The organism is Pseudomonas sp. 1152_12 (genome assembly GCF_052850675.1).
On sequence record NZ_VXCW01000011.1, the window covers coordinates 115,343 to 230,685 of the forward strand.

Below are 115,343 nucleotides of genomic sequence, written 5' to 3' on the forward strand. Positions count from 1 at the left end.
CGGGCACAGGTACAGAGGGATCGCGCCAGTCATGATGATCGAGTGCAACACTGACTTGTGGCAGTTACGGTCCACCAACACCAAGTCGTCGCGGCCGACCATGGAGTGCCAGACGATCTTGTTGGCGGTCGAGGTGCCGTTAATCACAAAAAACGTGTGATCGGCGCCAAAGTTACGTGCGGCACGGGCTTCGGCTTCGGCCAAAGGCCCGGTGTGATCGAGCAGCGAACCCAGTTCAGGCACCGACACGGACAAGTCAGAACGCAAGGTATTTTCGCCGAAGAATTGATGAAACGCCTGCCCTACCGGGCTCTTGCGATAGGCTACGCCGCCACCATGGCCGGGCGTGTGCCAGGAGTAATTGGAGTCGGCGGTGTGTTGCACCAAAGCTTTGAAGAAGGGCGGCAACAAGCCATCAAGGTAGGCGCGCGCGGCGCGCGCGACTTGCCGGGCCAAAAACGGCACGGTGTCTTCGAACAGATAAAGAATGCCGCGCAGTTGGTTCAGTTCGCTCATGGCATCGGCAGGTGCGTTTTCCAGGGTGACTTGCTCGCCCAAGGCAAAAATCGGCAGGTTAGGCGCCCTCACCCGCGCCAGGCGGATCAGCTCGACCATGTTTTGCAGCAGGTGGGTATTTTCCCCGGCACCTTCGGCAGCGATCAACATGCACGCCAGGCCATGGTGGGTCGACGCCACTAGCCGACCTTCGGCGTAGTCCACGGCGGAAAAGATACTGAAACCCTCTTGCTCCAGCTCTCGGGCGATGCCTCGAACCCGGTCACCGGCAACGGTATCGGCCTTGATGTCACGATGTACGATAAGAACAGGGAACTTCAGGTCTTTGTACATGAGTGCTGATAGTCCTGAGGGCTATGTACTCAGGGTAGAAGCTGGGAGCGGATGTGGCGAATGAAGATTTTACAGGCGCTGTAAATCAGCTGTGGGAGCTGGCTTGCCTGCGATGGGCATAGGTATCTACGCAACTTTTTGTGTTGCTTTTAGCCTGCGATGGTTTAGGTAGATTGAGTACATATCCGTTGCTGCGGTAACGGCTTCGTAGGGTTCCGCTCTTACAGCGGCTCACTTTTGGAAAGACCCAAAAGTAAGCAAAAGGTCTTTGCCCCACCACTCGGTGCCTCGCCTAGGCTCGGCATGCCCTCACTCCGGCCATCGTGGTTTAACGGGGCGCCTAAGATCAAGATCAAAAGCAAGAGCACGGCGGCCTAGTAGCCGACCTGAGTGGTTGAAGCAAAAGCACAGCAGCACACTCTCTGTCTGATGTACCGAGATCTAAATGTGGGAGCGGGCTTGCTCGCGAAGGCGGTGGGTCAGTTACACATGAGCTGGCTGCCCCACCGCCTTCGCGAGCAAGTCGAATCGTCGCACCGCCGCGCCCACAATTTTGACCGAGTTTAGCTGCCAACACCGCAATGCTCTGCTTTTCTGTGGGAGCTGGCTTGTCGGATCGCCGCACCGCTGCGATGCAGGCACCTCGGTGTATCAGGGACAACCCGTTGATGCCATCGCAGGCAAGCCAGCTCCCACCGTTTGATCAAGTTCAGCCGATCTTATTGCTGCGTCAGCTGCGACCACAACGCCGGCGCACCGGCCGACTTGGCAATCGCTTCCAACCGCGTGGCATGCTCAGCCAAATCCTGCTCACTGGCACGAATGATCGGAGTGGGCTTGCGATCCGCCGGCAGACGGCGAATTTCCGAAGGGCGGTTGCCTGAACCTTCCGCTGAGCCGTTGCCGTCAGAGGCGTTACCCGCCAGGGACAGGCTGGTTTGCCCGCCGGTCATGGTCAGGTAAACGTCAGCGAGAATCTCGGAGTCGAGCAAGGCGCCGTGCAGTTCACGCCCCGAGTTGTCGACGCCGTAGCGTTTGCACAACGCATCCAGGCTGTTGCGTTGGCCCGGGTGACGCTCACGGGCCATCATCAGGGTGTCGAGAATTGAGCAGTGCTGGGAAATATCCGCACGCTCGGTCTGCCCCATCAGCGCAAATTCATTATTGATGAAACCGACGTCGAACGCCGCGTTATGGATGATCAACTGGGCGCCGTTGATGAACTCGAAAAACTCATCGGCCACTTCAGCAAATCGTGGCTTGCCTTTGAGGAACTCGTCGGTGATACCGTGGACGCCGATCGCGCCTTCGTCACTGTCGCGGTCCGGTTGCAGGTAGACGTGGAAGTGGCGACCGGTGAGACGTCGACCCATCAATTCGACACAGCCGATTTCGATGATCCGGTGACCATCGGTCACCGGCATGCCGGTGGTTTCGGTATCGAGTACAACAGATCGGATGGCCATCAGGGTTCAGCTCTCAACGGTGGTAGGCAGTAGGGTGTGAGTCAAGGGGGCGCAATGTTAACACGCCAGGCCCCACGCAACGCTTAAAGTCAGCTCTGCTTGTAGCCCCGCACTTCATCCACGCCACGGTTGGCCAACTGGTCTGCACGTTCGTTACCCGCGTGACCGATGTGCCCACGCACCCATTTCCAGGTGATGTTATGGCGGTTGCATTGCTCATCGAGCAGTTGCCACAGGTCGGCATTTTTCACCGGTTCCTTGGCGGCGGTTTTCCAGCCGCGCTTCTTCCAATTGACCATCCACTCGTTGATGCCTTTCATCACGTATTGCGAGTCGGTCACCAACAGCACGTCACAGCGGCGCTTAAGTTCTTCCAGCCCACGAATGGCGCCCATCAGCTCCATGCGGTTGTTGGTGGTGTTGGCTTCTCCGCCCCACAACTCCTTCTCCACGCCCTTGCATACCAACAAGGCGCCCCAGCCGCCAGGGCCGGGGTTGCCTTTGCAGGCGCCATCGGTGAAGAGTTCTACGCTATCGGTCATCGGTTGCATCCATCAAAACGGGCTGGCGGTTATCAACCGACAGTATCCCGAGGCCAAGCGTCTCGGCCGGTAATCAAAAAGAGGTTTTACGGTTCGCTTTGCTTGCGATTGACCTTGGCCATCGGCATAGGCACCAGCTTGCCCATAGGTTGGCGCAGCACCTGGCGTACCGGTCGCAGCCCGACCACGATCTTGCGCGCCACCAGTAAATAGAAGCCGCCACCCGACAGTTGCCAGGCACCGGCCCGGCGTTCCCAGCCAGCCAGGCGGCCTTGCCATTTGGTCGACGCAAGCGGCGGACGATAGCACCCGAAGCGGCGTTTCTCCAGCGCAAAGCCCAGCAGGTTCAGCCAGTCGCCCACCCGCGACGGCGAGATACAGCGCGCCTGACGCAGGGCGTCATGGGCGAATACATGGCGCAGGCCCCAACTGCTCCAGGGGTTGATGCCGACAATCAGCAAATGGCCACCCGGGCGCACACTGCTCGCGGCTTCGCGCAGCAACCCGTGGGGCGACAGGCAAAAATCCAGCCCATGTTGCAACACCACCACGTCGGCGGCGTGCTCGCTCAAGGGCCAGGCCTGCTCTTCGCACACAATCTCCACACCGGGCAACGGCGCACCGAGGCGCACATTGCGCTGCACCTGGGGCGCAGCAGGCGGCGTCTGGGCCGACGGACCGTAATGCACAAGGTAGCCGCCGAAGAACCGGCCCAACTCGTCCTCAAGCATGCGCCGTTCTTCATCCAGCAGAAATTGCCCGATCGGCCCGCAAAACCAATCACGGGCTGCGCTGATCAGGGCCAGCCATTCAGGATCGGCCTGGGCGAACGCTTTATCAGTCATTGCATTCTCCAACTCGCCTAGACGTTCTAAGATGCACCAATGTGTTCAGCTTGGCGAATCGAAGAATGATACAGATCAGTGCCCTACCCGCCTTCACCGACAACTACATCTGGTTGTTACAGGACCCGCAGACCCAACGCTGCGCCGTGGTCGACCCCGGCGATGCCGCGCCGGTGCTGGCCTGGCTCAAACAGAACCCGCAGTGGACCCTCAGCGATATCCTGATTACCCACCATCACCATGATCATGTGGGCGGTGTCGAGCAACTCAAAAGTGTGACTAATGCCAAGGTCTACGGCCCGGCGAACGAGAAGATCCCGGCACGGGACGTCGCCTTGCTCGATAACGACCGCGTCACGGTATTGGGCTGGGACTTTGACATTTATAGCGTGCCGGGGCACACCCTTGGCCATATTGCCTTTTACCACCAAGGCGTGCTGTTTTGCGGCGACACCCTGTTTGCCGCCGGTTGCGGCCGCTTGTTCGAAGGCACACCGGAACAAATGCACACCTCGCTGGAACGCCTGGCCGCTTTGCCCGCTGAAACCCTGGTGTACTGCACCCATGAGTACACACAAAGTAACCTCAAATTCGCCCAGGCCGTAGAACCGGGCAACGCCGAGATCGCCGAACGTGTGGAGCACGTCAACCAACTGCGGGCTCGCGGCGAAATGACGCTGCCTTCCAACCTGGCCCTGGAAAAACGTACTAACCCTTTTCTACGCACCGCTGAAACATCCGTTAAACAAAAAGCAGACGAACGGAATGGGCGCGACAACGGCTCTGGGGCCGAGGTGTTTGCTAGCTTGAGGGCCTGGAAAGATAAGTTCTAAGAGGACTCAATCTGATACGGAAATTCTGAATGGTTGACCGGAACCAAAGCGCTTTCTAGAATCGCCCGACATTTTTGCCCGGAACTTACTTCCAGCCAATGTCGTCATCTATTCGTAAATCCATCTCTTCAGACGCATTGACCCGCCTGGCTCAAGCCGTGGCGGTGGCTGTATCCGCGACTCTGGCGGGCTGCCAATCGACAAATTTCGCTGCACAACCCACCGTGCAACCCAAACCCAATCTTGCTGCCAAGATCAGGCAAAAACCTATTTGGCTATCAGAGAAGCCCAGCCCCGAAGTCCCCCAGGATGTCTGGGAACGCATGCGACGGGGCTTTCAATTGCAGGACGGCCTGGGCGTCAACCCGCGCATCGAGCAACAGCGCTTGTGGTTCGCCAGCAACCCGTCCTTTTTAGAGAACGCCGGAGAACGCGGCAGTCTCTACATTCATTACATCGTCGAACGCCTTGAAGAACGCAACATGCCCCTGGAGCTGGCGCTGCTGCCAGTGATTGAAAGTGCGTACAACCCAATGGCCTATTCGCGCAGCGATGCAGTTGGCTTGTGGCAGTTCATCCCGTCCACCGGGCGCTACTTCAACCTGCGCCAGACCCGCGCCTACGACGGCCGCCGCGACATCACCGCCTCAACCACTGCCGCCCTGGACTATCTGACGCGTCTGCATGACATGTTCAACGGCGACTGGTTGCTGGCCCTGGCGGCGTATAACGCCGGCGAAGGTACCGTCAGCCGGGCCATCGAGCGTAACGAGAAGCTCGGCCTGCCTACCGACTACTGGAACCTGCCGCTGCCACAGGAAACCAAGGACTACGTACCCAAGTTCCTGGCGCTGTCCCAGGTAGTGCTGGCCCCCGAGGCCTACGGCATCAACCTGAACCCGATTGCCAATACCCCGTACTTCAAAGTGGTTGAAGTCAAGCAAAGCATGGACCTGTCTCGGGTTGCCGCGCTGGCGGAAATCGACGAAGACGAACTGTTCCAACTCAACCCCGCCTTGAAACAACGCACCACGCTGGATGGCCCTCAACATTTGCTGGTGCCAAGTTCCAAGGCGCAACTGCTCACCAGCACCCTTTCGACGATGAAGCCGGAAGAGCTGTTGGCGATGCGCCCGAAAAAGCAGGTGTTCGACGAAGTCGAGACCTCACGAGTGGCCGGCCGCAGCCGCAGCTATAAGGTGCGCAGCGGTGACAACCTCACGCTCATCGCCAAGGCAAACAAGGTCAACGTGCATGATCTGCAACGTTGGAACAAGCTCAATGGCCAGGCCCTCAAGGTCGGCCAGACCCTGGTGATGCAAGACACGCGCAAGCTGGTAGCCAAGAAGCCGGTGCAGTACAAGGTCAAGAAAGGCGACTCGCTGTACATCGTCGCCAAGCGCTTCAACGTTGAGATGCAACATCTCAAGCGCTGGAACCCGCGCACCGGCCAGGCGTTGAAACCTGGGCAGATGCTGGTGGTTTCCGGACCAAGATAAACCGCTGCGCAAGCAGGCTTGCTGTGGCGAGCTGGCTTGCCTGCGATAGCATCACCCTGGTGCCCCTGATACACCGCGGTGCCTGCATCGCAGGCAAGCCAGCTCCCACATCTGTTCTCCACACAGTTCAATACCTTAGCAGCCCCCAAGCGGGGTGTTTTCAACAACCTTTTTCCAACCGGAACAAGCTGTTACTGTACCGATCATAAAGCCCAAGCCGCCTGGATCGGATCTCTGACTTGAAGCGTCCCCTCCTTCTACTAATAAGTCTGGCCTTGAGCTTTGGTGCGAACGCGACGATTACCGAGAGCCACGGTTACACGCAGTTCGGCACGCTCAAGTACCCGGCCAAATTCACCCACTTCGATTGGGTAAACCCTGCAGCGCCGAAAGGCGGGACATTGCGGGCCATGGCATTTGGCACGTTCGACACACTCAACCCATACACCTTCAAGGGCTCAAGCCCGGTTTCCACGCCCAACTTCCTGCAATACGGCGTCAATGAGCTGAACGAGCCCTTGATGGTAGGCACCGGCCAGTACGCGCCGTCCGGCGACGAACCCACCTCCAGTTATGGGCTAATTGCCGAGTCGGTGGAGTACAGCGAGGATCGCAGCTGGGTGGTGTTCAACCTGCGCCCACAAGCGCACTTCCACGATGGCAAGCCGATCACCGCCTATGACGTGGCGTTTTCCTATCGCACTCTGTTGACCGAAGGCCACCCGCAGTACCGCACCAACCTGCAGGAAGTGGCGCGGGTCGACATCCTCAACCGCCACCGTATCCGCTTTGTGTTCAAGCGCGCCGGCAACCCGCTGTTGATCCTGCGCCTGGGCGAACTGCCGGTATTGCCCCAGCACTATTGGAAAAACCGCGACTTCAAGGCCACTACGTTCGAACCTCCTTTAGGCAGCGGGCCGTACCGCATCACCAAGGTCACGCCTGGGCGGCAGTTGGTGTTCGAACGGGTCAAGGATTACTGGGGCAAAGACCTGCCGGTCAACCGCGGCTTTTACAACTACGACAAGGTCGAAGTGGAGTTCTACCGCGACAGCGACGTGGCCTTCGAAGCTTTCAAGGCCGGTGAATTCGATATCTATATCGAACACCAAGCCAAGAACTGGGCCACCGGCTATAACTTCCCGGCGGTCAACCGGGGCGATGTGATCAAGGCGCAGATCGCCCACCAAATCCCGACCCAGAGCCAAGGCCTGTTCATGAACACGCGACGGCCGACCTTCGCCCAGACCAAGGTGCGCGAGGCACTGGGGTTGATGTTCGACTTTGAGTGGACCAACCGCACCCTGTTCAGCAGCGCCTATAAGCGCACGTTGAGTTACTACCCCAACAGCGAGTTCTCGGCGACCGGCGTGCCGGTGGGTCATGAATGGCTGATGCTCTCGCCGTATCGCGACCAACTGCCAGCCAACCTGTTGACGCAAGCCTTCAGCCTGCCGCACACCGACGGTCGCGGCATTCCGCGCGAAACACTGCGCCGCGCCCTGGCTTTGTTAGGCGAAGCTGGCTGGAAGCTATCCGGGCAACGCCTGCTCAACAGCGACGGTCAGCCGCTGCGCTTCGAAATCTTGCTGGTCAACCCGAACCTGGAGCGCATCCTGCAGCCGTATGTCGAGAACCTCAAAAGCATCGGCATCGACGCGCGCCTGCGCACCGTTGACCGCGCGCAATACAAGCAGCGCCTGGATCAGTTCGACTTCGACATGATCCTGGTCACCCTTAATCAGACGTTAAGCCCGGGCCTTGAGCAGTGGCAGTACTTCCATTCAAGCCAAGCCACGACTAAGGGCAGCAAGAACTACGCGGGCATCGCCAACCCGGTAGTCGATCGCCTGCTGGAACAACTGCTGGCGGCGCAAACCCGCGAAGAACAATTGGCCGCCGGCCGCGCCCTCGACCGAGTGCTGCTGTGGCAGCACTACAGTATCCCCAACTGGTACCTCAACTATCATCGCTTGGCATACCGCAACCGGTTCGCCTTTGTCACCACGCCGCCCTACAGCCTGGGCCTGAGCGCATGGTGGCTGAAAGCTTCGGAGAAAGCCCAATGATGTATTTGCGCCGTGCATTACTCGCCAGCCTGTTGCTGTGCAGCGCGGTCAACGCCGCACCGCAACACGCGTTGACCCTCTATAACGAGCCTCCCAAGTACCCCGCCAGCTTCAAACATTTCGATTACGTAAACCCCAACGCGCCCAAGGGCGGCACCTTTCGCGAATCGAGTATGGGCGGCTTCGACAGCCTCAACCCCTATATCAGCAAGGGCGTGCCGGCGGACAATCTGTCGTTGATCTACGACACTCTCGCCATGCAAAGCCTGGACGAGCCCATCACCGAATACGGGCTGGTAGCCGGCAAGATCGAGAAAGCCCCCGACAACAGCTGGGTGCGCTTCTACCTGCGCCCCGAAGCGCGCTTTCATGATGGCCATCCGATACGCGCCGAAGATGTGGTGTTCACCTTCCAGGCGTTGATCAAGGACGGCTCGCCGCTCTACCGCACCTACTATGCCGACGTCGACGACGTGATCGCCGAAGACCCGTTGCGGGTACTGTTCAAGTTCAAGCGCACCAATAATCGCGAATTACCGCTGATCCTAGGCCAACTGCCGGTATTGCCCAAGCACTGGTGGGCGACCCGCGACTTTGACAAGGGCAACTTGGAAATACCGTTGGGCAGCGGGCCGTACAAGATTGCCGAGGTCAAGCCTGGACGTATGGTGCGCTATGAGCGGGTCAAGGATTACTGGGCCAAAGACCTGCCGGTCACTCAGGGCTTCTACAACTTCGATAACCGCATTACTGACTATTACCGGGACAGCACCGTGGCACTGGAAGCCCTGAAGGCCGGGCAATTCGACTACTGGCTGGAATTCAGCGCGAAGAACTGGGCCAACGCCTACAATATTCCAGCGGTCGCCGAGGGCCGTCTGATCAAAGAAGAAATTCCCAACGGCAACCCGACGGGCATGCAAGGTTTTGTGTTCAACACGCGCAAGCCGATGTTCCAGGATGTACGGGTGCGCAAGGCGATCAGCCTTTTGCTGGATTTCGAATGGAGCAATAAGCAGCTATTCAACGGCGCCTACACGCGCACACGCAGCTACTTTGAAAACTCGGAAATGGCCGCCACCGGCCTGCCTGGCCCGGATGAGCTGGCGATTCTGCAGCCGTTTCGCGACAAGATCCCCGCCGAAGTCTTCACCGAGGCGTTTGAGCCTGCAAAAACCGACGGCAGCGGCATGATCCGCCCCCAGCAGCGCGAGGCCTACCAGTTGTTGCAAGAGGCTGGCTGGAAGGTCGTCGACGACAAGATGGTCGACACCAACGGCAAACCGGTGACCATCGAGTTCCTGCTGGCCCAGACCGAGTTCGAGCGCATCCTGTTGCCGTTCAAGCGCAACCTGGCGGACCTGGGCATCAACCTCGTCATTCGACGCGTTGACGTTTCGCAGTACATCAACCGCCTGCGCTCGCGCGATTTCGACATGCTGGTGGGCAGCTTCCCGCAATCTACGTCGCCGGGTAACGAACAACGCGAATTCTGGTCGTCTTCCAGCGCGGACAAACCCGGCAGCCGCAACTACATGGGGCTCAAGGATCCGGTCGTCGACCAGTTGGTCGAAGAGCTGATTGACGCCAACTCGCGTCAAAGCCTGATCGCCCACGCCAAGGCCCTGGACCGCGTGTTGCAGTTTGGCTATTACGTGATCCCCAACTGGCATATCAAGACCTTCCGCGTGGCGTACTGGGACCACTTGGGCCACCCCAAAGTCTCGCCACGCTACGACGTCGGCATCGCCACCTGGTGGGCCAAACCCGACGTGAAACCTGCCGTCACCCTGGACACGAGCGCCGATCCGGCGAGCGGAGGCGATTAAATGCTGGCTTATATTGTTCGCCGTCTTTTGCTGATCATCCCCACGCTGTTCGGGATTTTACTGATCAACTTCATCATCATCCAGGCGGCCCCCGGTGGCCCAGTGGAGCAGATGATCGCCAAGCTCGAAGGCTTTGAAGGCGCCACCAGCCGCATCGCCGGCGGCGGCGCCGAAGTCTCGGTGGCCGGCTCCAGCTACCGTGGCGCCCAGGGCCTGGACCCGGCGCTGATCAAGGAAATCGAGAAGATGTACGGTTTCGACAAGTCGGCGCCGGAACGCTTGTGGATCATGGTCAAGAACTACGCCCGACTGGATTTCGGCGACAGCTTCTTCAGGGACGCCAAGGTTATCGACCTGATCAAGGAAAAGATGCCGGTATCGATCTCCCTCGGGTTATGGAGCACGCTGATCATGTACCTGGTGTCGATCCCGCTGGGGATCGCCAAAGCCACGCGACACGGCAGCCACTTCGACGTGTGGACCAGCTCGGCAATCATCGTCGGCTATGCGATCCCGGCATTCCTATTTGCGATCCTGCTGATCGTGGTGTTTGCCGGCGGCAGTTACCTGGACTGGTTTCCGTTGCGCGGGCTCACCTCCAACAACTTCGATGAGCTGAGTTGGGGCGGCAAGATATTCGATTACTTCTGGCATTTGGCCCTGCCCGTCACCGCACTGGTGATTGGCAACTTCGCAACCATGACGTTGCTGACCAAAAACAGCTTTCTCGACGAGATCAACAAACAATACGTGGTTACCGCCAAGGCTAAGGGCCTGACCAACCACCGCGTACTCTATGGCCATGTGTTTCGCAACGCGATGCTGCTGGTGATCGCCGGCTTCCCCTCGGCGTTCATCGGGATTTTCTTCACCGGCTCATTGCTGGTGGAGGTGATCTTCTCCCTCGACGGCCTAGGCCTGATGAGCTTTGAAGCAGCGATCAACCGAGACTACCCGGTGGTGTTCGGCACGCTATTTATTTTCACCCTGCTGGGGCTGATCGTGAAACTGATCGGCGACCTCACCTACACCCTGGTCGATCCGCGTATCGACTTCGCCAGCCGGGAGCATTGAGATGACTTTATCCCCCCTCAATCGCCGTCGGTTCGAGCGCTTTAAGGCCAATAAGCGTGGCTGGTGGTCGCTGTGGTTGTTCCTGATCCTGTTCGTGCTCAGCCTCGGCGCGGAGCTGATCGCCAACGACAAGCCGCTGGCCGTGCACTTCGACGGCGGCTGGTACTTCCCCGCGCTCAAGCGCTACCCGGAAACCGCGTTTGGCGGCGAGTTCCCGCTGGAGGCCAACTACAAGAGCCCGTATATCCAGGAACTGCTCAAGGCCAAGGATGCCTGGACCCTGTGGGCGCCGATCCCGTTCAGCTACCAAAGCATCAACTACGACCTCAAAGTACCGGCGCCGGCCCCGCCCTCCTCGGTCAACCTGCTGGGCACCGACGACCAAGGCCGCGATGTACTGGCGCGGGTGATCTACGGCTTTCGCGTGTCGGTGCTGTTTGCCCTGACACTCACCGTGCTCAGCTCGATCATCGGCGTGATCGCTGGTGCGTTGCAGGGCTTTTATGGCGGCTGGGTCGACCTGGCCGGGCAGCGCTTCCTGGAGATCTGGTCAGGCTTGCCGGTGCTGTACCTGCTGATCATCCTCGCGAGTTTTGTACAGCCCAACTTCTGGTGGCTGCTGGGGATCATGTTGCTGTTTTCGTGGATGAGCCTGGTCGACGTGGTGCGCGCCGAGTTCCTGCGCGGGCGCAACCTCGAGTACGTACGCGCGGCCCGCGCACTGGGCATGCAGAACGGCGCGATCATGTTTCGGCATATCCTGCCCAATGCCATGGTGTCGACCATGACCTTCATGCCATTCATTCTCACTGGCGCCATCGGCACCCTTACCGCCCTGGATTTTCTTGGCTTCGGCCTGCCGGCCGGTTCACCGTCATTGGGTGAACTGGTGGCCCAGGGCAAATCCAACCTGCAAGCGCCATGGCTGGGCATGAGTGCCTTTGCCGTGCTGGCGATCATGTTGAGCCTACTGGTGTTTATCGGCGAGTCCGCTCGCGATGCCTTCGACCCGAGGAAATGAGATGAATCAGGACAATCTGATCGAAGTCCGCGACCTCTGCGTCGAGTTCGTCACCGGCGAACACCACCACCGCGTGGTCAACAACGTCAGCTTCGATATCAAGCGCGGCGAAACCCTAGCCCTGGTCGGCGAAAGTGGCTCGGGCAAATCGGTCACCGCCCATTCGATCCTGCGCCTGCTGCCCTACCCGCTGGCCCGCCACCCGGCCGGCACCATCAGCTATTCCGGGCAGGACCTGCTGACCCTCAAAGAAAAAACCCTGCGGCATATTCGCGGCAACCGCATCGCGATGATCTTCCAGGAGCCGATGACCTCACTGAACCCGCTGCACTGCATCGAAAAACAGATCAACGAAGTGCTCGGCCTGCACAAGGGCCTTACCGGCAAAGTCGCCACCCGGCGCACCCTGGAACTGCTCGAGTTGGTGGGCATTCCCGAGCCGCACAAACGCCTCAAGGCGCTGCCGCACGAACTCTCCGGCGGCCAGCGCCAGCGCGTGATGATTGCCATGGCCCTGGCCAACGAGCCGGAACTGCTGATCGCCGACGAGCCGACCACGGCCCTCGACGTCACGGTGCAATTGAAGATTCTCGAGCTGCTCAAGGAGTTGCAGGCGCGGTTGGGCATGGCGTTGCTGCTGATCAGCCATGACCTGAACCTGGTGCGGCGCATTGCCCATCGTGTGTGCGTGATGCAGAAGGGTTGCATCGTTGAACAAGCCGATTGCCAGACGCTGTTCCAGGCGCCCCAACATCCTTACACCCAGGAATTGCTGGCGGCGGAACCCAGTGGCGGGCCTGCGACCAACGCGGTCGGGCCGCCATTGCTGGAAGTCGATGACTTGAAGGTGTGGTTTCCGATCAAGAAGGGCTTTTTGCGCAGCACCGTGGATTACGTCAAGGCGGTGGACGGCATCAATTTCAGCCTGCCCCAAGGCCAGACCCTGGGCATTGTCGGTGAGAGTGGCTCAGGCAAATCCACCTTGGGCCTGGCGATTCTGCGCTTGATTGCCAGCAAAGGTGGGATTCGCTTTGAAGGCCAGCAGCTGGACCGGCTGACCCAGCAGCAAGTGCGACCGTTGCGGCGGGAAATGCAGGTAGTGTTTCAGGACCCGTTCGGCAGTTTGAGCCCGCGGATGAGTGTCAGCGAGATTGTTGGCGAGGGGTTGCGGATTCACAAGATGGGCACGGCGGTTGAGCAGGAAGCGGCTATTGTCGCGGCGCTGCGCGAGGTTGGGCTGGACCCGGAGTCGCGGCATCGTTATCCGCATGAGTTTTCCGGTGGCCAGCGCCAGCGGATTGCAATCGCTCGTGCATTGGTGCTCAAGCCACGTTTGATTTTGCTGGATGAGCCGACGTCGGCGTTGGATCGAACGGTGCAGCGGCAGGTGGTGGAGTTGTTGCGCAGTTTGCAGGCCAAGTACAACCTCACGTACCTGTTTATCAGCCATGATTTGGCGGTGGTGAAGGCCTTGAGTCACCAGTTGATGGTGGTCAAGCATGGGCAGGTGGTGGAACAGGGAGACGCGGCGGCGATTTTTGCTGAGCCGCAGCATGCTTATACGCGGCAGTTGTTGGAGGCGGCGTTTTTGGTGCCGGCTGGGGTTGGGGCTTGACTGGGTACATATCCGTTGCTGCGGTAACGGATATGCACTCAACCGAAGCCCAACGGAACTTTGCCAACAAATAACCGCCTGAATCCGGTACGCTCACCCTTTTTATTCAAGGAGTTATTCCCCATGGCCAAAGCCACCGCCCGTCACATCCTCGTTGCCACTGAAGACAAGTGCAACGAACTCAAAGCCCAGATCGAAGGCGGCGCCGATTTCGCAGAAGTCGCCAAAGCCAACTCCAGCTGCCCTTCCAGCCGCCAAGGCGGTGACCTCGGTTCGTTCGGCCCTGGCCAGATGGTCAAAGAATTCGACACCGTCGTCTTCAGCGCTCCCGTCAACACCGTGCAAGGCCCAGTGAAAACCCAGTTCGGCTACCACCTGCTGGAAGTCACCAGCCGCCAGGACTGATCCAGTCCGTGCTGATGCTATAAACAACGGCCCGCCTTATGGTGGGCCGTTGTGCATGTGATGACTGGCAACATTCAAGCCGTTAACGTACAAAACCTATTCTTCACCCGGCACTCAAGGCTGACAATGCGATTGGCTTTTTCCACAACACTGCTTAGTTCTGCCCTGGCCCTGTTGCTGGCCAGCAGCGCCGTGATCGCCGCCCCGCAGACCTACCTCACGGTCTACGGCGAACCGGCCAAGTACCCCGCTGGCTTCACCCACTTCGACTACGCCAACCCCAACGCCCCCAAAGGCGGCAGCCTCAAGCGTTCGGCCCTTGAGATCGGGCGCTTCGACCACGTGCTGCCGTATATCGACAAAGGCATCGGTGTGTCCCAGGTCGACGGCTGGCTGTACGCGCCGCTGGCCCAGCGCTCCCTGGATGAGCCCTACACCGTCTACGGCCTGGTCGCCGAAAAGATGGAACGCGCCGACGACGGCCTGTCGCTGCGCTTCTACCTGAACCCCAAGGCGCGCTTCGCCGACGGCACGCCGATCACCGCCGAAGACGTGCGCTACAGCTTCGACCTGCTGATGACCCAAGGCAGCCTGCGCTTTCGCACCCTGTTCGCCGACGTCAAACACGTCGAAGTCGAAGGCGAGCGCCAGGTGCGTTTCGATTTTTCCAGCAATGAAAACCGCACCCTGCCCCTGGATATCGCCACCCTGCCGGTGTTCCCCGAGCACTGGTGGAAAACCCGCGACTTCGCCAACGGCGGCGGCTACGAAGCCCCGCTGGGCAGCGGCCCGTACAAGGTCAGCAAGATCGACTCCGGCGCCACCATCACCTTCACCCGCGACCCGGACTGGTGGGGCAAGGACTTGCCCGTCAGCCGTGGCCTGTACAATTTCGACCACCTGAGCCTGGAGTACTTCGGCGACACCGAAGTGGCCCGTCAGGTGCTGCGCGGCGGCGCCTACGATTTCAACCGGGAGTTCTCCGCCACCGGCTATTCCATCGGCTACAACGGCCCGGCGCTGGACGATGGCCGCCTGCAACGTGCGCACCTGGCCAAAGAAATGCCGCAACCGGCCCAGGGCTATGTGTTCAACGTGCAAAAGCCTATGTTCAAGGATCGACGCGTGCGCCAAGCCTTGGCGATGCTGTGGGATTTCGAATGGGCCAACCGGCAGATGATGCGCAACCTGTACATCCGCCAGCAGAGCTTCTTCTCCAATAGCCCACTGGCGGCGAGCCAGTTGCCGACAAAAGAAGAGCTGGCGATTCTTGAGCCCTTGCGCGGGCAGATTCCAGACGAAGTGTTCACCCAAGTGTTCAAGGCCCCCGTCACCGACGGCAGTGGCATGATCCGCGACAAGCAGCTGCAAGCCCTGGCGTTGCTGGAGGACGCGGGCTGGAAGCCACAAGGTGACAAGCTGGTCAACGCCGAGGGCGAGCCGCTTGAGTTCACTTTTCTCAATACACAAAACGGCCTTGAACGCTTGTTACTCCCGTACAAACGCAACCTGGCGCAGATCGGCATCACCCTGAACATTCGCCGCATCGACTCCTCCCAGTACGTCAACCGGCTGATGACCCGCGACTACGACATGATCGTGACCGGTTTCCCAGTCACCACCTCGCCAGGGATGGAGCTGTACAACTATTTCGGCTCCGCCGCCGCGTTTGATTCGGGCGCCAACAACTATATGGTGCTCAAGGACCCGGCCGTCGACACGCTGATCAAGGGCCTGGTCAAGGCCGACACCCAGGCGCAGATGCTCACCTACGCCCACGCCCTGGACCGCGTGCTGCAATGGAATTACCTGTGGATTCCCAACTACTACCCGCCCGGCACCTCCGCCGCATGGTGGAACCGCTTCGGCCGCCCGGCCATCGAGGCGAAGAACGACGAAGCCTTGGAAACCTGGTGGGAAATCAGCCCCACGCCACTGACGAATGAACAAATGAACGCCGAGTTGAAAAAACGCGCAGGTGCGCGCTGATGTTTGCCTATATCGTGCGGCGCCTGCTGCTGATCATCCCGACGCTGGTGATCATCCTGCTGGTCAACTTCGTGATCGTCCAAGCCGCGCCTGGCGGCCCGGTGGAGCAAGCGATTGCCCACTTGCAAGGTATCGGCGGCGGTGCCGTCGGTGGTTCATCCGGCGAGGGCATCAGCAGCGGCTCACGGGCCAGCCGCGGCCTGGACCCGAAGTTGATCAAGGACATCGAAAAACAATACGGCTTCGACAAGCCCGCCCCGGAACGCCTGTGGCTGATGCTCAAAAACTACGCGCGGCTGGACTTCGGCAACAGCTTCTTTCGCGGCGCGACGGTGGTCGACCTGATCCTGGAAAAGATGCCGGTGACCCTTTCCCTCGGTTTATGGGCCACCTTGATTACCTACCTGGTCTCGATCCCGCTTGGCATTCGCAAGGCAGTACGCCATGGCAGCAGCTTTGATGTGTGGAGCAGCACCGCCATCGTCATCGGTTATGCGATGCCAGCGTTCCTGTTCGCGATGTTCCTGATTGTGGTGTTCGCCGGCGGCACCTCGCTGAACTGGTTCCCGGTACGCGGGCTGATCTCGGAAAATTTCGAAGAGCTGAGCACCGTGGGCAAGATTGCCGACTACTTCTGGCACCTGGTATTGCCGGTCACCGCCCTGGTCATCGGCGGGTTCGCCACACTGACCATCCTTACCAAAAACTCATTCTTGAATGAAATCACCCGCCAATACGTGGTAACGGCCCGCGCCAAGGGCTTGAGCGAGCGCCGCGTGCTCTACGGCCACGTGTTCCGCAACGCCATGCTGCTGGTGATCTCGGGGATTCCTCAGGCCTTCATCAGCGTGTTTTTCGCCGGTTCCCTGCTGATCGAGGTGATCTTCTCGCTCGATGGCCTAGGCCGTATGAGCTACGAAGCCGCCGTATCCCGCGACTACCCGGTGGTGTTCGGCTCGCTGTTCATCTTCACCTTGTTTGGCCTGCTGATAAAACTCATCGGCGACCTGTGCTACACCTTGGTGGACCCGCGTATCGACTTCGCCGCGAGGAACGCCTGATGCTTAATTTGTCTGCGGTGACGCGTCGACGTTTCGAGCGGTTCAAAAAGAACCGTCGCGGCTGGTGGTCGCTGTGGTTGTTTATCGGCCTGTTTATCCTGACCCTGGGCGGCGAGTTGATCGCCAACGACAAGCCCTGGGTACTCAGCTTCAAGAACGAACTGTATTTCCCGGTGTTCAAGCGTTACACCGAGCAGCAGTTCGGCGGGCAGTTGCCGTTCCAAGCCGACTACCGCAGTGACTACGTGCAAAAGCTGATCAAGCAGGACGGCGGCTGGATGCTGTTCCCACCGATCCCATTCAGCGATGACACGCCCAATTACGAACTGAACCGCCCTGCCCCCAGCCCGCCCTCGACAGTGAACTGGCTGGGCACCGATGATCAATCACGCGATGTGCTGGCACGGGTGATCTTCGGCGCCCGCGTGTCGATATTGTTTGCCCTGGCGTTGACCGCGATCAGCGCCGCCATCGGCATTGCCGCAGGCGCCTTGCAGGGTTACTACGGCGGCTGGGTGGACCTGCTTGGCCAACGCATCCTGGAAGTGTGGTCGGGGCTGCCGGTGCTGTACCTGTTGATCATCCTCTCGGGTTTTGTCGAGCCGAACTTCTGGTGGCTGCTGGGGATCATGGCGCTGTTTTCCTGGCTGGCGCTGGTGGACGTGGTGCGCGCCGAGTTCCTGCGCGGGCGCAACCTGGAATACGTCAAGGCCGCGCGGGCGCTGGGTCTGGGCGACAGCAAGATCATTCGCCGGCACATCCTGCCCAACGCCATGACCGCGACCTTGAGCTACCTGCCGTTTATTTTGACCGGGGCAATTTCGACCTTGAGTGCCCTGGACTTCCTCGGTTTCGGCATGCCGGCAGGCAGTGCGTCTCTCGGCGAACTGATCGCCCAGGGCAAGCAGAACCTGCAGGCACCCTGGCTGGGCCTGACGGCGTTTTTCACCTTGGCGCTGATCCTGTCGCTGCTGGTCTTTATCGGCGAGGCATTACGCGATGCCTTCGACCCCCGCTCATGAGTAACGGCCTATGAACCTGATTGAAATCCGCGAACTGAGTGTCGCCTTCAGCGGCCAGACCGTGGTGAACACGCTGTGCCTGGACGTGCGCCCCGGCGAATGCCTGGCGCTGGTGGGCGAGTCGGGCTCGGGTAAGTCGGTGACGGCCCACTCGATCCTGCAACTGCTGCCCGAAGCCGGTACGCAGACCACGGGCTCGGTGAAGTATCGCGGCCAGGAGTTGATCGGCGCCTCGGCGGCCACCCTGCAAAAGCTGCGCGGTAACCGCATTGCGATGATCTTCCAGGAGCCGATGACCTCGCTCAACCCGCTGCACAGTATCGAAAAGCAGATCGGCGAAACCCTGCTGCTGCACAAAGGCTTAGGCGGTAAGGCGGCGCAAGCGCGCATTCTCGAATTGCTCGAACTGGTGGGCATTCAAAAACCCCAGGAACGCCTCAAGGCGTATCCACATCAACTCTCCGGTGGCCAGCGCCAGCGCGTCATGATCGCCATGGCCCTGGCCTGCGAACCGGAACTGTTGATCGCCGACGAACCGACGACCGCGCTGGACGTGACGGTACAGCGCAAGATCCTGCTGCTGCTTAAGTCCTTGCAGCAACGCTTGGGCATGTCGCTACTGCTGATCAGCCATGACCTCAACCTGGTACGCAGCATCGCGCAGCGCGTGTGCGTGATGCACGCCGGTGAAATCGTCGAGCACGCCGACTGCCAAACGATCTTCGACGCCCCCCAACACCCTTACAGCCGCCTGCTACTGGATGCGGAACCGACCGGCGATGCGCTGTGCAATGACGAACGCGAAACGGTGTTGCAGGTGGAAAACCTAACGGTGCAGTTCCCGCTCAGCGGCGGGCTGTTTCAGCGCAAGACCTACCTGCGCGCAGTAGACGGCATCAGCCTCAGCGTGCAGCGCGGCAAGACCCTGGGGATTGTCGGCGAGTCTGGCTCGGGTAAATCGACCCTGGGCCAGGCGATCCTGCGTTTGCTCGACTCCAGCGGCAGCATCCGCTTCCAGGGCGAGGCCCTCGACCCGCTCAACCACAAGCAAATGCGCCCGTGGCGCAAACAGATGCAGGTGGTGTTCCAAGACCCTTACGGCAGCCTCAGCCCGCGCATGTCGGTGGAGCAGATCATCAGCGAAGGCCTGGAAGTGCACGCGCCGTGCAGCCTGGCCGAGCGCGATGCGCAAGTGGTGCAGGTGCTCAAGGACGTGGGCCTCGACCCTGCCAGCCGCCACCGTTACCCCCACGAGTTTTCCGGTGGTCAGCGCCAACGTATCGCCATCGCCCGCGCATTGGTGCTCAAACCGGCCCTGATGCTGTTGGACGAACCGACCTCGGCCCTCGACCGCACCGTGCAAAAACAGGTGGTGGCCCTGCTGCGCGAATTACAGGAGAAGTACAGCCTGACCTACCTGTTTATCAGCCATGACCTGGCGGTGGTGCGCGCCATGGCCCACGACATGATCGTGATCAAGGACGGCAAGGTGGTGGAACGCGGCGCGAGCCATGAGGTATTTGAGGCGCCGCAGCACGCGTACACCAAAGAGCTGCTGGCGGCGGCGCACATGCCTTTGTAGGCGCGCAACCCTATTCATATTTTGTGTTGGCGGCGGATGCATGACTAGCAACGAAAGCCTTAAGGACTACCAACAAGTTCGCGGCCTGGCCATCCAGTCGCTGTTCGAGATCATCGAGCAGTCCAGCGAAGGCACGGTGATCGTCGACCGCGACGCGAATATCGTGTGGATGAATGAGCGCTACGCTAAGCGTTTCGGCCTCAAGAGCGCCGACGAAGCCATCGGCCAGCCCTGCGAACAGGTGATCTCCAACAGCCTGTTGCGCCAAGTGGTGCGCACTGACCAGCCGATCTTGCTGGACATTCAAGACACGCCAAAAGGCCCGCTGGTGGTGATGCGCCTGCCGATCCACGATGATGCTGGCACGGTGATCGGCGCGATTGGCTTTGCGCTGTTCGATGAGTTGCGCAACCTGTCGCCGCTGATTGAGCGCTACCTGAGCCTGCAGCAGGAGCTGGCGTCCACCCGCTCGCTGTTGCGTTCCCGCCAGAGCAAATACAACTTCGCGCACTTTATCGGCACCAGCGCGGCCAGCCTGGAAGTCAAACGCCGAGCGCGGCGCAGTGCGAGCGCTGAGTCGCCGGTGTTGCTGCTCGGCGAAACCGGCACCGGCAAAGAACTGCTGGCCCAGGCAATCCACGGCGCATCACCGCGTGCGCACAAGGCCTTTGTCAGCATCAACAGCGCAGCGATTCCAGCTGACCTGCTCGAAGCCGAGTTCTTCGGCACTGCGCCGGGCGCGTTTACCGGGGCCGACCGCAAAGGCCGCCCCGGCAAGTTGCAGATCGCCCAGGGCGGCACGCTGTTCCTTGATGAAATCGGCGACATGCCGCTGCCGCTGCAAAGCAAACTGCTGCGGGTGTTGCAGGAAAAGGAATACGAGCCAGTGGGCTCCAATGAAATGCGGCACAGCGATATACGGGTGATTGCCGCCACGTCCATGGACCTGGAGGCGGCGATCAAGCGCGGCGAGTTCCGCGCGGATTTGTATTACCGGCTGAATGTACTGCCGATCCAGGTGCCGCCGTTGCGTGAGCGGCTGGATGACATTCCGGCGTTGAGTGAGGCGATTCTGGAAGAGTTGCGCAGCCAGCATGAACTGGACCGCGAGGCACTGGCGCTGTTGGCGCAGCATGCGTGGCCGGGAAATATCCGCGAGCTGCGCAATGTGCTGGAGCGCGCGGCGTTGCTGAGTGATGACTTGGTGCTGGATGCCGGGGAGATTCGCGCGGCGATTGGCACGTTCAGCCCGGTAACACGTGGCGCCTTGGAGACGGTCGAGGGCGAGACGTTTGCGGCGGCGCGGGAGCGGTTTGATCGGCAGGTGATTGCGGCGGCGCTCAAGGCGTGCGAAGGGAATGTGGTGGAGGCGGCGAAGCGGTTGGAGCTTGGGCGGTCGACGCTGTACAAGAAAATGGTTGCCCTTGGCATGGCCTAGTCTCAATAAAGAGACAATATCTACATATATAGACACTCTAGTGCGGGAGCTGGATTGCCTGCGATAGCGGCCTTCCAGCCAACACACCTCTACTGAACGATCGCCATCGCAGGCAAGCCAGCTCCCTCAGCTGATCCTCTTCAGTCTCCGAATTGAGACAATCCTTCAGACAGCGGCCACAGAAAACAATAATATTCATATATTTCAATAAGTTAACCAGTTGGCACACATCTCGCTATAGCCCCTCTCCAAAGCACCACCCACAACAATAACAATTCGATCTGGAGACACACCATGAGTGTGATCATTGCCCTGGCAGCCCTCGCGCTGCTGATGCTGGCGGCCTACCGTGGCTACAGCGTTATCCTGTTTGCCCCCATCGCCGCCCTCGGCGCTGTGCTGCTCACCGACCCGTCCGCCGTCGCCCCTGCGTTTACCGGGGTGTTCATGGAGAAAATGGTCGGTTTCATCAAGCTGTATTTCCCGGTTTTCCTGCTCGGTGCGGTGTTCGGCAAGCTGATTGAGCTGTCGGGCTTCTCGCGCGCCATCGTGGCCGCCGCGATCCGGTTGCTCGGCACGCGCCAGGCAATGCTGGTGATTGTGCTGGTCTGCGCCCTGCTTACCTACGGTGGCGTGTCGCTGTTTGTGGTGGTGTTTGCGGTGTACCCGTTTGCGGCGGAGATGTTCCGCCAGAGCAATATCCCCAAGCGCCTGATCCCGGCAACCATCGCCCTCGGCGCGTTCTCGTTCACCATGGACGCCCTGCCCGGCACGCCGCAGATCCAGAACATCATCCCCAGCACGTTCTTCAACACCACCGCGTGGGCCGCGCCGTGGCTGGGCTTGATCGGCACGATCTTCGTATTCTGCGCCGGTATGCTTTACCTGGCACGCCAGCGCAACAAGGCCCAGCGTGCCGGCGAAGGCTACGGCACCGAGCTGCGTAACGAGCCGGAAACCGCTGAAAATATCGACCTGCCGAACCCATGGATTGCGCTGTCGCCGCTGTTGCTGGTAGGCGTGATGAATCTGCTGTTCACCCACTGGATCCCGCAGTGGTACGGCAAGACCCACAGCCTCAGCCTGCCGGGCATGAGCGCGCCGGTGACCACCGAAATCGCCAAGCTCACGGCGATCTGGGCGGTGCAGGCGGCGTTGCTGGTCGGCATCGTGATGGTACTGGTGTTCGGCTGGTCGGCGATTCGCAGCAAACTTGCCGAAGGCAGTAAAAGCGCGGTCAGCGGTGCGCTGTTAGCGGCAATGAACACCGCGTCGGAATACGGCTTCGGTGCGGTCATCGCGTCATTGCCCGGCTTCCTGGTGCTGGCGGACTGGCTCAAGGGCATTCCCAACCCGTTGGTCAACGAAGCGATCACCGTGACCCTGCTGGCCGGTATCACCGGCTCTGCGTCCGGTGGCATGAGCATCGCCCTGGCGGCGATGTCCGAGAGCTTTATTTCGGCGGCCCATGCGGCCAATATCCCGCTTGAAGTGCTGCACCGGGTTGCGGCCATGGCCAGCGGCGGCATGGACACCCTGCCCCACAACGGCGCGGTGATCACGCTGCTGGCGGTGACCGGGCTGACTCACCGCGAAGCCTACAAGGACATTTTCGGCATCACGATTATCAAGACCCTCGCGGTGTTCGTGGTGATCGGTACTTTCTATGCCACCGGCATTGTGTGAGGTTTTCATGACGACATTGAACGGCAAGACCGCCTTGGTTACCGGCTCCACCAGCGGCATTGGCTTAGGCATCGCGCTGAGCCTGGCCAAGGCCGGTGCCAACCTGATCCTGAATGGCTTCGGCGATGCCAGCGCGGTGATCGCCCAGGTGCAGGCGTTCGGCGGCAAGGTCGGCCACCACCCGGCCGACGTCAGCGACCCGGCGCAGATCGCCGACATGATCGCCTACGCCGAGCGTGAGTTCGGCGGCGTGGACATTCTGGTCAACAATGCCGGCATCCAACACGTATCGGCAGTGGAAGACTTCCCGGCCGAACGCTGGGACTCGATTATCGCGATCAACCTGTCCTCGGTGTTCCACAGCACGCGTTTGAGTTTGCCCGGCATGAAGGCCAAGGGTTGGGGGCGTATTGTCAACATTGCCTCAGTGCATGGCTTGGTCGGCTCGGTGGGCAAGGCCGCGTATGTGGCGGCCAAGCACGGCGTGATCGGCTTGACCAAGGTGGTGGGCCTGGAAACCGCCACCAGCAACGTCACTTGCAACGCCATCTGCCCAGGCTGGGTGCTGACGCCGCTGGTGCAAAAGCAGATTGATGAGCGCGCGGCCAAAGGCGTGGACCCGCAGCAGGCGCAGCATGATTTGCTCGCCGAGAAACAGCCGTCCCTGGAGTTTGTGACGCCGCCGCAGCTGGGTGAGTTGGTGTTGTTTTTGTGCAGTGAGGCGGGCGCCCAGGTGCGTGGTGCGGCCTGGAATATCGACGGCGGCTGGTTGGCCCAATAAAACAGACACTGAAGATCATGTGTGGGCGCTAGCTTGCCTGCGATGGCGCTGGGTCAGTTGGCTCATGCATGACTGATACACCGCTATCGCAGACAATCCAGCTCCCACCGTTTGGCGCTGTATTGTTGGGTAGATTGATACAAGAACAAGAGACTTTGCTGATGTCCGAAATCCTCTGGAAACCCTCCCCCGAACGCATCCACAACACCCGCATGGATCAGTTCCGGCGCTATATCAACGAACACTACAACCAGCAATTGCCCGACTACTGCGCCCTGCACCAATGGAGCATCGACCAGCGCCCCGACTTTTGGCGGGCCATCGTCGCGTTCTTCGACGTAGCGTTTCGTAGCCCGCCCAGCGCCACGCTGATCGAAGCCGCGGAAATGCCCAGCGCCCAGTGGTTTCCCGGCGCCACCCTGAATTTTGCCGAACACCTGCTGCGCCGTCGCGACGACCACCCGGCGGTGGTCGCGATCAGCGAGGACGGCCAACGCGAACAGCTGACCTACGCCGAATTGGCCGAACACGTCGCCGGCCTGCAACACAGTCTGCGCGCGGCCGGTGTCGGCGTGGGCGACCGCGTCGCCGCGTGCATGCCCAACACCTGGCAAACCCTGGTGGGCATGCTCGCCACTACCAGCCTAGGCGCGATCTGGTCGTGCTCATCCCCGGACTTCGGCACCCAAGGCGTAATCGATCGTTTCGGCCAGATTGAGCCGAAGGTGCTGATCACCTGCGCGGGTTATCGCTACGCCGGCAAGGACATCGACCAAAGCGCCAAAGTGAATGAAATTCTCGAGCGCCTGCCGTCCCTTCAGCAACTGATCATCGTGCCGTATGCGCGCCCACAGGCGACAGCCGAGGACTACACAACGCCGGCAAAGATCGCGCTGTGGAACAACTTCTACCAACCTGGCGGCGAACCTGAATTCGTCGCCGTGCCGTTCGATCATCCGCTGTACATCCTCTATTCCAGCGGCACCACGGGCGTGCCCAAGTGCATTATCCATGGCACCGGCGGCGTACTCCTCACCCACCTCAAGGAGCACGGACTGCACGCCGACCTGTCGCGTGAGGATTGCCTGTTCTACTACACCACCTGCGGCTGGATGATGTGGAACTGGCTGGTGTCGGTGCTGGCCCTCGGCGCCACGGCGGTGCTGTATGACGGTTCGCCGTTTCATCCAGGGCCTGCGCGTTTAATCGACCTGATCGACGCCGAAAAAATCAGCGTGTTCGGCACCAGCCCCAAGTTCCTCGCTACCCTGGAGAACGCCGGGCTGCAACCGCGCTTGAGCCACGACCTGAGCAGTCTCAAAGGTCTGATCTCAACGGGCTCGCCGCTGTCACCGCAGAGCTATGACTACGTGTACCGCGAGATCAAGGGTGAGCTGTGCCTGTCGTCGATGTCGGGCGGCACCGATATCGTCTCCTGCTTTGTGATCGGCAACCCGGTGCTGCCGGTGCGCCGCGGTGAAATGCAGTGCAAGAGCTTGGCGATGGCCATCGAAGTCTGGGACGACCAAGGCAATCCGTTGATCGGAGAAAAAGGTGAACTGGTGTGCACCCGGCACTTTCCGGCCATGCCCATCGGCTTGTGGAATGACCCGGATCAGAAAAAACTGCGCGCCTCGTATTTCACCCAGTTTCCCGGTGTATGGGCTCAGGGCGACTACGCCGAGCAGCGCCCCAATGGCAGCCTGTTGATCCACGGGCGTTCCGACGCGGTGCTCAACCCTGGCGGCGTGCGTATCGGCACGGCGGAGATTTATCGCCAGGTGGAAAAGGTCCCGCAGGTGCTGGAAAGCCTGGCCATCGGCCAACGCTGGCAGGACGATGTGCGCGTGGTGCTGTTTGTGCGCCTCAATGACGGTATCGAATTGGATGAGGCCCTGGAGCAACAGATCCGCCAGGTGATCCGCGCCAACACCACGCCGCGCCATGTGCCAGCGAAAATCCTCACGGTCACTGATATCCCGCGCACCCTCAGTGGCAAGATCGTCGAATTGGCGGTGCGCAATGTGGTGCATGGCGAGCCGGTGAAAAACACCGATGCATTGGCCAACCCGCAGGCTTTGGCGCAATTCCGCGACCGCCCTGAGCTTACGCAACAATGAAAGGTTTCAGCCTAAAAGCACTCATTTGAAGATAAAGCCCCAATGCATGCTATTTTTCGAGGGGTAGTCAGCCGTTCCCAACTCGCGGGATAATCGGCTTTTGTGGTTTTTCAAAGTGTTATGCGTAGGGCTTTTTCATGAACGGAACATGCACCGGTAGCGAGGCTGCTGCATTGATTGCACGGCTGGACTGGGCGCAAAGCCCACTCGGTGAGGCCAATGACTGGCCGCAAAGCCTGCGCACAGCCGTCGATATCGTGGTCCACTCACCGATGCCGATGCTGTTACTGTGGGGCAGCCAACTCACTCAGCTCTACAACGATGGCTTCGCTTCGCTCGCGGGCAACAAACACCCCGGCGCCATGGGCCAACCGGCGCATGAGACGTGGCCAGAGCTTGCGAGCTTCACCGCGCCGATCTACGACGCCGTGCTTACCGGCCAGGTGCGCACGTTCAGCGAACAGCGCTTCGTGCTGCAACGCAACCACCGTGACACCGAAATCTGGCTCGACCTGACTTACAGCCCAGTGCGCGATGAACGCGGTACGGTGGCCGGTATCCTGGTCACCGCTATCGAAACCAACGAACGCCGCAGCAAGGCCCTCGAACTGCAACAGCGCTCCGAAGACAGCCTCAAGGCCCAGCACAACACCGAGCAGCGCCTGCAACTTGCGTTGGCGGCGACCGATGCAGTTGGCACCTGGGACTGGGATATCGGCGAAGACCGCTTTATCGCCGACGCCCATTTCGCCCACCTGCACGGCGTTGACCCGAGTGACGCCGGCCTGCTGCCCATCAGCGACTACCTGCACGGCGTGCACCCCGAAGACCGCGGCATGGTGGCGCGCAGCATCAAGCATTGCATCACCTTCGGCACCGAATACGCCGAGGAATACCGCCTGCTGCAAGCCGATGGTCAAGTGCGCTGGGTGTTTGCCCGGGGCCGTTGCTACAAAGACCCGCAAGGCCGCCCGGCACGCTTTTTAGGTGCCGCGCTGGACCTGACCGAGCGTAAACACACCGAGCACGCGTTGCGCCAGAGTCAGACCGAGCTGCAGTTGATCATCAACGCCATGCCGGTATTGATTGGCTATGTCGACCACGAGCAGCGGTTTCGCCTGAACAACAGCGCGTACTTGGAGTGGTACGGCATGACGCCACAGGAGCTGTACGGCAAAAGTATCCGCGAAGTGATCGGCGACGAGCTGTATGCCGGGCGTGAGGACAAGATCGCCGCTGCGCTCAAAGGCAAGGCGTGCAGCTTCATGACTGTCACGCCGCACCACGACGGTCGACCGCGCCACGCCTTGATGAAGTACCTGCCGCGCTTCAGCAATGACGGTTCGGTGAACGGTTTCTACATCTTTGTCATCGATGAAACCGAACGCAAACTCACCGAAGAAGCCCTGCGCCATCTCAACGAAAACCTCGAAGAACGGGTGGCCCAGCGCACCCAGGCGCTGGCCGAGGCGAACCAGCGCCTGCAAAACGAGATGTTCGAGCGCGAACGTGCCGAAGATGCCTTGCGCCATGCGCAGAAGATGGAAGCGGTGGGCCAGCTGACCGGCGGTATCGCCCATGATTTCAACAATATGCTCACCGGGATTATCGGCAGCCTGGACCTGATGCAGCGCTATATCGCCGCCGGGCGCAGCGATGAAATCGGCCGGTTCACCGACGCGGCCGTGTCCTCTGCCCATCGTGCGGCCGCCCTCACCCACCGACTGCTGGCGTTCTCACGGCGCCAGTCGCTGGACCGTCGCCCGCTTGACCCCAACCAACTGGTGGCGTCCCTGGAAGAGTTGTTCCGCCGCACCAAAGGCGCGCACATCGCGCTCAAGGTGGAGCTGGGCCGCGATATCTGGGCGGTGAACACCGATGCCAGCCAGCTGGAAAATGCGCTGCTCAACCTGGTGATCAACGCACGCGACGCAATGCCCGACGGTGGCGAATTGCTCATTGAAACCGCCAACAGCTACCTCGACGGCACTGACATCACCACCCTCGAACCCGTTAAGGCCGGCGATTACGTGATGCTCGGCGTGAGTGACAACGGCAGCGGCATGGCACCGAAAATCCTCGCCAAGGCATTTGACCCATTCTTCACCACCAAGCCTATCGGCCAGGGCACCGGCCTTGGGCTGTCAATGATCTACGGGTTTGCCCAGCAGTCCGGCGGCCACGTGACCATTCAAAGCGAACCCGGCCAGGGCACCTGCGTGCGTCTGTACCTGCCGCGCCTGCATGGCACCGCGCTGGAAAGCAATCTGCCGCAACATCTGGGCGAAGCGCCCCTGGCGCTGGCCGGTGAAGCCGTGGTGGTGGTTGAGGATGACCCCGCCGTGCGTATGCTGGTGATCAATGTGCTGGATGAATTGGGCTACACCGCGCACCAGGCGGCAGATGCACGCACGGCGCTGCCGTTGCTGGAGTCGGATTTGCGTGTAGACCTGCTGGTGACCGATGTCGGCCTGCCAGGCATGAACGGCCGCCAACTGGCGGAAATTGCCCGCCAGCACCGGCCTGGCCTGCGCGTGTTGTTCATGACCGGTTACGCTGAAAAAGCCGCCGAGCGCCAAGGTTTCCTGGAAGCCGGCATGGACATGGTGGCCAAGCCATTTTCCATCGACCTGCTGGCGACGAAAATCCGCAGCATGATCAGCGTCGACGAATGAGTTCAGGCATAATCGCGCGCCCTTACGTTTGACCGTTGCAAGGTAACAACATGAAAGCCCAAGCCCGTCACATCCTGGTGAAAACCAGTGAAGAAGCCGAACAGCTCAAGCAGCGCATCGCCAAGGGCGAAGCGTTTGATGTGCTGGCCAAAAAGTACTCGACCTGCCCGTCCGGCAAGCGCGGCGGTGACCTGGGTGAAGTGCGGCCGGGGCAAATGGTGGGGGCGATTGATGCGGTGATCTTCAAGAAACCGGTGAAGGTGGTGCATGGGCCGATCAAGAGCAAGTTTGGGTACCACTTGGTGCAGGTGTTTTACCGAGATTAAGTGGTTGGCTTGAGACCGCTATCGCAGGCAAGCCAGCTCCCACACTTGATTGCATTTCAACTGAAGGAATGCAGTCAAATGTGGGAGCCGGGCTTGCCCGCGATCCGCCGCAGGCGGCCATTCAACCGCTACTTCGGTATCAGCGCACCAGGCACTTGGATCACGCGGCTTGCCAACCGATGCCCAGCCAAGGCCGCCGTCTCTGGCGAACCACCCTTCAGCCGACCGGCCAAATACGCCGCACTGAACGAATCCCCCGCCGCCGTGGTGTCCACCACCTTCTCGACCTTCAACGCCGGCACGGCAAAGTGCTCGCCCTCACAACGGATCAAACACGCATCTGCCCCGCGTTTAAGCACCACTTCTTCAATCGCCGGGTACGCGGCAAACACCTGCTCGCTGTCGATATACCCAAACAATGCACGTTCGTCATCCTCGGTCAGCAAGGCAATATCCACCTGCGCCAACACCCGCTGATACGCGGTGCGCGCCGCCTCGACACTGGCCCACAAGCGCGGCCGGTAGTTATTGTCGAAGACCACCTTGCCACCGCGCCTGCGGGTTTCGAGCAAGGTTTGCAGCAAACGCTCACGCCCGATTTCACCCAGTACCGCCAGGGTGATGCCGCTGAAATACACCACGTCATAGCCCGGCAATGCCGCCAGGATCGGCTCAGCCGCAGGCGTGGTGAAGCAATCGCGCACGGCAGCTTCATTGCGCCAGTAGAGGAATTTGCGTTCGCCGTTGGCGTCCGTCTGGATGCAGTACAAGCCCGGCAAACGCCCGGGCAGGCGTTGGACCATGCCCAGGCCCAGGCCTTCTTCGAGCCACTGCTGGCACATGGCATCGCTGAAACTGTCATCGCCCAGGGCGGTGACGTAGTCGACGCTGCCGACAGCGCCCAGCTCACGGCGCAGGTACACCGCCGCGTTCAGGGTGTCGCCGCCGAAGCTTTGTTGCAGGCTTGCATCGGCGCGGTGCTGGAGTTCGATCATGCATTCGCCGATGAGGGCGATGCGCGGTTGTGTGTTCATAGCCAATGTCTCTGGTGGGCGTTAAGGCCTCATCGCAGGCAAGCCAGCGATGGGCGCGACGCGGTTTAGAAGCAGGTCTGCAGCGACTCGATGACCTGCAACTGCTCATCCACCAGGCAGCCCACTTGCCATTTGTCGAACGTCAGGCACGGGTGTGAAGTGCCGAAGGAAATGATGTCGCCGATACGCAGCTCAACCCCCGGTGCGACGGACATAAACGCGTGCTGATCCATCACGGCAGTGACTTTGCAGGCGCTCACGTCATCGCCTTCCACCGGCAGGATACCGGCCTTGTAGCGCTTGAGCGGTACCGGTAAGCCGGCGTCGTAGGCCACGTCGCGCTTGCCCAGGGCGATGACCGCAAAGCCTGGCTCAGGCATCGATTGCACGTGTGCCCAGACTTCCAGCGCCGGGCGCAGGCCTTCGCTGAGGTCGCTGCGACGGTCGAGCACGCAGCATTGCGCGTCTTTGTAGATGCCGTGGTCGTGGGCCACATAGCTGCCAGGGCGCAGCACGCTGAGGAAGCGGCCACCAGCGTTTTGGGTCTCGAAGGACTCGGCGATCAGGTCGTACCAGGCCGAGCCCGAGGCGGTGATGATCGGCTTGGGCAGGTCGAAAGCGCCGTTGTTTTGCAGGTCGACCGCCAAGCGCACCAGGCTGGCGGCGAAGTCGCGTATGCCGCTGATCGCGTGCTCGCCGTGAATCACGCCTTCGTAGCCTTCAATGCCGGTGAGAGCCAGGGCTGGCTGGGCTTTGATCGCCTTGGCCAGCTCGCGCACCTCCTGCTCGCTGCGGCAACCGCAACGGCCGCCGACCACGCCGTACTCAATCATCACGTTCAAGCGCAGGCCACGGGCGGCGAAGAACAGGCCCAGGTCGGCGACGTTGTCCGGATGATCGACCATGCAGTGGAAGTCGAAATCGTTGTCGGCCAACAGGTCAGCAATCAATGCCATGTTCGGCGCGCCGACCAGTTGGTTGGCCATCAACACACGGCGTACGCCACCGGCATAGGCGGCGCGGGTTTGCACCGCGCTGGCCAGGGTGATGCCCCAAGCGCCCGCCTCGATCTGGCGCTGGAACAACGCCGGCATCATGCTGGTTTTGCCGTGGGGTGCGAGTTCTGCGCCGCTGTTGCTGACAAATGCCTGCATCCAGCGAATGTTGTGCTCCAGGGCGTCGCGGTGCAGCACCAGAGCCGGCAGGCTGACGTCGCGGACCAGGTGAGCACCGACGGTGGCGGCGCCTTTTTCAACGGCATTAAGGGCAGACATGAAAACTCCTATTCGTTGATGCGACGGGCCAGGTTATTGGCGCTGTCGATCAACACCCGGCGATAGTCGTTATAGTTTTTGATCGCGTCAGCCCGTGGGGCAACGATGCACAAGGTCGCAATACTGATGCCTTGCGCGTCCCGCACCGGGGCCGCGAAACAATGGGTAAAGGTGTCGGCGACGCTGTCGAAGGAGAAGAACCCATCGAGGGTGGCCTGGCGGATTTGCGCCAGGAAGGTTTCCAACGGCAGGCGCTGGCCGTCCGGCAGGATGAAATCGTCGTAGTCGATCAGGTCGATGATTTGCTGGTCACTCAAGTGCCCCAGCAGCAGGCGCCCGGAAGCGGTCCACGGGATCGGCGCGTTTTCACCGATGTCCGACGAGATGCGAAAATGCCGCTCACCTTCGCGCATCAGCGCCACCGTGTATTTGCGCCCGTTGAGCAGGCACATCTGCGCGGTTTCGTGGGTTTGGCTGACGATTTCCTGCAGAGCGTGGTCGGCCTCGCGGGTCAGGTCGAAATGGCGCAGGTGCGCCTGGCCCAGAAAGTACAGCTGGCGGCCGAGGTAGACGTGACCGTCCTTGCCCACCGTTTCCAGGATGCGCCGCTCCAGCAGGGATGCGACCAACTCATAGACGGTGGATTTGGGGCTGCCGATGCCGCTGGCAATATCATTCGGGCGCAGGGGCTGGCCGATCTCCTTGAGAAAGTCGAGGATGTCGAATGCACGGTCCAGGCCTTTGGCGCGGCGTTTGATGGTGTCTTCGGTCATGGCAGTTTCGGTCCGGTCATAGTGGTAATGCCGCACAGTGAACCCCTGTGGGGGCTTGCTAGCTCCCACATTGGATCTCCTATGGCTTTAAGAATGGGGCATTTAGCCTTTTTTCTTGTAGGCCACGCAATCAATCTCAACCTTACAGTCCACCATCATGTTGGCCTGTACACAGGCACGCGCCGGGGCGTGTTCCGGGGTGAAGTATTCGCCGAATACCTTGTTGAAACTCCAGAAGTCCCGTGGGTCTTCCAGCCATACACCCACGCGCACCACGTCTTTGAGTTCGTAGCCGGCCTCTTCCAGAATCGCCACCACATTGCGCAGGGTCTGGCGGGTTTGCTCGACGATGCCGCCGTTGATGATTTCACCGTCCACCGCTGGCACCTGGCCCGAGACGTAGAGCCAACCGTCTGCTTCCACTGCACGCGCGAAAGGACGAGGTTGGCCACCGCCGGCGGTGCTGCCGGTGCCGTAACGAGTAATGCTCATAAAGTTGCTCCTGATTAAAAACGAATGTTCTTCAAAAACTCTGCCAGGCGCGGCGATTGTGGGCGCTCGAAGATGTCCTTCGCGCTGCCCTGCTCTTCAATACGGCCCTGGTTCATGAATACGATCTTGTCTGATACTTCATAGGCAAAGCGCATTTCGTGGGTGACCAGCAACATGGTCATACCCTCTTCCGCCAGGCCCTTGATCACACTGAGCACTTCGCCCACCAACTCCGGATCGAGAGCCGAGGTGACTTCGTCGAACAGCATCAGGCTTGGGTTCATCGCAATCGCACGGGCAATCGCCACACGCTGCTGCTGGCCGCCGGACAATTGGCCGGGGAAGTGGTTGCGCCGCTCCAGCAAGCCAACGCGGTCCAGCCATTTTTCGGCCAGGGCCACCGCTTCGTCCTTGCCCATCTTCTTGACCTTGAGCAGGCCGAGGGTGACGTTTTGCAAGGCCGTCAGATGCGGAAACAGGTTGAACTGCTGGAACGCCATGCCGGTCATCGCACGGTGTTGGGCGATCACACGCTCGGGGTGACGCACGCGCTTGCCGGCGATTTCGCTGTAGCCGATGGACTCGCCATCCAGGGTGATCTGCCCGTCCTGGAACTCCTCCAGCAGGTTGACGCAACGCAACAGCGTGGTCTTGCCCGAGCCGCTGGAGCCGATCAAGGTCACCACGTTGCCGCGCTGCATGGACAGGTCGACGCCCTTGAGTACTTCGACCTGGCCATATTGTTTACGCAGGCCGCGAATGTTCAGCAGCGGCTGGTCTGTTTGAGGTTGGTTCATGGCAAGGCCACCCGCTTTTCAATGTAGCGCCCGAATAACTCGATGGCGTAGTTGATGACAAAGAACAGAAACCCGGCGAACAGGTAGAACTCCAGGGTCATGAAGGTTCGCGCAATCACTTGCTGTGTGCTCAGCAGTAACTCAGCCACGCCAATCACCGAGAGCAAGGTCGAAGCCTTGACGATTTCCGTGGAGGAATTGACCCAGGTCGGCAATATCTGTCGCAGCGCCTGAGGCAACAGCACGTAGCCCAAGGATTGGTAGAACGTCAGGCCAATCGCCTTGCCCGCTTCCAGTTGCCCACGGGGGATGGCTTGCAACGCGCCGCGCACAATTTCCGAGACATGCGAGCCGCAGAACAACGTCAGCCCGACCGCACCGGCCTGGAACGCGGTGATCTGCCAACCGAGCGCCGGCAGCATGTAGAAACACGCCAGCACCAGCACAAACACTGGCGTGCCACGGATCAGGTCAACGTACAGACGAAACGGCGCACGCATCCAGAATTTGCCATAGGTCAGGATCAACCCTGCGAAGATACCGATCAGCGTGCCAAAGATAATCGCCAGCACCGAGCAGTAGATACTGGTCTGAAACCCCGCCCAGAGGGTATCCCGGGCGATCCACAACTCATGCAGCCAGCTGGGGGACTCATACATGGAAACCCTCCTTAACGACGGATCGCCAGACGCTGTTCCAGGTAACGGAGCAGCATGGCGATGAAATAACAGGCGGCCACGTAGAGCGCGGTCGTGACCATCCAGGTTTCAATCACCCGGTAGCTTTCGACGTTGATCTTGCGGGCGTAATAGGTCAGCTCCGGTACCGCGATAGCGGCGGCCAGCGAGGTGTCCTTGAACAGCGAAATGAAGTTGTTCGACAGCGCCGGCAACACGTTGCGCAGCATCACCGGCACGGTGATGTAGGCACGAATGCGCCACTCGCCCAAGCCGATGGCCAACCCGGCCTCACGCAAGCCCTTGGGAATATTCAGCAACCCGGCACGGAACACTTCGGTCAGGTAGGCACCGGCATACAGCGACAGGGTGATGATGAAGGAAGGGATTTTGTCGAGGCGAACCCCCAGCGACGGCAGTGCAAAGTAGATCAACAAAATCAGCACGAGGATCGGCGTATTGCGGATCACCGTCACGTACACCGAGGCGAAGATTCGCAACGCGCGGTGCCTGGACAGCATGGCAAACGCCATCATCAGGCCGATCACGCAGCCAATCGCGATCGACAGCAGTGCCAGCTCAAGGCCCAGGCCGAGCCCCGCCAGCAAGCTGGGAAAATCACGCCACACGGCGGCAAAGTTCAACTGATAGTTCATGGTCGGCAGTACCTGATTGGGGCGTCGTCAGCGACGCCCCAGGGTTACGATTTACTTGAACTCAACTGGGAAACCGATCGCGGGCTCTGGCAAATCCACACCGAACCACTGCTTGAACGAAGCTTTGTAGGTGGGGAATTCCACGCCGGTCATGGCTTCATGCAACGCAGTGTTGACGAAGTTCAGCCAGTCCTGGTCGCCACGCTTGACCGCGCACGCGTAGGTTTGCGGGCTCCAGGCGTAGGTCGGGCTGCGGTAGCGGCCTGGGTTCTGCACCATCAGGTACTTGACCGAAGATTGGTCAGTGGCGGCCGCATCGGCGCGGCCGGAGTTCACCGCCTGGTACATCAGGTCAACACTGTCGTACTGGTCAACCTTGGCTTTGGGCAGTGCCTGGTGCACCAGTTCTTCGGCGTAGACGTTTTGCAGCACAGCAACAGTGACACCCTCGCCGGCCGCTTGCAGGTCTTCGATTTCTTTGTACTTGCTGTTGTTCGGCAACAGCAGGCCCACGCCTTCGCGGTAGTACGGCAAGGTAAAGGCAACCTGCTGCGCACGGCTGGCGGTGACGGTAATGAACTGGCAACTCATGTCGACTTTGTCGGTCAGCAGGTTGGGAATACGTGCGTCGGAGGACTGCACCACAAACTCGACCTTGCTCGGGTCGTTGAACAACCCCTTGGCGACGATGCGGCCGATGTCGATATCAAAACCCTGCAACTTGCCATCCGCTCCCTGGAAGTGCCACGGCGCATTGGTACTGCCTGTACCCACGATGAGATGCCCACGCTTGAGCACATCATCGAGCTTGCTGTCCGCCGCCTGCACAACGCTTGCGAGGGAAGCCGATGCGGCGAAGAGAAAAACACACGCTTTAAACACGGAAGGTCGGTGATGCATGACAAGCACTCCAGGAGTTGTGTATTCCGCTATACCGGAACTTAGTATGTAACAACGGAATAGACAGCAGAAAGTGTGCCATACGTAGTGGCAGAAACATATGACGGGGATAAATTCGTTTTGAATCAGGTAGATAAATTTTTCGGGAAGGCAGGCGCTGAGCCAGCAGTTGAGGCCAGCTTGCTACTCAAGGCCACACAATGCGGTGACAGGGTTATGGCGCGCACCCTTGAAGCGTTACCGTGCACCGTAGCGGGGCCGTGCGCCACTCACTACAAAGGGTTTCGTTGCCAAACTCTGGTTGATTTTTTGGGTTGGGCTAGGCTGGGAATATCGGCGTGTAGGAGCCTGCGTGATGAAGTTAAGCCTTAGTGTGGTTTTGCTGTGCTGTTTGGCGGCCGGCACGGCTTCGGCCAGTAATGATCGGCGCGAGTGCAAGGAAGAGTTGACCAAGCTCAAGGAGGCCTTCAACACGGACTATACCAGCCAGAACCACCATGGTTACCGCAAGGCGAAGGCCTCACGGGATAACGAGGAATACCGGAAATGCGCGAGCCAGGCGCGCAAAGCTCGCGAACGCGTGGAGCGTGACGCAGACGTGTGAGCGTGTCTACCTGTGAAGGTTGACAGTAGACGGTGGTGATCTCTCGATTTAGCGTACTCGCTACAGCTACTTGGCCGGGTACACAAGGAGATCGTCATGGGTGCTGCGATAACGGAAATCAGGAACCACAACGAATACCAGCAGATATTGGAAAACCATCCACTGGTTATCGCGCTGTTTACGTCTGAATTCTGCCCGGGCTGTGTGGGGGCCGACGCACGCTTTAATAACATCGCTGAAAAATACGCAGACCGCGTAAAAAGCATGCTCCTGAAAACGGAAAACACGCCGAGGATAGAAGGCGTCGACGGCACCCCTACCCTGGTGGTCTACAAAGATGGCATCGAGGTCAAAAACATCAAGGGAATCGGCAACCCGACCCCCTCGACGGACTCGAAAATCCCCAACGAACAGGAAGTGTTGTTGGCGAAAGTGTTCAGCGAGTACGCGGCAGGGATACCAACAGCACCTGTGTCACCCGCCGCTCCTCCACCACCGCCACGGTAAGGCGCCAGCCTTCATGCTCCAGGCTGTCACCGACCACCGGCAAGCGATCGAGCAGGCTCATCACTAAACCTGCGAGGGTTTGATAGTCGTCAGTGGGCGCGGCCTGGAAGCCGGTGCGCTGGCGAATCTGGTTAAGGGTCAACGCACCATTGGCGCGAAAACCCTCACCTTCCTCGACGATATCCGGCCCTTCAATCTCGCTGGCGTCCGGCAATTCACCAGCGATGGATTCGAGAATGTCGGTCATGCTCAACACGCCCATGAAATCGCCGAATTCGTTAATCACGAAGGCAATATGGGTCGATTCCTGACGCATCTGCTCCAGGGCGTTGAGGATCGAAAAGCTCTCCAACAAGTTGATCGCACGGCGCGCCAAGTGCTCCAGATTCGGCTCGTTGCCAGCCAGGTATTCCTTGAGCAGCTCCTTCTTGTGCACGAAGCCTAATGGCTCATCGACAGCGCCGTTGCGGATCAACGGCAGCCGCGAGTAGGACGAATGCATCAGTTTCAGGCGAATAGTGTCGCCATCGTCCGCCAGATCAATACAGTCGACCTTGGCCCGTGGGGTCATCAAGGTGCGGATCGGCCGCTCGGCCAATTGCAGCACGCCGCTGATCATCACGCGTTCGCGTCGGTCGAACAGCGGCCCCTGGGCCGCGTCCGGCTCGCCCATCAGGTCGGCAACGTCGTCATCCATGCCCTCCACAGCCAGACTGCGACCGCCGAGCAAACGCATCACCGCATGCGCGGTACGCTGACGAACCGGCAAGGTGCCCTGTGCCGACTTCTTGCGACGGGCGCGGGCAATCTGGTTGAACACCTCAATCAGAATCGAGAAACCAATCGCCGCATACAGGTAGCCCTTCGGAATATGGAAGCCCAGGCCCTCGGCAGTCAGGGCAAAACCGATCATCATCAAGAAGCCCAGGCACAGCATGATCACCGTCGGGTGCGCGTTGACGAAGCGGGTCAGCGGCTTGCTGGCCACGATCATCAGACCGATGGACACGATCACTGCGATCATCATCACCGCCAGTTCATCCACCATGCCCACGGCGGTAATCACTGCGTCGAGGGAGAACACTGCGTCGAGCACCACGATCTGCGCGACGATCGGCCAGAACATCGCATACGCCACATTGCCAGAGCGCTGGGCCACATGACCTTCAAGGCGCTCATGCAATTCCATGGTGGCCTTGAACAACAGGAACACACCACCAAACAGCATGATCAGGTCACGGCCGGAGAAGCTCTTGTCGAACACCTCGAACAAGGGCTGGGTCAGCGTCACCAACCAGGAAATACTCGCCAGTAAGCCCAGGCGCATCAGCAGCGCCAGGGACAAACCGATCAACCGCGCCCGGTCGCGCTGCTCCGGCGGCAGCTTGTCCGCGAGGATCGCGATAAACACCAGGTTGTCGATGCCCAGCACCAGTTCCAGCACAATCAAGGTCAACAGGCCGAGCCAGGCCGTTGGATCCGCTAACCATTCCATTTATAGAGTCTCGTAATAGATTTCAGAATGCCAGACACGGCAAAGCGCGGTCAGTGGACCGGGACAAGGTTAGCAGTCGGAATACGGGATGCTTTAGCGGAAACAGCGACAGTGGGTGTCTTGGGGAAAGACGACTGGGAGGCTCCGAGAGGGTGTTCATGCAAGTCCTGCTGTGAAAAAAGGACTTGAATCGTACAGTCGAAACCCAAATTTCCCACAACGCAAAACTATTACAAAATCTGTCCTCCAAACCCACATAAGCCAGGTCCACATTGTGGACCTGCGCCGGTCAGGTTTTTCGTGTCGCATCGTCAAGCGCCAAAATCGTATGCGCATTCGTCACCGTCGTCGCCAGCGTATTAATCACCCCCGACCGCAACGCCCCCAAGGTCGCCGCCGCCTTGGTGTTCTCACTGGCAATCGCCACCACATCCGGGATACGAAACAATTCCTGCACCGTCAACCCGATCACCCGCCCTTGAATCGCATTGACCGCCGGCTGCCCATGAATGTCGATAAAGTCATAGCCCATCATGTCGCCCACCGTGCCGGACAACCGCGCCTGGGCAATTTCCTGCGGTGAGAACCAGCCCATGCGCACCATGTTGCTGTTCTCGCTCATGTCGCCAATGCCGATCAGCGCAATATCCGCCCGCCGCGCCCGATCCAGGGTCGAGCGTACTGTGTCGTTATTGATCAACACTCCACGCAGCTCAGGGTTCGCTACCAGCGCCGGGGCGTACAGGCTTTCACTTTCACCGCCAAAGCGCAGCGCAAGGCGCCTGCAAATATGGTCGGGGTTCATGTACTCGCCAGCCTTGAGCGAACCGCCGATGGCACACACAAATGTGCAATTGCGCGTCACCGGCAAAAACACGTTATCGGCCACCGCCCCGACGTTACGGCCCATGCCCACGGCGACAATCATGCCGTCACTCAAGGTTTTGTTCAGGTAGTTGGCCACCAGGCTGGCAACAGCCGAACGCTGGGTGTCGGGGTCACTGTGGTCGACGGCGATCAACGCACGGTCGAGTTTGAAGCGCTCCACCAGCGCCCGTTCCAGCTCGTTGTTCATCGCCGGGTGCTGTAACACGCGCACCTCGACAATGCCTTCATCGCGCGCACGCTTGAGCAGGCGGCTGACTTTCGCGCGTGACAGGTCGAAGCGCTTGGCGATAGCTTCCTGAGTGACGTTCTCGAGGTAATAGAGCATCGCCACTTCGGTCATTTGATCGATATCGCTGGCTATGCGCTGGGTACTGTCACTCATGGGGACGGGCTTCCGTTTCGGCGTCAAAGGCGCATTCTCCCGACTCTTGCCCCGTTCCGTCCACTACTGATGCCCATCACGCTCGATCGCATTGATGCGCTCGACCTTGGCCCCGGAACGCGCCGCCTCGAACTCCGACGCAAGGAACGCGGCGACGATGCTTTTGGCCAGCTCCGCGCCGATCACCCGCGCGCCGATGGACAGGATCTGCGCATCGTTGCTCTTGCGCGCCCGCTCCGCCGAATACGTGTCATGCGCCTGCGCAGCCCGAATGCCCAGCACCTTATTGGCCGAGATAGCCATGCCGATCCCGGTGCCACACACCAGCACGCCCAGGCGCTGCTGCCCGGCCTTGATGGCATTGGCCACCGCCAGGGCGATGTCCGGGTACAGCACCGGCGCGGTGGAGTGGGTGCCGAAGTCGGTCACCGGGTAACCCAACGCCTCGATATGGCGCTTCAACAGCTCTTTGAGCTCAAAACCCGCTTCATCGCATCCGATAGCCACCGGGAAAGGTGTGTTCATGGCGTCTGGCTCCGCTGCCGTGATCGTACTTATGACTGATCATATGATCACTCAATGAAATTTCGCTCAGTCATTTCGCGGGTATTCAGCCCTTCCTGTCAAGCGAGTTTTAACTGACCTCGCAGTCAAAGCCCTATAAAAGGGCATTGCGACCCAGACAGACGAGATTCACACCTTTTAAGTGAAAGAGATTGACCGATCAGAATTTCATTTGATACACATATGATCACAGCAAAACATGACTGTGCGACCTAATAAGAATTCACAGCACGAGGACACGCCGATGGCCACGCCATTACTGCTCCAGGCTGAACACGTCGCCAAGGCTTACGCCGGGGTGCCTGCCCTGCGTGACGGGCGCCTCTCTCTGCGGGCCGGCAGCGTCCATGCGTTGTGCGGCGGCAACGGCGCCGGCAAGTCAACCTTCCTGAGCATCCTGATGGGCATCACCCAACGTGACGCCGGGAGCATTCTGCTCAACGGTGCAGCCGTGCAGTTCAACCGCCCGAGCGAAGCTTTGGCGGCGGGGATCGCGATGATCACCCAGGAGCTGGAACCCATCCCTTATATGACCGTCGCCGAAAATATCTGGCTGGGCCGTGAGCCGCGCCGTGCTGGCTGTATCGTCGACAGCAAGACCCTCAATCGCCGCACCCGCGAGCTGCTCGAAAGCCTGGAATTCGACGTCGACGCCACCAGCCCCATGCACCGCCTGAGCGTGGCACAGGTGCAACTGGTGGAAATCGCCAAGGCCTTCAGCCATGACTGCCAAGTGATGATCATGGACGAACCCACCTCGGCCATCGGCGAGCGCGAGGCGCAAACCCTGTTCAAGGCGATCCGCCGCCTCACCGCACGTGGCGCTGGCATCGTCTATGTGTCGCACCGTTTGAGTGAACTGGCGCAGATCGCCGATGACTACAGCATCTTTCGCGACGGCGCCTTTGTGGAAAGCGGGCGCATGGCCGATATCGACCGCAACCACCTGGTACGTGGCATCGTCGGCCAGGAACTGACGCGCATCGACCACAAGGTCGGCCGCGAATGCGCCGCCGCCACCTGCCTGCAAGTCAACAACCTGAGCCGTAACGGCGAGTTTCACGACATCAGCCTGCAACTGCGCCAGGGCGAAATCCTCGGCATCTATGGCCTGATGGGCTCGGGGCGCAGCGAGTTTCTCAACTGCATCTACGGCCTGACCGTGGCGGACTCCGGCAGCGTCACCCTGCAAGGCAAGCCCATGCCCGCAGGCTTGCCCAAGGCCACGATCAACGCCGGCATGTCGCTGGTCACCGAAGACCGCAAAGACAGCGGCCTGGTGCTCACCGGTAGCATTCTTTCCAACATTGCACTGTCGGCCTACAAGCGCCTGTCAAGTTGGTCGCTGATCAATGCGCGCAAGGAAGCCCAACTGGCGCAGGACATGGTTAAGCGCCTGCAGATCAAAACCACCTCACTGGCGTTGCCGGTGGCCTCCATGAGCGGCGGCAACCAGCAGAAAGTGGTGCTCGCCAAATGCCTGTCGACCGAGCCGGTGTGCCTGCTTTGCGATGAACCCACCCGGGGCATTGATGAAGGCGCCAAGCAAGAGATCTATCACTTGCTTGACCAGTTCGTGCGTGCCGGTGGCGCGGCCATTGTGGTCTCGTCCGAAGCCCCGGAGTTGCTGCACCTGAGTGATCGCATCGCCGTATTCAAGGGCGGCCGGCTGGTGACCATCAGCAGCAACACCGCCCTTTCCCAGGAAGCTTTGTTGAGTCTTGCCTCATGAATGCCAAAACCATTGCTGCACCCATTACAGCCTCCCCCCGTAACCGTCTGCGCCTGTCTCTTGACCGTTTCGGCCTGCCGCTGGTGTTTATCCTGCTATGCGTGGTGATGGCGTTTTCCAGCGAATACTTCATGACCTGGCGCAACTGGATGGACATCCTGCGCCAGACGTCCATCAACGGCATCCTCGCGGTGGGCATGACCTACGTGATTTTGACCAAGGGCATCGACCTGTCAGTGGGCTCGATCCTGGCGTTCGCCGGGCTGTGCAGCGCCATGGTCGCCACCCAGGGTTACGGCCTGCTGGCGGCGGTCAGTGCCGGGATGTTTGCCGGGGCAATGCTCGGTGTGGTCAACGGTTTTATGGTCGCCAACCTGTCGATCCCGCCGTTCGTGGCCACCCTCGGCATGCTCAGCATCGCGCGGGGCATGACCTTTATCCTCAACGACGGCAGCCCCATCACCGACCTGCCCGACGCCTACCTGGCGCTAGGCATCGGCAAAATCGGGCCGATTGGCGTACCGATTGTGATCTTCGCCGTGGTCGCACTGATCTTCTGGATGGTGCTGCGCTACACCACCTACGGGCGCTATGTGTACGCGGTGGGCGGCAACGAAAAGAGCGCGCGCACCTCCGGCATCGGCGTGCGCAAGGTGATGTTTTCGGTGTACGTGGTCTCGGGTCTGCTCGCAGGTTTAGCCGGTGTGGTGCTGTCGGCACGCACCACTTCTGCCCTGCCCCAGGCTGGGGTTTCCTATGAGCTGGACGCGATTGCCGCTGTGGTAATCGGCGGTACCAGCTTGTCGGGCGGCACCGGCAGCATTGTCGGCACGCTGTTTGGTGCGCTGCTGATCGGGGTGATCAACAACGGGCTGAACCTGCTCGGCGTGTCCTCGTATTACCAGCAGGTCGCCAAGGGCCTGATCATCGTGTTCGCAGTACTGATCGATGTGTGGCGCAAGAAAAAACGCTAGAGAACGACCCACAACAATAACCGGAGTTCTACTCATGAAACTTGGTACCACTTTGGCCGCTGCGGCGACCCTCTCCCTGCTCGCCAGCAGTATCGCGCTGGCCGCCGATGGCAAGACCTACAAAGTCGGCGCAGCCGTCTACGGCCTCAAGGGCCAGTTCATGCAGAACTGGGTCCGCGAGCTGAAGGAACACCCGGCGGTCAAGGACGGCACCGTGCAGTTGACCGTGTTCGACGGCAACTACGACGCCCTGACCCAGAACAACCAGATCGAAAACATGGTGACCCAGCACTACGACGCCATTCTGTTCGTACCAATCGACACCAAGGCCGGCGTGGGTACCGTGAAGCAAGCCATGAGCAACGACGTGGTGGTCATCGCCTCCAATACGAAAGTAGCCGATGCCTCCGTGCCTTACGTGGGTAACGATGACGTGGAAGGCGGCCGCCTGCAGGCCCAGGCCATGGTCGACAAGCTCAACGGTAAAGGCAATGTGGTGATCATCCAGGGCCCGATTGGCCAATCGGCGCAGATCGACCGGGAAAAAGGCGAGCTGGAAGTGCTAGGCAAGCACCCGGACATCAAGATCATCGAGAAAAAGACCGCCAACTGGGACCGCGCCCAGGCCATGACCCTCACCGAAGACTGGTTGAACGCGCACCCCAAAGGCATCAACGGCGTGATCGCACAGAACGACGACATGGCCCTGGGCGCTGTGCAGGCCCTCAAGTCCCACGGACTGACATCCAAAGACGTGCCGGTGACCTCCATCGACGGCATGCCGGACGCGATCCAGGCGGCGAAGAAAGACGAAGTCACCACCTTCCTCCAAGACGCTCAGGCCCAGTCCCAAGGCGCGCTGGACGTGGCGCTGCGTACGCTGGCGGGCAAGGACTACAAGCCGCAGTCGGTGATCTGGGAGCGTTATGCCAAGGACGTGAAGTGGGCGGATGGCACCGCCAAGAACTACATCTTGCCGTGGGTGCCAGTGACCAACGCCAACGCCGATGCGCTGTACAAACAAGTCAGCGGCGGTAAGTAGCTTTCACCTTGAAATAAGGTCAAGCCTGCTTCCACATTGGACCTCTCGCGCTTTTGATAGAGGAGTCATGCATGTCTGGATTCTGGAACCAAGCCTTCGACCTCACCGGTCGTTGCGCGGTGATCACCGGTGGTGCCGCCGGGATTGGCCTGGCCTGCGCCACTTTGCTGGCAGAGCGCGGCGCACGCGTGGCCTTGCTCGACCGTGACCCGGCGGTGGCTGAAGTCGCCGCCAGCCTGGGCACCGAGCACCTGGGCCTTGCCGTCGACCTCAGCCAGATCGGCCAGGTACACCACTCCATCGACCTGGTGTTCGAACATTTCCAACGCCTGGATTACCTGATCAACAGCGCTGGCATTGTCCTGCTGGACAAGGCCGTCGACGTCAGCGAAAGCGCCTGGGACAGCACCCTCGATATCAACCTCAAAGCCAGCTTCTTCGTGGCCCAGGCCTGCGCCAAACACATGCTGGGCAACGGCGGCGGGCGCATCGTCAACCTCGCCTCGCAAGCCGCCGTGATTGGCCTGGACCGCCACGTCGCCTACTGCGCAAGCAAGGCGGCCATCGTCGGCATGACCAAGGTGTTGGCAATGGAGTGGGCGCCGCAGATCAACGTCAACGCCATCTCCCCGACCATCGTCGAGACCGCTCTGGGCAAGAAAGCCTGGGCCGGTGAGGTGGGCGAACGGGCCAAACTGCAGATCCCGGCGGGCCGCTTCGCCCAGCCGGAAGAAATCGCCGGGCTGGCGTTGTACCTGCTCAGCGATGCCGCGCAGATGATCACCGGCGCCAACATGGTGATCGACGGCGGCTACAGCATTCAGTAATTCATCTTTTGTCGTGAGGTTTTGTCATGTCCACCGTCACCGAACGCACCCCTGAACAGCTCGCCCCCAGCATCCCGAAAACCATGCAGGCCGTGGTCTGCCATGGCCCGCAAGACTACCGCCTGGAAACCGTCGATGTGCCCACGCCCGGGCCTGACGAGATTCTCACCAAAGTCGAGCTGTGCGGCATCTGCATGGGCGATATCAAGACCTATCGCGGCGCGCCGTCGTTCTGGGGCGACGCCGAGCAACCGCGCTACGTGAAACCGCCGATGATCCCCGGGCATGAATTCGTCTGCCGCGTGGTTGCCCTCGGCCCAGGCGCAGAAAAACGCGGCGTGGCGGTGGGTGACCGGGTGATCTCCGAGCAGATTGTGCCGTGCTGGGGCTGCCGCTTCTGCAACCACGGCCAGTACTGGATGTGCCAGAAGCATGACCTGTATGGCTTCCAGAACAATGTGCAGGGCGCCATGGCCCAGTACATGATATTCACCAAGGAAGGCATCATCCACAAAGTGCCGGAATCCATCGCCCCCGACGAAGCCATCCTGATTGAACCACTGGCCTGCTCGCTGCATGCCGCCGAGCGCGCCAATGTCGACCATGACGACGTGGTGGTGGTGGCCGGTGCCGGCACCCTGGGCCTGGGCATCATCGGCGCCGTGCGCCTGCGCAATCCGAAAAAGCTGATCGTGCTGGACATGAAACCCGAACGCGCCGCCCTCGCCCTGCGCATGGGCGCCGACGAAGTGTGGAACCCGGCCGACGTCGACGTCATGGCCAACATCCGCGCAATCACCGACGGTTATGGCTGCGACATTTATATCGAAGCCACCGGGCATCACAAGGCAGTCAACCAGGGCCTGGCGATGCTGCGCAAGCTGGGGCGTTTTGTCGAATTCAGCGTCTTTAATGATGAGGCCACGGTAGATTGGTCGATCATCGGCGACCGCAAGGAGTTGGACATTCTGGGCTCACACCTGGGCCCGTACATGTACCCGCGCGCCATCGACTTTATCGGCAACCGCAAGATCGACATGCGCGACGTGGTGACCCACAAATTTGCGCTGGCGGACTTCAAGGAAGCGTTTGCGGTGATGGAGCGCGGCGACAAGTCGCTGAAGGTTGTGCTGGAACCTTAAAAACACCACCTATCCAATTGTGGGAGCTGGCAAACCAGCTCCCACATTAGACAGTGGTCGTCCTTTAGAACAAGAACAGGAACCCGCGTTATGAATCGAGTGATCAACGATCCGGACCAAGTGGTCGAGGACATGCTGCGCGGTATTCTGATCGCGCACTTCGAGCTGCGCCAATACGAGTCCAACCCACGCGTTATCGTCAAAGCCAAGCCCTCAAACAAGGGCCACGTGGGCATCGTCACCGGCGGCGGTTCCGGCCATGAACCCGCCTTCCTCGGCTACGTCGGCCCAGGCCTGGTGGACGCCGTGGCGGTCGGTGAAATCTTCTCCTCGCCCACCGCCAAGAGCTTTTTCGACGCCTTCCGCGCCGCCGAGCATGGCGCGGGCGTGGCCTGCTTGTATGGCAACTATGCTGGCGACAACATGAACGTGAAGCTGGCGATGAAAATGGCCGCCAGTAAAGACATGCACATCCGCACCGTGGTTGCCAACGACGACGTAGCCTCTGCACCCAAGGCCGATATCGCCAAACGTCGCGGCGTGGCCGGGGAAATTTTCATGTGGAAGATCGGTGGTGCCGCCGCCGCCCAGCATTACGACCTCGACGGGGTGATTCGCGTCGCGCAGAAAACCGTCGATCACTGCCGCTCGATTGGCATCGGCCTCACCCCGTGCACCATTGCTGCGGTGGGCAAGCCAAACTTCCAGATCCCCGACGGCCAGATGGAACTGGGCATCGGCCATCACGGCGAACCGGGCATTGAAGTGATCCCCATCGAATCCGCCGCCGCCATGGCCGAACGCATGCTCGCGCCGATCCTGGCCGACCGTGATTTCAGCCAGGACGACAGCGTGGTCGTACTGGTCTCCGGCCTGGGTGCCACGCCGGTCATGGAGCTGTACATTTTCTACGCCGAGGTGGAACGCCAGCTCAAGGCTAAGGGCTTGAAGATTCACCGCTGCTACGTGGGCAACTACTTCACTTCCCTTGAGATGATGGGCGTGACCCTGACCCTGCTCGGCCTCGACGCGGAGCTTAAAACCCTGATCGACCATCCCTGCCGTTCCATCGGCATGACCCAAGCGGAGTGAATCATGAGCCAACATTTTTCCACCCATGACGGCAGCGCCATCATCGCCGATTTGGTCAGTGTGATTGTGGCCAACCGCGAATACCTCAGCGAAGTCGACGGCGCGATTGGCGACGGCGACCACGGCATCAACATGGCCAAGGGTTTCGCCCATTGCGGGCGCACTATCGAGGGCCGCCAACTGACCCTGGCCGAAGCGCTGGACGAACTGACCCTGAGCTTGATGGAAGGCATCGGCGGCTCCATGGGCCCGTTGTACGGCAGCCTGTTCATCGGCATGGCCGACGAAGTGCGCGACCGTGAAGACATCGACGCCGCGACCTTCGCCCACCTGCTGCGCGGTGGCCTGACCTCGTTGCAAGACATCACCGAGGCAGGCGTGGGTGACAAGTGCTTGATGGACACGCTGATCCCGGCGGTTGAAGCGTTCGAACGCGCGCATGCGGAAGGCGCATCCTTCAGCGATGCACTGGAAGCGATGAAAACCGCCGCGTCACAGGGGCGAGACTCGACCAAAGACTTGGTTGCAAAAATCGGCCGCGCCAGCCGTTTGGGCGAGCGCTCGCTAGGCGTGCTGGATGCAGGGGCGGTGTCGTGCTGCTTGATCCTGACGCGGTTGGCGGATTCGGTTCAACCGAGGTTGGCGTAGCGCCCGAGATGCCCCCTTCGCGATCAAGCCTCCAACTTAGCTGCCTGCTTAACCTGCTGGATATACCGCACCACCGCCGGCGCTTGCTCAAAGCGCCGGTGAATCAGCGACAGCCACGACGCGGCCTCGCTGCCCTGAATGCTGCGGTACACCACGCCCGGCAAACTCACATGCCCGACCATCGACGCAGGCACCACCGCCACGCCCTGCCCTAACGATACCAACGCCACTACCGCGACCAACCCACCCGGCTGCGGCCCCAGCCGCGGGGCAAAACCGCCCTGGGCGGCGACGTGCAAGGTGCCGCTGATTTGCTCTGGCAAGATGAACGTCTCGTTTTGCAGGTGCTCACAACCGATAGCTTTGAGCCCCAACAGCCAGGAATCCTGCGCCAGCGCCAACACAAACCCTTCGCTGTCCAGGCGCACGGCCTCAACGCCGTCGGGCAAGGTCAGCGGCGAGCGGATATAGCCAATGTCATAACGCCCGTCCGCCACCGCGCTTGGCAATGTCGCCATCGCGCATTCGCGCACATTCACGCTCACATCGGGAAACGCCTGGCTGAACGCTTGCATCTGCCGCTGCAACAACCCGCAGTACACCGCCGAGGCCACGTAGCCCAACTCGATATGCCCGATCTCCCCGCGCCCGGCGCGCTGGGCATTGCGTTGGGCGAATTCGAATTGGCGCACCGTGGCTTCGGCTTCAATCAGCAAGGCGGCACCGGCTTCGGTGAGACTGACTTCGCGTTGCTGACGGACAAATAAGCGTGTGCCCAGGCTGGCTTCCATGTCCTGGATCTGCCGGCTCAAGGTCGGCGGCGCGATGCCTAGCTGCGCGGCGGCACGGGAGAAATTGCGCTGACGGGCAACGGCCAGGAAGTAGCGGAAGTGGCGGATTTCCATCGCAGGGTTAGCTCAAAGGTAATGAAGTGCTTCAGGCCAGCTAATAGAACGAGCTGCGGCTGCGGATAAGCTCAGCGTACCTCAACACTAGAGAGCCTTTGCGATGTTAGTCAACTGCCTTTCCCCTATTGCCTGCAAGGTAATTAAGCCATGAACCGGGCCAGTCCACGTTTGACGCTACTGACCGCCTCCGGCGTGTGTTCGCTGATCGTGCTCGACACCAATATTGTCGCCGTGACCTTGCCGAGCATCGCCCGCGACCTGGGCGCCAACTTCGCCGATATCGAGTGGGTGGTCAGCGCCTATATGCTCGCGTTCGCCGCCTTGTTGCTGCCGGCCGGCAGCATCGCCGACCGCTTCGGGCGCCAGAAGACGCTGATCTGGGGCTTGAGCATTTTCATCCTGGCCTCCCTGGGCTGCGGCGCGGCGCCCACTGCGCTGCTGCTGGATGTCGCCCGCGCAGTGAAAGGTGTCGGCGCAGCCTTGTTGCTGACCTCCGCCCTCGCGTCCATCGGCCATACCTTCCACGATGAAGTGGAACGCGCCAAAGCCTGGGCGTTCTGGGGCGCGTGCATGGGCGTGGCAATGACCGCCGCGCCGACCCTGGGCGGCGTGATCACCGAATACCTGGGCTGGCGCTGGATTTTCTACCTCAACCTGCCCGTGGGCCTGGGTTTGATGGCACTGGTGCTGCGTGCAATTCCAGAGTCGCGCGACGCCCAATCAGCGCGGCTTGATCCCTGGGGCAGCCTGGCATTCAGCGCGAGCCTGCTGTGCCTGGTCTGGGGCCTGATCGAGGCCAATCGCATCGGCTGGGATAACCCGCTGACCTCTGCACGCCTGATCGGCGGCGCGGTGCTGCTGGGTGTGTTTGTGATCGTCGAGCGCGTGCAACAACGACCCATGGTGGACTTGCAGCTGTTTCGCCATCCGCGTTTTATCGGCGCCCTGCTCGGCATGTTTGCCTATGCCGGGTGCGCCCAAGTGATGATGACGTTGCTGCCGTTCTACCTGCAAAACGGCCTGGGCTTCTGCGCGATTGCTTCGGGTCTGGGCATGTTGCCGTTTGCACTGACCATGTTGATCTGCCCACGCATCGGCGCGCGGCTGGCGGGGCGCTTTGCACCGGCAACGATGATGGCGACCGGCTTGACCTTGGTCGGTTGCGGCAACCTGTTGAGCGCTTGGACGGTCACTATCGGCGGCTATCTGCCCTTCGCCCTGGCGATTGCCGTGACCGGCGCCGGTGCAGGCTTGCTCAATGGTGATACGCAAAAAAACATCATGGCCTGCGTACCTAGGGACCGTGCGGGCATGGCTTCAGGCATGAGTACGACGATGCGTTTCAGCGCAATCATGCTGGCCATCGGTGTGTACGGGGCGCTGCTGAGCAGCCATAGCGAGCAGTTGCTGAGGGCGAGTGTGGCGTCGCAATGGCACGGCCAGGTGGCGGGGATTGCATCGCGCGTAGTAGCCGGGGATATGCCATCGGCGATGGGCTTGTTGCCGCAAGCGGCCCGGGAAGTCATGCAACCGCTGGCACGGCAGGCGTTTGTGGGTGGCTTCAGCGCGGTGTTGTGGGTAGCGGGGCTGTTGGGGTTGCTGGGGGCGCTGGTGGTGGGGCTGCTGATGAGGAAGCCGATTCCAGTAGCGCCGCAGCCATCAATGTTGACACGGATCTAACGTGGCAAGGGGCTTGCTCCCGATAGCGGTGGTTCAGTCGATAGATTCATTGACTGCCACACCGCCATCGGGAGCAAGCCCCCTCCCACAAGGGATTACCTACGTTCTTAAGATCGGTTTACCAGAACCGCTGCTGAGTCAACCGACTCCACCAGGTCAGCAGCACGCGGTCCACCGAGCCGCTGGCCGCCAAGCCTACCCGCTCCTGCAGGCTTTTACGCTCGGCATAGTGCAGGTGGAACACTTCGGCGGTCTTGGCCTTGGCGGCCAGGTATTCGTCGCTGGTTTGCAGCTCGTCGACCAGTTGTTTATCGAGCGCCGCAACACCCAGCCACACTTCCCCGGTCGCGACCTCATCAATCGCCAGCTGTGGGCGATAACGCGAGACGAAGTTCTTGAACAGCTGATGGGTGATGTCCAGGTCTTCCTGGAACTTCTCGCGGCCTTTCTCGGTGTTTTCGCCAAACACGGTCAGGGTGCGTTTGTATTCACCAGCGGTCAGCACTTCAAAGTCAATGTCGTGTTTTTTCAGCAGGCGGTTAACGTTAGGCAATTGCGCCACCACGCCAATCGAGCCAAGGATGGCGAACGGTGCGCTGATGATCTTCTCGCCGATGCACGCCATCATATAGCCCCCGCTGGCCGCGACTTTGTCGATGCACACAGTCAACGGCACGCCGGCCTGGCGGATACGCGCCAGTTGGGAGGACGCCAAGCCATAGCTGTGGACCATGCCGCCGCCACTTTCCAGGCGCAGCACCACTTCATCTTTAGGCGTGGCCAGACTCAGCAGCGCGGTGATTTCATGGCGCAGGCTTTCGGTGGCCGAGGCCTTGATGTCGCCGTCAAAATCCAGCACGAATACCCGCGGCTTGGCCTCGGGCTTCTTCTTGCTGTTCTTCTTTTCGGTTTTGCTTTCAGACTTGCGCAGGGCCTTGAGCTGGTCTTTGTCGAGCAGGCTCGCTTCCAAGCGCTCACGCAGGCCCTTGTAGAAATCATTCAGCTTGCTGACCTGCAACTGGCCGGCCGCTTTGCGACGGCCTTTGCTGCGCAGCGCCGCGAAGCTGATCAGTACCACCAAAATAGCGACCACCAGGGTGACGGTCTTCGCTAGAAAGCTCGCGTATTCAGCCAAAAAATCCATGTGTCTCCTTAACAATGCACGGCGCCAGGCGCGGATTGCCCAAGCATACCGACGCGATCGTCAGGCGGCCAGTGCTCAAACCGCCAGCAACCAAGCTGCTCTAACGCACTTTTAAAACAAGCGTATGTTTTTTCATTGACAGCTCGCAGGCATCCTCATAACCTCGCCAGACTTTCAACGTACCGGGAAAACGGACGTGGGCAGCATTTATTTGATTCGACATGGCCAGGCCTCCTTCGGTGCAGACGACTATGACGTCCTGTCGCCCGTCGGCGTGGAACAAGCGCAAGTACTCGGGCGCCACCTGGCCGACTTGGGCCTGACGTTCGACCGCTGCATCGCCGGCGACCTGCGCCGCCAGCAGCACACCGCCACGGCCGCATTCGATCAATACAGCGCCCTGGGCCTGCCGGTGCCGCCTCTGGAAACCGACCCGGCTTTCAATGAGTTCGACGGCGAGGCCATCATCCGCGCCCTGCTCCCCGACTTGCTCGCCAGCGAACCCCACGCTGTGGAGGTGTTGCGCAATGGCGCGCAGAACCGCAGCGAGTTCCAGCGCATCTTCGCCTTGATCATCGAGCGATGGCTGGCCGGTACTTATGATCCACCGGGGCTGGAAAGCTGGCTGGGGTTTGTCGAGCGTGTACAAGGCGGCCTGCAACGGATTCTTGAAGCCGCCGACAGCTCGCAAAAAATCGCCGTGTTCACCTCCGGCGGCACCATCACCGCCCTGCTCCACCTGATTACCCGAATGCCTGCCGCCCAGGCCTTCGAACTGAACTGGCAAATTGTTAACACCTCGCTCAACCAGCTGAAATTCCGCGGTCGCGAGGTGGCACTGGCTTCCTTCAACAGTCATACCCACTTGCAACTGTTGAAGGCGCCGCAGCTCATCACTTTCCGATGAATTGCGGCCAACCGTGACCCCAAGGTCACTGGACTCTACCTTAAAGGATCGAAACCATGACTGACGTAGCCAAAGCTGTAGAAGCAATGAAAGCCAAATTCAACCCAGCCGCTGCCGACGGCCTGGACCTGGTGTTCGGTTTCCGTATCGACGACACCCAGAACTTTTCGCTGGTGGTGAAGAACAACACCTGCGAACTGCTGGAAGGCGAAAACCCGGACGCCCAAGTGACCCTGGTCATGGACGGCGACACCATGAAAGGCATCGTCAGCGGCGACACCGACGGCATGCAAGCGTTCATGGGCGGCAAGCTGCGCACTGAAGGCGACATGATGCTGGCGATGAAGCTGAGCGAGCTGTTCCCGGCCTGATAATGCTGATTATGTAGGGCGCTTTATGATGACAAATCCTGCCAGATGGCGGGATTTGTCGTTTCTGGGGTTGGGTTAGTTTGGAAAGGTCGGCGTAGAACGAGCGCATGTGCGTGGGCATTGTGGACATAGCATGAGCCATAAACAGACGGTTTTATCGCCAAAGGGTCTCTATCACTGGTACTTCTGACAGTAGTCACCGAGCTAGGATAGACGCACATTGATCCCCTCCAGCATCCAGAAGGGCATTCGACATGCAAATCCAATCTGACGAACTCGGGAATGTGGCGGTATCGATCGATCCCGCAGAGCAGGTCAATATTCTGACGCAAAACAACACTATTATCACGACCAATATCGTCGCCTTGAGCGAAGACAAAACAAGCATTATCACGGCTTCAGGCGATCAAATTAAAATTGATGAAATCGTTAATATTTCACCGCCCATTGCAACGCGTACAGCCAAATTTTTCGGCGGAATCGTGTTGGATATTGGCGATTTCGCTAACACCGTCGCTGGCGGGCAAGGTAATTCTCATCCCCCTCTGACGTTCACCTATATCAATGGAATCAAGGTGCCGCTAAAGAAATAACGCTAGGTTGCTGCAGCTGTATCAGGGCCTGCTCTTGGGTTGCAGCAACAACGCCACCAACGCACTCCACCCGGTCTGATGGGATGCGCCTAGCCCACGCCCGGTCTCCCCATGAAAATACTCATGGAACAACACCAGATCACGGCTGGCCGGGTCGGTCTCCAGTTGCGCATAGCCCGCCATCGACGGCCTGCAGCCATCCTCATCCCTTAAAAACAAGCGTGTCAGTCGCAGGCTCAGTCCGTCAGCAACCTCCTCCAGCGACGCCAGATAACCACTTCCCGTCGGGTACTCCACCGAGAGGTTATCCGCGTAATACCGATGAAATTCGCGCAGCGACTCGATCAGCATGTAGTTCACCGGCATCCACAACGGCCCACGCCAATTGGAGTTACCGCCGTACAAGCGCGAGTCGGACTCACCAGGCTGGTAACGCGCGCACAGCGTGTCACCATTCATCTTCAACGCCAGCGGCTGTTCGGCAAACGCCTTGGACAAGGAGCGCACGCCGAAGGTGGACAGGAACTCGCTGTCATCGAGCATGCGCCGCAACAGGTCCTTGGTGCGCTCGCCACGCAACAGCGCCAGCAACAGGCGATTGCCCTGCCCCGGCTCGTTCCAGCGCGACACTAACTTGGCCAGGTCCGGCCGGTGGTGCATGAAACCCAGCAGCCGTTCGCGCAAGCCTTCCAGGCCCTCATGCTCGCGCTGCTCCAGCACCAGCACCGCAAACAGCGGCATCAGGCCGACGATGGAGCGCAGGCGCACCGGCTCGCTCTGGCCGTCGGGGCGGTGCAACACGTCGTAGAAGAACAGGTCCTGCTCATCCCACAGGCCTTCAGCGCTGTCATCGACGCGGTTGATGGCGCCGGCGATATACAAGAAGTGCTCGAAAAACTTCACCGCAATGTCGACATACACCACGTTGCGCTTGGCAAGCTCCAGCGCGATTCGCATCAGGTCCAGCGCATAGGCCGCGACCCACGCCGTGCCGTCGGCCTGATCCAGCTGATAGCCCGGTGGCAACGCGGCCGAGCGGTCGAACAAAGCGATGTTGTCCAAACCCAGGAAGCCACCCTGAAACAGGTTGCGGCCTTCGGCGTCCTTGCGGTTGACCCACCAGGAAAAATTCAACAGCAGCTTATGGAAAATCCGCTCAAGGAAATCCATGTCGCCGACACCGGTCAGCGCCTTGTCCTGCTGATACACCCGCCAACTGGCCCAGGCATGCACCGGCGGGTTGGCGTCGTCAAAACGCCATTCATACGCCGGCAACTGGCCGTTGGGGTGCATGAAACGGTCCTTCACCAGCAGCAGTAACTGTTGCTTGGCATACCCCGGATCGATCAGCGCAATCGCCACTGCCTGGAAGCCTTGGTCCCACGAGGCGTACCACGGGTATTCCCAGGTATCGGGCATGGAGAGGATGTCGAAGTTGGACAGGTGCCGCCAATGGGTATTGCGGATATGCAGGCGCTCGGGCGGCGGCGCGGGCTGGGCCGGGTCACCGTCGAGCCATTGGTTCACATCGAAATAGTAGAGCTGCTTTGACCACAGCAACCCGGCCAGGGCCTGGCGTTGTACATTGCGCGCGTCTGCATCGCTAATGCTGTGTTGCAAGGCCGCGTAGAAGTCATCGGCCTCTTGTCGGCGCTGTTCGATCAGCTTGCGCGCATTGACCTGGGGCGCGTCCGTGGGCGCAAACCGCAGGTACAGGGTTTTGCTTTCCTGGCCTGCCAGCTCGAGGATGAAACGCGCGGCGACCTTGGTGCCGGCGTCCCGGCGAATCGCCGATTGCACGCCGCCTACTACGTAATCATTGATGCCGTCCTTGAACGGCCCAGGCGCCGGTTGCCCGCCCAGCTTGGGAAAGTTGCTCTCGTTTTCGCAGAACAACCATTCCACGCCGTCCTGGCCCCAGGCGCTAAGGTGGCGATCGGAAAGTTCATGATGCTGGGCCAGCACGTGCTCGCCGTCCAGGCGCAACTGCGGCTTGGGCGCATCGAAGGTCCAGCTCCAGTCATTGCGTGCCCACAGCTGGGGCAGCACCTGCAAACGCGTTGGCTGGTCCGAGCGGTTATGCACGGTGACCTTCATGAAAATATCGTCGGGCTGGTGCTTGGCGTATTCGACGCTGACATCGCAGTAGCGGTTGTCTTCAAACACCCCGGTGTCGAGGATCTCGTACTCGGCATCCTCAAGCCCACGGCGGGCGTTTTCGGCGGTCAGGTCAGCATAGGGAAAAGCCGCATGCGGGTATTTGTAGAGCATGCGCATGTAGGCATGGCTCGGCACGCCGTCGACGAAAAAGTACAGTTCCTTGACGTCTTCACCGTGATTGCCCTCGGCGTTGTTCAAGCCAAACAGGCGCTCCTTGATGATCGCGTCGCGCTCGTTCCACAGCGCCAGGGCGAGGCACCAGCGTTGCGCTTTGTCGCTGAAACCGGCCAAGCCGTCCTCGCCCCAACGGTAGGCGCGGCTGCGTGCATGTTCATGGGGGAAGTAGGCCCAGGCATCGCCGTCGGCGCTGTAGTCTTCGCGTACCGTGCCCCACTGGCGTTCACTCAAGTACGGGCCCCACTCACGCCAACGCTCAGCCTCTTGGGTTGCCAGGCGTTGGCCTTCGAGCGTTTCAAGGATGTTGGTTGCGGGCGTAGCCGTCATCGGGTCCTCCAGCACTGGCGCAGTGAGGGGCAGTGTAGAACCCATCCACGCCTGGATGCACATGAAGTCTCATCCATGCGCCGAAAAAAACAGGCCGCTGATTAGGCGGCCTGCGTTTTTCGACGCTGCTAACGTACGCGCGTTCTTAGAAGATCGCGTAGGTGTAGTTGAAGATCAGGCGCGTTTGATCCTGATCCGCAGTGCCGGTGTTGTGGCCGTGGTAAGTGCCGGTGCGCAAGGTGGTGCCAAAGCCTTTGAGCGGGCCTGCCTGCACCACGTAATCCAGGCGGAAGTCGGTTTCGTTTTCCTTCTGATCAGGACCGCCTGCCACTTTGGACTTGATGTCGGTACCGTCCAGGTAAGCCACGGAAGCTTTCAAGCCCGGTACATAGGCCTTGAAGTCATACGAGTACTGACCAAAATTGACTTGCTCGCCCGCACGGGAGAACTGGCCAACCACGGCGTCGGTGAACAGGTAGAAGTCGCTGCCGCCAGCGCCTTGTTGGTGTGGATCGGCGAGGCTGCCCTGGTTGACCCACACGAAGCCGCCATCGTCACTCACGCCGATATGGCCGAGCATCAAGCTGCTGCCGCCCAACTGGTAGGTGAACGCGGCGCTGTAGGTTTTGTTGTCCACTTCACCGGCGTGCTTGGCGTAGCCTCCGTTATTGTTGAACGCGTAGCCGCTGTCGCCATTCTTGCCGTCGCTGGTGCTGTCGAAGTAGCGCAGGTCAGTCTTGAACGACTGGTCATTGCCCAGCGGCAATACGTGGACCAGGCCGAAATAGTTCTGTTTGTAGAAATCCTGCAGGTTGGCGTAGTAGTACTGCAACGTCAGGTTTTTCGCGATGGCGTTGTCGGACGAGCCGAACGGTTTGTAGTCCACACCACCAAATTTAAAGCTGTCGCTGTCGCGCGTACCACCGGCGACGCTCAGGCCCGTCGAGTTACTGGACGCACGGCCTTCGGCCTTGTTCAGCTCACCGCCGGTGAAGGTCACGTTAGGAATGTCACTGGAGGTGAGGATGCCGCCATCAAAGGTCTGCGGCGCAACGCGGCTGTCGTTGGAGACCAGGATCGGCAGCACCGGGGCCAAACCGCCACCGACGTGCAACTCGGTCTGGGAAATCCGGAACTTCACGTTACCCGCCGCGCGGCCGAAGCTGTCGGCAGGCTCGGTGCCGTTATTTTTAGTCGGGAAGAAGCTGTTGCCGTTCCCCGCCAGGCCTGGGCCTGCGGCGTGGCCGTCGCCACCATCAAGACGCAAGGCGCCAAACGCCATGACATCGAAACCGACGCCAAGGGTGCCTTGGGTATAGCCGGATTTGTAGTCGAAACGCAGTATTGTCGCGGCTTCGCGCAGATCGTTGTTAGTCCCCGAGCGGTTATCTGCGTTGTAGTACATGGTCCGCGAACTGACCGCCGCATGGCTGTCTTCAAGAAAGCCACTGTGACCTGTGCCCGTGCCCAGCGCACCGAGCCCAAAATCATCAGCGCACGCGTGTTGCGCGAGCAACGCTGCGGTGATGGATAACGCCAGTGTAGAAATTTTCATGTGTAACAGCCCCTGAACATATTTTTATGTGCGTTGTGTGCAAAACGGCGTTTTCATCCCTACAAACGTGACGATTGTTTCATGAGGTTCGGGGCGCACCTCGTGAAGAATTTGTTAGGAAACGCGCGGTGAAGATGAAATTTTTCCGCCACTGTTTTTTGTCATATTCACGTCATCTCATTCATTTGCAGAATGAAGTCCAGAGGAATCTTCGTTTGCAAGCCGCCCTCAAGCTCAACAAAATCTGAGATAGGCCACGTCCATCACAATAGCCATCAGGAATTTTTCTATGCCAGCCACCCCGCATGTCAGCCCTGACGAGATCCGCAAAGGCTTCTCCAAGGCCATGTCCGACATGTACCGAGATGAAGTTCCACTTTACGGTGCGCTGATGGCGCTGGTGGCCGAGACGAATACTCAGGTGTTGGCGAGTGATTCGAGCCTGGCCCGGCAGTTGCGCCGCACGGGCGAAATTGATCGCCTGGACACGGAGCGCCACGGTGCCATCCGCCTGGGCACCGCCTTTGAGCTAGCAACCATTGGCCGTTTGTTTGCGGTGATGGGCATGCAACCGGTGGGCTACTATGACCTCACCCCCGCGGGTGTGCCGGTGCATTCAACCGCCTTTCGCGCCGTGCATGAACGCTCACTGCAAACCAGCCCGTTCCGCGTGTTTACCTCGCTGCTACGCTTGGAACTGATCGAAAACCCCGAGCTGCGTGCCTTCGCCGACAGCGCCCTGGCCAAACGCAAGATCTTCACACCCGGCGCCTTGGCGCTGATCGAACAAGCCGAACGCGACGGCGGCCTCAACGCCCCTGATGCGGATGAATTCATCCGCCAGGCCCTGGAGACCTTCCGCTGGCACCACAGCGCCACTGTCACAGGCCAGCAGTACCAGCAGTTGAGCGACCAGCACCGCCTGATCGCCGACGTGGTGGCCTTCAAGGGCCCGCACATCAACCACCTGACCCCACGCACGCTGGACATCGACCAAGTGCAAGCCGCCATGCCGGGCAAAGGCATCACGCCCAAAGCCGTGATCGAAGGGCCGCCGCGCCGCCACTGCCCTATCCTGCTGCGCCAGACCAGTTTCAAAGCCCTCGACGAGCCTATCGCCTTCACCGACGCCAAGGGCAGCCACAGCGCGCGCTTCGGCGAAATTGAACAACGCGGCGCGGCGCTGACGCCCAAGGGCCGCGCCCTCTACGACCAACTGCTGAACGCGGCGCGCGACGAATTGGGCGCCTTCCCGAATGAGGCGAATGCCGCGCGTTATGTGCAGTTGATGGAACAGCACTTCGAGGCGTTCCCCGATAACCACACGCAGATGCGTGAACAGGGGCTTGCGTACTTCCGCTATTTCGCCACCGAGCAAGGCCTTGCTGCACGCGGCCAAGCCGATCAACCGCGCACGCTGGAGGCACTGGTGGCTGCCGAGCACGTGGACGTGGAACCATTGGTGTATGAGGACTTTCTGCCGGTGAGTGCGGCGGGAATCTTTCAGTCGAACCTTGGGGAGGCGGCGCAGAGTCACTACGCGGCGAATTCAAACCAGGCCGAATTCGAGAAAGCACTGAGCCGTCAGACGATTGATGAGTTGAAGCTGTATGGCGAGACGCAGCAGCGCTCTATAGATGAATGTACTCGGGCGCTGCTGGGATGAAATGAGAGTGCCCACCCGGCTCACCAGCGCAATCCTTGCGCCGAAACAGTCCCCGTAGCCGGGTGGGCGGGGCGAATCTTAAACAGTGAAAAGCGCCCTGTCCCTCGGACAATTCTGAACAAATATGTCCGCGCCCTGTAGGAACACCGACTGTCATTTACCTCAACTGCTGCACAATCTCATCCTTAACCAACAAGCGCTTCTCCTTCAGCTTCTTAAGTTCCTCATCGCTGCCAGCTGCCTTTTCGGCAGTCACTACCAAGTCATCGACAGTTTTGTATTTATCAAACAGCGCATTCAGATGGGGATTTTCTGCCCGGCGCTCGTCGACATCTTGCTTGCTCAGACCTAAGTCCTGGAACAGGTCGTGTTTCACTGGCATGGAGCACCTCCGCAAGTTGATCAATGGTTTACACCCTTGAAGCTAGCCCATTCGAAGGCGTCTTGTCATGTCCAGGATCAATGCATCCCCGTTCGTCGTAATGCGGGCGATGGGATCAAACCTTTGCCGCACCCTGCCCTCCACTGTAGATCGCCACCTGAGGGAGAACGGTTTCATGACTCGCGCCGCCACTGCTGTCGACACCCAATGCATCAACACCCTTCGCACCCTGGCCATGGATGCCGTGCAGAAGGCCAATTCCGGCCACCCAGGCACGCCCATGGGCCTGGCGCCGGTGGGCTACACGTTGTGGAGCCGGTTCCTGCGCTATCACCCCGAGCACCCCGACTGGCCTAACCGTGACCGCTTTGTGTTGTCGGTGGGGCATGCCTCCATGCTGCTCTACTCGCTGCTGCACTTGGCCGGCGTGGTGGAGATTGACGCCCACGGCAAACGCTCCGGCCAACCAGCGATCAGCCTGGACGATATCAAGCAATTCCGGCAGATGGGCTCCAAAACCCCGGGCCATCCCGAGTACCGCATGACCACCGGCGTTGAAACCACCACTGGCCCGCTGGGCCAGGGCTGCGCCAACAGTGTCGGCATGGCCATGGCCGCGCGTTGGCTGGGCCAGCGCTTTAACCGCGACGACAAGGTGCTGTTCGACTACAACGTCTACACCCTGTGCGGTGATGGCGACATGATGGAAGGCATCAGCAGCGAAGCAGCGTCGATGGCCGGGCACTTGAAGCTGGATAACCTGTGCTGGATCTACGACAACAACACCATCAGCATCGAGGGCCACACCGAGCTGGCGTTCAGCGAGGATGTGATCAAGCGTTTCCAGGCCTACGGCTGGCACACCTTGCACGTCACCGACGCGAATGACTTGCAGGCCTTGAGCACGGCGCTGGAGACCTTCAAAGCGAATACCGGCGCGCCGACCCTGATTGTGGTCGACAGCGTGATCGGCTATGGCTCGCCGCACAAACACAACACCGCCGCCGCCCATGGCGAGCCGTTGGGCGCGGACGAAATCCGCCTGACCAAGGCCGCCTACGGCTGGCCCGAAGACTCCAATTTCCTGGTGCCCGACGAAGCCCGCAGCGTTTTGCGTGACGCCCTGCTGGAGCGCAGCAAGCCGTTGTATGAAGAGTGGAATGCGCGGTTGTCACAGCTGGAACAGTACGAACCGGAACTGGCGGATGAACTGCGCCGCATGCGCGCAGGCGAAATGCCCGAGCAGTGGCAAAATGAGCTGCCCAGCTTCGACACCGACGCCAAGGGCGTGGCCAGCCGTGCCGCCGGTGGCGAGGTATTGAATGCCTTTGCCCAGCACATCCCCTGGCTGCTCGGCGGTTCGGCGGACTTGTCGCCATCGACCAAAACCAACCTCACCTTTGACGGTGCCGGGCGTTTCAGTGCGGACGACTACAGCGGGCGCAACCTGCACTTTGGCATCCGCGAGCACGCGATGGGCGCGATTGCCAATGGCATGGCGCTGTCGTATCTACGGCCGTACACCTCGACGTTCCTGGTGTTCAGCGACTACATGAAACCGCCGATCCGCCTGGCGGCGATCATGGAGTTGCCGGTGGTGTTTGTGTTTACCCATGACTCGATTGGGGTGGGTGAAGATGGGCCGACGCATCAACCGATCGAGCACCTGACGCAACTGCGCGCGACGCCGGGGTTGCTGACCCTGCGCCCGGGTGATGCGAATGAAACCGTGGAGTTGTGGAAGGTCGCCCTGGCGCAAACCCATCGACCGAGTTGCGTGGTGTTGTCGCGTCAGGCACTGCCGACGTTGGACCGTACGAAGTATGCGGCGGCGTCGGGCGCTGCCAAGGGCGCTTATGTGTTGGCGGGTGCTGACAAGCCGAAGGTTCTGCTGTTGGCGACGGGCAGTGAAGTCAGCCTGGCGGTGGCGGCGTATGAGCAGTTGAAAGGCCAAGGGATCGCGGCGCAAGTGGTGTCGATGCCGAGCTGGGAGCTGTTTGAAGAACAGGACCAGGCTTACCGCGACAGCGTGTTACCGCCGGCGGTGAAAGCGCGCGTGGTGGTGGAACAGGCCGGGCCATTGGGTTGGGACCGGTATGTCGGGCAGACCGGCGCCAAGGTGGTGATGAACAGCTTCGGCGCGTCGGCGCCGTTGCCCAAGTTGCAGGAGAAGTTTGGGTTTACCGTGGAGAATGTGGTGAGGCTGGCTAAAGAGCAGGTTCAACACAACCCTACTGACTAAAACACGGTAACCCTGTGGGAGCTGAGTCTGTGGGGGTTAGGTAGATTGAGTACATATCCGTTGCTGCGGTAACGGCCGCCTAGGGTTCCGCCCTTACGGCGGGTCACTTTTGGCAAACGCCCCAAAAGTAACCAAAAGGTCTGTGCCCCACCACTCGGTGCCTCGCTTAGGCTCGGCATGCCCTCACTCCGGCTTGAATCCGTGGGCCGCCGCAATGGGCCATCCTTGGCCCAGTGCGGCTAACCCGGCGTCCTGCCGGGTTACCCACGGATTCAAGCCTGCGTTCGGCCATCGTGGTTAATGGGGCCTGTCAGATCAAGATCAAGATCAAAAGCAAGAGCACGGCGGCCTAGTAGCCGACCTGAGTGGTTGAAGCAAAAGCAGGGCAGAAGCAGAGCGCCACCTTTATCTAGCTGATGTAATGAGATCCTAATGTGGGAGCGGGCTTGCCCGCTCCCACAATTTTGACCCAGTTCGACTGCCAGCACCGCAGTGCTCTGCTTTTCTGTGGGAGCTGGCTTGTCGGATCGCCGCACCGCTGCGATGCAGACACCTCGGTCCATCAGGTACACAGAGTTGATGCTATTGCAGGCAAGCCAGCTCCCACATTTGATTGAGTTTCAGCTTCCAGGATCAGGTCGGCTGTCAGGCCGCCTCGGCTTTGCTTTTGCTTTTGATCTAACCACTCAGGTCGGCTACTAGGCCGCCGTGCTCTGCTTTTGATCTTGATCTGAGGCGCCCCGTTAACCACGCTGGCCGAACGCAGGCTTTGGAGCGTGGGTAAACCGGCAGGACGCCGGTTTAGCCGCGATGGGCCAAGGATGGCCCATGGCGGCGGCCCACGCTCCAAAGCCGGAGTGAGGGCACACCGAGCCTAGGCGAGGTGCCGAGTGGTGGGGCAAGAGCCCTTTTGGTTACTTTTGGCTGGGCCGGCATTCCGGGCTCTTTTCCAAAAGTGACCCGCCGTAAGGGCGGAACCAATATCCGCCATCACCCAAATAACGGATATGTACCCAGCGGCCCCCCCGCGACAACCACAGAATTCAATTCGTAAAATAGATACCTATGGTCAGAGCAAACAAGCCCACTCCCACATTTCAACCTTATGACTAGTTAGACCAGCTCCCGGCCGAGGAACGGCGCAGTACGGCTAACCTTGCTTTTCGCCACCTTCTGCGGCGTGCCACTGACAACCACCTTCCCGCCCAAATCCCCGGCCCCCGGGCCGATATCAATCACCCAGTCACTCTGCGCCACCACGCGCATTTCATGCTCCACAACCACCACCGTATGCCCTGCGTCCACCAGATGATTCAGTTGGCTGAGCAAGCGGTCCACATCCCGTGGGTGCAGCCCGGTCGTCGGTTCATCCAGCACATACAAGGTGGCGCCCCGCGCGTTGCGCTGCAACTCGGTGGCCAGCTTGATGCGCTGCGCCTCACCGCCAGACAGTTCCGTCGCCGGCTGGCCCAAACGCAAATAACCCAGGCCGATATCGCGCAGCACCTGCAGCGAACGCAACACCCCCGGCTGTTCGGCAAACACCTCCACCGCCTGTTCCACCGTCAGCGCCAGCACCTGGGCGATGTTCAAGCCCTGCCATTTGATCGCCAGGGTGTCGGGGTTGTAACGCGCCCCGTGGCACGTCGGGCACGGCGCATACACGCTGGGCATAAATAGCAACTCGACGCTGACAAACCCTTCACCCTCGCAATTCGGGCAGCGGCCCTTGGCGACGCTGAAGGAGAACTGACCAGCATCGTAGTGGCGCTTCTTCGCAGCCGGTGTGGCGGCGAACAGTTTGCGCACGTTATCGAACAGCCCGGTGTAGGTTGCCAGGTTAGAGCGCGGGGTGCGGCCGATGGGTTTCTGGTCTACTTGCACGAGTCGGCGGATCTGTTCCAGCCCGGCGCTGATACGCCCACCACTGGTTTGCGGGCTGTCGTCTTCCAGGCTTGGCTCTTCGTCACTTTCCACCACGCGGCCCAGGCCCATACCTACCAGTTCCAGCAGTGCCTGGCTGACCAGGCTGGACTTGCCCGAGCCGGAAATTCCGGTCACCGCCGTGAAGCAACCCAATGGAAAATCCACGCTCAGGTCAGTGAGGTTATTGCGTGTCACACCTTCGAGTTTCAGCCACCCGCAAGGCTCACGGCGCGACTGATCCAAAGGGCGCCGTTCGGCGAACAAATATTCACGCGTCTGCGAGGCCTCAACCTGCGCCAAACCGGCAGGCGGGCCGCTGTACAGCACTTGCCCGCCATGCTCGCCGGCAGCCGGCCCCACGTCGATCAGCCAGTCGGCGCGGCGCATGGTTTCCAGGTCATGCTCCACCACGAACAACGAATTACCCGCCGCTTTCAGACGCTCAAGCGCGGTGAACAATGCTTCGCCATCTGCCGGGTGCAGACCCGCCGATGGCTCATCCAACACATAGATCACGCCGAACAACTGCGAGCCCAATTGCGTGGCCAGGCGCAGGCGCTGCAACTCCCCGGACGACAGCGTTGGCGTGCTGCGTTCCAGGGACAAATAGCCCAAGCCTAACTCGGTCAAGGTACTGACACGCTCGAGCAAATCCTGGGCAATGCGCTGGGCGGCAAGACGCTTTTGCACCGACAGCTTCATCTTGTCCTGCCCCGCCGCTACTGGGCGCAGCAGCTCGGCCAACTGCGACAGTGATAACTGCGACAACTCACCGATATCCACCCCGGCGAACTTCACCGACAGCGCCGCCTTGGTCAGCCGTTTGCCCTCGCACACCGGGCAGTTACTGCCTTGCATGAACTGCGACACGCGCTTTTTCATCAGCGCACTTTGGGTATGGGTGAAGGTGTGCAGAATGTAGCGCCGCGCGCCGCTGAAAGTGCCTTGGTAACTCGGCTCCAACTTGCGCTTGAGTGCGTCGCGGGTCTGCTCAGGGGTCAAGCCTGCGTACACCGGCACGGTGGGGGTTTCTTCGGTGAACAAGATCCAGTCACGCTGCTTTTTCGGCAGTTCGCGCCAAGGGATATCCACGTTGTAACCCAGGGTCACGAGGATGTCGCGCAGGTTTTGCCCTTGCCAGGCCAACGGCCAGGACGCCACCGCGCGCTGGCGAATGCTCAATGAAGGGTCGGGCACCATCAGCGCCTCAGTCACTTCATACACCCGGCCCAGACCATGACATTGCGGGCATGCGCCTTGGGGCAGGTTCGGCGAAAAGTCCTCGGCGTACAGCATCGCCTGCCCTGGCGGATAGCTGCCGGCGCGGGAGTACAGCATGCGGATCAAGCTCGACAAGGTGGTCACGCTGCCCACCGAAGAGCGCGCACTTGGCGTGCCGCGCTGCTGTTGCAGGGCCACAGCCGGTGGCAGGCCTTCGATGGAATCCACATCCGGCACGCCAACTTGGTCGATCAAGCGCCGCGCATAGGGCGCCACCGATTCGAAATAACGCCGCTGGGCCTCGGCATACACCGTGGAAAACGCCAAGGAGGACTTGCCGGAACCCGAGACGCCGGTGAACACCACCAGGGCATCCCGGGGGATGTCCACATCGACGTTACGCAGGTTGTGTTCGCGGGCGCCGCGCACCCGCACAAAACCTGGGCGCTGGGCAGTGATAGTGGGAATGTTGCGCTGTGAAGTCATGGAAGACCTTATCGAGCAGTGAGCACGCTGCGTACCCGTTGCGTCAGGGCTTCGGGGCTGTAGGGCTTGCTCAGCAGATGAATGTCGGGGCTCAGCAGATGGTTGCTGGAGAGGATGTCGCGGGTGTGCCCGGAGGTGAACAACACCGCCACCGGTGGTACCTGGGCACGGGCCCAGTCAGCCAGGTCGGTACTTTTGATCCGGCCGGGCATTACCACATCGGTAAAGATCAGGTCCGGCTTCACGCCGCCCAGCAACGCTTGCATCGCACGGTCGCCGTCTACGGCGGTGAGCACGGTGTAGCCCGACTGTTCGAGCAAATCCACTACCGTCACGCGTACGTCAGCATTATCCTCGACCACCAGGATCGTCTCCTGGCCACCCGTATGCGGCACGGGGTCAACCTCGGTGTCGTGGCTTTCCTCGCCGAGGCTGCGCGGGAAATACATCTGCACCACCGTGCCCTTGCCCTCCTCGCTCCACACCTCCACATGCCCGCCGCTTTGGCGCACAAAACCAAATACCATGCTCAGGCCCAGGCCAGTGCCATGGCCCTCACGTTTGGTGGTAAAAAAAGGCTCGAACACCCGCGCCAGGATCGCCGCCGACATGCCCCTGCCGATATCCGTGACGGCCAGGCGCACGTACTCGCCCGGCAGGAGGCTCTTACCTGCACAGTCGTCGGGGTTGAGGATGATGTTTTCGCCGGTAATGCGGATCACGCCCTCGCCTTGCATGGCATCGCGGGCATTGATTGCCAGGTTAAGCAACGCGTTTTCCAACTGGTTGCGGTCGACGTTGATGCACCAGGAATCCTGGGGCAGTTGCACATCGATATGGATGGTTTCGCCCAACGCACGCTGCAGCAGTTCGCCCAACCCTACGTAAATGCGCTGAGGGTTATAGACGGCCGGCGACAGCGGTTGACGCCGGGCAAAGGCCAGCAGTTGAGAGGACAGTTTGGCGCCGCGCTCCACCGCCGCAATGGCCGCTGTGACACGCCGCTGCACCTGGGCGTTTTCCGGCTCATGCCGGGCCAGCAAGTGCAGGTTGCCGGCGATCACTTGCAGCAGGTTGTTGAAGTCGTGGGCCACGCCGCCGGTCAGGCCACCAATGGCTTCGAGCTTCTGCGATTGGCGCAGTTGCGCTTCGGCAGCGGAGCGCGCCTGCACTTCGGCAGCCACGCGTTGCTCCAGGTTATGGGTCAACTCCTGGCGCAGGCGCTCGGAGTTCACGTGCGCGGTGGTCTCCACCACAATCGCCAGCACCCCGGCCGGCTGTTGGTTATCGCCGGCGATGGGGCTGTAGTAAAGGTTCATCCACACATCTTCGGGCTTGCCATTGCGCAGTAGCACCAGCTCTTTGTTGTTGAACGACAACGTGCCACCCGCCAGGCAAGTGTCCAGCACATAGCGGTTGAACTCGGCCACTTCAGGCCAGCCCTGCTCCACGGGCGTGCCGAGCAAATATGGGTGCCGCCCGCCGGCAAGCACCGAATAGCTGTCGTTGTAGATCATGTGCCCCGCCGGGCCCCAGAGCATCACCATCGGTATGGGCGAGGCCAGCATCATCTGCACGCTACAGGCCAGGCTGATGCTCCAGCTGTCGATCGGGCCCAGGTCAGTGGTCGACCAATCGAAGGCACGAATACGCTGGGCCATTTCACCGGACCAGCCTTCACAGCCGTGGGGGTTAGATAAAAATTGCATCGGTTGGCTCTGTGCAAAGAGAGGGCAGTCGCACGTTTTTGAGCGCGCCGACGGCGGATGGTTTCACTGGGTATACGTTAGGAGGTAATGCCTGCAAAAACCACTGGCCTCAGTGAAAATCCCGGCTGCGCACGTGAATGCCTTCCAACAGGGGCGTCAGGTCGCTCAAGCGCCCGGCAATCAGGTGCCGCACCTCGCCCACCGCCTCCCAGCGCCCGTCGACTTTTAATAGCCGCGAACCGACCAACGCCTGGCGCTGGCGCTCGGCCAGATCGCGCCAGACCACCACATTGAGGTTACCGAACTCATCCTCCAGGGTGACGAAGGTCACCCCACTGGCGGTGCCCGGGCGTTGTCGGCCGGTGACCAGTCCCACGACGCTGACATTGCGCCCATGCTCCACCGTCATCAGCTCAAGGGAGCTGCGGCAGCGACGCTTACGCAATTCATCACGCAGCAACGCCAGCGGATGCGGGCCTAGGGTGGTACCGACCGTGGCGTAGTCAGCGTGCAGGTCTTCGCCGACCGTGGGTGCCGGCAGTTCTACCACCGCCTCGTCAGGGCTGGGCAAGCCCGCAAACAGCCCGAGTTGTTTGTGCACGCCCGCCACCTCCCAGCGCGCGTTGTGGCGGTTGCCGGCCAGGGCGCGCAAGGCCCCCGAGTCCGCCAACAACGCCTGGGCACGAGCATCCAACCCGGCGCGTTCGTCCAGGTCGGCAATGTTGCTGAACGCACCACGCTGGCGGGCCGCTTCGATGCGCTGCGCATCCTCCTCGCGAAAACCCGAGATCATGCGCAAGCCCATGCGAATCGCCGGTTGCTGGCCGTCGATGGGTTCCAGGCTGCAATCCCAATCACTGGTCAGTACATCCACCGGACGAATCTGCAAGCGATGACGCCGCGCGTCCTGCAGGATCTGGTCTGGGCTATAGAAACCCATGGGCCAGCTGTTGATCAGCGCACAGGCGAAGGCCGCCGGCTCATGGCATTTAAGCCAGCAGCTGGCGTAGGTCAGCAAAGCAAAGCTGGCCGCGTGGGACTCGGGAAAACCATAGCTGCCAAAGCCTTTGATCTGCTCGAATATCTGCGCGGCAAATTCCTCGCTGTAACCGTTTTTGAGCATGCCGGTGCGCAAGCGCTCTTGATGCGGCTCAAGCCCGCCGTGGCGTTTCCAGGCGGCCATGGAGCGGCGCAACTGGTCGGCCTCGCCGGGGCCATAGTCGGCAGCCACCATGGCGATCTGCATGACCTGCTCCTGAAACAGCGGCACGCCCAAGGTGCGTTCCAGCACCGCCTTCAGTTGCGGTGATGGATACGTCGTCGGCTCTTCTTTATTACGCCTGCGCAGATACGGGTGCACCATGCCGCCCTGGATCGGCCCCGGTCGCACGATGGCGACCTCAATCACCAGGTCATAGAAAGTTTGCGGCTTGAGCCTGGGCAGCATCGACATCTGCGCGCGCGACTCGATCTGGAACACACCGATAGTGTCAGCCTTGCTGATCATCGCGTAGGTGGCCGCGTCTTCCTTGGGAATGGTTGCCAGGGCCAAGTCCAACTGGCGATGACGGCGCAGCAAATCGAAGCAGCGGCGGATCGCGCTGAGCATGCCAAGGGCGAGAATATCCACCTTGAGCAGACCGACGGCGTCGAGGTCGTCCTTGTCCCACTGGATGATAGTGCGTTCGGCCATGGCCGCGTTCTCCACCGGCACTAAAGTATCCAGCGGGTATTCGGAAATCACAAAGCCGCCCGGGTGCTGAGACAAGTGCCGGGGGAAGCCAATCAACTGCTGGGTGAGTGTGAGCACACGGCGCAGGATTGGGCTTTGCGGGTCAAAGCCGCCTTCGCGCAAGCGCGCAAGCGGCGGCGCATCCTCACTCCAGCGCCCGCAGCATTCGGCCAGGGCGGTGATCTGGTCCGGCGGCAAGCCGAGGGCCTTGGCCACATCGCGCACTGCGCCGGCCGCGTGATAACTGCTGACCACCGCCGTCAATGCCGCGCGGGTGCGGCCGTAGCGCTGGAACACGTACTGCAGCACTTCTTCGCGGCGCTCGTGTTCGAAGTCGACGTCGATATCCGGCGGTTCGTTGCGCTCCTTGGACAGGAAGCGCTCGAACAGCATATTCATCAGGCTGGGGTTGATCTCGGTAATGCCCAAGGCAAAACACACCGCCGAGTTGGCCGCCGAGCCACGCCCCTGGCACAGGATTGAGCGGATGCGGGCGAAGCGCACGATGTCGTGCACCGTAAGGAAATAGCTTTCATAGCCCAGCTCACTGATCAGCTCCAGTTCATGGTTGATCTGCTGCAAGGTCTTGGCGTCGACACCCTGCGGCCAGCGCTGGGCAATGCCCTCTTCAGTGAGCTGGCGCAGCCAGGATTTCGCATCCTGGCCTTCGGGTACCAGCTCGCGCGGGTAGTGGTAGCGCAGTTGGCTTAAGTCGAACGTGCAGCGCCGCGCGATGGCCAGGGTTTCGTCGAGCAAGGCTTGCGGGTACAGCGCGGCCAGGGCGTCGAGGCTGCGCAGGTGCCGCTCGCCATTGGGGTGCAGGCGCGTGCCGGCGTCGGCCACCGTGACGTGATGGCGGATCGCGGTCATGGTGTCTTGCAGGGCACGGCGGCCACGTGCATGCATATGTACATCACTGCAGGCCACCGCTGGGATATGCAGGCTGGCGGCCAGGGCCAAGCGCTGCGTCAAATGGCGCGCATCGTCCTGGCCGCAATGCAGCTGCACCGCCAACCACAGGCGTTCGGCGAAAGTGTGGCGCAGCCATTGGATCGAGGCCTGGGTGTCGCTGTCTTCGGCGACCCACAGCGCGAGCAAGCCGGGCAGTGGCTGATCGAAGTCTTCCTGCAGCAGGCGGTAGCGGCCTTTTTCGGCGCGGCGTCGGGCCAGGGTGATCAGGCGGCACAGGTGCTGGTAGCCGGCAAGGTCTTCTACCAGCAACACCAACTTGGGACCGTTCTCGATGCGCATCTCGCTGCCGATAATCAGCGGCAAATCCACCGCCTTCGCAGCCTGCCAGGCGCGAACGATACCCGACAAGGTGCATTCATCGGTGATCGCCAACGCGCTGTAGCCCTGACGCTTGGCGCGCTCGAACAACTCCAGCGCGCTCGACGCGCCGCGCTGGAAACTGAAATTGGACAGGCAATGCAGCTCGGCGTAGCTCATGCAAACCAGCCTTGCAGCCACAGTCCAGCGCTTTGCCCCACGGTGCGATAGGCCCAGCCTTGCTGACCGGCGCGGGTCTGGATCAGGTAATAGTCGCGGCGAATATCGGCGCCATCCCACCAGCCGGATTCGATACGCTCCGGGCCCATCAATATCTGCACACCCTGCTCGGCCAGCAAGGTCGGTTCGTGCAGCAGCCAACCGGGGCGTTGCACCTTGCTCAAGCTTTGGCACGCGCGATTATCGGCGGCGGCTTGCCAGGCGCATTCGGGGCGGTGGTCAGCATGAAAACGCAAGCCTTGCACCGCTTCATCGCCAAGACGTGCGCGCAGGCGTTCGCGCAGTTGCTCCCAGGGCAAGGTCTGTTGTGGGCGGTCGTCGAACAGGTCCTGGCGCTGCGGCACAAATACCGGCAAGTCCTGGGCCACCAGGCGAAAACCGCGTACCGGCGAGGTAACTTGCACCTGTTCCAGGCGGCCGCGGGCCAGTTCGAAGAGCATCGCCGGTTCACGCTCGACGCTGAGCAAGCCGACCTTGATCACGCTGTCGGGCGCCTGGGCGTGCTCCAGGTGCAGATCGAAGCGCTGCACGCCACTGTCGCGGCCACACAGGAAAGCGGATAGATCAGCGGTCAAGCGGCGTAACGGAAACAGCAGCGCCTGATGGGATTGCACGTCGAAATTCAGCTCGATGCGCACATCGAACTGGTCCGGCGGCTGATAGAACGCGAGGCCCAGCGGGCGCTGCCCGGTCAGCGCATCCAGGTGTTTGAGCAAGGTCACATCAAAGCGCCGCGCCAGGGTATGCCGGGGCAACGCCTGCACTTGGACCAGCGTGCGCAAGCCCATGCGCGCCAACGCGGTGGCGGCCTGCGGCTCAAGGCCAGCACGATCAATCGGCAGTGGCGCCAGGGCTTGGTGCAATGCGTGATCATCGGCCACGGCCAGGCCATCGTAACTATTCGCCAGCACCCGCGCCGCCGCCGGATTAGGGGCGGCGACAATACGGTGGCGAAACCCTAGCTCGGTCAGCTCTTTGCGCAGCCGCGCCTCGAACTGCGGCCATGGCCCGAACAGGCCCAGGCTCGACTCGATCTCGAAGAGCAAGGCACGCGGGTAATACACGCTGACCTGGGAGCTGAAACGGTAGGCCCAGGCCGCGAGGAACTGCTGCCAGCGCTCGATCTCTGCAGGGTCGTATTCGGCGCTGGCGAAGGTCTTGGCCAGCGCATGCGCCGCCGTCAGCGATTGGCCGGGGCGCAGACCCAGGGCGCGAGCCGCCGCATTGACGGCTTGCAGCACGCGGCGCTGCGGCGTGCCAGCCAGCAGGGCGAGGGGTTGGTCGGGCTCCGGGTGCACACGCTGCACCCCGTCCAGCGCCAATTGCGGGAACACAATACACACCCAGCGCATGGCAACCTCAGTGCCCCGCCAGCGCAATCGGCGCCGGGTGGGCCAACCCGCCGCGGCACTTGAGCACCCGCACTTGCGCAGGCTTGGCCTCAACGGCCAGGCGCAAGGCGGCGGGCGACGCATTGACCGCCTCATTTAAAGAACGCCAGGCAAACGCCAGGGTCTGCCCGGTTTCCGCAGCCACCTGCAAGCGGCGCAAGGCACGGTCATCTGCCTTGCGCGGCCAGCACAACACCGCGCCGCAGCTGCCGGAACGCAGGCATTGCTCGACCGCCCACAAGGCATCGCGTTCTTCGGCCTGGATCACCGAGAGCTGACGCAAATCCACCCCGGCGTTCTGCCAGGCGTGCGGGTACGGCGTGTAAGGCGGCGCGACCAGCACGATGCGCTCGCCTGCTGCGGACAAGCGCGCCAGGGTCGGCAACACCAATTGCAGCTCGCCGACACCTTCCTTGGCCATCAGGATTTCACTCAAGGCCGATTCCGGCCAGCCGCCACTGGGCAGCACCGCATCCAGCGCCGCAAGCCCGGTAGGGTGCACGCTGGCCGGCGACGCAACAGGCCGACCCTTCCAGACGCGGCCGCCATTGAACAGCGCGTCGAGGGCAACGACGGCGCCCATCAGCCTTGCCTCACCAGGCCGCAGAACACCCCTTCGATGGCCAGGTCCTGATCAGGCCCTACCACGATGGGTTGATACGCGGGGTTGCGCGGCAGCAGGCGCACATGCTCGCCGTGGCGCTCGAAGCGCTTGATGGTGACTTCGCCGTCCAGGCGCGCCACGACAATCTGCCCGTTGAAGGCTTCGGCACTGCGGCGTACGCCGACCAGGTCGCCGTCGAGAATGCCGTCTTCGATCATTGAATCGCCCTGGACCCGCAGCAGGTAGTCCGGGGTTTTCGCGAACGTGGCGGGGTCGAGTTGCAGGCGGTTGTGCACTTCGGCGTCAGCACCGATGGGCAAACCGGCGGCGACTCGGCCAAGGACGGGGACATCCAGCCATTCGGGGCGAGCGGGTTGGTTGAGCAGGCGGATGCCGCGAGCCTGGTTGGGATTGACCTCGATAAAGCCGGCTTCGGTAAGAGCCACCACGTGCTTGCGGGCGACACTGCGCGAGGCGAAGCCGAACGCCTCGGCGATCTCGGCGAGGCTGGGAGGCTGGCCTTGCCTCGCGATGCGGTCGCGGATAAAGGTCAGGATGGCGGTACGGCGGGGGGTCAGGGTTGTCATGGAGCACATTTGTACTCTTGCGGGAAATTTCTGACAATAGCCATCAGTCGGGGCTGGAGGGCTATTGAGCCAATGCCCCAACCTCCCCACTCGTGCATTTCGAGCAAAACATTGATCCAGAGCGGTATTTGCTTGGATCAAATCGGTTAAAAGATTCGCTCAAGCAACTCGCGACAATCTAGTAAGTAACAGCAACTTCCCCCGCGACACCACATTTACCCGCTTAACACCCACGCAAACAATATTCATTATCATTTGACGCATAAAAACTTCGTTACCAGTCAAACAAAACTTAATTGTTCAAAACCCCGCTAATGCCCACCACTCAAGGGCTGCAGCCCCAAGAAGGTGCACTATGTCCTTATTCCATCGAATAATTTCGCTCTCGGAATTTTACTTGCCCGGTGTTTAGCCATAAAATCACCGCGATTGATTGCAGTGCGACATATCGTCACTGCATCGTTACTTTTTCGAGCTCAGAGACCTTTGCTCTCTGTTAAGGATTTCCAGCATGACCGAAGCGACAGGACTCATGGCCCACAACTGGGGCTTTGCCATTTTCCTCCTCGGTGTTGTCGGCCTTTGCGCCTTCATGCTTGGTGTCTCCAGCCTCCTCGGGTCAAAAGCCTGGGGCCGCAGCAAAAATGAACCGTTCGAGTCCGGCATGCTGCCTACAGGTGGCGCCCGCTTGCGGCTCTCAGCCAAATTCTATCTGGTCGCGATGCTGTTCGTGATCTTCGATATCGAAGCCCTTTTTCTCTTTGCCTGGTCTGTGTCCGTCCGCGAAAGCGGCTGGACCGGATTCGTCGAAGCTCTCGTTTTCATAGCAATTCTGTTGGCAGGCCTTGTCTACCTATTCCGAGTGGGCGCCCTTGATTGGGCTCCGGAAGCTCGTCGTAAGCGGCAAGCGAAGCTGAAACAATGAGGCTTTGGCGATGCAATACAATCTCACCAGGATCGACCCGGATGCTCCTAACGAGCAGTACCCAATCGGCGAACGCGAAACCGTTTCCGACCCGTTAGAAGACCAAGTCCACAAAAACATCTACATGGGCAAGCTGGAAGACGTGCTGAGTGGCGCGGTCAACTGGGGACGTAAGAACTCCCTGTGGCCGTACAACTTCGGTCTGTCCTGCTGCTACGTGGAAATGACCACCGCCTTCACGGCGCCCCACGACATCGCGCGCTTTGGTGCCGAAGTGATCCGGGCATCACCGCGTCAGGCGGATTTCATGGTTATCGCCGGCACCTGCTTTATCAAAATGGCGCCGATCATTCAGCGTCTCTACGAGCAAATGCTCGAACCGAAGTGGGTTATCTCCATGGGTTCGTGCGCCAACTCCGGTGGCATGTACGACATCTACTCCGTCGTTCAAGGGGTAGACAAGTTCCTGCCCGTGGACGTCTACGTGCCTGGCTGCCCGCCCCGCCCTGAAGCTTTTCTGCAAGGCTTGATGCTGTTGCAGGAGTCGATTGGCAAGGAGCGTCGTCCGCTTTCCTGGGTGGTCGGTGATCAAGGCGTTTATCGCGCCGAGATGCCGTCACAAAAGGAACAGCGCCGCGAACAGCGAATCGCAGTCACCAACCTGCGCAGCCCCGACGAAGTCTGATCCAGCACCGCTTCTTTTATAGAACGAAAACCTGGCTTCATTCTTTACGTTGACCGAAAGCGATAAAAAACCATGACTACAGGCAGTGCTCGACGCATCCCGCCTTATAAGGCAGACGACCAGGATGTGGTCGTCGAACTCAATAACCGTTTTGGCCCTGACGCCTTCACCGCCCAGGCCACACGCACCGGTATGCCGGTGCTGTGGGTGGCGCGCGCCAAGCTCGTCGAAGTCCTGAGCTTCCTGCGCAACCTGCCCAAGCCGTACGTCATGCTCTATGACCTGCATGGCGTGGACGAGCGTCTGCGCACCAAGCGCCAAGGCCTGCCGAGCGGCGCCGATTTCACCGTGTTCTATCACCTGCTGTCGATCGAACGTAACAGCGACGTGATGATCAAGGTCGCGCTGTCCGAGAGCGACCTGAGCGTGCCGACCGTAACCGGTATCTGGCCGAACGCCAGCTGGTACGAGCGTGAAGTCTGGGACATGTTCGGTATCGACTTCCCTGGCCACCCGCACCTGACGCGCATCATGATGCCGCCAACCTGGGAAGGTCACCCGCTGCGCAAGGACTACCCTGCGCGCGCCACCGAATTCGATCCCTTCAGCCTGACCCTGGCCAAGCAACAGCTTGAAGAAGAAGCGGCACGCTTCCGCCCGGAAGACTGGGGCATGAAGCGCTCCGGCACCAATGAGGACTACATGTTCCTCAACCTGGGCCCGAACCACCCTTCGGCGCACGGTGCCTTCCGTATCATCCTGCAACTGGACGGCGAAGAAATCGTCGACTGCGTGCCGGACATCGGTTACCACCACCGTGGTGCCGAGAAGATGGCCGAGCGCCAGTCCTGGCACAGTTTCATCCCGTACACCGACCGTATCGACTACCTCGGCGGCGTGATGAACAACCTGCCGTACGTGCTCTCGGTCGAGAAGCTGGCCGGTATCAAGGTGCCAGACCGCGTCGACACCATCCGCATCATGATGGCCGAGTTCTTCCGGATCACCAGCCACCTGCTGTTCCTGGGTACTTACATCCAGGACGTCGGCGCCATGACCCCGGTGTTCTTCACCTTCACCGACCGTCAGCGCGCCTACAAAGTGATCGAAGCCATCACCGGTTTCCGCCTGCACCCGGCCTGGTACCGCATCGGCGGCGTGGCGCACGACCTGCCAAATGGCTGGGAGCGTCTGGTGAAGGAATTCATCGACTGGATGCCCAAGCGTCTGGACGAATACCAGAAAGCTGCGCTCGACAACAGCATCCTCAAGGGCCGGACCATCGGCGTCGCCGCCTACAACACCAAAGAGGCCCTGGAATGGGGCGTCACCGGTGCTGGCCTGCGTTCCACCGGTTGCGATTTCGACCTGCGTAAAGCGCGCCCATACTCCGGCTACGAGAACTTCGAATTCGAAGTGCCGTTGGCCGCGAACGGCGATGCCTACGACCGTTGCATCGTGCGCGTCGAAGAAATGCGCCAGAGCCTGAAGATCATCGAGCAGTGCATGCGCAACATGCCAGCTGGCCCGTACAAGGCGGACCACCCGCTGACCACGCCGCCGCCTAAAGAGCGCACGCTGCAGCACATCGAAACCCTGATCACGCACTTCCTGCAAGTTTCGTGGGGCCCGGTCATGCCAGCCAACGAATCCTTCCAGATGATTGAAGCGACCAAGGGTATCAACAGTTATTACCTGACGAGCGATGGCGGCACCATGAGCTACCGCACCCGGATTCGTACTCCAAGCTTCCCGCACCTGCAGCACATCCCTTCGGTGATCAAAGGTGAAATGGTCGCGGACTTGATTGCGTACCTGGGTAGTATCGATTTCGTTATGGCCGACGTGGACCGCTAAGCATGAATAGCACGCTTATCCAAACAGACCGTTTCACCTTGAGTGAAACCGAGCGCTCGGCCATCGAGCACGAGCTGCATCACTACGAAGACCCGCGCGCGGCGTCTATCGAAGCCTTGAAGATCGTTCAGAAGGAACGTGGCTGGGTGCCGGACGGCGCCCTCTACGCCATCGGCGAAATCCTCGGCATCCCTGCCAGCGACGTTGAAGGCGTGGCCACGTTCTACAGCCAGATCTTCCGTCAGCCGGTGGGCCGCCACATCATTCGCGTGTGCGACAGCATGGTCTGCTACATCGGCGGCCACGAATCGGTGGTCAGCGAGATCCAGAACAAGCTGGGCATTGGCCTCGGCCAAACCACCCCGGACGGCCGCTTCACGCTGCTGCCGGTGTGCTGCCTGGGCAACTGCGACAAGGCGCCGGCGTTGATGATCGACGACGACACATTCGGTGACGTGCAGCCTGCTGGCGTGACCCAATTGCTCGAGGGCTACCCATGACCCTGACTTCCTTTGGTCCCGCCAACCTGATCAAGCGTTCGGCCGAGACTCACCCGCTGACCTGGCGCCTGCGTGACGACGGCGAGGCGGTATGGCTTGACGAGTACCAGGCCAAGAACGGTTACGCCGCTGCGCGCAAAGCCTTCGCCGACATGGCCCAGGACGACATCGTCCAGACCGTGAAAGACGCAGGCCTTAAAGGTCGCGGTGGTGCAGGCTTCCCCACCGGCGTGAAGTGGGGCCTGATGCCCAAAGACGAATCCATCAACATCCGCTACCTGCTGTGCAACGCGGATGAAATGGAGCCGAACACCTGGAAAGACCGCATGCTGATGGAGCAACTGCCCCATCTGCTGATCGAAGGCATGCTGATCAGCGCCCGCGCGCTGAAAACCTACCGTGGCTACATCTTCCTGCGTGGCGAATACACCACCGCCGCCAAGCACCTGACCCGTGCCGTGGAAGAAGCCAAGGCAGCCGGGCTGTTGGGCAAGAACATCCTCGGTTCGGGCTTTGACTTCGAACTGTTCGTGCACACCGGCGCCGGGCGTTATATCTGCGGTGAAGAAACCGCACTGATCAACTCCCTTGAAGGCCGCCGCGCCAACCCGCGTTCCAAGCCGCCCTTCCCTGCCGCCGTGGGCGTGTGGGGCAAGCCGACGTGCGTGAACAACGTTGAAACCCTGTGCAACGTGCCGGCGATCATCGCCGACGGCGTTGACTGGTACAAATCGTTGGCCCGCGAAGGCAGCGAAGACATGGGCACCAAGCTCATGGGCTTCTCCGGCAAGGTCAAGAACCCTGGCCTGTGGGAACTGCCGTTCGGCGTAACCGCACGCGAACTGTTCGAGGACTACGCCGGCGGTATGCGCGACGGCTACACCCTCAAGGCCTGGCAACCAGGCGGCGCCGGCACCGGCTTCCTGCTGCCTGAGCACCTCGACGCACAAATGTATGCCGGCGGCATCGGCAAGGTCGGCACCCGTATGGGTACTGGCTTGGCGATGGCGGTGGACAACACCGTGAACATGGTGTCGTTGCTGCGCAACATGGAGCAGTTCTTCGCCCGCGAATCCTGCGGCTTCTGCACCCCGTGCCGTGACGGTTTGCCTTGGAGCGTGAAGCTCTTGATGGCGATCGAAAAAGGCGAAGGCCAACCAGGCGACATCGAGACCCTGCTGGGTCTGGTCGGTTTCCTCGGCCCAGGCAAGACCTTCTGTGCTCACGCACCGGGCGCCGTGGAGCCATTGGGCAGCGCAATCAAATACTTCCGTTCGGAGTTCGAAGCCGGCATCGCGCCTACCAGCGCCGCCGTCCCGCCTCTGGCAAGGCCGATCGTAGTCGGTGCGTAACGCTTAAAAAGGCGAAGGGTCCGCGCCCTTCAACTGCTCATGTGCTGACGCCTGTATGGCTGTGTTGATGCACATGAATAACAAGATTCCATTAGCCACGCCCGCTGACAACGGGCCAACGAAGAACTTTGAACCATGGCCACTATCCACGTAGACGGCAAAGCGCTCGAAGTCGATGGGGCAGACAACCTGTTACAGGCATGTCTCTCACTAGGCCTCGACATCCCTTATTTCTGCTGGCACCCAGCCCTTGGTAGCGTTGGTGCCTGTCGCCAGTGTGCGGTCAAGCAGTACACCGACGAGAACGACACCCGTGGTCGTATCGTCATGTCCTGCATGACGCCAGCCACCGACAACACCTGGATCTCCATCGAAGATGAAGAATCCAAGGCGTTCCGCGCCAGCGTTGTCGAATGGCTGATGACCAACCACCCTCACGACTGCCCGGTCTGTGAGGAAGGCGGTCACTGCCACCTGCAAGACATGACGGTGATGACCGGCCACAACGAGCGCCGTTATCGCTTCACCAAACGCACCCATCAGAACCAGGACCTCGGCCCGTTCATTTCCCACGAAATGAACCGCTGCATCGCCTGCTACCGTTGCGTGCGTTTCTATAAAGACTACGCCGGCGGCACCGACCTGGGCGTCTTCGGCGCCCACGACAACGTGTACTTCGGTCGTGTTGAAGACGGCGTGCTCGAAAGCGAGTTCTCCGGCAACCTCACCGAGGTCTGCCCGACCGGTGTGTTCACCGACAAAACTCACTCCGAGCGCTACAACCGTAAGTGGGACATGCAGTTCTCGCCGAGCATCTGCCATGGCTGCTCCAGTGGTTGCAACATCTCCCCGGGCGAGCGCTACGGCGAACTGCGTCGCATCGAAAACCGCTTCAACGGTTCGGTCAACCAGTACTTCCTGTGCGACCGTGGCCGTTTCGGCTACGGCTACGTCAACCGCGAAGACCGCCCACGCCAGCCGCTGTTGGCCGGTGGCGCCAAGCTGAGCCTGGACGACGCGCTGGATAAAGCCGCCGACCTGCTGCGCGGCCGCAACATCGTCGGTATCGGTTCGCCGCGTGCCAGCCTCGAAAGCAACTACGCGTTGCGCGAGCTGGTGGGTGCCGAGCACTTCTACTGCGGTATCGAAGCCGCTGAATTGGAGCGCATCCGCCTGGTCCTGCAAGTGCTGAACGACAGTCCGCTGCCGGTGCCGAACATGCGCGACATCGAAGATCACGACGCGATCTTCGTGCTCGGTGAAGACCTGACCCAGACCGCCGCGCGTATCGCGCTGTCGCTGCGCCAGTCGGTCAAAGGCAAGGCCGAAGACATGGCCGACGCCATGCGCGTACAGCCTTGGCTCGACGCCGCGGTGAAAAACATCGGCCAGCACGCGCTGAACCCGCTGTTTATCGCCAGTCTGGCCGAAACCAAGCTCGATGACATCGCCGAAGAATGCGTCCACGCCGCACCTGACGACCTCGCCCGCATCGGTTTCGCCGTGGCTCACGCGCTTGACGCCAGCGCGCCTGCCGTCGAAGGCCTGGACGCTGAAGCCGCTGAACTGGCGCAGCGTATCGCCGCCGCCCTGCTGGCCGCCAAGCGCCCGCTGATCATTGCCGGTACCTCGCTGGGCTCCAAAGCGCTGATCGAAGCCGCTGCCAACATCGCCAAAGCCTTGAAACTGCGCGACAAGAACGGTTCCATCAGCCTGGTCGTGCCGGAAGCCAACAGCCTTGGCCTGGCCATGCTCGGTGGCGAATCCCTGGACGCCGCTCTGCAAGCAGTGACTGACGGTAAAGCCGACGCCATCGTGGTACTGGAAAATGACCTGTACACCCGCACGGATTCGGCCAAGGTCGACGCCGCGCTGGATGCCGCCAAAGTGCTGATCGTTGCCGACCACCAGAAGACCGCCACCAGCGATCGTGCCGACCTGGTACTGCCAGCCGCCACCTTCGCCGAAGGCGACGGTACCCTGGTGAGCCAGGAAGGCCGTGCCCAACGCTTCTTCCAGGTGTTCGATCCGAAGTACATGGACGCCAGCATCCTGGTTCACGAAGGCTGGCGCTGGCTGCATGCCCTGCGCGCGACCTTGCTGAACCAGCCGATCGACTGGACCCAGCTCGACCACGTGACGGCAGCCGCCGCCGCCAGCGCGCCGCAGCTTGCGCGGATTGTCGATGCGGCACAGTCTGCCTCGTTCCGCATCAAGGGCATGAAATTGGCCCGTGAACCGCTGCGTTACTCCGGCCGTACCGCTATGCGTGCTGATATCAGCGTGCATGAACCACGTACGCCGCAAGACATCGACACCGCGTTCGCCTTCTCCATGGAAGGTTACTCGGGTTCGGTCGAGCCACGTCAGCAGGTGCCATTTGCCTGGTCGCCGGGCTGGAACTCGCCGCAGGCCTGGAACAAGTTCCAGGACGAAGTCGGTGGTCATATCCGCGCTGGCGACCCGGGCACCCGCCTGATCGAAAGCACCGGTGATTCGCTGAACTGGTTCGCCGCCGTGCCGCGTCCGTTCAACCCGGCCCAGGGTACCTGGCAGGTTGTGCCGTTCTTCCACCTGTTCGGCAGCGAAGAGACTTCTTCCAAAGCCGCGCCGGTACAAGAACGTATTCCACACGCCTACGTGTCCGTGGCCAAGTCCGAAGCCGACCGCCTGGGTGTCAACGACGGCGCCCTGCTCAGCCTGAACGTCGGTGGCAAGACCCTGCGTCTGCCGCTGCGTATCAACGACGAGTTGGGTGCAGGTCTGGTGGCACTGCCGAAAGGCCTCGCCGGTATCCCGCCTGCGATCTTTGGCCAAACCGTTGACGGTCTGCAGGAGGCAGCGCAATGACCTGGTTCACCCCTGAAGTGATCGACGTGATCATCTCGGTCGTCAAGGCCATCGTGATTCTGCTGGCCGTGGTCGTCGCGGGCGCTTTGCTCAGCTTCGTCGAACGTCGCCTGCTGGGCTGGTGGCAGGACCGTTATGGTCCTAACCGCGTCGGCCCATTTGGCATGTTCCAGATCGCTGCCGACATGCTGAAAATGTTCTTCAAGGAAGACTGGACCCCGCCGTTTGCCGACAAGGTGATCTTCACCCTGGCGCCGGTCGTGGCCATGAGCGCCTTGCTGATCGCCTTCGCCGTCATCCCGATCACCCCGACCTGGGGCGTGGCGGACCTGAACATCGGCTTGCTGTTCTTCTTCGCCATGGCCGGTCTGTCGGTCTACGCGGTGCTGTTCGCCGGTTGGTCGAGTAACAACAAGTTCGCCCTGCTCGGCAGCTTGCGGGCTTCGGCACAGACCGTGTCCTACGAAGTGTTCATGGGCCTCGCGCTGATGGGCATCGTGGTGCAGGTCGGCTCGTTCAACATGCGCGACATCGTCGAATACCAGGCGCAGAACCTGTGGTTCATCATTCCGCAGTTCTTTGGCTTCTGTACGTTCTTCATCGCTGGCGTCGCCGTGACTCACCGTCACCCGTTCGACCAGCCGGAAGCGGAACAGGAACTGGCCGACGGTTACCACATTGAATACGCCGGCATGAAATGGGGCATGTTCTTCGTCGGTGAGTACATCGGCATCATCTTGATTTCGGCACTGCTGGTCACGCTGTTCTTCGGCGGCTGGCATGGTCCGTTCAACATCCTGCCGCAACTGGCGTTCTTCTGGTTCTTCTTGAAGACGGCGTTCTTCATCATGCTGTTCATCCTGCTGCGCGCCTCTATTCCGCGCCCACGCTATGACCAGGTGATGGATTTCAGCTGGAGATTCTGCCTGCCGCTGACCCTGATCAATTTGCTGGTGACGGCTGCTGTTGTGTTGTTGAACACGCCAGCCGGCGCGGTTCAGTGAGGATTTGACCCATGTTCAAATATATTGGCGACATCGTTAAGGGTACCGGTACCCAGTTGCGAAGCCTGGTGATGGTTTTCGGCCATGGCTTCCGCAAACGCGACACCTTGCAATACCCGGAAGAAGCGGTGTACCTGCCGCCGCGCTATCGCGGCCGTATCGTGCTGACCCGCGACCCCGATGGCGAAGAGCGTTGCGTAGCTTGCAACCTGTGCGCCGTGGCGTGCCCGGTGGGTTGCATCTCCCTGCAGAAAGCTGAAACCGAAGACGGTCGCTGGTACCCGGACTTCTTCCGCATCAACTTCTCGCGCTGCATTTTCTGCGGCCTCTGCGAGGAAGCTTGCCCGACCACCGCAATCCAGCTGACACCGGATTTCGAGATGGCCGAGTTCAAACGTCAGGACCTGGTGTACGAGAAAGAAGACCTGTTGATCTCTGGTCCCGGTAAAAACCCTGATTACAACTTCTATCGTGTTGCAGGTATGGCCGTTGCCGGTAAGCCGAAAGGCGCCGCACAAAACGAAGCCGAGCCGATCAACGTGAAGAGCTTGCTGCCTTAAGGAAGAAAGATGGAATTCGCTTTCTATTTCGCGTCGGGTATTGCAGTGGTGTCCACGCTTCGCGTGATCACCAACACCAACCCCGTGCACGCCCTGCTCTACCTGATTATTTCGCTGATCGCCGTGGCCATGACCTTTTTCAGCCTCGGCGCTCCGTTCGCCGGTGTCCTGGAAGTGATCGCCTACGCCGGTGCCATCATGGTGCTGTTCGTGTTTGTGGTGATGATGCTCAACCTGGGGCCGGCTTCGGTCGCCCAGGAACGCGTCTGGCTCAAGCCCGGCATCTGGCTCGGCCCGGTCATCCTGGCAGCGCTGTTGCTGGGTGAACTGCTGTATGTGCTGTTCGCTCACCAAAGCGGCCAGGCCATCGGCCACACCACCGTAGACGCGAAGGCCGTGGGCATCAGCCTGTTCGGCCCGTACCTGCTGGTGGTCGAACTGGCTTCGATGCTGCTGCTCGCGGCAGCCATCACCGCCTTCCACTTGGGCCGCAACGAAGCCAAGGAGCAATGACGATGCCTGCTATCCCCTTGGAGCATGGTCTGGCGGTCGCCGGCATCCTGTTCTGCCTTGGCCTGGTCGGCCTGATGGTTCGCCGTAACATTCTGTTCGTGTTGATGAGCCTGGAAATCATGATGAACGCTGCAGCACTAGCGTTCGTTGTGGCAGGTAGCCGATGGGCGCAGCCGGATGGACAGGTCATGTTCATCCTGGTGATCAGCCTCGCAGCAGCCGAGGCCAGTATTGGCCTGGCGATCCTGCTGCAACTGTATCGTCGCTTCCACACGCTTGATATCGACGCTGCCAGTGAGATGCGCGGATGAACATGATCTTTCTGACTTTCGTATTTCCCCTGATCGGTTTCCTGCTGCTGTCGTTCTCCCGAGGACGCTGGTCGGAAAACGTGTCTGCCCTGATTGGTGTGGGTTCCATTGGCCTGTCGGCGATCGTCGCCGCCTATGTCATCTGGCAATTCAACGTGGCGCCGCCGGAAGGCGGCCACTACACCCTGGTGCTGTGGCAGTGGATGTCGGTGGAGGGCTTCAAACCCAACTTCGCCCTCTACATCGACGGCCTGTCGATCACCATGCTCGGCGTGGTCGTCGGTGTAGGCTTCCTGATCCACCTGTTCGCGTCCTGGTACATGCGCGGTGAAGCCGGTTACTCGCGCTTCTTCGCCTACACCAACCTGTTTATCGCCAGCATGCTGTTCCTGGTCCTCGGCGATAACCTGTTGTTCCTGTACTTCGGCTGGGAAGGCGTGGGCCTGTGCTCCTACCTGTTGATCGGTTTCTACTACAGCAACCGCAACAACGGTAACGCGGCACTCAAGGCCTTTATCGTTACCCGCATCGGCGACGTGTTCATGGCTATCGGCCTGTTCATCCTGTTCCAACAGGTGGGCACGCTGAACATCCAGGAACTGCTGGTGCTGGCACCGCAGAAGTTCCAGGTCGGTGACTTCTGGATCACCCTGGCGACCCTGATGCTCCTGGGTGGCGCCGTGGGTAAATCCGCGCAACTGCCGCTGCAAACCTGGCTGGCGGATGCGATGGCCGGTCCTACTCCCGTTTCCGCACTGATTCACGCGGCAACCATGGTCACTGCCGGTGTCTACCTGATCGCCCGTACCCACGGCCTGTTCACCCTGGCGCCGGAGATTCTGCATCTCGTCGGCCTGGTTGGCGGCGTGACCCTGGTACTGGCCGGCTTCGCCGCGCTGGTGCAGACCGACATCAAGCGTATCCTCGCCTACTCGACCATGAGCCAGATCGGCTACATGTTCCTGGCCCTGGGCGTCGGTGCCTGGGACGCGGCGATCTTCCACCTGATGACCCACGCCTTCTTCAAGGCCCTGCTGTTCCTTGCCTCCGGTGCGGTGATTGTTGCCTGCCACCACGAGCAGAACATCTTCAAGATGGGTGGCCTGTGGAAGAAACTGCCGTTGGCCTACGCCAGCTTCATCGTCGGTGGTGCCGCTCTGGCAGCCCTGCCGTTGGTGACCGCAGGTTTCTACTCCAAAGACGAAATCCTCTGGGAAGCGTTTGCCAGCGGTAACCAGAACCTGCTCTACGCAGGTCTGGTGGGTGCCTTCATGACCTCGCTGTACACCTTCCGCCTGATCTTCATCACCTTCCACGGTGAAGCCAAGACCGAAGCTCACGCAGGCCACGGCATCTCCCACTGGTTGCCACTGTCGGTGCTGATCATCCTGTCGACCTTCATCGGCGCCATGATCACCCCGCCACTGGCCGGCGTACTGCCGGAGAGCGCTGGGCATGCCGGCGGTGCTGCCAAGCACAGCCTGGAAATCGCCTCGGGCGCCATCGCCCTTGCCGGTATCCTGCTGGCGGCCCTGCTGTTCCTCGGCAAGCGTCGCTTCGTGACAGCAGTGGCCAACAGTGGCATCGGCCGCTTCCTTTCGGCCTGGTGGTTTGCCGCCTGGGGCTTCGATTGGATCTACGACAAACTGTTCGTCAAGCCTTACCTAGCCATCAGCCATGTACTGCGCAAAGACCCGCTCGACCAGACCATTGGTTTGATCCCGCGTGCCGCCAAGGCCGGTCACACCGCCCTGAGCCGCAGCGAGACTGGCCAACTGCGCTGGTATGCAGCTTCCATGGCGGCCGGTGCCGTGCTGGTGATCGGCGCCATCGTGGTGGTAGCGGTCTGACTATGACTATGTACTTTGCGAACTTGCGAAAGGAAACGAGCCCGTCATGATTCTGCCCTGGCTAATCCTGATCCCCTTTATCGGCGGCCTGCTCTGCTGGATGGGTGAACGCTTCGGCGCCACCCTCCCCCGCTGGATTGCGTTGCTGACCATGTCCCTGGAACTCGCACTCGGCCTCTGGCTGTGGGCCCATGGTGACTATTCATTCGCTCCGGCACCGGGTGCCGATCCAACCTTCGCGCTTGAATTCAAGCACGTGTGGATCCAGCGCTTCGGCATCAACGTGCACCTGGCCCTCGATGGCCTGTCGCTGTTGATGATCCTGCTGACCGGCCTGCTGGGTATCCTCTCGGTACTCTGCTCCTGGAAAGAAATTCAGCGTCACGTGGGCTTCTTCCACCTGAACCTGATGTGGATTTTGGGCGGTGTCGTCGGCGTGTTCCTGGCGCTGGACCTGTTCATGTTCTTCTTCTTCTGGGAAATGATGCTGGTGCCGATGTACTTCCTCATCGCGCTCTGGGGTCACAGTTCTTCGGACGGCAAGAAAACCCGGATCTACGCGGCGACCAAGTTCTTCATCTTCACCCAGGCTTCCGGCCTGATCATGTTGGTGGCGATCCTGGGTCTGGTACTGGTCAACTTCAACAGCACGGGCGTGATCACGTTCAACTACGCCGACCTGTTGAAAACCAAGATGTCGCTGACCACCGAGTACATCCTGATGCTGGGCTTCTTCATCGCCTTCGCGGTGAAGCTGCCGGTGGTGCCGTTCCACTCCTGGCTGCCTGATGCTCACGCCCAGGCGCCGACCGCAGGTTCTGTGGACCTGGCCGGTATCCTGCTAAAAACTGCGGCCTACGGCCTGCTGCGTTTCGCCCTGCCGCTGTTCCCGAATGCCTCGGCCGAGTTTGCGCCGATCGCAATGACCCTGGGTCTGATCGGGATCTTCTACGGCGCGTTCCTGGCCTTCGCCCAAACCGACATCAAGCGTCTGATCGCCTTCTCGTCCGTTTCCCACATGGGTTTCGTACTGATCGGCATCTACTCCGGCAGCCAGCTGGCGCTGCAAGGCGCAGTGATCCAGATGTTGGCCCACGGTGTTTCGGCCGCCGCGCTGTTTATCCTCAGTGGCCAGTTGTACGAGCGCCTGCACACCCGCGACATGCGTGAAATGGGTGGCGTGTGGTCGCGTATCGCTTACCTGCCGGCGATCAGCCTGTTCTTCGCCGCCGCGTCCCTGGGCTTGCCGGGCACCGGCAACTTCATCGGCGAGTTCCTGATCCTGATGGGTTCGTTCGTGCACACGCCGTGGATCAGCGCCATTGCTACTTCCGGCCTGGTGTTCGGTTCGGTCTACTCGCTGATCATGATCCACCGCGCGTACTTCGGCCCGGCCAAGTCCGACACCGTCCTGCAAGGGATGGATGCTCGCGAACTGATCATGGTGCTCGGCCTTGCGGTACTGCTTATCTACATCGGCGTGTACCCGCAACCGTTCCTGGACACTTCTGCCGCGACGATGCATGGCGTGCAGCAGTGGTTCAGCACCGCCTTCACTCAACTCGCTTCGGCACGGTAAGAGCGCTATGGAATTCACGATCCAACACTTTATCGCGCTTGCGCCGCTGCTGATCACCAGCCTCACCATTGTGGTGGTGATGCTGGCGATCGCCTGGCGCCGCAATCACTCGCAAACGTTCCTGCTGTCCTGTGCCGGTTTGAACCTGGCCCTGCTGTCGATCATCCCGGCACTCAAGGTCGCGCCTTTGGCCGTGACCCCGCTGATGATGGTCGATGACTTCGCGCTGCTGTATATCGCGTTGATCCTCGTCGCTACCCTGGCTTGCGTCACCCTCGCCCATGCCTACCTCGGCGAAGGCGGCACTGGCTACCCAGGCAACAAGGAAGAGCTTTACCTGCTGATCCTGCTGGCTGCGGCCGGCGGTATCGTGCTGGTCAGCGCTCAGCACCTCGCCGGTTTGTTCATCGGCCTGGAACTGCTGTCGATCCCGACTTACGGCCTGGTGGCCTACGCCTTCTTCAACAAGCGCTCGCTGGAAGCCGGCATCAAGTACATGGTGCTGTCGGCCGCTGGTTCCGCGTTCCTGTTGTTCGGTATGGCCCTGCTCTACGCAGAAGCCGGCAGCCTGAGCTTCACCGGTATCGGTCACGCCTTGGCCACCACCAGCATGCCTGCGCCAATCGCCCAGTTGGGCCTGGCGATGATGCTGATTGGCCTCGCGTTCAAGCTCTCCCTGGTGCCGTTCCACCTGTGGACCCCGGACGTGTACGAAGGCGCCCCGGCGCCGGTGGCCGCGTTCCTGGCGACCGCGTCGAAAGTGGCTGTGTTTGCGGTGATGGTGCGCCTGTTCCAAATCTCGCCTGCTGCCAACACCGGCGTACTGAGCAACGTGCTGACCATTATCGCCATCGCGTCGATCCTGTTCGGTAACCTGCTGGCCCTGACCCAGAACAACCTCAAGCGCCTGCTCGGTTACTCCTCCATCGCGCACTTCGGCTACCTGCTGATCGCCCTGGTGGCGAGCAAAGGCCTCGCCGTGGAGGCGATGGGCGTGTACCTGGTCACCTACGTCATCACCAGCCTCGGCGCGTTCGGCGTGATCACGCTGATGTCCTCGCCGTTCAAAGGCCGTGATGCCGACGCCCTGTACGAATACCGCGGCCTGTTCTGGCGCCGTCCGTACCTGACCGCCGTACTCACCGTAATGATGCTGTCCCTGGCGGGTATCCCGCTGACCGCAGGCTTTATCGGTAAGTTCTACATCGTTGCTACCGGCGTTGAGGCACACGAATGGTGGTTGGTTGCGTCCTTGGTACTGGGCAGCGCCATCGGCGTGTTCTACTACCTGCGCGTGATGGTCACCCTGTACCTGATCGAGCCAAACCTGCGCCGCGTGGATGCCGAGCTGCACTGGGAGCAGAAAGCCGGTGGCGTAATGCTACTGGCCATCGCCCTGCTCGCGTTCTTCCTGGGTGTGTACCCACAACCGTTGCTCACCCTGGTGCAGCACGCGGTACTGGGTGTTTGATCGCTTAGGTTGATGCAGTAAACAGAACGGCGCCTTCGGGCGCCGTTCTGCGTTTCTGGAGGCAGGTAATTTAACCCTCGCCTACTCGCGGAAATTCCCTTCCTTGTCTGCCTCTCTATCCGGCATCTACCCGCCGAAGGCCGCCGTATGGTGGTTGCATTTTAGGAAAGTTCCCACAGCCAGGTCACCTGACCAAAGGCGCGTGGGCCACCAAAACTATACGCAGTCTACGTATATCTGGCTGTTTACCCTGTACGGCAAGCACGAACAGGACGACCTGGCACCTCACCACAAAAAAGCCCTAAAACACATGCTGGACAGGGAAATCAAAGCGAGAACACACCATGAAACGTGAAATCTTTTCCGAACTGGTCGAAGGCTTCGACGCTCTGGCTGAAGAACGCCAAGGCAAAGTCACACTGCGGACCCACAAGGTCCATCTCAACAACCTGGCCCCGATGACGGCCGAAGAAGTGGTCGCCGTGCGCCAGCAGCTCAACCTTTCCCGATCGGTGTTCGCCATGTACCTGCGCACCAATATCCGCACCCTGGAGAACTGGGAGCAAGGCCGAGCCAGGCCGAATGCCCAGGCGGCTACCTTGATTCGGCTGGTGGCGCGCTTTCCGGAAACCGTGGCACAACTCGCCGCCTTGGGTTGAGGGGCGCGCCACAGAGCTACTGCACGTCAGTCATGCCATTGGCCGCAGTAGTGCGTTAGAGGGGATATCTGGGTCGTCACAGGCAGTGGGCGGGCCGCCGATGGCCAACCGTAAGACGCTGCAGCGGTGTGGAAGCAGTTTCCACACTAAGAAAGGTTCGGGCAAACACAAAGCGGGCTTGATGGGAGCGTCAAATGCGGGGCGTTGGCCACCCCGCATCCCGGCGTACGCTTAGAAGGCGATACCGACCTTGAAACCGTACTCGTCACGCTTGAGCTTGGTGTTGTCGGCGACATACGAGTCATCGTCGAGCTTGTATTCGGTACGGGTGTAATACAGGCCCGCCATCACCGGCAAGTCACCCTTCTGATTCATCAGCAGGCTCACTTCGGCGTATGGGTTGGTGCGATCCTTGAGGTCCACGGTATCGCTGCCAACGCCGTCGACCTTGAGCTTGGCACGGCCGTCGATGGTACGACGGGCGCCGGCTTCGACGCGCAGGGTCATGTCATCGAACTGGTGGTTGTAACCCAGTGCGGCCTTGGCGAACGGCGATTTGTTGGTGAGCTTGACGTCGTAATCGTTGGTGTCCGGCTCGTAGCGGGTCCAGCTGTAGCCACCGCCCACAATCACGTCGACGAAGTTGCGTGCGTCCAGCGCGGCACGCCAGCCGAGGTCCAGGTCAGCCTGGCCTTCCTTGAGCTTGTTGTCGCTCTTTTCGCCGTACTTGGCTTCGATACCGGCCTGGTAGATAAAGCCGGACTCGGCGGTGAGCTTGTTGCCGAAGTTGTAGAACAGACCCGCTTCGGGCATGTGGTCCTTGTCGCTTTTGCTGCCGCCTTCAAGTTTGAAGTCGTTATAGCTGCCCTGCAAACCGAGGATGGAAATCGGGCCGGTGGACGGTGCGGCGAACACCACGGCAGGCGCGGCGACCAGCGCCAACAGCGAGGAACCCTTAAGCAGTTTTCCGAATAGCTTGGACATCGTTTTACATCTCCTTGTCTGGTGAGCAAATTATTCAGGAACCGGTTCGAACCTGGGCTCTCGCGAAAGGTTCGAATTAATTTGCACCACCTTGGAGGAAAAACGATTCAGCGGAGGCTCTAGCTCAAGGTTCTCTGGAATCAGCCATGATTAGCCCACTCAGTGTTTCGCGAAGCAGAGGATGCGCTGGCAGGCGAATGCCCAAGGTCTCATGCAGTAACTTCTCCAGCTCATCGGCGCTCTCAATCGCGCGTTTTTCACTGGGCCGATCCAAGTAGTGAACCGCATAGTTGGCGTTATTGAGGGTGTGCCGCTGACCCGGCGCCAACCGTGCTGCCTTCAACTGGCCGACGAAGACTGAAGCCGGGTGCGTCGACACGTACCAGTTGCCGATTTCATAGTCGATATCCGCCTGCTCTTGCAGGTCGAACACATACAAGCCACGCCACTCCTCGCCGACCTGGGCCCACAAGGTGTAGTCGGCGCCATTGAACGTCAGGCGATAAGGTTCATGAGCGGTGGCCTGGGTCGCATCTGTGTCCAACTGCAACGGGCTGCTCGGCACCATGCCGCCGAAGCCGACGTCGGTGACATAGCGCACACCATCGAGGGTGACCAGGCTCAGGCGATGGGTGCGACCGGTGCGCGCATCCGTTGGCCCGCCCATCACCACCCAGCCGGTAAGGCCGCGCGCCTCGAAACCCAATTCCTGCAACAGTGTCAGAAACATGTGGTTCAGCTCGAAGCAATACCCGCCACGCCCGTCGAGCAGTACCTTTTGCTCGATGCTCGGCAAGTCGATTGGCACCGGGGTGCGCAGCAGTGTCGACAGACTTTCAAACGCAAAGGTGCATACATGGCGCAGCTGCAGCGCCTGCAAGGTCTGCAAGGTCGGCGGTGGCGGCGAGTCATAACCCAGGCGTTGCAGGTAAAGCTGACGGTGAGTCAATCGGGACATGGCGCGATCCTTGAGCGCGTGGAGAAGACGTCACTATGCCGTGCCAGCCTGCGACTTGTCATTTTGACTGAACCTTTTTGAACACTTGCCTATCCATCTATAACAAGACAGGGAGGCAACATGAGTACCGCAAAAATCTACACCATCAACTATCAGCTGCACGGTCAACCGAAGTCCTTTGTGGTGCGCGCGGATGTGATGAACAACGCCGAAGCCTGGCATTGGGCGGCGGTAGATGCCGACATCGCCCATGTCAGCCGCATCGGGCGTGTGGGCCACGAACAGGTGAAAAAAACCACGCGCCCCTGGGCGGAAAAGTTCGGTATCACCGACGTCACTTGGGTGCCCCCCAAGTAAGCACAAGCCCCGCGATGGCGGGGCTTGGTGGTTTTCTTCACGTGGCCCTCAAGCCGCCCAACGGATCGTAGGGCGGCTTTTTCTCGGCCTCATCTTTGTCTTTCTGGTCCAACGGCGCGATGGCGGGGCCGATGGGGTCGACCTGCGGGTCGCAGACGTCAGGCGAATCCGGGTCGAAACCCAATTCATCCTTACCACTGGAATGTTCGTCTGAACGTGGGCCTTTAGGGGAATTACTCACGGCGAGCTCCTTATTTAAAGCGGGCGGGCTTTGTCGTGCAGGTTTTCCAGGTCCTGCTCGACCTGCTCCACATCGTCGTCCTGACGCTGGGCCGGGTCATTGGGACGCAACGCATCGTTGTCACGTTCCTCTTCGCCGGGCGTACGGTCGGGGTTAGGTGTACCAGGCGGTGGCTGTTTATAGTCGGGCATGATGGTCTACCTCACGAGGGCTACACCGCTTTAGAGAAACCGCCGCGATCCATCGTTCAACTTGATTGCGCAAAGCGTGCGAAGATGCCACCCCGCCTCTTCTTGAGACCTGACCCAGATGTTCGAGCTCAAACCCTGCGACCCTGCCACCTTCCGCCGACAGACCCGGCGCAGCACCCTTATCATCGCCGTACTGTTCATGGCCTTGGCAATGCTGTTGTCGAGCCTGGCGGTGATGCTGTTCGGCACGCCCGGCGGTGACAACTTTCGCTTTAATGTCGGCGGCGTGTTCGCTGGCGTGTTAATCACTGTCGTCTTGGTGCGCGGCCCGTTCTGGACCCAGCCGTGGCTGGCGCCGGCCGTGTATGGCTGGCAGCTCAAACGCAGCTTGATGAGCGTCACCAATGTGATGCACAAGGTCACCGAACGCGTGCAAACCAACGACCCGACGGCGATCAAACTGCTGCGCTTCTACCACTTGGGGCTCACGCAGATGCATGAGCTGGACGCCAACTCCAGCGCCCAGGCGCAACTGGTCGGCGAGATGGAAGCACACAAGGCCAAGATGCAGGCACTGGGCATCGACACCGAGCAAACCCGCCTCGACCCCGCCTGGCTGGACAGCGTTAAAAAGACCTGACAGCGTCAGTTGAGAACCTTGGTTCGCCAGCAGAACAGCGCGCTCACGGCGATTGCCGCGCCTGCCAGGCCAAACACCCAGGGCGCCGAGGCCACCGGCAGCAGCAGGCCGGCCAGCAAAGGCCCGAGGCCGGCGCCGACATCACGCCACACCGCGTTGGAGGCTAGGGCTGAAACACGCATCGAACCGGGGTTGCGCTCGGCCACCAAGGTGGTCACCAATGGCAGTTGCAGCGCGCGCAGCACCAGCACCGCGGCCGCGCCGACGATCACCCAGTAACTGCCGAACGCGGTCAGGGCCAGTGCACTCAAAAACGAAAACAGCAGCAGCATCGAGGTCGCGCCAAAACGCTGCGCCGCGCGGCCGCCCAGCGGGCTCAGGAGCATCTCCGAGGCATACCGCAGGGCCATCAGGCCACCGGCGATCAGCACTGCATCGCCGCCGAGAAGCTTTTGTGCCTGGATCGACAGACCAAAGATAAACAACCCATCCAGCGCCACGCCTTCGATAAACGACCAAGTCGCCACGCTGTCAGGCCACTTGAAGCGCCGTCCCGTGCTGTGCAAATCATGCCCGGCAGTGGGCAAGCCGCGCGCCACCCACAGGCCCGCCAGGCAGCAGCCGGCGAGCATCACAAAGATTGGGCGCGGCCCGGCCCATAAGGTTAACCAGCCACCCAACGGCAGCGCCAGCATCGGCCCAAGAGCGATTACGGCGCGTGAACGCCCCGCACGGCGGGCTGCGCCAGCAGGTTCGGCAGTCGCCAACACTTGGGTTGAGAGGTTCAACGCCGCAAAACACAGGCCCCAGATCAGCCGCAAGCCCAACAGCGCCGCGAACCCCGACAATAGCGAGTTGCCCAAGGCACACACCGTGGCAGCACCGGCGGCGATCATGCAGGTCAGTCGGTCGCCGTTGCGCGCGTAGAAATTCAACACATGCCGGTAACCGAAAATCCGCACCAGGCGGTTAGCTGCCAGCAATACCCCCGCCTGGGCCAGCGTGATGCCGAAGGCCTGGGATTCCATGGGCAGCAGCAAATAGAGCAGCACGTCACTGGGCAGGCATAACGCGAGGGTCAGCGCGGCGCGTCGGGAGGTGACATCAGCAGTGGGTTGGGCCAGGCTGGACATAAATCTGAAACATCCCGGAATATTCAGGTCGCCACGTTAGCCTTCTCACGCCGAGTTTTACAACGACCTAACCGGCTTTTTTCCCATAAGGCAGTAAGCGCAGCCCGCTGGCCACACTGCCCACCAGCGCACACCCGCAACCCAGCCACAGCGCGTATTGCGGGCCGCTGCCCAGGGACAGGTGGAAACAGAACGCCACCAACGAAGCCCCCAGCGTCTGACCCAATAACCGCGAAATCGCCACAATGCCGCTGGCCCCGCCGCTGCGGGCCAACGGTGCACTGGTCATGATCGCCTTGAGGTTGGGCGATTGAAAAAAGCCAAAGCCGGCGCCGCACAGGGCCATGCGCCAGCCAATATCAAAGGCTGACGCACCAGCGCCCAAGGTCGCCAACGCGGCCATACCCACGCTGAGCATCAGCAAACCAATACCGCACAGCACCCCCAGCGACACCCGATCCGCCAGGCGCCCCGCCACCAGGGCCATGACGGCGACCACAGCCGGCCACGGCGTCATCAGAAAACCGGTTTCCACTTGGCTGTGGCCGAGCACCGCCTGCAACAGAAACGGCAGCGACACAAAGGCCAGGCCCTGGGCGCTGAACGCGCAGATCGCGGTGAGTGACGACAGCGCAAACACCGGGCGTTTGAACAAATCCAGGGCCAGCATCGGCGCCGGATGTTCAGCCTGACGGCGCAGCAGCAACGCCCCACAGACCAGCGCCACAGCGATCAGGCCCAGGGTCAATGCGCCCTGGGCACCGTGTACCGCTGTGCCCAGGCCGAGCACCAGCAAGGCAAACAACCCGGCACAGAGCAACGCGGCGAGACGGTCGAAGGCGTGGCCGGTCATGGGCAACGTCGGTAATGAACGCAAGCCCAGCCCCAGCGCCAGCAGCCCCAACGGCACGTTGATCAAGTACAACCAATGCCAGGTCGCCACCGACAGAATCGCCGACGCAGCGGTCGGCCCGAGGGTGAACGCCAGCCCCACCACCAACGAGTTATAACCCAGGCCACGCCCAAGCATTTTTGAAGGGTAGATATGCCGCAGCAACGCGGTGTTGACGCTCATCACCGCCGCCGCGCCCAGGCCTTGCGCCACGCGCGCGGCGGTCAACGTCAGCAGCGACCCGGCCAGCCCGCAAAACAGCGACGACACAATAAATACCAGCAACCCGCCGAGGTACACCCGACGGTGCCCCAGCACATCACTCAACGACGCGAACGGCAGCACCGTGGCGATAATCGCCAGTTGGTAGGCGTTGACCACCCAGATCACCGAGGCCGAGTCGGTGCCGATGCCTTCGGCCAGGGTCGGCAGCGCCGTATTGACGATAGCCGTGTCCAAAGTCGCCATGCCGATCCCCAAAGAAAGCGCGATCACTGCCGGCAGGCGTTTATTGGCGGGCAACCCATCGGCAACAGAAGACATGAACAATCCGGCACTGGTAACAAGGGCCCCTAGAGTACGGGCAGCCGGGGATTTTTTCAGTTGCCAATTGCCCGGCTGTCAAAATTTTCATGTGGGCCTGTGGATCTACCGTGGTGGTGGGTCTTCCTTTGGCAGATCGGGTTGTGGCGAGCGGGCTCGCCACAACCCGACAATCAACTCAGCGCTCAACCACCCAACCCGGTACTCCCCGGCCAGAGGGTCGCAAACACGACAGAACGTCATACCGGTGTATCAAGGTGATGCAGCGATGCCGTGCGATACAGAGTCCGTAAATGATTGCCAAATCCCAGCAAAACTATTCGGCATCCCGAACGACACAATTAGAAATATTCGTCTTTCCGAACGAAATCCCTTACATGCCGCTAACCACCCTGAAAATCACCATAAATTTCATGCGGTTGTTGTCATCTTTGTTACACGCCAGCTGGCATACATTCTGCTTTATCCCTGTTTCTGGTAATAAAATGTTTCAGTTTTGAAACAGTCTCATCCACTGAAACAAGATCCGTGACACCCCAATAAAAACGACAGCGCCACAAAGGAGCGCGACCTTTCCGACTTTTTGATCGACATCAACTTTCCAAGACTGCTGCTGCACATCTGCACCCCAAAAAGGGCGAATGGCCTGATCACCAATAACAAGCCCGACTATAAAAAGGACGAATTGATGAGCTCGAGCAAGCACCACGCAGTGTCCTATCTGGACGCAGACCACCTGACCCCGGCACCCGCCGACAGTGCCCTAGGTTTTGGCCCCTTCCTCTTACTGGCACGCCAGCACGTGTTGCTGCGCAACGGCGAGCCCGTGACCCTGGGCAGCCGCGCGCTGTACCTGTTGATCGCCCTGGCCACCCGTGCCGGCGAGCTGTTGGAGAAAGCCGAACTGATCGCCTACGCCTGGCCCAAGGTGGTGGTCGAGGAATGCAACCTGCGTGCGCAGATCGTCGCCCTGCGCCGAGCCTTAGGTGACGGTGGCAACTTCAGCTACATCGTCACCGTGCCGGGCCGTGGTTATCGCTTTGTGGCGCCGGTGACCGTGCAAGCGATCGGCGAAGACAGCCTGCCGCAGCCGCCTGCGCGTATCCAGGAACCCTGCGTCGCGCTGCCGTGCGTTGAGGTGATTGGTCGTGAGGACTTGATCGCGAACCTTGTCGACCAGGTCTTGAGCCAGCGATTCGTGACCATCACCGGCCCTGGCGGCATCGGCAAAACTACTGTGGCCTTGGGCGTGGCCCAGCAGGTGGCGAATGAACTCAAGCTCGACACCTGCTTCGTCGACCTGGCGCCCGCCACCAGCGGGCAATGGGTAACGGGTATGCTCGCCAGCGCCTTGGGCATCCAGACTGCAAGCGACGAGCCGCTGCACAGCATCGCCGCCGCCCTGGCTCAGCGTCGCCTGTTGCTGGTGCTGGATAACTGCGAGCACGTGTTGCCGGCCACTGCCAATGCCGTGGAAACCCTGCTGCGCAGCGCGCCCTTCTGCTACGTGCTGACCACCAGCCGCGAACCGCTGCGCGCCGAGGGCGAGCGCGTGCACGACTTGGCGCCGCTGCAAGTGCCCGACGAGCACATCAACCTCAGTGCCGTAAAAGCCCTGGAGTGGTCCGGCGTGCGCCTGTTTGTGGAGCGCGTGCGTGCCCTTGATCCCGCCTTTGTGTTCAACGACGCCGATGTGGCGGCGGTCTGCGCCATCTGCCGCAAGCTCGACAGCAATGCGCTGGCGATCGAGATCGCGGCCGCGCGGGTGCGTACCTTTGGTGTCCAGGACCTGGTTGGCCTGCTCGACGGCAGCTTCCGCCTGCAAATGACCGGACGGCGCACCGCCCTCGCCCGCCACCGCTCCCTGAGCGCGACCCTGGATTGGACCTATTCGATGCTCAGCGGGGACGAGCAAGCGATGCTGCGCCAACTCGCGGTGTTCGCCGGTTCCTTCACCCTCGATGCGGTCAAGGCGATGACCGCCAGCAGCAGCCTGGACTCACGCAACGCGCTGCCGTTGCTCGAAAGCCTGATGGACAAATCGCTGCTGATCGCCGCTGAATCGCAGTTGCTCAAGCGCTACCGCCTGCTGGAAACCACCCGCGCCTACGCCCTGGAAAAGCTCGCCGAGCATGGCGAAACCAACGCCATCGCCCAACGCCACGCTCGCTATGCCCTTGGCGTATTGCAGGAAGCCGGCGAGACCCTCGATAGCCTGTCGCCAGAAACCTGGATCGCGCTCTACGGCCCCGAAATCAACACCGTGCGCTCGGCCCTCGATTGGGCCTATTCGATGACCGGTAACCTGTCTTTGGGCATTGAACTGACCTTGGGCGGTGTGCCGTTGTGGCTGCGCCTGTCACTGGTCAGCGAGTGCCGCACCTGGGTCGACAAAGGCTTGGCCTGCGACGCGATCGCTCCACTGTCACTACGCCAACGCATGTTGCTGCACACCGCGTTGGCCAGCTCGCTGATGCTCACTTATGGCACCGGCAGCCCGTTGCGCGAAGCGTGGCGCCAAGTGCGTGAGGACGCTCGCGACCTGGGCGACGCCGAGCACAAACTTCGCGCGCTGTGGGGGCTGTGGGGTGACCGCTGCGCGTGCAACCAATACGCCGAGGCACTGGAGTTGGCCGAGCGCTATATCGCGCTGAACAACAGCGGCAACCAACAATTGCTGGGCAAACGCATGCGCGCCGTGGCGTTGTTCCATATGGGTGACCTGGCCGGCGCACGCCAGAGCATCGACGAGGCACTGGGCTCGCCGTCGGCACCCCGCTCGCACATCATCGATGCGTTGTTTGACCAACGCATCGCTGCACGCAGCCTCAAGGCCAAAGTGCAGATGCTGGAAGGTGATGTCGACCCAGCGCTGCGGCTGATCAGCACTTGCGTCGACGAAGCCGTCGCGCTCGATCACCCCGCGACGCTCTGGTACACCTTGTGCCTGGGCGCTATTCCGCTGGCACTGATGGCGTCCAACCTGCCGAAAATGCGCTATTACCTGGGCCTGCTGCAGGACAGCACCACGCGCCAGGACTTGCATATCTGGCGGCAATTTCGCCTGTGCTTTGAGAGCATCCTGCTGATCCGCCAGGGCTCGCCGGAAGAAGGCGTGCCGCAACTGGGCGAAGCTCTGCACGCTCTACAAGGCCAGGGTGACAGCCAGCTCTACAGCTTGTTGCGCTGTGAATACGCGTTGGGACTGGCGCGTATGGGCGTGAAGCAACTTGCTCTTGAAGTGCTGGAAGACACGCTGCAATTGGCGATTGGCCGCCAAGAGCGTTGGTTTGTGCCGCAGATGTTGCGGATCAAGGCGCAACTGACGTTGCATCAGGGTAATAATGGTTCGGTGGACAAGGCCAAGGTGCTGCTGCGTCAGGCCTGGGTGGATGCGCAGTTGGCGGGAGCGCACTTCTGGCGAGCACAAATTGCTACCGATTTGACGCGGTTGCAGGAGCCCAAGCTAAGCATCGCCACCTTGCCGCGCTTAGAGCACCGCTAGCGATTGAAATTTGAAATGATTGACTGTGGTGAGCCCGCTTGCCCCGCTCACCACAGTGCCCAACCACATTTGGGCACTGCGGTGAATCAGATAAGGCGTGCGGCGACAAGCCAGTCCGCTACCGCCTGGAAGGACGCATCCGGCACCGGGTCGCCGGGCACCACTTTGCGCGCAATCTGCGCAGCCAGCGCCCTATCCGGCGCATGCGCAATCCCCAAGTCATACGCCTCCTGCAACATCACCAACGCCTCCTCCGGCGAGGCCCGGCACACGATCACCGGCACCGGTGTCTCGCCGCGCACATAGCGCACGCCAATGACCCAGCCATCGGTGGTGCCGATCATCATCGACGCCCTGCCCAACCCCAGCTTGGTCGCCAGTGCCTGCATTTCAGTGCGCTGGCGCCGCCGCTCGCTCTTGATCAATGGGTCGCCGTCAATGTCCTTGCGTTCGCGCTTGGTTTCGCTGCGGGTCATTTTCATGTCGCGACCGAACAGCCAGCGCTGCATGATCACGTCCACCGCGCCGACTAGGATGAACGCGCACAATACCGTGAACACCAACGGCTTGAGCACCAGGAAAAACGTCGATTCCATGCATTGCGCGCCACAACGTGACGACTCCATCAGCGCCTGCAGCGCATGCTTGCCGATCACATAGAACGCGACCGCCAGCACGTGCACCTTGATCAGGCCCTTGATGAACTCCACCAAGTTGCGCAGAGCAAAGATTTTCTTCATGCCCTCCGCCGGGTTGATACGTTTGAACTCGGGCTTGATCGGGTCCACCGAAAACACAAAGCCACGCATAGTGATGATATTGGTCAGAATCACCACGCCGGTGGTCACTGCCATCACCGGCAAGGTGATACTGATGACCAACCGCTCGGCATGGTCGAGCACCCGTGGCCACACCGTGGCAAAGGGCTCAATGTAGATCTGTGCGGTGAGGTCGATCAGCGCCGTGACCTGGGCCTTGGCGCGCGGCGCGAGGATCGAGATGCACAGCGTGCAAAACAGGATGACCATGCCTGACACCAGGTCCTGGCTTTTGGCGACCTGGCCTTTGTGGCGCGCATCCTTGAGCTTTTTGTCCGTGGCCGGCTGGGATTTCTCTTCGCTGGTATCGGCCATACGCTACTCCATGCCAGCCAGGGTTTTAAGCAGTTCGACGGTACCGCGAAACTCTGCCAGTTGGTCGAGCATTAACGGAATCAGGAAGCCGATGTAGATCACCATCAGGATGCTGAAAAACAGGTTTTTCACCGGCAGCGACAAGTCGAAAATGTGCAGGTTCGGTGCCATGCGTGACAGGTAGGCAAGCATCAGGTCGGTGATCAGCAGCGAGATCAGCAACGGCGAAACCATCAGCACGCCGACGCGCATGATCTGATCGAGGATCGATAACACCGCGAGCAAGGCAGAGCTGGCAAACACCGGGGTGAACGAGGTTACCGGCCATAACTGGTAGCTGTGGTAATAGCCGTCGACCATCAGGATAAAACCGCCAGACATGAAGAACAGCGTGATCAGCATCACCGTCAGCAACGTCGCCATCACACTGGACTCGCCGGACGACAACGGGTCGACCAACTGCGCCATGGTCGAACCGCGCTGCAGGTCGATCAACTCCCCCGCGACCTCGGCGGCCCAGAACGGAATGCCGAACAGCAACCCGATCAGGATGCCGATTAAAAACTCCTTGATCAGCAACCCGGCGATAAACACGCTGCCGTGTTCGGGCATGGCCGTCAGCGCATCAAACACCGGAAAAAACATCGGAATCGAAATAGCCACAGCCACGCAGCCGCGAATCATGCCGGTCAGGCCCAGGCGGTTGAACGCCGGGGTGATCACCACCACGCCCATCGCGCGGCAGGCGGCAAGCGAAGCGGAGCTGATCACCGGGTAGGCGACCTCAAGGAACTGCGCGGTAAGGCTGGCATCCATGGGCGGTCAGCGCGTCCATAGCGCAAAGTTATCCAGCACTTGACTGCCCAGCTCCGCGACTTGGCCTGCGAGTACCGGGCCGAGAAAGACGATGGTCAACAGCACCGCCACCAGCTTCACCACCTGGGGCAACGTCTGGTCCTGGATCTGCGTCAACGCCTGGAACAGCCCCACGCTCAAGCCCACGATAATCGCTACGCCCAGCGCCGGCGCGGAAAGCATCAGCACTGTCATCAGTGCCTGTTTCATCAATGACAGGAAAACATCCTGGCCCATGGGGCGTGCCTCAGCCGTAACTCAAAATCAAACCGTGCATCAAGCGCGACCAGCCACTCAGCGACACGAATAAAAAAATCTTCAGCGGGATCGAAATCAAGTTCGGCGAGACCATCGACATGCCCATCGCCATCAGCACGTTGGACACCAGCAAGTCCACCACCAAGAACGGGATGTACAGCAAAAAGCCGATCTCGAAAGCGCGGGTCAGTTCCGAGCTGACAAACGCCGGGATCAGCACCACCAGGTCATCGTCGCGCAGGTCGGCGCGCGCTTCTGGCGACCAGATGGTTTCAGTGGCCTGCACAAAAAAACCACGCTCGGACTCATTCGCAAACCGCTTCAAATGCGCCTGTAGCGGCGGGCGCAGCGCATCACCCAAGTCCTTGAGTTGCTCGACATGCTCGATGTTAAGGTCGCGCCCTTCTACCTGACGGTACATGTCGCCAATCAGCGGCGTGGTCACGTACACCGACAGGATCAGCGCGATGCCATACAGCACCAGGTTCGGCGGCGTTTGCTGCACCCCAAGGGCGTTGCGGATCAGAAACAGCACCACCGATATCTTCATGAAACCGGTGAGTGTGACCACCGCCAACGGGATCAGCCCGATCGTAGCAACGACCAAGATGATCTCGATCAGGTTCGGCTGATAACCTGTCATGGGGTGGCAAAACTCAGCAGGCGCACGCCTAGGCCATCACCGATTTTCACCAGTTGGCCCTGGCCGACGCGGCGCCCGTTGACCATCAGGTCGACGCTGTCCACGCCCGGTGTGTTGAACTGCAACAAGCTGCCCGCGCCCAGCTCGCGCAGTTGCGCCAGGGTCAATTCCAGGCTGCCAACCTGGCACACCAGTTTGAGCGGCAAGTCATCCAGCGCCGCGGCCGCATCAACGTCAGTCATTGTGTTCTCCATGTGCAAAAGGGGTGCTCGTAGTTCTTCCTGCAACCGCAATACTTCACCCTGGTATTGGCAGCGGGCCTGCAAGCGCCCATCCAGGTCGAGCAACAAGCCCGAGCCCTGTTCGAGCATCAGCACATCGCCGGGCTGTAAGCTGCGCAACTCCCCAAGGGTCAGCCATTGCCGCCCCGCCACCACCGCCAAGGTCTGGCGCAGGGCGGACAGTGGGTCGGGATCGATCTGGCCGTATTGCGCGAGCAACTGCGCGACCAACACAGCGGCCCCCTCGCTAAGGTCCAGCTGCGCGCTCATGGCAGGCTGATTGCCGAAGGTCAGTTCAAGCCCCAGGCTCACGGCAAAAGCGCGCGGTTCGTCCGTCGCCTCGAGTAACTGCACCGGGTGGCCGAGCAACGGCTCCAGGGTTTCAATCAGGTCGAGTACCGCCAGCTCCAACAGTAACGAGCGCGGTAGTGACGGCAATGCCTGCACGTCGAATGGCAACGCCAACGGCACGACTACCTGTTCCAGTGCCGCCGTCGATAAGCGCAGACGCAGGGGTGCGCGGCCCAGCACCAGCAGCACATCGCACGGTGAGCTGAGGGTTTGCGGCGCGGCAGCCCAACCCACGCGCAGATCTTGCCCGGCACAACGACCCTGCCAGGCGCGACGGCGCCGGTGCAATTGGTTATGCAACGCCAGCAGCGCCGGGTCGTAGCCCGTCAGCCACGGCGCCAGGGGGGTGGCAAGGGCTGCGATCATGTGCCGGTGCCTTCGTCGCGCAGCTCACCAACGCGGCGCTCATCACTCTCACGCCCATCCAGCAAGCTTTGCCAAGCTTCGCACTGGCGCTGACGGTTCAGGCGCTCCTGGCGGAACAGATCACGCTCGCGCTCCTGGCTCTGCAGGGTAGTGGAGACGTGGGTCACATCGTTTTCCAGCAGTTGCTGGTCATCCGAAAGCCCGCGCAAACGGTCCTGCGCGGCCTGCCAACTGGACACCGACAAGCCTTCGCTGAGTGACGCGTAAACCTGGCGCGCCTCTTCGGCAAGCGCCTCACGGTGCAGGCGCAGTTGTTCCTTGGCGTCGGTCAATACGCCTTGGGTTTGCGCGCAGCGTTGCTGCTGGGCGGCCAATTGGCTGGCGGCGCGTTGTTCACGCAACACCCGCAGGGTTTGCAGGCTGCGTAGTTGGTCGGTTTTCATTGTGCAGTCTCCATGTTCATGCCAATACCTGCCGCATACGGATCAGGGTCTGTTCCAGACTGCTCGGCTCGCCAGCGTTCTGGCGCAGAAACGCCTCAATGGCCGCATGACGGTTGATGGCTTCGTCGGCCAGCGGGTCGCTGCCGGCGGAGTACTCGCCTACGCGAATCAGCATTTCGATTTCGCCGTAGCGCGCCATCAGCTCACGAATGCGCATGGCCAGGCGTTTGTGTTCTTCACCGGCGACTTGCTCCATCAAACGGCTGCGGCTGCGCAGTACGTCCACTGCGGGGAAATAGTTGCGTTGGGCCAGTTCGGCGCTGAGGGCTATATGCCCGTCGAGGATCGAACGGGCTTCCTCAGCCACCGGATCGCTCGCAGCGTCACCCTCGGTGAGTACGGTGTACAACGCGGTGATGCTGCCGGTGGGGCCGGGACCGGCGCGCTCCAGCAGGCGCGGCAACGCCGAGAAAAACGAGGGCGGGTAACCGCGCCGAGTTGGCGGTTCGCCCACGGCCAAGCCGATTTCGCGCTGGGCACGGGCGAAGCGCGTCAGGCTGTCCATTAACAGCAGGACGTTGCGGCCTTGGTCACGGTGATACTCGGCCAAGGTGGTGGCGACAAAGGCCGCGCGCACGCGCTCGGCCGCCGGGCGATCCGAGGTGGCAACCACCGCCACGGTACGCGCGCGAGCCTGCGTGTCGAGCTGCACGTCGAGCAATTCGCGCACTTCCCTGCCTCGTTCACCGATCAGGCCGATCACGATTACGTCGGCCGCGCTGTTGCGGATGATGCTGGCGAGCAATGACGACTTGCCCACACCGGGCTCACCAAAAATGCCCATGCGTTGGCCCTGGGCCAGGGTCAGCAAGCCGTCGATGGAGCGAATGCCCAACGCCATCGAACGCACGATCAGTTGCCGCGAAAAAGGCGCGGGGGGGGCGGCGTGCAGCGGGTAACGCTGCAAGGCCAGGCTTGGCGCAAGACCGTCGCCGTCGAGAAAATCGCCCATAGGGCTGATCACCCGCCCAAGTTGCGCATCGCCCACCGCAACACCAAGGGTTTCGCCGGTGGCGGTGATGTGCGTGCGGGTCGACAAGCCTTCCATGGAGCCGATGGGTGACAGGATCGCTTCGTCGCCATCAAACCCGATCACTTCAGCACTCAAGTTGCGGCCGCTGCCGGGGTCGCACAGTTGGCACAGTTCACCAATGCTCGCCCCCGCCACACTGGCGCGCAGCAGCACACCACGAATGCTCAACACGGTGCCGTGCATCGGCCGTATACGGGCGTGGGCCAAGCGCTCAGTCAGGCGTGGCAACATCTGCTCCAGGTTCATGCCACGCCCTCTTCGGCAAAGGGCAACAAGCTGCGGCGCAGGTGTTGCAGTTGCGTTTCCAGGCCCAGCTCCACAGAACCGGCCGGACTGTTGAGGCGCGCTTGGCCGGCGCTCAACTGCTCATCGGCGTCCACAGCAATGGCCAGACCTTCGAGCTTGAGGCGTTGGCGCAAGGCTTCGACCTCATCGGGCGGCACCCACAGTGTCAGAGCCTGGTCTTGGCGAAACGCACTCATGGCTTGACGCGTACAGCGCACCACGCGGTCGGCGTTGTCTAGCTCACCCAGCACCTCGCGCACGATGCCCAGGGCCAAGTCAGCCAGGGAGGCTTCCAGGCTGCTCAAGTAGTGCAGCACCTGGGATTGAGTCTGCGCGAGCAACTGCGCCACGTGTTCGGCACCTTCTTGCCGCGCACGCTCGAAACCTTCGGCGCGGGCGGCGTGCAGCCACTGGCTGCTGTCGGCCTTGATCAGCTCGGCCTGGTCCTTGGCGGCTTGCAGGAAGGCAAAACCATCGGTCCACAGCGCGACGTCTTCAGCACGCAAAATGCGCGCGGCGGGACGGCTCGGTAATTCACTCATGGGGGTTATCCTCGGCCATCAAGCTGGCGGCAGCAGCTTGGACAATCTCCAGGTCGCGCAGCAGCCGTGCGCTGTGGCCCTGGGGGAAGGCGAAACGTAAGCGCACCCAACCGCGTAAATCGGCATGCTGGGCCTGCAGCCAGGCCGCGACACAGCCCTGGCCATCGCGGTCGATGGCGTCGATCAGCTCCGAAGGGTCGCGCAGCAAATCCGCAGCACCGCCGAGTTGCCGCAAGGCCAACGCTTGGCTGAAGACCTGCGCGCCCAGGCCTTCGCGCAGTTCGTTAACGACCTCGCGACGGATCTCCCGGCTCAGGGTCGAGGCATGCCAGATGGCGCCGCACAACCTCGGCAAACGGGCAAACTGCACCGCAGATAGCAACAACACCGGCAGGTCAGCCGCCAGGGGTGTCACCAGGTGCTTCAGCGGCGCGAGCTGATAATGACGGACCAGCAACTGCTCCAGACGCTGGCGAAACCGCGGCTGGCGTTGCATCGCCTGCAGCACTTCATCCGGCAACTCATCGGCGAAACACGCCCCCAAACTAGGCCCGCGCACGAACTGCAGCGGCTCGGCGATCAGCCCCTGCCAGCGCTCGAACACGCTCATTCACCCTCCTTGAGCACATACAACGCCTGGGACTGGCGCCGCACCCAGTGCTGGCGAGCCAATACGCCGAGAGCACCGAGGGCAACCAGCAGCAAAGCGCCAAACATAAAACGTGCCTGCGACAGGCTATCCTCCAGCAGCCACAGGCCCATAAACCGCGCCATCCGAGGTTGCGCGGGGTTCTGGCTAATGGCGACTGCGGCCTTGATCGCGGTCACCGAAACGCCGTCGTAGCTCAGGCCGGAAATGCCGTTGGCAACCAAGGTCTTGATCTGCGGGATCAGCGTATTGATGTCGGTGCCCGGGTCGTAGCGCACCAGGACCGAGGCTGAGGACGGAGAAATCACGCGCTTGAGCAAGTCGTTATCGGGCAACACCACATGCACGCGAGCACCAACAATGCCGTCGATCTGCGACACCGAGTGCGACAGCTCTTCGCTCAGCGCATAGATCATCTGCGCCCGCTCCTGCACCGGCGACGACACCAGACCGTTGCCCTTGAACACTTCGCCCATGTTGGAAAAGCTCTGTTGCGGCAGGCCGGCGTTATCGAGCAAGGTCATGGCTTCGGCGAAGCGCTCCTCGTCGACTACCACCTTGAGTTGGCCGTTGTCCTGGGTCTTGCGCTCCGCCGGGATGCCACCGCGCAACAGCACGGCGACCATGGCGTTGGCGTCGCGCTCGCTGAGGTTGGTATAGAGGTCGGTGTTGCACGCCTGCAAGAGGCTCGCGAGCAGGCCGATCAGCAACAGGCGCAGGGCGCGGTTTGGGCTTGGCATGGCGTTATTGCCCCTTGAGCAACGTGTTGGCGGACCCGGAAATCTGCGTCGCACCGCGCACCACCATCTGGGTTTCGATGGAGTAATCGAACATCTTGCCCAGGGAATGCACGATCTGATCGACCTGCTGCTCGCCGACTCTCTTGCCTGGTTCGCCGTGAGGTGAAGCACTCGCCGTGCGGATGTCCGCCGAGGCCGGTGGCGGCGCCGACGGGTTGTTGGTGAGCACATCGGCGCGCTCGGAAAACGCCCGTGTACGGTCGATGAAACTGTTCATGCGCTCCATCAGGCCCGAGCCGATCTGGTGCGGGCTGGCGCCTTCGGGCATGCCCTTGGCGGTATTGGCCATGTGTTCGAACAGATTCTGCGAGGCCCCCATGGGCCCCGCGCCAGCAGACGGCGGCAAAGCCGTGGCGCTGGCGGCGAGACTGATAGTCATAGGGGCTCCCTACTCTTCGTCGTCATCGGACATGGCGTCGTTCAGCAGTTCCTGCATCTTCGGCATGATGATGAACTGGCCGCCAATGGTGACGGCCTGGGTGATCAACGCATCGTTGAATTCGGCGTCGCTGACGTCCGAGGGTTTATCCGCCGCCTTGGCGTTATCCACCGCCGCGTTGAACTTGGCTTCAGGGCTGGCGCCACCGGGGGCGAGGTTGCTGTCTACGGCCGTTACGGACATGGTGCTACTCCTTTACTGGATTGGGGTTTGGGTACTGACTTGCGCGCCACGGAACACCCGCACACCCCGCTCGCGCGCCACCGGGGCGGCCACAGCGTTGGGTTGCAAGTGGTCGACATGCTGTTGCACCAACGCCAGATACGGCGGTGGGCCGGAGACAAACACCTCATCGCCCTCAGGGCCGTTGCGCATGGACAGCTGCTGGCCGAACACGTCGAGGTTGTTCAGATAAGCCTGCAACTGCTCCAGGTTGAGCGCACTGGCCTTGAACAGCTTGGTGCTGATTTCGTCGCTGGCGTTGAGGTACAGGAGGTTGCCATCGAAGTACCAGGTCAGGCCGTTGGTGCTGCACAGTGTCTGCAGGAACTCACCGGCGGTGGCCGCGCGAATCGTGCTGCGAGCCTTGCCGCGAACTTTTTCCGAGAGCACCACGGGCACGTCGAGGTTGTGCCCGAATTCTTCCAACGCGCTGCGTACATCCTGGTCGACCAGTACGTAGGCATAGGGTTGGGGGAACCATGCAGGCTCTTCGGCGGCGTTGGCAAAACCGCTGTTGAACAGGCATAGGACGGCCATCAAAAATATGCTTACATGACGTCCGCCTTCGCCCGACGAGTTGTGACGATGACCCACAAATTTCTGCTCGCCAGTACCCTGCTGTTGGCGGCCTGCTCCAGCAAACCCGCGACCGATACCGACAAATCCCTGCAACTGGCCAACGACCTGAGCAAACGCGGCGACTACAGCAGCGCGGCTGCGTTGTACGAGCGTGCCACCCAGCAACCGGGAGCGGGTATTGAGGTGTGGCTCAAGCTCGGCCAGGCCAGGCTTGACACCAAGGACGCGCCGGGCGCCGAGCACGCCTTCCAACAGGCCCTGGGCCTGGACGCCCACAACGCCGACGCCCTGCTCGGCCTTGGCACTGCACAGTTGCAACGGGGCAAAACCCAACGCGCCGTCACCGCCTTGGGCCAAGCTGCCGACCTTAGCCACTCGCCGGTTGCCTATACCCGCTCGGGTATCGCCCAGGTGCTGAATGGCCAGGCCGTTGCGGCGCAAACCGCCTTCGCCAAGAGCCTGAGCCTGCAACCGGACGACCTCGACAGCCGTTGCAACCTTGCCCTGGCTTATGCCCTGGGTGGGCAGTCGCAGCAGGCGCTGGATACCATTGCACCGATCACTCAGTCGCCCCGCGCATTGCCACGGCATCAGCGCAATGCGTTGTTGGTGATGGTGTTGGCAGGGCATGAGCAGACGGTTGCTGCGTTGCCGCTGGATGATATTCCGGCAGCTGAGCGAGCAAGGTTGGTGGTGGAGGCGAAGCGGATTAGGGCGATCGGTGATCCGCTGGCGCAGGCGAAGGAGTTGGGGTTGGTGGACCCGCGTTAAGCCTGTGGTGACCGCTGAGGGTGTGGCGAGCATCATTGTTGACCTCCGGTGGCGCCGGCCTTGGCTTCCTGCTGATCCTTGCGCCGCTGCAACTGCTCGCGGTCGAAGCCTTCTATGTAGACCTGCGCGGCGCGGCCAACGGGAGCGGCCATGGCTGGGCCGGTGGTGCGACCTTGGGTCAGGTCTTGCTTGCTTTCGACCATCTGCATCAAATTCAAGTTGTTTGCGCAGCCCAGCGGCAGCGTCGGTTTGAAATCTTCATCCAGTCCGATTGCATCCTTGGCCGGCGGTTGCTGGCATTGGCTCGGCACACCGTCAGCGCGGTATTCAGGCGCGTAATACACCGGCGCCAAGTGGGTCTGGCAACCCATCAGCGCCAGGGGCAACAGCATCAACACACGCAAAGCAGTCATGGCAGGCCCCTTTATCAATTCATGTAGAAACCGAACGCCCCGCCGCTGCGCGGTCCGGTGGCCGCTGCGGTAGTCGGCTGTGCGTCCAGCGGCGTGGCGAGCGTGCGAGTGCGCACCGGCTCCACCAGGTATGGGGTAATCAGGATCACCAGTTCAGTCTCGTTGCGCTGAAAACGCTTGGAGCGAAACAGGTTGCCAAGGATTGGCAAGTCGCCCAGCAGTGGCAGTTTCTCGATGTCCTGGCTGCTCTGACGCTGGAACAGACCGGCGATGGCAAAGGTCTGCCCGCTGCCCACTTCAACTCGCGTGTCCGCCCGGCGCACGCTGAAGGACGGCACATGGAAATTGCCGAAATCCACGGTGCCGCCACTCACCACGCTGCTGACTTCGGGGCGTACTTGCAGGGCGATGCGGCCGTTGGGCAACAGCGTCGGGTTGAACAGCAGCGATACGCCAAACGACTTGTATTCGATGCCCACCAGATCACGGTTGACCGGTACCGGGATCGCCACTTCGCCACCGGCGAGAAAGCTTGCGGTCTGGCCGGTCATGGCGGTGATATTCGGCTCGGCCAATATCTGCAAAATACCGTTGGCTTGCAGCGCGTCGAGCATGCCGTCGATGTTCACATTGCCGGAGCCTGTGCCCGCTGTCGCCAAGCCTCCCGCCGTTGCAGCCGCCAGGCCACCGCCGGTGATCAGGCCGAACGAGAAGGTGCCGTTGCTGAACATTGCATTCCAGTTCACGCCGTAGTGCAGCAACTCGGAGCGCGACACTTCGGCAAAACGCACGCGCAGGTTCACCTGGGCTGCGCCTGCGTATTCGGTGGTGTTGATCGCGCTCTGAAAGCCTTGGCCCTGGGGGTTGAGCAGTGCGTTAAGGTCAGTTGCTTCGGCCACCGAACCGACGGTGCCCTTGGCGATCAGGCGGTTGCCGGCGCCGGTGATTTGCGCGCCATTGCCGGGATGCAACGCCTGCATCGGCGTCGTCACAGCCGCCGTGCCGCTGCTGACCGACAAGGTCAGGCTGGCCAGTTGTTTGCCGTCGTTGCCCAGGGCAATCAGACTGGTATTACCCGGCGCCTTGCCGAAGATATAGAGCGTGCCAGGCGACACCACTTGCAGGTCGGCCACATTCGGCTCGGCCACAAGTACCGAATCCACCGGCGCAGTAAAATGCAAAATGCGCCCTTCACCGGACGCCAGGTTGATCGAGCCCCCCGCCCCATTGGCAATCTCCTGAGCCTGGGCTGCAGACGCAAGCAAAGCGAGTAACAACACACAAAAATGCATCATGAGCCAGACGCCAGGGAGGTGACGGAAGCCGCAGCAGGCGCGCGGCGGTTGGAGATATCGGTGAGGCTGATGGTCACCAGCGCTTGCAGGTTGTACTCGGTGGCCAGTTCGCGGAACGACAGCACGGCCAGTTCCAGCTCGCCCCGCAGCACCAGCCGGCGCAGGCTTCGACGCAGTTGCGGATGCACCAGCAACACCGCGCTGTTGGCCTCGCGGTTTTTTTCACAGGCCTGGCGCAGTTGCGCGAGCAAGGCGCGGCTGACGTCTTCGGGGATCAGCTCACGCTGCGGCTCCTGGCGGCGCAGGGACGCACGCAACTGATCTTCCAAACCTGGCGCCAGCACCAGCGCGCCGATCACCCGATTGCGGTCGGCGTATTGGTGGCTGATCTGCCGTGCCAACGCCGCGCGCAAATGTTCGGCGAGGCACCCGGCATCAGCCTCGCGGGCACCCCACTCCACCATGGCTTCGAGCAAGGCACGCTGGTTGCGGATCGACACACCTTCACCAACCAACAGGCGCAGGGTTTCGGCGACCCGTTGCAGCGGCACCAGGCGCAAGGCTTCTTTGACCAGTTCGCCGTAAGTGGCTTCGGTGCGCTCGAGCAGCAAGCGGGTTTCCTGAATCCCGAGGAAGTCGGCGGCATAACGGCGCAGGCTGCGTTCTAGCACGCCGCGCAATACTTCGTCGGGCAGCAAAAAACCAATGCCGGCGTTGCGCAGGGTTTCTTCGTGCTGGCGCTCGATCCAGTGGGCGTTGCGGCCATTGAGCGGCGAGTCAGCCTGCACGGTGGCAATGTCGAGCAACTGCATATGCACCGGGTCGTCTTGCAGCAACAGGCAGTTGATCGGCAGCTCGCCTTCGCTCACCGGCACGCCTTCGAGCGACACGCGGAAACTGCCCGGCGTGGCCTTGACGTCCATGTAGATGCCCGGCACCGGTATGTCTACACCAAGGTCGGTGCGGATGTCGTGACACAGCGTTTCGACGCGTTGGAGCAGCAACTGGCGGGGCGCGCTCTGGGAAACTCCACTGCCAATAGTCAGCAGCACGCGGGTCTCGGGCAGCAGGTTATCGTCCAGTTCGGCCTGTACTTCGACCACCGGCTCCGGCGTCTCGACCAACGCTTCCTGCTCGCCTTGGGGCAGGCGGGTGTGCCGGCGATACATCACGAACGCCGCGCCGCCAAAGGCGGCGGACAAACCGAGGAACACCCAGGTCGGGAAGCCCGGCAACAGGCTGACGCCGATCATGATCAAAGCGGTCAGGCCCAACGCGCGGTAGCTGGCGCCCAGCTGCTTGATGATCTCGCTGCCCAGGTCGCCGGCTTCACCGTCGCTGTTGACGCGCGTGACCACGGTGCCCGCCGCCACGGAAATCAGCAGCGCCGGGATCTGTGCGATCAGGCCGTCACCCACGGTGAGCAGCGAGTAGGTGTGCACCGCTACGCCGAACGGCATGTCGCGTTCGATCATGCCGATCAGCATACCGCCGAGCAGGTTGACCGCGAGAATCACCAGACCGGCGATGGCGTCGCCTTTGACGAACTTCATCGCGCCGTCCATCGCACCGAACATCTGGCTTTCGCGCTCCAGGCGCGAACGCCGTCGACGTGCCTCGGCCTGGTCGATATCGCCGTTGCGCAGGTCGTTGTCGATACTCATCTGCTTACCGGGCATCGCGTCCAGGGTAAAGCGTGCGGCCACTTCCGCAACGCGTTCGGCGCCTTTGGTGATCACCACGAACTGCGCCACGGTGATGATCAAAAACACCACCATACCGACCACCACTTGGCCGGCGATCACGAAGTCCCCGAAGACCTTGACGATATGCCCGGCGTCGCCGTGCAGCAGGATTAACCGGGTGGTGGTGATCGAAAGGGACAATCGAAACAGCGTACTGAGCAGAATCAGTGGCGGCAACGCGGAGAATTCCACGGAATGGCCGATATAGAACGCAACGATGAGGATCAGGATGCTCAGGGCGATGTTGAGACCGATCAGCATGTCCACCAAGTAGGTGGGCAGCGGGATGATCATCATCACAATCGCCATCAGCATGAACGCGACGATGATCACGTCGGTACGCTGCGCCGCCATGCGCGCCAGGTTGTTCAGGCGGTTGAGTGCACTCATGCGCTGGCCCTGCGTGCGGCCAGGTAGCGTTTGAAGCACTGGCGCGCGTCATCCTTACGCTCGCCGTACCACAGCGCGCGGGCGCGCAGCAGCAACAGGCTGGCGGACTCGCCTTCCAACGCGACCAGACGGTCAAGGGCGCCAAGGGCGCGGGTGGCGTCGCCGCTGTCGGTAAACGCCAGCACCAGCGAGCGCAGCAACACGCCGTCTTCGGGCGCGACGCTGACGGCGATCAGCAACATCACCAGCGCACGCTGGGATTGGCCATTGCGCCGGTAGAGCTCGCCAATGCCTTTGAGCAGTTGCACGGCGTCATCGTTATCGCGGGCCATCAGGCGTGCACCTCCGAGCGTTGCTGTTCGAGGGTGCGGCGCATCTCGATCTCCTCGCGGATCAGGTCATGGGCCAGTTCTTTGATCTCCGGCTCCGCGTCGAGGGTGGGCAGGATGTGTTCCATCACGTGCTCCAGCAGCTCCAGGGAGCGGGCACTGCCGAACAACAGCGAGTCGACGCCGGCGGCGCTGGTGAGTGCTTCGAGGTCACTGCGCAGGGAGCGACGGGTTTGGGGCTTGCGGGTTTTGAGCACCGCTTCGAAGGCGGTGGCCTGGCGTGAGTTGACCGGGCGAACGGCTTCGACGGGCGCGCTGCGTACGTCGCTGGGGATTAGGGGGCGGGGCTCGACTTTCATGTGGGGGCCTGAGCTTGCGATGCAGGCCTGGTCGCCGCCCCAAGATCTCTACCGCCTGACACATAGCTTTCGCGAGCAAGCCAGCTCCCACAGTTGGATTGGGTGCATCCCATAGGTCGACTCATAAGGTGAAGGTGAAGCGCTCTTCGCCACGGGCGAGGATCACTTGGTTGTTCTCGATGCGCTCCAGCACCCAGTTGTCCGCCAGGGCCGCGCCGGGGTAGAGGCGTTTGCCGCTGTCGTTGATCACGTAGGGGTGGGTGCCGAACCACACGGCCTGGAAGCGCACACGCGGGCGCGCGGCATCTGCACGCACAGCAACGCGGGGGGTTAGGACAATCTGTTGGCCGTAACGCTGATCGAAAGCTTGTTGCAGGGCGAGCCATTGTGGTTTTTGCGACTGTTCGAAGCTGCCGACAGCGCTGAGCTGGCCGTTGCTATTGGTGACCTTCACCGCATCCAGATGGGCCGCTAGCAGTTGCTGCTCCAACCAGCTTTGGGCTTGATCACGCGACGGTGGTTTCAACGCCGTAACATCCGCCGCAACGGCGGCCTGCGTCACCGGCACGTCGTTACGCACCGCCAATGCCCCCGCACACAGAAACAGTAGAACGGTCGCGACAATCCAGGGGGTAAATCTACGCGTAGCGTCCGAAGTTTTTTCTACCTCATCAGGTGACGTCAAGCTCACACCTGCCGCACCCATGCGCAATTGCAACGGCAGTCGCGCGCGATGGCCGCTGCCTTGGGGAATGCGCACATTTCCACCGAGCAACACTTCACCGCCCAACGCTTCGACCGCCACCTGGCCGCCCTCAAACCGCAAGCGCAGATGCAGGCCGGCGACGCCGGGATCGCTGAGGACCAGGTCGGCCGTAAGGTCCGAGCCGAGGGTGTAGACCGGCCGGTCGAGCACCAAGGAACTGCCCTGATGCAAACCGCCAGTCACAATCAGAGTCGGTGCGCCAATACCGGCGGCCGGACCCAAGGAAATCAAGGCTGTCATGTGTGGGTTTGCCCCCTTGAGCATGTGCAACGGGGTCAACAATCAAAAGGTCAAAGCATTCAGGTAAACGGGCAGCGCCGGCGCCGCCCGTTTTGGCGAATCAGTTCTGCGGACGCTGTTTGGTGGCGTCGAGTTCCGCTTTTTTCGCGGTGCTGATTTCAGTGATCTTGGCCGACTTCTCGATAGCCATGTTGAAGGTCGCTTCCATCTTCGCGATAGCGTCGTCGGCGCCGCCGGCTTTTACTGGTGGGACATCAGCCATGTTCATCTCCTTGCATCGATAGGGAAGTTTTTCAGTTGCGCTACAGCACACTGAAAGTATGCAAACCGGTAAATGCGCAACGGTAAACGCCCAAAACGTCAGACAGTGAGCTTTCGAACCGTCATGGGTTTGCATGGGGGCCATACTACTCACGATCAAAACGCCTTCGCTGTGAAAGCTTGTGAAACGTTTCAAATACCGGGGGTGAAAGGTTGGGCTCAACCTGGCGTTGAGAGAAACTCATGTAGTTGAGGCTATTGAACTTTTCTCAAAAGAACCAAACACGACAAGACCCAGTGTTTACGGGCTCCTGTTCGCTTCAGCTGCGACCTTACTGGACAATGAACACGTCGTTGAGTGATCGGTCGCCTCCCCCTCGCAACTGTTTTCGCAACCACTTCACATTTTTCGCTAATAGCCTTTTGCCAAACTTCGCGGATATCTCTATCTGTAACAAAAGCCACTTGATCATTACGTTAAATAACGCGGCGCGAGCAGCCTTATTGCCCGCGCGTAACTAACTGTCCGCATCGAATTAGTACAGTTGCTCTAATAGCCGAAACCGTTAGTGCGCAGGCCTAGGGAGATGAAATAACTTGCAGGTGATCATTTATGCCTGCGACCCCAAGTAGACGTGACCCTGTTCAAACGCCGGACACAGACGGCTCGCAGAGAACATTCGAAACCGCGCTGTTCGCGCAGACCGGCATGCAGCACAACTGACCGGTCGTTGTGGCAGTTGGGCCTCTCGGAGTAAGCGGGCTTGTTGTGGTGAGCAGGCTTTCGTGGTGCGCGGGCTTGCCACAACAAGCCCGCGCTCACAGTTTTAGAGCTGCGGCGAAACCCTGATCGCACTCAAGTCCAGATGCCCATCCTCCAACGGCGGGCACCAGTAATACCCCCCCGTCAACGGCTTACTGATGCGATACAACCCATCCACAATCCCATCCTCCAACCCACTCATGCGCCGCAGTTGGGCTTCAAACGCATCAAAGGAATGACCAAACGCAAGGAACATCAACCCCGCCTGACCGTTCTCGGCCCACGGCATCGAACGGCGCACCACGAAGGCTTCCGGGGTGAAGCTTTCCTGAGCGGTGCGCTTGGTGTGGGCGGACTCGGGGGCGTCGTCCAACTCTTCGTTATCACCATGGCGGCGGCCGATGATGTGGTCGCGTTCTTGCGCAGGCAATGCGGCAAAACCGTCGAGGTCGTGCTGCCATTGCTGGATCGCGGCAAAACTGGCGCCACTGTCGGTCATCGCGGCTTCAACCGCTGCATCGTCGTGGGGGTTTTCGGTGCCGTCTTCATAGTCGGTCAGATCGAAACCGGTCTTGTAGCGGAAGCCCTCGGTCATCTGCACCAGGCGAAACGCCGGGGCCAAGGCTTTTTCAAAGGCGCGGCTGCGTAACAGCAGCTCACCGCGATCCACGCCATGCAGCCATACCCACAGCGCCTGTTGGCTCGAAGGGTTATGCGCGCCCGGGCCGCTGACGGCCGGGAATGCACGCAAGCCTTCAATCGTTGCACCCAGGGCGGTTACCAGCGGCTCACCGAAACCTACCACAACGGCCGAATCCGCCAGCTGCACCAGTGCGTCCAACGCGTCGGGGACGGCTGCCAGGGTATCCACGGCAAAAAACAGATGGCGCGCCTGCAACGGCACCGGTGCGGCAAGAATGCCTGGCTGGTACTGACTCATGTGAACTCCTTCAATAAAGCCGCGTAGTTTACCTCAACAAGCACGCCGCACCCCCGCTCTGGCTAAGG

Annotated in this window: 105 protein-coding genes and 1 pseudogene (2 of these 106 running past the window's edge); 52 read left to right on the top strand and 54 right to left on the bottom strand. The window is 60.9% G+C overall.

Translation table 11 applies throughout. The features are described 5' to 3' along the window. From FW764_RS20820 to FW764_RS20835, 4 genes are all read right to left on the bottom strand, one after another. Positions 1-849, bottom strand: the start of a protein-coding gene (locus FW764_RS20820) for an Orn/Lys/Arg family decarboxylase (RefSeq protein ID WP_446435492.1). The gene continues 1,407 nt to the left of window position 1, outside the view; 849 of the gene's 2,256 nt are visible here — the first part of the coding sequence; the start codon lies at positions 847-849; its stop codon lies beyond the left edge, outside the window. Between the two features lie 719 nt (positions 850-1,568). After that, positions 1,569-2,309 carry a DNA polymerase III subunit epsilon gene (gene dnaQ, locus FW764_RS20825; RefSeq protein ID WP_165447649.1) on the bottom strand — a complete coding sequence of 247 codons (741 nt, stop codon included), beginning with the start codon at positions 2,307-2,309 and terminating at the stop codon, positions 1,569-1,571. A 95-nt stretch (positions 2,310-2,404) separates the two neighbouring features. Further along, positions 2,405-2,857, bottom strand: coding sequence for a ribonuclease HI (gene rnhA, locus FW764_RS20830; protein ID WP_083358020.1), 453 nt, complete (start codon positions 2,855-2,857; stop codon positions 2,405-2,407). 86 nt (positions 2,858-2,943) lie between these two features. Next, positions 2,944-3,702, bottom strand: coding sequence for a class I SAM-dependent methyltransferase (locus FW764_RS20835; RefSeq protein WP_446435493.1), 759 nt, complete (start codon positions 3,700-3,702; stop codon positions 2,944-2,946). A gap of 65 nt (positions 3,703-3,767) precedes the next feature. Here FW764_RS20835 and gloB point away from each other — a divergent pair, with 65 nt between their 5' ends. From gloB to FW764_RS20925, 18 genes are all read left to right on the top strand, one after another. Then, positions 3,768-4,535: a hydroxyacylglutathione hydrolase gene (gloB, locus tag FW764_RS20840; protein ID WP_446435494.1), complete on the top strand. Its 768-nt coding sequence runs from the start codon at positions 3,768-3,770 to the stop codon at positions 4,533-4,535. Positions 4,536-4,633: 98 nt separating this feature from the next. Continuing rightward, positions 4,634-6,034 carry a transglycosylase SLT domain-containing protein gene (locus tag FW764_RS20845; protein ID WP_446435495.1) on the top strand — a complete coding sequence of 467 codons (1,401 nt, stop codon included), beginning with the start codon at positions 4,634-4,636 and terminating at the stop codon, positions 6,032-6,034. A gap of 239 nt (positions 6,035-6,273) precedes the next feature. Continuing rightward, a complete protein-coding gene (locus FW764_RS20850; RefSeq protein WP_446435496.1) occupies positions 6,274-8,103 on the top strand; it encodes an extracellular solute-binding protein in 1,830 nt (609 codons plus the stop codon). Next, positions 8,100-9,932: an extracellular solute-binding protein gene (locus FW764_RS20855; RefSeq protein ID WP_446435497.1), complete on the top strand. Its 1,833-nt coding sequence runs from the start codon at positions 8,100-8,102 to the stop codon at positions 9,930-9,932. The genes FW764_RS20850 and FW764_RS20855 overlap by 4 nt, the downstream gene beginning before the upstream one ends. Continuing rightward, complete coding sequence (locus FW764_RS20860; protein WP_446435498.1) at positions 9,933-11,006, top strand: microcin C ABC transporter permease YejB; 1,074 nt, start codon at positions 9,933-9,935, stop codon at positions 11,004-11,006. A gap of 1 nt (position 11,007) precedes the next feature. Beyond that, the gene (locus tag FW764_RS20865) at positions 11,008-12,027 is read left to right on the top strand and encodes an ABC transporter permease (RefSeq protein ID WP_446435499.1); all 1,020 of its coding nucleotides are present in this window, start codon (positions 11,008-11,010) and stop codon (positions 12,025-12,027) included. Between the two features lies 1 nt (position 12,028). Continuing rightward, on the top strand, positions 12,029-13,642 hold the full coding sequence (locus FW764_RS20870) for an ABC transporter ATP-binding protein (RefSeq protein ID WP_446435500.1): 1,614 nt from the start codon (positions 12,029-12,031) through the stop codon (positions 13,640-13,642). 123 nt (positions 13,643-13,765) lie between these two features. Next, on the top strand, positions 13,766-14,047 hold the full coding sequence (locus FW764_RS20875; RefSeq protein WP_003208024.1) for a peptidylprolyl isomerase: 282 nt from the start codon (positions 13,766-13,768) through the stop codon (positions 14,045-14,047). A 126-nt stretch (positions 14,048-14,173) separates the two neighbouring features. Continuing rightward, entirely contained in the window at positions 14,174-16,036 is a 1,863-nt protein-coding gene (locus FW764_RS20880; RefSeq protein ID WP_446435501.1) for an extracellular solute-binding protein, read from the top strand. After that, positions 16,036-17,097, top strand: coding sequence for a microcin C ABC transporter permease YejB (locus tag FW764_RS20885; protein WP_446435502.1), 1,062 nt, complete (start codon positions 16,036-16,038; stop codon positions 17,095-17,097). Before FW764_RS20880 ends, FW764_RS20885 begins: the two co-directional genes overlap by 1 nt. Then, positions 17,097-18,119 carry an ABC transporter permease gene (locus FW764_RS20890; RefSeq protein WP_446435503.1) on the top strand — a complete coding sequence of 341 codons (1,023 nt, stop codon included), beginning with the start codon at positions 17,097-17,099 and terminating at the stop codon, positions 18,117-18,119. The genes FW764_RS20885 and FW764_RS20890 overlap by 1 nt, the downstream gene beginning before the upstream one ends. Positions 18,120-18,129: 10 nt before the next feature. Then, positions 18,130-19,701: an ABC transporter ATP-binding protein gene (locus FW764_RS20895; RefSeq protein WP_446435504.1), complete on the top strand. Its 1,572-nt coding sequence runs from the start codon at positions 18,130-18,132 to the stop codon at positions 19,699-19,701. Positions 19,702-19,741: 40 nt separating this feature from the next. Next, positions 19,742-21,139 (top strand): sigma-54 interaction domain-containing protein, encoded by a 1,398-nt coding sequence (locus FW764_RS20900; RefSeq protein WP_446435505.1) that lies wholly within the window; start codon positions 19,742-19,744, stop codon positions 21,137-21,139. A gap of 294 nt (positions 21,140-21,433) precedes the next feature. Further along, complete coding sequence (locus FW764_RS20905; RefSeq protein WP_446435506.1) at positions 21,434-22,825, top strand: GntP family permease; 1,392 nt, start codon at positions 21,434-21,436, stop codon at positions 22,823-22,825. Between the two features lie 7 nt (positions 22,826-22,832). Then, positions 22,833-23,606, top strand: coding sequence for a 3-hydroxybutyrate dehydrogenase (locus FW764_RS20910; protein WP_446435507.1), 774 nt, complete (start codon positions 22,833-22,835; stop codon positions 23,604-23,606). Positions 23,607-23,767: 161 nt separating this feature from the next. Then, on the top strand, positions 23,768-25,726 hold the full coding sequence (locus FW764_RS20915) for an acetoacetate--CoA ligase (protein ID WP_446435508.1): 1,959 nt from the start codon (positions 23,768-23,770) through the stop codon (positions 25,724-25,726). Between the two features lie 137 nt (positions 25,727-25,863). Next, complete coding sequence (locus tag FW764_RS20920; protein ID WP_446435509.1) at positions 25,864-28,401, top strand: PAS domain-containing protein; 2,538 nt, start codon at positions 25,864-25,866, stop codon at positions 28,399-28,401. A 50-nt stretch (positions 28,402-28,451) separates the two neighbouring features. Then, complete coding sequence (locus FW764_RS20925) at positions 28,452-28,727, top strand: peptidylprolyl isomerase (protein WP_003174397.1); 276 nt, start codon at positions 28,452-28,454, stop codon at positions 28,725-28,727. A 128-nt stretch (positions 28,728-28,855) separates the two neighbouring features. Here FW764_RS20925 and FW764_RS20930 read toward each other — a convergent pair whose 3' ends face one another. The 8 genes from FW764_RS20930 to FW764_RS20965 all read right to left on the bottom strand — a co-directional run bounded on the left by FW764_RS20930 (position 28,856) and on the right by FW764_RS20965 (position 35,330). Further along, entirely contained in the window at positions 28,856-29,761 is a 906-nt protein-coding gene (locus FW764_RS20930) for a sugar kinase (RefSeq protein WP_446435510.1), read from the bottom strand. A 65-nt stretch (positions 29,762-29,826) separates the two neighbouring features. Continuing rightward, positions 29,827-31,035 (bottom strand): amino acid deaminase, encoded by a 1,209-nt coding sequence (locus FW764_RS20935; RefSeq protein WP_446435511.1) that lies wholly within the window; start codon positions 31,033-31,035, stop codon positions 29,827-29,829. A gap of 8 nt (positions 31,036-31,043) precedes the next feature. After that, positions 31,044-31,808, bottom strand: coding sequence for an IclR family transcriptional regulator (locus FW764_RS20940; RefSeq protein ID WP_106580124.1), 765 nt, complete (start codon positions 31,806-31,808; stop codon positions 31,044-31,046). 102 nt (positions 31,809-31,910) lie between these two features. Then, a complete protein-coding gene (locus FW764_RS20945) occupies positions 31,911-32,300 on the bottom strand; it encodes a RidA family protein (protein ID WP_122541444.1) in 390 nt (129 codons plus the stop codon). A gap of 14 nt (positions 32,301-32,314) precedes the next feature. Then, positions 32,315-33,097, bottom strand: a complete 783-nt coding sequence (locus tag FW764_RS20950) for an amino acid ABC transporter ATP-binding protein (protein ID WP_446435512.1) — start codon at positions 33,095-33,097, stop codon at positions 32,315-32,317. After that, complete coding sequence (locus tag FW764_RS20955; protein ID WP_053255671.1) at positions 33,094-33,756, bottom strand: amino acid ABC transporter permease; 663 nt, start codon at positions 33,754-33,756, stop codon at positions 33,094-33,096. Before FW764_RS20955 ends, FW764_RS20950 begins: the two co-directional genes overlap by 4 nt. A gap of 11 nt (positions 33,757-33,767) precedes the next feature. After that, the gene (locus tag FW764_RS20960; RefSeq protein ID WP_446435513.1) at positions 33,768-34,430 is read right to left on the bottom strand and encodes an amino acid ABC transporter permease; all 663 of its coding nucleotides are present in this window, start codon (positions 34,428-34,430) and stop codon (positions 33,768-33,770) included. Positions 34,431-34,481: 51 nt separating this feature from the next. After that, entirely contained in the window at positions 34,482-35,330 is an 849-nt protein-coding gene (locus FW764_RS20965) for a transporter substrate-binding domain-containing protein (RefSeq protein ID WP_446435514.1), read from the bottom strand. 355 nt (positions 35,331-35,685) lie between these two features. Between FW764_RS20965 and FW764_RS20970 the strand changes: the two genes are divergently transcribed. Both FW764_RS20970 and FW764_RS20975 read left to right on the top strand, forming a co-directional pair. After that, on the top strand, positions 35,686-35,934 hold the full coding sequence (locus tag FW764_RS20970; RefSeq protein WP_446435515.1) for a hypothetical protein: 249 nt from the start codon (positions 35,686-35,688) through the stop codon (positions 35,932-35,934). 96 nt (positions 35,935-36,030) lie between these two features. Then, positions 36,031-36,441 carry a thioredoxin family protein gene (locus FW764_RS20975; protein ID WP_446435516.1) on the top strand — a complete coding sequence of 137 codons (411 nt, stop codon included), beginning with the start codon at positions 36,031-36,033 and terminating at the stop codon, positions 36,439-36,441. Here the strand turns inward: FW764_RS20975 and FW764_RS20980 are convergent. The 3 genes from FW764_RS20980 to rpiB form a co-directional block, all read right to left on the bottom strand. Then, positions 36,371-37,936: a TerC family protein gene (locus tag FW764_RS20980; protein ID WP_446435517.1), complete on the bottom strand. Its 1,566-nt coding sequence runs from the start codon at positions 37,934-37,936 to the stop codon at positions 36,371-36,373. The two genes, FW764_RS20975 and FW764_RS20980, sit on opposite strands and share 71 nt — an antisense overlap. Before the next feature lie 289 nt (positions 37,937-38,225). Next, on the bottom strand, positions 38,226-39,206 hold the full coding sequence (locus FW764_RS20985; RefSeq protein WP_053255665.1) for a sugar-binding transcriptional regulator: 981 nt from the start codon (positions 39,204-39,206) through the stop codon (positions 38,226-38,228). Between the two features lie 63 nt (positions 39,207-39,269). Next, complete coding sequence (rpiB, locus tag FW764_RS20990) at positions 39,270-39,731, bottom strand: ribose 5-phosphate isomerase B (protein ID WP_446435518.1); 462 nt, start codon at positions 39,729-39,731, stop codon at positions 39,270-39,272. A gap of 283 nt (positions 39,732-40,014) precedes the next feature. On the opposite strand from rpiB, the gene FW764_RS20995 reads away from it, so the two are divergent. From FW764_RS20995 to dhaL, 7 genes are all read left to right on the top strand, one after another. Further along, complete coding sequence (locus tag FW764_RS20995) at positions 40,015-41,502, top strand: sugar ABC transporter ATP-binding protein (RefSeq protein ID WP_446435519.1); 1,488 nt, start codon at positions 40,015-40,017, stop codon at positions 41,500-41,502. After that, entirely contained in the window at positions 41,499-42,476 is a 978-nt protein-coding gene (locus tag FW764_RS21000) for an ABC transporter permease (protein WP_446435520.1), read from the top strand. The genes FW764_RS20995 and FW764_RS21000 overlap by 4 nt, the downstream gene beginning before the upstream one ends. A 34-nt stretch (positions 42,477-42,510) precedes the next feature. After that, positions 42,511-43,518, top strand: coding sequence for a substrate-binding domain-containing protein (locus FW764_RS21005; RefSeq protein WP_446435521.1), 1,008 nt, complete (start codon positions 42,511-42,513; stop codon positions 43,516-43,518). A gap of 71 nt (positions 43,519-43,589) precedes the next feature. Continuing rightward, positions 43,590-44,345 carry an SDR family oxidoreductase gene (locus FW764_RS21010; RefSeq protein WP_446435522.1) on the top strand — a complete coding sequence of 252 codons (756 nt, stop codon included), beginning with the start codon at positions 43,590-43,592 and terminating at the stop codon, positions 44,343-44,345. A 26-nt stretch (positions 44,346-44,371) separates the two neighbouring features. Further along, complete coding sequence (locus FW764_RS21015; protein WP_446435523.1) at positions 44,372-45,487, top strand: MDR/zinc-dependent alcohol dehydrogenase-like family protein; 1,116 nt, start codon at positions 44,372-44,374, stop codon at positions 45,485-45,487. 90 nt (positions 45,488-45,577) lie between these two features. After that, the gene (locus FW764_RS21020) at positions 45,578-46,579 is read left to right on the top strand and encodes a dihydroxyacetone kinase subunit DhaK (protein WP_446435524.1); all 1,002 of its coding nucleotides are present in this window, start codon (positions 45,578-45,580) and stop codon (positions 46,577-46,579) included. A 3-nt stretch (positions 46,580-46,582) separates the two neighbouring features. Beyond that, positions 46,583-47,227, top strand: coding sequence for a dihydroxyacetone kinase subunit DhaL (gene dhaL / locus FW764_RS21025; protein ID WP_446435525.1), 645 nt, complete (start codon positions 46,583-46,585; stop codon positions 47,225-47,227). 23 nt (positions 47,228-47,250) lie between these two features. On the opposite strand, the gene FW764_RS21030 is transcribed toward dhaL, so the two are convergent. After that, a complete protein-coding gene (locus FW764_RS21030) occupies positions 47,251-48,132 on the bottom strand; it encodes a LysR family transcriptional regulator (RefSeq protein WP_446435526.1) in 882 nt (293 codons plus the stop codon). 150 nt (positions 48,133-48,282) lie between these two features. On the opposite strand from FW764_RS21030, the gene FW764_RS21035 reads away from it, so the two are divergent. Continuing rightward, positions 48,283-49,815 carry an MFS transporter gene (locus FW764_RS21035; RefSeq protein ID WP_446435527.1) on the top strand — a complete coding sequence of 511 codons (1,533 nt, stop codon included), beginning with the start codon at positions 48,283-48,285 and terminating at the stop codon, positions 49,813-49,815. 118 nt (positions 49,816-49,933) lie between these two features. Here the strand turns inward: FW764_RS21035 and sohB are convergent, their stop codons facing one another. Next, positions 49,934-50,959 carry a protease SohB gene (gene sohB / locus FW764_RS21040; RefSeq protein WP_446435528.1) on the bottom strand — a complete coding sequence of 342 codons (1,026 nt, stop codon included), beginning with the start codon at positions 50,957-50,959 and terminating at the stop codon, positions 49,934-49,936. Between the two features lie 196 nt (positions 50,960-51,155). Between sohB and FW764_RS21045 the strand changes: the two genes are divergently transcribed. The 3 genes from FW764_RS21045 to FW764_RS21055 all read left to right on the top strand — a co-directional run bounded on the left by FW764_RS21045 (position 51,156) and on the right by FW764_RS21055 (position 52,830). Beyond that, positions 51,156-51,866, top strand: a complete 711-nt coding sequence (locus FW764_RS21045) for a histidine phosphatase family protein (RefSeq protein ID WP_446435529.1) — start codon at positions 51,156-51,158, stop codon at positions 51,864-51,866. A 56-nt stretch (positions 51,867-51,922) separates the two neighbouring features. Beyond that, positions 51,923-52,237 (top strand): SCP2 sterol-binding domain-containing protein, encoded by a 315-nt coding sequence (locus FW764_RS21050; protein ID WP_446435530.1) that lies wholly within the window; start codon positions 51,923-51,925, stop codon positions 52,235-52,237. Positions 52,238-52,491: 254 nt separating this feature from the next. Beyond that, positions 52,492-52,830, top strand: coding sequence for a hypothetical protein (locus tag FW764_RS21055; RefSeq protein ID WP_446435531.1), 339 nt, complete (start codon positions 52,492-52,494; stop codon positions 52,828-52,830). Positions 52,831-52,851: 21 nt separating this feature from the next. Here the strand turns inward: FW764_RS21055 and FW764_RS21060 are convergent, their stop codons facing one another. Next, the gene (locus FW764_RS21060; RefSeq protein ID WP_446435532.1) at positions 52,852-55,494 is read right to left on the bottom strand and encodes an MGH1-like glycoside hydrolase domain-containing protein; all 2,643 of its coding nucleotides are present in this window, start codon (positions 55,492-55,494) and stop codon (positions 52,852-52,854) included. A gap of 145 nt (positions 55,495-55,639) precedes the next feature. Further along, positions 55,640-57,049, bottom strand: coding sequence for an OprD family outer membrane porin (locus FW764_RS21065; protein WP_446435533.1), 1,410 nt, complete (start codon positions 57,047-57,049; stop codon positions 55,640-55,642). A gap of 289 nt (positions 57,050-57,338) precedes the next feature. Between FW764_RS21065 and hglS the strand changes: the two genes are divergently transcribed. Continuing rightward, positions 57,339-58,715 carry a 2-oxoadipate dioxygenase/decarboxylase HglS gene (gene hglS / locus FW764_RS21070; protein ID WP_446435534.1) on the top strand — a complete coding sequence of 459 codons (1,377 nt, stop codon included), beginning with the start codon at positions 57,339-57,341 and terminating at the stop codon, positions 58,713-58,715. A 157-nt stretch (positions 58,716-58,872) separates the two neighbouring features. Here the strand turns inward: hglS and FW764_RS21075 are convergent, their stop codons facing one another. Continuing rightward, positions 58,873-59,097 carry a DUF465 domain-containing protein gene (locus tag FW764_RS21075; protein WP_446435535.1) on the bottom strand — a complete coding sequence of 75 codons (225 nt, stop codon included), beginning with the start codon at positions 59,095-59,097 and terminating at the stop codon, positions 58,873-58,875. A 175-nt stretch (positions 59,098-59,272) separates the two neighbouring features. Here FW764_RS21075 and tkt point away from each other — a divergent pair, with 175 nt between their 5' ends. Then, on the top strand, positions 59,273-61,339 hold the full coding sequence (gene tkt / locus FW764_RS21080; RefSeq protein ID WP_446435536.1) for a transketolase: 2,067 nt from the start codon (positions 59,273-59,275) through the stop codon (positions 61,337-61,339). A gap of 1,113 nt (positions 61,340-62,452) precedes the next feature. Here tkt and FW764_RS21085 read toward each other — a convergent pair. The 6 genes from FW764_RS21085 to lexA form a co-directional block, all read right to left on the bottom strand. Next, the gene (locus tag FW764_RS21085) at positions 62,453-64,972 is read right to left on the bottom strand and encodes an excinuclease ABC subunit A (protein ID WP_446435537.1); all 2,520 of its coding nucleotides are present in this window, start codon (positions 64,970-64,972) and stop codon (positions 62,453-62,455) included. Positions 64,973-64,980: 8 nt separating this feature from the next. Next, a complete protein-coding gene (locus tag FW764_RS21090; protein ID WP_446435538.1) occupies positions 64,981-66,681 on the bottom strand; it encodes an ATP-binding protein in 1,701 nt (566 codons plus the stop codon). Between the two features lie 109 nt (positions 66,682-66,790). Next, the gene (locus FW764_RS21095) at positions 66,791-69,883 is read right to left on the bottom strand and encodes an error-prone DNA polymerase (RefSeq protein WP_446435539.1); all 3,093 of its coding nucleotides are present in this window, start codon (positions 69,881-69,883) and stop codon (positions 66,791-66,793) included. Continuing rightward, positions 69,859-71,274, bottom strand: coding sequence for a Y-family DNA polymerase (locus FW764_RS21100; RefSeq protein ID WP_446435540.1), 1,416 nt, complete (start codon positions 71,272-71,274; stop codon positions 69,859-69,861). Before FW764_RS21100 ends, FW764_RS21095 begins: the two co-directional genes overlap by 25 nt. A 7-nt stretch (positions 71,275-71,281) precedes the next feature. Beyond that, positions 71,282-71,896 carry a translesion DNA synthesis-associated protein ImuA gene (imuA, locus tag FW764_RS21105; protein ID WP_446435541.1) on the bottom strand — a complete coding sequence of 205 codons (615 nt, stop codon included), beginning with the start codon at positions 71,894-71,896 and terminating at the stop codon, positions 71,282-71,284. Further along, positions 71,896-72,513: a transcriptional repressor LexA gene (gene lexA, locus FW764_RS21110; RefSeq protein WP_446435542.1), complete on the bottom strand. Its 618-nt coding sequence runs from the start codon at positions 72,511-72,513 to the stop codon at positions 71,896-71,898. Before lexA ends, imuA begins: the two co-directional genes overlap by 1 nt. 502 nt (positions 72,514-73,015) lie before the next feature. Here lexA and FW764_RS21115 point away from each other — a divergent pair. The 15 genes and pseudogenes from FW764_RS21115 (at position 73,016) to FW764_RS21185 (ending at position 88,620) form a co-directional block, all read left to right on the top strand. Then, complete coding sequence (locus FW764_RS21115; protein ID WP_003219575.1) at positions 73,016-73,429, top strand: NADH-quinone oxidoreductase subunit A; 414 nt, start codon at positions 73,016-73,018, stop codon at positions 73,427-73,429. A gap of 10 nt (positions 73,430-73,439) precedes the next feature. Beyond that, positions 73,440-74,114 carry a NuoB/complex I 20 kDa subunit family protein gene (locus FW764_RS21120; protein WP_003174719.1) on the top strand — a complete coding sequence of 225 codons (675 nt, stop codon included), beginning with the start codon at positions 73,440-73,442 and terminating at the stop codon, positions 74,112-74,114. Between the two features lie 72 nt (positions 74,115-74,186). After that, positions 74,187-75,971 (top strand): NADH-quinone oxidoreductase subunit C/D, encoded by a 1,785-nt coding sequence (nuoC, locus tag FW764_RS21125; RefSeq protein WP_446435543.1) that lies wholly within the window; start codon positions 74,187-74,189, stop codon positions 75,969-75,971. 2 nt (positions 75,972-75,973) lie between these two features. Continuing rightward, the gene (gene nuoE, locus FW764_RS21130; protein WP_003174721.1) at positions 75,974-76,471 is read left to right on the top strand and encodes an NADH-quinone oxidoreductase subunit NuoE; all 498 of its coding nucleotides are present in this window, start codon (positions 75,974-75,976) and stop codon (positions 76,469-76,471) included. Further along, positions 76,468-77,823, top strand: coding sequence for an NADH-quinone oxidoreductase subunit NuoF (gene nuoF / locus FW764_RS21135; protein ID WP_446435544.1), 1,356 nt, complete (start codon positions 76,468-76,470; stop codon positions 77,821-77,823). Before nuoE ends, nuoF begins: the two co-directional genes overlap by 4 nt. Positions 77,824-77,958: 135 nt before the next feature. Next, positions 77,959-80,673 (top strand): NADH-quinone oxidoreductase subunit NuoG, encoded by a 2,715-nt coding sequence (gene nuoG, locus FW764_RS21140; protein ID WP_446435545.1) that lies wholly within the window; start codon positions 77,959-77,961, stop codon positions 80,671-80,673. Further along, on the top strand, positions 80,670-81,677 hold the full coding sequence (gene nuoH / locus FW764_RS21145) for an NADH-quinone oxidoreductase subunit NuoH (protein WP_053256843.1): 1,008 nt from the start codon (positions 80,670-80,672) through the stop codon (positions 81,675-81,677). The genes nuoG and nuoH overlap by 4 nt, the downstream gene beginning before the upstream one ends. 11 nt (positions 81,678-81,688) lie before the next feature. Continuing rightward, positions 81,689-82,237: an NADH-quinone oxidoreductase subunit NuoI gene (gene nuoI / locus FW764_RS21150; protein WP_003174725.1), complete on the top strand. Its 549-nt coding sequence runs from the start codon at positions 81,689-81,691 to the stop codon at positions 82,235-82,237. 9 nt (positions 82,238-82,246) lie between these two features. Continuing rightward, on the top strand, positions 82,247-82,750 hold the full coding sequence (nuoJ, locus tag FW764_RS21155; RefSeq protein ID WP_003219561.1) for an NADH-quinone oxidoreductase subunit J: 504 nt from the start codon (positions 82,247-82,249) through the stop codon (positions 82,748-82,750). 2 nt (positions 82,751-82,752) lie between these two features. Further along, entirely contained in the window at positions 82,753-83,061 is a 309-nt protein-coding gene (gene nuoK, locus FW764_RS21160; RefSeq protein ID WP_017137520.1) for an NADH-quinone oxidoreductase subunit NuoK, read from the top strand. Then, complete coding sequence (gene nuoL, locus FW764_RS21165) at positions 83,058-84,911, top strand: NADH-quinone oxidoreductase subunit L (protein ID WP_446435546.1); 1,854 nt, start codon at positions 83,058-83,060, stop codon at positions 84,909-84,911. Before nuoK ends, nuoL begins: the two co-directional genes overlap by 4 nt. A gap of 46 nt (positions 84,912-84,957) precedes the next feature. Then, positions 84,958-86,490 carry an NADH-quinone oxidoreductase subunit M gene (gene nuoM, locus FW764_RS21170; protein ID WP_064452906.1) on the top strand — a complete coding sequence of 511 codons (1,533 nt, stop codon included), beginning with the start codon at positions 84,958-84,960 and terminating at the stop codon, positions 86,488-86,490. Positions 86,491-86,497: 7 nt separating this feature from the next. Beyond that, the gene (gene nuoN, locus FW764_RS21175) at positions 86,498-87,961 is read left to right on the top strand and encodes an NADH-quinone oxidoreductase subunit NuoN (protein WP_083357962.1); all 1,464 of its coding nucleotides are present in this window, start codon (positions 86,498-86,500) and stop codon (positions 87,959-87,961) included. A 229-nt stretch (positions 87,962-88,190) separates the two neighbouring features. After that, positions 88,191-88,316 (top strand): annotated as a pseudogene (locus FW764_RS21180) (toxin); the annotation flags it as partial. After that, complete coding sequence (locus FW764_RS21185) at positions 88,306-88,620, top strand: helix-turn-helix domain-containing protein (RefSeq protein WP_446435547.1); 315 nt, start codon at positions 88,306-88,308, stop codon at positions 88,618-88,620. The pseudogene FW764_RS21180 and the gene FW764_RS21185, both read left to right, overlap by 11 nt. 231 nt (positions 88,621-88,851) lie before the next feature. Here the strand turns inward: FW764_RS21185 and FW764_RS21190 are convergent, their stop codons facing one another. Both FW764_RS21190 and FW764_RS21195 read right to left on the bottom strand, forming a co-directional pair. Continuing rightward, a complete protein-coding gene (locus tag FW764_RS21190; protein ID WP_446435548.1) occupies positions 88,852-89,604 on the bottom strand; it encodes an outer membrane beta-barrel protein in 753 nt (250 codons plus the stop codon). Between the two features lie 124 nt (positions 89,605-89,728). Further along, positions 89,729-90,562 carry an arylamine N-acetyltransferase family protein gene (locus FW764_RS21195; protein WP_446435549.1) on the bottom strand — a complete coding sequence of 278 codons (834 nt, stop codon included), beginning with the start codon at positions 90,560-90,562 and terminating at the stop codon, positions 89,729-89,731. 120 nt (positions 90,563-90,682) lie between these two features. Between FW764_RS21195 and FW764_RS21200 the strand changes: the two genes are divergently transcribed. Continuing rightward, positions 90,683-90,919 carry a DUF6555 family protein gene (locus tag FW764_RS21200; protein WP_446435550.1) on the top strand — a complete coding sequence of 79 codons (237 nt, stop codon included), beginning with the start codon at positions 90,683-90,685 and terminating at the stop codon, positions 90,917-90,919. A gap of 37 nt (positions 90,920-90,956) precedes the next feature. On the opposite strand, the gene FW764_RS21205 is transcribed toward FW764_RS21200, so the two are convergent. Together FW764_RS21205 and FW764_RS21210 are read right to left on the bottom strand one after the other, a co-directional pair. Beyond that, entirely contained in the window at positions 90,957-91,160 is a 204-nt protein-coding gene (locus tag FW764_RS21205; RefSeq protein WP_446435551.1) for a DUF6021 family protein, read from the bottom strand. Positions 91,161-91,174: 14 nt separating this feature from the next. Further along, entirely contained in the window at positions 91,175-91,351 is a 177-nt protein-coding gene (locus tag FW764_RS21210) for a hypothetical protein (RefSeq protein ID WP_446435552.1), read from the bottom strand. Positions 91,352-91,469: 118 nt separating this feature from the next. Here FW764_RS21210 and FW764_RS21215 point away from each other — a divergent pair, with 118 nt between their 5' ends. Then, a complete protein-coding gene (locus FW764_RS21215; protein WP_446435553.1) occupies positions 91,470-91,991 on the top strand; it encodes a DUF3087 domain-containing protein in 522 nt (173 codons plus the stop codon). A gap of 5 nt (positions 91,992-91,996) precedes the next feature. Here the strand turns inward: FW764_RS21215 and FW764_RS21220 are convergent, their stop codons facing one another. Beyond that, positions 91,997-93,124: an MFS transporter gene (locus tag FW764_RS21220; RefSeq protein WP_446435554.1), complete on the bottom strand. Its 1,128-nt coding sequence runs from the start codon at positions 93,122-93,124 to the stop codon at positions 91,997-91,999. A gap of 67 nt (positions 93,125-93,191) precedes the next feature. After that, positions 93,192-94,559, bottom strand: a complete 1,368-nt coding sequence (locus tag FW764_RS21225) for an MFS transporter (protein ID WP_446435555.1) — start codon at positions 94,557-94,559, stop codon at positions 93,192-93,194. 688 nt (positions 94,560-95,247) lie between these two features. Here FW764_RS21225 and FW764_RS21230 point away from each other — a divergent pair. After that, positions 95,248-98,064: an ATP-binding protein gene (locus FW764_RS21230; protein ID WP_446435556.1), complete on the top strand. Its 2,817-nt coding sequence runs from the start codon at positions 95,248-95,250 to the stop codon at positions 98,062-98,064. Between the two features lie 86 nt (positions 98,065-98,150). Here the strand turns inward: FW764_RS21230 and FW764_RS21235 are convergent, their stop codons facing one another. The 13 genes from FW764_RS21235 to FW764_RS21295 are packed head-to-tail and all read right to left on the bottom strand — an operon-like array spanning position 98,151 to position 106,961. After that, positions 98,151-99,197 (bottom strand): EscU/YscU/HrcU family type III secretion system export apparatus switch protein, encoded by a 1,047-nt coding sequence (locus FW764_RS21235; protein WP_446435557.1) that lies wholly within the window; start codon positions 99,195-99,197, stop codon positions 98,151-98,153. A 3-nt stretch (positions 99,198-99,200) separates the two neighbouring features. Further along, on the bottom strand, positions 99,201-100,013 hold the full coding sequence (gene sctT / locus FW764_RS21240; protein ID WP_446435558.1) for a type III secretion system export apparatus subunit SctT: 813 nt from the start codon (positions 100,011-100,013) through the stop codon (positions 99,201-99,203). 6 nt (positions 100,014-100,019) lie between these two features. Continuing rightward, positions 100,020-100,289, bottom strand: coding sequence for an EscS/YscS/HrcS family type III secretion system export apparatus protein (locus FW764_RS21245; protein WP_446435559.1), 270 nt, complete (start codon positions 100,287-100,289; stop codon positions 100,020-100,022). Positions 100,290-100,299: 10 nt separating this feature from the next. Beyond that, complete coding sequence (gene sctR, locus FW764_RS21250; RefSeq protein WP_017137580.1) at positions 100,300-100,953, bottom strand: type III secretion system export apparatus subunit SctR; 654 nt, start codon at positions 100,951-100,953, stop codon at positions 100,300-100,302. Next, positions 100,950-101,951: a FliM/FliN family flagellar motor switch protein gene (locus FW764_RS21255; RefSeq protein ID WP_446435560.1), complete on the bottom strand. Its 1,002-nt coding sequence runs from the start codon at positions 101,949-101,951 to the stop codon at positions 100,950-100,952. The genes sctR and FW764_RS21255 overlap by 4 nt, the downstream gene beginning before the upstream one ends. Next, positions 101,948-102,394 (bottom strand): hypothetical protein, encoded by a 447-nt coding sequence (locus FW764_RS21260; RefSeq protein WP_446435561.1) that lies wholly within the window; start codon positions 102,392-102,394, stop codon positions 101,948-101,950. The genes FW764_RS21255 and FW764_RS21260 overlap by 4 nt, the downstream gene beginning before the upstream one ends. A 16-nt stretch (positions 102,395-102,410) precedes the next feature. Then, positions 102,411-103,733, bottom strand: coding sequence for a FliI/YscN family ATPase (locus FW764_RS21265; RefSeq protein WP_446435562.1), 1,323 nt, complete (start codon positions 103,731-103,733; stop codon positions 102,411-102,413). Beyond that, a complete protein-coding gene (locus tag FW764_RS21270) occupies positions 103,730-104,314 on the bottom strand; it encodes a FliH/SctL family protein (RefSeq protein ID WP_446435563.1) in 585 nt (194 codons plus the stop codon). The genes FW764_RS21265 and FW764_RS21270 overlap by 4 nt, the downstream gene beginning before the upstream one ends. Continuing rightward, complete coding sequence (locus FW764_RS21275) at positions 104,307-104,924, bottom strand: type III secretion protein (protein ID WP_446435564.1); 618 nt, start codon at positions 104,922-104,924, stop codon at positions 104,307-104,309. The genes FW764_RS21270 and FW764_RS21275 overlap by 8 nt, the downstream gene beginning before the upstream one ends. Further along, complete coding sequence (gene sctJ, locus FW764_RS21280) at positions 104,921-105,703, bottom strand: type III secretion system inner membrane ring lipoprotein SctJ (protein ID WP_446435565.1); 783 nt, start codon at positions 105,701-105,703, stop codon at positions 104,921-104,923. Before sctJ ends, FW764_RS21275 begins: the two co-directional genes overlap by 4 nt. 4 nt (positions 105,704-105,707) lie before the next feature. Continuing rightward, positions 105,708-106,142 (bottom strand): hypothetical protein, encoded by a 435-nt coding sequence (locus FW764_RS21285; protein WP_446435566.1) that lies wholly within the window; start codon positions 106,140-106,142, stop codon positions 105,708-105,710. Between the two features lie 9 nt (positions 106,143-106,151). Then, complete coding sequence (locus FW764_RS21290) at positions 106,152-106,385, bottom strand: hypothetical protein (protein WP_446435567.1); 234 nt, start codon at positions 106,383-106,385, stop codon at positions 106,152-106,154. Positions 106,386-106,397: 12 nt separating this feature from the next. Beyond that, a complete protein-coding gene (locus FW764_RS21295) occupies positions 106,398-106,961 on the bottom strand; it encodes a type III secretion protein (RefSeq protein ID WP_446435568.1) in 564 nt (187 codons plus the stop codon). A 48-nt stretch (positions 106,962-107,009) separates the two neighbouring features. Between FW764_RS21295 and FW764_RS21300 the strand changes: the two genes are divergently transcribed. After that, the gene (locus FW764_RS21300) at positions 107,010-107,774 is read left to right on the top strand and encodes a tetratricopeptide repeat protein (protein ID WP_446435569.1); all 765 of its coding nucleotides are present in this window, start codon (positions 107,010-107,012) and stop codon (positions 107,772-107,774) included. 32 nt (positions 107,775-107,806) lie between these two features. On the opposite strand, the gene FW764_RS21305 is transcribed toward FW764_RS21300, so the two are convergent. The 9 genes from FW764_RS21305 to FW764_RS21345 all read right to left on the bottom strand — a co-directional run. Then, positions 107,807-108,187 carry a hypothetical protein gene (locus FW764_RS21305; protein WP_446435570.1) on the bottom strand — a complete coding sequence of 127 codons (381 nt, stop codon included), beginning with the start codon at positions 108,185-108,187 and terminating at the stop codon, positions 107,807-107,809. Between the two features lie 14 nt (positions 108,188-108,201). Beyond that, positions 108,202-109,482, bottom strand: coding sequence for a type II and III secretion system protein family protein (locus FW764_RS21310; protein WP_446435571.1), 1,281 nt, complete (start codon positions 109,480-109,482; stop codon positions 108,202-108,204). Further along, positions 109,479-111,617 carry a type III secretion system export apparatus subunit SctV gene (gene sctV, locus FW764_RS21315; RefSeq protein WP_446435572.1) on the bottom strand — a complete coding sequence of 713 codons (2,139 nt, stop codon included), beginning with the start codon at positions 111,615-111,617 and terminating at the stop codon, positions 109,479-109,481. Before sctV ends, FW764_RS21310 begins: the two co-directional genes overlap by 4 nt. Beyond that, positions 111,614-111,949 carry a tetratricopeptide repeat protein gene (locus tag FW764_RS21320; RefSeq protein WP_446435573.1) on the bottom strand — a complete coding sequence of 112 codons (336 nt, stop codon included), beginning with the start codon at positions 111,947-111,949 and terminating at the stop codon, positions 111,614-111,616. Before FW764_RS21320 ends, sctV begins: the two co-directional genes overlap by 4 nt. Next, positions 111,949-112,305, bottom strand: coding sequence for a hypothetical protein (locus FW764_RS21325; protein WP_446435574.1), 357 nt, complete (start codon positions 112,303-112,305; stop codon positions 111,949-111,951). The genes FW764_RS21320 and FW764_RS21325 overlap by 1 nt, the downstream gene beginning before the upstream one ends. A 121-nt stretch (positions 112,306-112,426) precedes the next feature. Further along, a complete protein-coding gene (locus tag FW764_RS21330; protein ID WP_446435575.1) occupies positions 112,427-113,311 on the bottom strand; it encodes a SctD/MshK family protein in 885 nt (294 codons plus the stop codon). 100 nt (positions 113,312-113,411) lie between these two features. After that, positions 113,412-113,573, bottom strand: coding sequence for a hypothetical protein (locus tag FW764_RS21335; RefSeq protein ID WP_016969018.1), 162 nt, complete (start codon positions 113,571-113,573; stop codon positions 113,412-113,414). Between the two features lie 826 nt (positions 113,574-114,399). Beyond that, entirely contained in the window at positions 114,400-115,275 is an 876-nt protein-coding gene (locus tag FW764_RS21340) for a Dyp-type peroxidase (protein WP_446435576.1), read from the bottom strand. Positions 115,276-115,337: 62 nt separating this feature from the next. Further along, positions 115,338-115,343 carry the 3' end of an ArsR family transcriptional regulator gene (locus FW764_RS21345; RefSeq protein ID WP_446435577.1) on the bottom strand. The gene runs 231 nt beyond the window's last position, so 6 of the gene's 237 nt are visible here — the last part of the coding sequence; the start codon falls outside the window, past its right edge; its stop codon occupies positions 115,338-115,340.

Excerpts from the sequence above, each read along its gene's own strand:
- gloB (WP_446435494.1), top strand. The coding sequence starts at position 3,768 with ATGATACAGATCAGTGCCCTACCCGCCTTCACCGACAACTACATCTGG.
- nuoG (WP_446435545.1), top strand. The coding sequence starts at position 77,959 with ATGGCCACTATCCACGTAGACGGCAAAGCGCTCGAAGTCGATGGGGCA.
- FW764_RS21300 (WP_446435569.1), top strand. The coding sequence starts at position 107,010 with ATGACCCACAAATTTCTGCTCGCCAGTACCCTGCTGTTGGCGGCCTGC.
- tkt (WP_446435536.1), top strand. The coding sequence starts at position 59,273 with ATGACTCGCGCCGCCACTGCTGTCGACACCCAATGCATCAACACCCTT.
- FW764_RS21060 (WP_446435532.1), bottom strand. The coding sequence starts at position 55,494 with ATGACGGCTACGCCCGCAACCAACATCCTTGAAACGCTCGAAGGCCAA.
- dhaL (WP_446435525.1), top strand. The coding sequence starts at position 46,583 with ATGAGCCAACATTTTTCCACCCATGACGGCAGCGCCATCATCGCCGAT.
- imuA (WP_446435541.1), bottom strand. The coding sequence starts at position 71,896 with ATGGGCGCCGTCGTTGCCCTCGACGCGCTGTTCAATGGCGGCCGCGTC.
- FW764_RS20905 (WP_446435506.1), top strand. The coding sequence starts at position 21,434 with ATGAGTGTGATCATTGCCCTGGCAGCCCTCGCGCTGCTGATGCTGGCG.
- FW764_RS21325 (WP_446435574.1), bottom strand. The coding sequence starts at position 112,305 with ATGAAAGTCGAGCCCCGCCCCCTAATCCCCAGCGACGTACGCAGCGCG.
- FW764_RS21265 (WP_446435562.1), bottom strand. The coding sequence starts at position 103,733 with ATGAACCTGGAGCAGATGTTGCCACGCCTGACTGAGCGCTTGGCCCAC.
- FW764_RS20835 (WP_446435493.1), bottom strand. The coding sequence starts at position 3,702 with ATGACTGATAAAGCGTTCGCCCAGGCCGATCCTGAATGGCTGGCCCTG.
- FW764_RS20975 (WP_446435516.1), top strand. The coding sequence starts at position 36,031 with ATGGGTGCTGCGATAACGGAAATCAGGAACCACAACGAATACCAGCAG.
- FW764_RS21270 (WP_446435563.1), bottom strand. The coding sequence starts at position 104,314 with ATGAGTGAATTACCGAGCCGTCCCGCCGCGCGCATTTTGCGTGCTGAA.
- FW764_RS21210 (WP_446435552.1), bottom strand. The coding sequence starts at position 91,351 with ATGCCCGACTATAAACAGCCACCGCCTGGTACACCTAACCCCGACCGT.
- rpiB (WP_446435518.1), bottom strand. The coding sequence starts at position 39,731 with ATGAACACACCTTTCCCGGTGGCTATCGGATGCGATGAAGCGGGTTTT.
- FW764_RS21295 (WP_446435568.1), bottom strand. The coding sequence starts at position 106,961 with ATGGCCGTCCTATGCCTGTTCAACAGCGGTTTTGCCAACGCCGCCGAA.
- nuoE (WP_003174721.1), top strand. The coding sequence starts at position 75,974 with ATGAATAGCACGCTTATCCAAACAGACCGTTTCACCTTGAGTGAAACC.
- FW764_RS20920 (WP_446435509.1), top strand. The coding sequence starts at position 25,864 with ATGAACGGAACATGCACCGGTAGCGAGGCTGCTGCATTGATTGCACGG.
- FW764_RS21290 (WP_446435567.1), bottom strand. The coding sequence starts at position 106,385 with ATGTCCGTAACGGCCGTAGACAGCAACCTCGCCCCCGGTGGCGCCAGC.
- FW764_RS21035 (WP_446435527.1), top strand. The coding sequence starts at position 48,283 with ATGAACCGGGCCAGTCCACGTTTGACGCTACTGACCGCCTCCGGCGTG.
- FW764_RS20935 (WP_446435511.1), bottom strand. The coding sequence starts at position 31,035 with ATGTCTGCCCTTAATGCCGTTGAAAAAGGCGCCGCCACCGTCGGTGCT.
- FW764_RS21090 (WP_446435538.1), bottom strand. The coding sequence starts at position 66,681 with ATGCAATTTTTATCTAACCCCCACGGCTGTGAAGGCTGGTCCGGTGAA.
- nuoK (WP_017137520.1), top strand. The coding sequence starts at position 82,753 with ATGCCTGCTATCCCCTTGGAGCATGGTCTGGCGGTCGCCGGCATCCTG.
- sohB (WP_446435528.1), bottom strand. The coding sequence starts at position 50,959 with ATGGATTTTTTGGCTGAATACGCGAGCTTTCTAGCGAAGACCGTCACC.
- FW764_RS21185 (WP_446435547.1), top strand. The coding sequence starts at position 88,306 with ATGAAACGTGAAATCTTTTCCGAACTGGTCGAAGGCTTCGACGCTCTG.
- FW764_RS21085 (WP_446435537.1), bottom strand. The coding sequence starts at position 64,972 with ATGACTTCACAGCGCAACATTCCCACTATCACTGCCCAGCGCCCAGGT.
- FW764_RS20915 (WP_446435508.1), top strand. The coding sequence starts at position 23,768 with ATGTCCGAAATCCTCTGGAAACCCTCCCCCGAACGCATCCACAACACC.
- FW764_RS20970 (WP_446435515.1), top strand. The coding sequence starts at position 35,686 with ATGAAGTTAAGCCTTAGTGTGGTTTTGCTGTGCTGTTTGGCGGCCGGC.
- FW764_RS21100 (WP_446435540.1), bottom strand. The coding sequence starts at position 71,274 with ATGCGCTGGGTGTGTATTGTGTTCCCGCAATTGGCGCTGGACGGGGTG.
- FW764_RS20845 (WP_446435495.1), top strand. The coding sequence starts at position 4,634 with ATGTCGTCATCTATTCGTAAATCCATCTCTTCAGACGCATTGACCCGC.
- FW764_RS20925 (WP_003174397.1), top strand. The coding sequence starts at position 28,452 with ATGAAAGCCCAAGCCCGTCACATCCTGGTGAAAACCAGTGAAGAAGCC.
- hglS (WP_446435534.1), top strand. The coding sequence starts at position 57,339 with ATGCCAGCCACCCCGCATGTCAGCCCTGACGAGATCCGCAAAGGCTTC.
- FW764_RS21000 (WP_446435520.1), top strand. The coding sequence starts at position 41,499 with ATGAATGCCAAAACCATTGCTGCACCCATTACAGCCTCCCCCCGTAAC.
- FW764_RS20855 (WP_446435497.1), top strand. The coding sequence starts at position 8,100 with ATGATGTATTTGCGCCGTGCATTACTCGCCAGCCTGTTGCTGTGCAGC.
- FW764_RS20980 (WP_446435517.1), bottom strand. The coding sequence starts at position 37,936 with ATGGAATGGTTAGCGGATCCAACGGCCTGGCTCGGCCTGTTGACCTTG.
- FW764_RS20865 (WP_446435499.1), top strand. The coding sequence starts at position 11,008 with ATGACTTTATCCCCCCTCAATCGCCGTCGGTTCGAGCGCTTTAAGGCC.
- nuoC (WP_446435543.1), top strand. The coding sequence starts at position 74,187 with ATGACTACAGGCAGTGCTCGACGCATCCCGCCTTATAAGGCAGACGAC.
- FW764_RS21330 (WP_446435575.1), bottom strand. The coding sequence starts at position 113,311 with ATGACAGCCTTGATTTCCTTGGGTCCGGCCGCCGGTATTGGCGCACCG.
- nuoH (WP_053256843.1), top strand. The coding sequence starts at position 80,670 with ATGACCTGGTTCACCCCTGAAGTGATCGACGTGATCATCTCGGTCGTC.
- FW764_RS21020 (WP_446435524.1), top strand. The coding sequence starts at position 45,578 with ATGAATCGAGTGATCAACGATCCGGACCAAGTGGTCGAGGACATGCTG.
- FW764_RS21050 (WP_446435530.1), top strand. The coding sequence starts at position 51,923 with ATGACTGACGTAGCCAAAGCTGTAGAAGCAATGAAAGCCAAATTCAAC.
- FW764_RS21230 (WP_446435556.1), top strand. The coding sequence starts at position 95,248 with ATGAGCTCGAGCAAGCACCACGCAGTGTCCTATCTGGACGCAGACCAC.
- FW764_RS21235 (WP_446435557.1), bottom strand. The coding sequence starts at position 99,197 with ATGGCCGATACCAGCGAAGAGAAATCCCAGCCGGCCACGGACAAAAAG.
- nuoF (WP_446435544.1), top strand. The coding sequence starts at position 76,468 with ATGACCCTGACTTCCTTTGGTCCCGCCAACCTGATCAAGCGTTCGGCC.
- FW764_RS20950 (WP_446435512.1), bottom strand. The coding sequence starts at position 33,097 with ATGAACCAACCTCAAACAGACCAGCCGCTGCTGAACATTCGCGGCCTG.
- FW764_RS20870 (WP_446435500.1), top strand. The coding sequence starts at position 12,029 with ATGAATCAGGACAATCTGATCGAAGTCCGCGACCTCTGCGTCGAGTTC.
- FW764_RS21335 (WP_016969018.1), bottom strand. The coding sequence starts at position 113,573 with ATGGCTGATGTCCCACCAGTAAAAGCCGGCGGCGCCGACGACGCTATC.
- nuoN (WP_083357962.1), top strand. The coding sequence starts at position 86,498 with ATGGAATTCACGATCCAACACTTTATCGCGCTTGCGCCGCTGCTGATC.
- FW764_RS20860 (WP_446435498.1), top strand. The coding sequence starts at position 9,933 with ATGCTGGCTTATATTGTTCGCCGTCTTTTGCTGATCATCCCCACGCTG.
- FW764_RS20940 (WP_106580124.1), bottom strand. The coding sequence starts at position 31,808 with ATGACCGAAGACACCATCAAACGCCGCGCCAAAGGCCTGGACCGTGCA.
- FW764_RS20995 (WP_446435519.1), top strand. The coding sequence starts at position 40,015 with ATGGCCACGCCATTACTGCTCCAGGCTGAACACGTCGCCAAGGCTTAC.
- rnhA (WP_083358020.1), bottom strand. The coding sequence starts at position 2,857 with ATGACCGATAGCGTAGAACTCTTCACCGATGGCGCCTGCAAAGGCAAC.
- FW764_RS21005 (WP_446435521.1), top strand. The coding sequence starts at position 42,511 with ATGAAACTTGGTACCACTTTGGCCGCTGCGGCGACCCTCTCCCTGCTC.
- FW764_RS21200 (WP_446435550.1), top strand. The coding sequence starts at position 90,683 with ATGAGTACCGCAAAAATCTACACCATCAACTATCAGCTGCACGGTCAA.
- FW764_RS20945 (WP_122541444.1), bottom strand. The coding sequence starts at position 32,300 with ATGAGCATTACTCGTTACGGCACCGGCAGCACCGCCGGCGGTGGCCAA.
- FW764_RS21195 (WP_446435549.1), bottom strand. The coding sequence starts at position 90,562 with ATGTCCCGATTGACTCACCGTCAGCTTTACCTGCAACGCCTGGGTTAT.
- FW764_RS21120 (WP_003174719.1), top strand. The coding sequence starts at position 73,440 with ATGCAATACAATCTCACCAGGATCGACCCGGATGCTCCTAACGAGCAG.
- FW764_RS21220 (WP_446435554.1), bottom strand. The coding sequence starts at position 93,124 with ATGTCCAGCCTGGCCCAACCCACTGCTGATGTCACCTCCCGACGCGCC.
- nuoI (WP_003174725.1), top strand. The coding sequence starts at position 81,689 with ATGTTCAAATATATTGGCGACATCGTTAAGGGTACCGGTACCCAGTTG.
- FW764_RS21055 (WP_446435531.1), top strand. The coding sequence starts at position 52,492 with ATGCAAATCCAATCTGACGAACTCGGGAATGTGGCGGTATCGATCGAT.
- FW764_RS20930 (WP_446435510.1), bottom strand. The coding sequence starts at position 29,761 with ATGAACACACAACCGCGCATCGCCCTCATCGGCGAATGCATGATCGAA.
- FW764_RS21255 (WP_446435560.1), bottom strand. The coding sequence starts at position 101,951 with ATGATCGCAGCCCTTGCCACCCCCCTGGCGCCGTGGCTGACGGGCTAC.
- FW764_RS21190 (WP_446435548.1), bottom strand. The coding sequence starts at position 89,604 with ATGTCCAAGCTATTCGGAAAACTGCTTAAGGGTTCCTCGCTGTTGGCG.
- nuoL (WP_446435546.1), top strand. The coding sequence starts at position 83,058 with ATGAACATGATCTTTCTGACTTTCGTATTTCCCCTGATCGGTTTCCTG.
- FW764_RS21285 (WP_446435566.1), bottom strand. The coding sequence starts at position 106,142 with ATGACTATCAGTCTCGCCGCCAGCGCCACGGCTTTGCCGCCGTCTGCT.
- FW764_RS21310 (WP_446435571.1), bottom strand. The coding sequence starts at position 109,482 with ATGATGCATTTTTGTGTGTTGTTACTCGCTTTGCTTGCGTCTGCAGCC.
- FW764_RS20965 (WP_446435514.1), bottom strand. The coding sequence starts at position 35,330 with ATGCATCACCGACCTTCCGTGTTTAAAGCGTGTGTTTTTCTCTTCGCC.
- FW764_RS20875 (WP_003208024.1), top strand. The coding sequence starts at position 13,766 with ATGGCCAAAGCCACCGCCCGTCACATCCTCGTTGCCACTGAAGACAAG.
- FW764_RS20960 (WP_446435513.1), bottom strand. The coding sequence starts at position 34,430 with ATGAACTATCAGTTGAACTTTGCCGCCGTGTGGCGTGATTTTCCCAGC.
- FW764_RS21215 (WP_446435553.1), top strand. The coding sequence starts at position 91,470 with ATGTTCGAGCTCAAACCCTGCGACCCTGCCACCTTCCGCCGACAGACC.
- FW764_RS21075 (WP_446435535.1), bottom strand. The coding sequence starts at position 59,097 with ATGCCAGTGAAACACGACCTGTTCCAGGACTTAGGTCTGAGCAAGCAA.
- FW764_RS20895 (WP_446435504.1), top strand. The coding sequence starts at position 18,130 with ATGAACCTGATTGAAATCCGCGAACTGAGTGTCGCCTTCAGCGGCCAG.
- FW764_RS20900 (WP_446435505.1), top strand. The coding sequence starts at position 19,742 with ATGACTAGCAACGAAAGCCTTAAGGACTACCAACAAGTTCGCGGCCTG.
- FW764_RS20955 (WP_053255671.1), bottom strand. The coding sequence starts at position 33,756 with ATGTATGAGTCCCCCAGCTGGCTGCATGAGTTGTGGATCGCCCGGGAT.
- sctR (WP_017137580.1), bottom strand. The coding sequence starts at position 100,953 with ATGACAGGTTATCAGCCGAACCTGATCGAGATCATCTTGGTCGTTGCT.
- FW764_RS21260 (WP_446435561.1), bottom strand. The coding sequence starts at position 102,394 with ATGAAAACCGACCAACTACGCAGCCTGCAAACCCTGCGGGTGTTGCGT.
- FW764_RS20885 (WP_446435502.1), top strand. The coding sequence starts at position 16,036 with ATGTTTGCCTATATCGTGCGGCGCCTGCTGCTGATCATCCCGACGCTG.
- FW764_RS21340 (WP_446435576.1), bottom strand. The coding sequence starts at position 115,275 with ATGAGTCAGTACCAGCCAGGCATTCTTGCCGCACCGGTGCCGTTGCAG.
- FW764_RS20880 (WP_446435501.1), top strand. The coding sequence starts at position 14,174 with ATGCGATTGGCTTTTTCCACAACACTGCTTAGTTCTGCCCTGGCCCTG.
- FW764_RS21245 (WP_446435559.1), bottom strand. The coding sequence starts at position 100,289 with ATGGGCCAGGATGTTTTCCTGTCATTGATGAAACAGGCACTGATGACA.
- sctJ (WP_446435565.1), bottom strand. The coding sequence starts at position 105,703 with ATGCCAAGCCCAAACCGCGCCCTGCGCCTGTTGCTGATCGGCCTGCTC.
- FW764_RS20985 (WP_053255665.1), bottom strand. The coding sequence starts at position 39,206 with ATGAGTGACAGTACCCAGCGCATAGCCAGCGATATCGATCAAATGACC.
- FW764_RS21275 (WP_446435564.1), bottom strand. The coding sequence starts at position 104,924 with ATGAGCGTGTTCGAGCGCTGGCAGGGGCTGATCGCCGAGCCGCTGCAG.
- nuoM (WP_064452906.1), top strand. The coding sequence starts at position 84,958 with ATGATTCTGCCCTGGCTAATCCTGATCCCCTTTATCGGCGGCCTGCTC.
- FW764_RS21305 (WP_446435570.1), bottom strand. The coding sequence starts at position 108,187 with ATGACTGCTTTGCGTGTGTTGATGCTGTTGCCCCTGGCGCTGATGGGT.
- lexA (WP_446435542.1), bottom strand. The coding sequence starts at position 72,513 with ATGTGCTCCATGACAACCCTGACCCCCCGCCGTACCGCCATCCTGACC.
- FW764_RS21065 (WP_446435533.1), bottom strand. The coding sequence starts at position 57,049 with ATGAAAATTTCTACACTGGCGTTATCCATCACCGCAGCGTTGCTCGCG.
- FW764_RS20890 (WP_446435503.1), top strand. The coding sequence starts at position 17,097 with ATGCTTAATTTGTCTGCGGTGACGCGTCGACGTTTCGAGCGGTTCAAA.
- FW764_RS21115 (WP_003219575.1), top strand. The coding sequence starts at position 73,016 with ATGACCGAAGCGACAGGACTCATGGCCCACAACTGGGGCTTTGCCATT.
- FW764_RS21015 (WP_446435523.1), top strand. The coding sequence starts at position 44,372 with ATGTCCACCGTCACCGAACGCACCCCTGAACAGCTCGCCCCCAGCATC.
- sctT (WP_446435558.1), bottom strand. The coding sequence starts at position 100,013 with ATGGATGCCAGCCTTACCGCGCAGTTCCTTGAGGTCGCCTACCCGGTG.
- FW764_RS20910 (WP_446435507.1), top strand. The coding sequence starts at position 22,833 with ATGACGACATTGAACGGCAAGACCGCCTTGGTTACCGGCTCCACCAGC.
- FW764_RS21225 (WP_446435555.1), bottom strand. The coding sequence starts at position 94,559 with ATGTCTTCTGTTGCCGATGGGTTGCCCGCCAATAAACGCCTGCCGGCA.
- nuoJ (WP_003219561.1), top strand. The coding sequence starts at position 82,247 with ATGGAATTCGCTTTCTATTTCGCGTCGGGTATTGCAGTGGTGTCCACG.
- sctV (WP_446435572.1), bottom strand. The coding sequence starts at position 111,617 with ATGAGTGCACTCAACCGCCTGAACAACCTGGCGCGCATGGCGGCGCAG.
- FW764_RS21030 (WP_446435526.1), bottom strand. The coding sequence starts at position 48,132 with ATGGAAATCCGCCACTTCCGCTACTTCCTGGCCGTTGCCCGTCAGCGC.
- FW764_RS21010 (WP_446435522.1), top strand. The coding sequence starts at position 43,590 with ATGTCTGGATTCTGGAACCAAGCCTTCGACCTCACCGGTCGTTGCGCG.
- FW764_RS21320 (WP_446435573.1), bottom strand. The coding sequence starts at position 111,949 with ATGGCCCGCGATAACGATGACGCCGTGCAACTGCTCAAAGGCATTGGC.